Raw genomic sequence first — 113,169 nt, 5'->3', positions numbered from 1 at the left:
CGAGGCATGCCCCGAACCGAAATCGTCGATCTCGATGCCGAACCCGTAGTCGCGCAGCAGATCGACGTGAAACCCGAATTCGTCGGTCTGTTCCTCGACCAGAACGCTTTCGAGGATCTCGACGGCGATCCGCGTCGGGCCGAGGTCGATGGCCGCCGCGATGCCCGGCAGGTCGGTTTCGCGCAGCTGCGCGACGCCCGCGTTGAACGAGACCTTGGGAATGTCGAAGCCCGCGCGGTTCATGGCGGCGACCTCCTGCAGGCCCTTGCGATAGATGATTCGGTCAATTTCGGGCATCATCGACATCTGCGCGGCCAGCCCCAGAAAGGCGGCGGGCGGCAGGATGCCGCGCACCGGATGCTGCCATCGTGCCAGGGTCTCGACCCCGACAAGCGCGCCCGAGACGGCGTCGAACTGGGGCTGGAAATAGGGCAGGAATTCCTCGTTCAGGACGGCCCGCTCGATCTCGACGGCGAGCCTTCGCTTTTCCTGAACGTCGCGATGCAGTTCGGGCGTGTAAAGCGTGATCGCGCTGCGCCCGTCATCCTTCGAGGCGTAAAGCGCGGCGTCGGCGCTGACCAGAAGCGCGCCGATGTCGACCAGCCCGTCGCCCGTGCCGCAGATGCCGAAACTGGCGCCGATCCGGCAGGTCTTGTTCTGGTACGGGATATCGCGGCCGATTTCGTTGCGCAGACGGTCCGCCAGGCGCATCGCGTCGTCGGTATCGCGGCCCGGTCCCAGCACGATCACGAATTCGTCGCCGCCGATCCGGGCCGGAACATCGCCCGGATCCGTGCCCTCGCGCAGGATCTCGGCGACCCGGATCAGGACGTGATCGCCCGCGGCGTGGCCGTGGGTGTCGTTGACGTTCTTGAAATGATCGAGGTCGATGCGGACCACGCTGCGCGGGTCGCCCTCGGGGTCGATCCCGGCGAACAGGCGTTCGAGGGCGCGGCGGTTCGGCAGGCCGGTGAGGCTGTCATGCAGCGCCTGGTGTTCAAGCTCGTGCCGGGCACGCTCAAGCTCGCCCTCATAGGTCTTGCGCCGGGTGATGTCGGTCGAGATCGCGGCAAAGCGGATCACCCGGCCATCGGCGTCGAAAATCGGCGTGATGCTGAGATGGGCCCAGAACGGCGTGCCGTCGCGGCGGTAGTTCAGGATCTCGGCGCGCACCGGTTCCTTGCGCGCGATGGCCTCGCGCAGACGCCGGCCAGCCGCCGGGTCGGTGTCGGGGCCCTGCAGCAGGGCATCGGCATCGCGGCCCAGCACCTCGCGGGCGGTGTAGCCGGTCAGCGCCAGGAAGGCGGGATTGGTCCAGACGATGCGCCGCTGGGCGTCGGAGACGACGATCGAGTCGCTCGACATGCGGGCGATCTGCGCCAGTTCGGCCAGTTCGTCCCGGCTGGTGGCCAGGTCGCGGCGGCTTTGTTCCAGCGCCCGGTGCGGGGCGACGATGAAGCGGTGGCCGGCAAGCCCCATCGCCACGAAGGGCACGAGCAGAGCCAGCCCGGTAAACAGGACGACCTCGCGCCCCATCTCACGCGCAAGCCGACCGGTCAGCCGGGTATTGCGTTCGATCACGACGAAGAAATCGGTGCCCGCGACCGGGGCGGCGATCAGGTCGTCGCGATGGCCGGTCCAGTCGGGATACATCGCCACCTGAAAGGCGGTGGCCAGCCGGGTCTTGGCAGAGACCGCGTCGCCGGTCAGCACGCGGCTGAGATCGAGGTGCTTTTCGATCACCAGCATGCCGCGCGGCTGGCCGCCCGCGAAGACCGGGATCGACATAAGGAAGGCCGAGTCGACGCTGTTGCCACCGCGGCCGGGGCGGTACGAGATCAGGGGTTCGCTGCCGATGCGGCCGGCGGCAAGCTGGCTGAGCCCTTGCCGCGTTTCGGCCAGGCCGAAGACCGGACGCACCATCACCCCCGGGGTTCGAAGCCGGACCGTCCCGTTGCGGTCGAAAAGCAGAACCTGGGCGGTGACCCCGTCGCTCAGCCGCTCGAGCGCGCGGCGCATCCGGGTGGTCCGGGCCCCCGCGTCAGAGCTGAGATAGGCGCCCGTCTGAGGCGCGCGGGCCAGCGACAGGGCTTCGGCCAGCACCAGGTCCAGCGTATCCTGCACCGATCCGGCCCGGGTCTGGGCCTGGGTTTCGAGCGCGGCCAGATGCAGCTTGTGGAGCGCCGGGACCGCGACAAGCCACAGCGCCGCCGCGATCGAAGCCAGCGCCGTCAGATACCCGGCCGCGGTCAGCAGCAGGAAGCGGCGGCCGACATCGACCCCGGCCAGGACGGCGGAGAGCGAGCCGGTCAAGGCACCGATGCGCCGGCAGGGCGCAGATCGGGCGCGAGGGCGCGGAAAGAGCAGGGGCGCAGCATGAAAGGTTCGACTTTTGTTCCCGGCCGCGATCCTGCGGCAGCGGGTTTTGCACAAGCTTAACGTCGCTCCGGAAATCCCCGAAAATTCGACCGATCCCGCGCAGGCGCCAGGCTGCGTGGCGCGGTTGCGGCGGACCGGACCGGCACGACCCTTGCCTTGACGCATAGGTCAGGTCACACTTGCGTCATCCGGTCCGGGGGGACCGCTTTGACGAGGCGAGGGACGGATGCGCTACGCTTGGCTGGCCGCGACGGCGGCTGTGCTGTCCGTATCGGGCACGGGAGGGATCTGCCAGCAGGCGGCGCCGACCGGCCCTGAACTGACCGCTGAGGACGTGCAGGATCTGTCGCAGCAGGCGGCCTCTTACCGGCGCATCATCGCGGCGCTGTCCGAAGAAAGCGCCCAGGCCGAGGCGGTGCTCGAGGGCACGCAGGACCGGCTTCGGACGGCGCTGAACGCGCTTGCGGAAGCCGAGGCGCGGCTGGAGGACATGACCGCCCGTCAGGCCGAGATCGAGGACCGCCTCGCGGCAGCAGATGCACAGAAGGCCGAGCTGGCCGATCTGAGCAAGGAGGTTGCGGCGGCACGGGCCGCACTGGCCGATCTCGCGGCCGAGCGCGACCGTCTGGACGCCGAGACGGCAGGGCTGGAAACCGCCCGGGCCGAGGCGGCGGCCGGTCTTGAGGCGCTGGAAGCCAGGGCGGAAACGGCCACCGCGGCGGCCGAAGCGGCGGAAAGCCAGGCGGCCGAAACCCGGGCCGAACTGGACCGGCTGAGCGCAGAGGCCGAAACGGCGCGGCGCGAGGCGGCCGAACTTGGCGAGGCGGCGGCCGCCGCCCGGGCCGAGGCAGAGGCGGCGGCGGCGTCCAGGGCCGAGGCCGAAGCGGCGCTGGCCGAGGACGATCGAGGCGCGGCCGCCCGTCGCGACGACGCCAGGGCCGCGGCAGAGCGCGCCGAGGCCGAGCAGGCGGCGGCGGAGGCGCTGCTGGCCGCCACCCGCCAGAAGATCGAGGATCTGGCCCCCCGGCTTGCCGAAGCCGAGGCCGCGTCCCAGAAGGCCGACAGCGCCCGGGCCGGGACCGAGGCCGCCAAGGCCGCGCTGAAGGACATCGAGGACCGGATGGCGGCGGCCCGGGCGGCACTCGCCGCGACCGAAGACCGGATCGCCGAGGCCGGGGCGGCGCTTGAGGCGAGACGGTCGGAACTTTCCGCCGCCGAAGCCGCGGCCCGCGAGGCCGCAGCGGCGGCCGACGCCGCCGAGGCCGCGCGCCGGCAGGCCGAGGCCGGGGCCGAAGAGGCGAAGGGCCGCCTGACCGGGATCGAGACCGCGCTTGACGAGGCGGCGGCGGCCGAGGCCGAGGCGCGCGACCGGGCCGAGGCGGCGCGCGGGATCGCCGAGGCCGCCGAAGCCGAGGCCGCCGAAATGGCAAAGCGGGTCGGCGAGTCCGGGGCAGAGAATGAGGCGCTGCAGGCCGAGATCGCCAAAGCGCGCACGACGCTCGATCGGCTGCGGCAGGAAACCGAAGCGGCCACGCGGATGCGCGATCAGGCCCGGTCCGAGGCCGAGACGGCCCGGACCGAGGCCGACACTGCGATGGCAGACGGCCGCGCCCGGGCGGCGACCCTTGTCGAAGAGGCGCGGGCGATGGCCGAGGAACGCGAGCAGGCTGCCGAGGCCCGGGTCGCCGTGCTCGAGGCCCGCGCGACCCAGCTTGCCGCCGATATCGAAGCCGCACGCCGGATGCTTCCGGATGCGTCCGAATCCGGCACCGCCGCATCCAGCGCCGAGGTTCAGGCCGCGGCCGTCATGGCCCCGGCGCCGCCCGCCCCGGGCGCACGGCCGGCCTATCGCGCGGGTCCCGCGCCCTCGGGCGAGGCCGTCACCCGGGCAGTGGCTGCGGCCCCGGGCCTGCAGGAGGCCAGCCCGGCCGAACGTACCGAGCTGGAGCGGCTGCTGGGCGAAGGCATGTGCGCGCCCGACGCGCTTCGCACCGTGTTCGGCGGGATCAACCGCCAGACGCTCGTTTCGCTGATCCGCGGTCTCGGCCGGTGCTAGCGCCTGCCGCCCGCGCAGAGGAGTGTTTGAGAATGTCCCTTTTCCAACGGTCCCGCCGCGCCATTTTCGCCCTGCGCGTCGGGGTTCTGACCGCGCTTGCTCTGGCGGGCCTTGTTGCCGCCGGTCCCGCCTTTGCCCAGCAGTTCGAGAAGAACATCCTGACCGGCGGACCGACCGGCACCTATATCCAGTTCGGCCGCGACATCGCCCGCATCGCCGGGGAATGCGGCCTCACGCTCAACGTGCGCGAAAGCGCGGGCTCGCTGGAAAACTTCGTCGGCGTGCGGCAGCGCAGCTTTACCCAGTTCGGCATCGTCCAGAGCGACGTTCTGGAATACCTGCGGACTTATGCCTCGAACGATCCCGAAATTGCCCGGACCATCGCCGGGGTGCGGATCGCCTTTCCGCTTTACAATGAAGAGGTTCACCTGCTGGCCCGGTCCAATATCGGCAGCCTCGCCGATCTGGCGGGCAAGCGGGTCGCGGTGGGGGTCGAGGACAGCGGCACCTATGTCACCGCGACGCTGGTGCTCGACCTGACCGAGGTCGCGGCCGAGCGCGTGACCATCGGCCCCGACGAGTCGCTGCGCCAGTTGCTGGCGGGCGAGATCGACGCCTTCTTCTATGTGGCGGGCGCGCCCACCAAGCTGTTCCAGGACCCCAGGATTTCCGCCGACCGCTTCCATCTGCTGGCGCTGACCGATCCGGTGCTGCAGGCGGTCTATACGCCCGCCACCATTGCCGCTGACACCTATCCCTTCCAGAGCGACCCGGTCGAGGCGGTGGCGGTCAAGGCGGTGCTGATGACCTATGAATACCAGATCGGCAAGAACGGCTATCACCGCGCCAGCTGCGATGCGGTGCGCAGCATCTCGCATCTGGTGCTGGCGAAGTTCGCCGAGCTGAAAGAGACCGGCCATCCGAAATGGACGCAGGTCGATTTGACCGACATTCCGCCCGGCTGGGAGGTCGGGGCCTGCGTGAACATGGGGCTCGATCCGGAATTCACGCTGCCCTGCACGCGCAACACGGCCCCTGCGGCCGAACCGGCGATGAGTGCCGCGAACGCGACCTATCGCCGCCGGATCTGCGACGCCATCGGGGGCTGCTGAGGCTCTGCCTTCGCGGCCCCTGCATCCGGGAAAGGGCTATTCGGGGGCCAGCGGCTGCCATTCGGTCGGGGCGGCGGTGCCCGCCCGCACCCGCCACCAGGCCAGCGCGGGCCGGTAGGGCAGGGCGATCCGGGCGGCGGTCAGCGGCGTTGCGAAGACCGCCGAGGGCGGCCCCGGCTCGGCCGCCAGTTCGACGACGAAGGGCCCGCTTCCCTGCCAGACCAGTTCGGCCACGCCCTCGGACAGGGCCGAGGCCAGCGGCCAGGCCTGGGCGCGGTCCGGATCGGCCGGACGCTCGGGCAGGTCGGCCAGCCGCACCCGGGCGGCCGCGACCTCGACCGAGGCCGTCATGTACCATTGCCGCGCCGTGCCGAGGTCGCGGGCCACGCCGTCGCCGACCTCGTAGATCTGGCCCAGATAATAGGCCGCGCGCGCCTGACCGTTCACCGCGGCGCGGGAATAGGCGATGGCGATGTCGAGCAGGTCGGTGCTGGCCAGAGCCTGCCGATAGAGGCGCTGTGCGGCGCGGGGATCGGGCGGGGCTGCGTGCAGCGTGACGGGCGGAACGGCTGCGGCGGCCAGCGTCACGGCCGGGGGCTTCGCGGCCGGACGCGTGGCGGCGGTGGCCGACAGGCCGATCAGCGGCTCGGCCCCGGTTTCGTCGATCCGCCGGGTCAGCGCGGCAAGCCGCAGCTCGGCCTCGGCGATCCGGTCGCGCAGCCCGGCCAGACCGGCTTCGGCGCGCGCGGCCTCGGACCGGGCGGTGTCGCGGCGGATCTCGGCCGTGCCGGCCTCGGCACTGGCGGCCCGAAGCCGCGCTTCGATGGCGTCAAGCTCGGTCCGGGTCGCGGCAAGGCGGCTCTCGGCGGCCGCGAGCCGGGCCCGGGTATCGTCGAGCCGCCGCGAGGCCGCGCGGGCCTCGGCTTCGGCGGCCCCGGCGGCGGCGCGGGCCTCGGTCAGCCGGTCGGACAGAGGCGCAAGGGCGCCGTCGGGTCCGATGCCCGCACCCTGACCCGACGCGGCCAGTCGCGGTTCGGCGGTGCCGGGCTCCGCGACCGGATCGCGCGCCGGACCGGTCAGAAGCGCCAGCGCGCCCAGGCTTGCAGCAAGGCCGATCCCGGCCCCGGCAAGGGCGGCGATGGCACGTCCCCCCCGGCCGCGCCTGCTGGCCGGGGCGACCGGGCCTGCGGCGGGCGGTGCGGCGAGGGGGGCGGGGGACGGCTCCTCCGAGATCCGGTCCGTCATCGGCGCGGCCGTTGCTGCCGGGAACGGTGCGGGGTCGGACGGGAGATGAAACTGGATCGTGTCGGGCAGGCTTGGCGGGCTTGCCGCGGTCGCCTCGGCCATGGGACCGGCCTCGGGCACGGGGCCGGGCCGATCCGCGAAAGCCGCGTCAGGGGACGCGTCGGGGTAAGCCCCGGTCGGCGTCGGCGCGGGGCCCGCCGGGCGGGCGGCATGGGGCGCGGGACGGGACGCGGGACGGGGCATCGCCTGCGGCCGGTCCGTCTCGGGCGTCTCGAAGACGCAGCTGTCGGCGCCGGACGGGTCGGTCCAGTCTGCCAGCACGCTGCGCACCAGCGCCGCATCGGGCCGGGGCTGGCGCGCGACGAAGGCTGCGTTCAGGCAGCGGTCGCACAGCACGTTGACCAGGCGCCGGACGCCCTGGGCCTGGCCATGGATCAGCGCCATGGCATCGGCATCCAGCAGCGTCTCGGCAGAACCTCCGGCCGCCGCGATCCGGGTGCGGATATAATCGGCGGTCTCGGCCGCGGTCATCGGTTTCAGCCGGACCACGCTGTCCTCGGCGAGGCTCAGGAAGGACGGGCGGGTCTGGGACAGGTGCGGTTCGAGATCGGGCAGTCCGGCCAACACCACCTGAAACGCCGCGCCGTGGCCCCGGTCGGGATGCGCCACCCGGTCGAGCATCTCAAGCCCGGCCTCCGAGAGACCCTGGGCCTCGTCGATGGCCAGAAGCGGCAGTCGCCCGGCGGCGCGGATGTCGGCCAACACGGTTTCGACCCGGGCCAGCAGCGTATCGAGATCGGCCGCGCCCGCCTCGGCGCCGAAGGCCGAGAGGATCCAGCGCAGGAGCGCAGGACCGTCGCCGGTGGGGTTGGTCTGGAAGGCCGGGCGGAAGATGTCGGCCAGCGTCTCGTCGCGCAGCAGCGCGCGCAAGAAGGTGGTCTTGCCGGTGCCGGTATCGCCCAGCACCAGCGCCAGCGGCGCGCCGTCGATCAGCGCCAGCCGGAGGCGTTCGAAATCATGCCAGTGCGGGTCGGTCCAATGCACGGACCCCTCGCATGGCGCGACCCCGAACGGTCGGTGCGCCAGCCCGAAGAATGCATCGTACATGGGTGATGCCGTATCCCTCTTACCACCTTTCCGATAATGCGTGAACGCGCCTGTCAGGTCGAGTCCCGCGCGCAGGCGGTGCGGCGATTGGGCAAAGGGGGGGAGCGGCGCCGGACCGGCAAGGGCGGCGAAGCGCCCTCCGGCAGCGGGCCGGGGGGCGCGAGGGATGGGCCGGTCAGGCCAGCAGCCAGGCCCGGGCGGCGGGATAGTCGTCCTCGTCGAAATACTTGGTCTTGGCGTCCAGCACCATCGGCAGCACGGTTTCCGCAAGCTTCATCCACGACTTGTCGCCGACCACCGCGATCCGGTAGGGCTGGCGGCGGTGATGGCGGATCAGGCCCAGATGCTCGCCCACCGCCGCCGGACCCTGCCAGCCCTCGAAGCGGCGCAGGTCCACCATAAGGCGATAGCGCTCATGGGCCGCGCCATAGGCGTCGAGATCGGGGGTGCGGGCCTTGTAGGAGGCACTGTCGAGCCGGCCGATCAGCTGCACCTCGAGCGCGTCCTCGCCGATTTCCTCGATATGCAGCGCCCCGAGGGATTCGCGCAGCCAGAGCCGCGCCTCGTCGCGCTTGTCGAGATCGAAGGTGCGGACCGGGCAGGGCAGGGTAAAGCCGAACATCCGGACCCCGGCCTCGATCTTGTCATTGTCGGTGACGACGGCGATCTTCTCGAAGCCGCGCCAGTGTCTCAGCCCCAGCCGGGCATCGGCCAGCAGTGCGCCCGGGGAATAGCCGTCGAAATCGGGGCCGATCTGGTAGAGAAGCCGCACCGGCACGCCCCAGTCGCGCGCCCTTGTGACGGCGGGGATCAGGACGGTTTCGTAATCCTGTTCGGTGACGCGTCCGGTCGCCCGGATCTCGAGAAGGCCCTCGACGGTTTCTTCGGTAATGTCGATCATGGTTCGGAAATCCTCACTGATGACGGTTTAAGGAATATGTAGGAACGCAGCCCCGGGGATCCATCCCCGGGCGGCGGGGCGGGATGGCCGTCCGTGTCATGGGTATTTTTGCCAAGAAGAAAAGGCGGGCCGGGTCTGGGGGATCAGTCGGCCGGGCAGGGGCGGCAAAGCGCAGGGATGGTTGCCTTGAGCCGGGCGAGCCCGCCGGGCGTCCAGCCGAAGGCCGCCAGGCGGTCGCAGCGCATGGCGCTGACGGCCGCGTCCGAGCGGGGCGGCAGCGGATGGGGGATGCCCTCGGCCTCGGCGAGCAGCGCCAGCAGGTCGTGGCGGTCGAGCAGGATGTCCGAGACGTTGAAGACCCCGCGCGCGCCCGCGTTGCGCAAGAGCCGGGCGGCGGCGGCAAGGTCGGTGCCATGGACCTCGGTGCCGCGGCGGGGCGCGATGGGGTGGCCCTGGCGGAAATCGTCGAAGAGCGTCTGCCATTTATGGGCGCGGCCGTGGGCGGCGGGTCCGTAGACGCCGGTGGCGCGCAGGGCGACCGGGGCGAAGCTGTCGGTGGCAAGCGACAGGAGCGCGGTTTCGGCGCGGGCCTTCACTTCGCCATACAGCGTGTCGGGATAGGGCGTCAGCGTTTCGGTCAGCGCGGTGCCGGGCGGGTAACGGCCATAGACGGCGCGGCTTGAGAGAAAGACGATGTGGCTGAGCCCGGCCGCGCGCGCCGTTTCGAAAAGCGCGATCGAGCCGTCGAGATTGGCGGCGGTGAAGCCCGTCGGATCGCTGCCCTCGCCGCCCCGATAGCGGCCGGGCAGATGGGAAAAGGCGCAATGAACGAGCGCGTCGAGACCCGAGAGGTCGGGGCGGTCGCCCAGCGCGTAGGGCCGAAACCCGGTCGGGGCCGAGAAGAAGCCCGGCGGCGGCGGCGTGCGGCCGAGGATCGTGACAGGCTCGCCCCGGGCCAGTGCCTCTTCGACAAAGAAGCGCCCGACAAGGCCGGTGGCGCCGGTGACGGCCAGGGTCATGATGCGGCGGGTCCGGGCAGGGCGGTGGTGTCGGGGATCTCGCTGCCATCCGCATGGGCGCGCCAGAGATCGATCAGCGGTTTGAGGCGGTCGGCCTTGTCGTGGTCCTGCCAGGGTTTTTCATACTGGAAATGCAGCACGCGGATGTCTGGCCAGGACCAGAGTTCTGGCAGGTTGAACCAGACATATTGCAGCATGTTGTCGAAGACCGGCAGCCCGTGCCAGCCCGGGAAGAACTCCTGCAGGAAGGTCTGGTCGGTTCGTCGCCAGAACGCACCGGGAGCGTCGAGAAGCGGAAGCATCTTCTCGAAGGTCTGGGCGTGGGGCCGGGCGGTGAAGACGCCCGAATTCATCCGCCGGAAATCGGCCAGGCTTTCATAGACATTCGGCGCGGCGCACAGCTCGGGATAGTCGAACAGCCGGTCGATCGGTTGCAGCACCAGTGTGTCGGCATCGAGAAAGATCACCCGCTCGTAATCGAGCTGCCAGAGCCGGAGTTTGCAGAAATTGTCGAGCGGCGTGTGAAAGGCGGGCTTGGTGCCCTTGGTGAAGGGCGCGTCCCGGTGCAGCTTGTCGCGGGTATGGGCGGCGTTGAAGGCGTCCGAGGTCGGCAGCAGGTCGGTTTCGACCAGCCGCGCGCCCAGATCGGAAAGGGGCGCGAGATCCGCCTCGGCCACGCCGCCGGTATGCAGCACGCAGATATCCGAGGCCCGTCCGTCCGTCCGTTTCAGAGAGCGTATCAAAGCCCGGGCCCCCAACGCGAAATCCGCGTTGGTGACCAGCGTCACATAGGCATGCCGTGCCCCTGCGCCCCGTGCGGACCTCAGACCGTCGCTCACGAGACCGATTTCAGCCGCTTGCCTTCCGGGTCACGCTCGACCCGGCTGGCCAGATCGCGGGTCCAGGCCGAGACGCAGGGCACGCGCTTGCGGTCGACCCGGTGGGCGAATTTCTTCGCGATCTCGACGACCTCTTCCAGAAGGCCCTCCTGCAGGGTGATCGGGTCGAGCCCGAGGCCGAGGAAGTTGTCGTTCTTCACGATCAGCTCGTTCTCGGCGGCTTCCTTGCGGGGGTTCGGCAGGTAGGCGATCCTGGCGCCGGTCATCTTGGCCACCAGCTCGGCCAGATCGCGGACCCGGTGGGTTTCAGTCATCTGGTTGAAGATCTTCACCCGGTCGCCCTTGGCGGGCGCGTCCTTCAGCGCCAGCTCGATGCAGCGCACGGTGTCCTGGATGTGGATGAAGGCACGGGTCTGCCCGCCGGTGCCATGCACGGTCAGCGGATAGCCGATGGCGGCCTGGGCCAGGAAGCGGTTCAGCACCGTGCCGTAATCGCCGTCATAATCGAACCGGTTGACCAGCTGCGGGTGACGCCGGGTCTGGTCGGTGTTGGTGCCCCAGACGATGCCCTGATGCAGGTCGGTGACCCGAACGCCGTCGTTCTGGGCGTAGAACTGGAACAGGATCTGATCGAGCGACTTGGTCATGTGATAGACCGAGCCGGGCCGCGTCGGATAGAGGATCTCCATTTCCTTCGACCCATCGGGCGTGTCGATCGAGACATCCAGATAGCCCTCGGGGATCGGCGCGCCGACCGTCGAATAGCCATAGACGCCCATCGTGCCCAGGTGCACCAGATGCGCGTCAAGCCCGGTCTCGACCATCGCCACCAGCAGGTTATGGGTGGCGTTGATGTTGTTGTCGACGGTGTAGATCTTGTGACGGTCCGAGATCATCGAATAGGGCGCAGCGCGCTGTTCGGCGAAATGGATCACCGCATCGGGGCGGTTTTCCGACAGCCAGTCGCGCAGCCGGTAATATTCCTTGGCGAGGTCGATCAGGTGGAAATGGATCTTCTCGCCTGAGACTTCCTTCCAGATCCGGCAGCGTTCCTGGATCGAGTCCATCGGCGTCAGCGACTGCACGCCCAGCTCGGTGTCGATCCAGCGCCGGCTGAGGTTGTCGATGATGTGAATCTCGTGACCGAGGTTGGACAGGTGCAGCGAGGTCGGCCAGCCGCAGAACCCATCGCCGCCAAGAACCGCAATCTTCATCGACATCTCCTTTCGGGATCAGAATACCGGCGGCGCCAGGCCGCCAACGCGCCGTCCGTTAGCGGACCGGCAAGGTGAAAGTCATTTGAAACTTTTGTGTCAGCGCCCACCGCTGCTCCATAGACATCACATATGGAACGGCTTTTCCACCCGGCGCCGGGCTGCGACCCTCTGCCTCGCCCCCGGACCGGAGGCCAACCGGGACGGTCCGCGACCGGGCCGCGGTCCGCACGGGGACCGGATCGGGGACGGCGGGACGACTCGGGAACCGGACGGGGCGGTCTGCGTTGAGACAGAACCGGCCGGGCCGGGACAGCGTTGGGAAGGACAGGGACGGGCGCAATGGCCGGGTCGGCAAGCACAGCCCTTGGGGCGAAAGGGGCACCCTTCTGGTGCATCGCCCGGATTGCGGAACGCCCGAACCGCATCCGGCGGCCGTACTGGCCGCATCCTCGTCCCGGGCGTCCGGATCGGGCGCCCGTAGTCCGACAGGTCATGCCGTGCGAGGCCTCAGCGGCCCCAGCTGCGCACCGGACCGCAATCCATGTGCACGAAGTCCGAGCGCGAATAGCGCCCGACGCCGCCCGCATGGCAGGCGCTGGCGGCACGCGCGATCTGGTCGACCGACCGGCTTTTCAGCCGGATATCGGCGGCCTGACCCTTCATGTGCAGCGAATTCTTGGCCACGCCCGACGAGCGCGAGCGCAGCATCGCGTTGGTCTCGGGGGTACGATAGCCCGACAGCAGCATGTAGGGTTCGTGAACGTCCATCAGGCTGTGCGCGGCCGCGAGGATGTCGAGATTGCGCAGGTCCATCGAGATCGCCGAATCCGTGCGCCAGTCGCGCATGAAATGGTTGATCTCCTTCACGACCTCGCCGATGTACTCGCCGTCGATCCAGTAGACCGTGTCGATGTTTTCGCCGGTCCGGCCGGAATACATCCGGACGCGTCGGACATCGCCGGCACCTCGGATCAGCCCGAAGGCGTTCGAATAGGTGGGTGCGGCCGCCACGGTCGTCGCCGCGAACGCCGCCAGCACGCCACGGCGCGTCAAGCAGTATTTGGGTGTCGTCATGTTTTCTCCGCCTGCCCCAGTCGATCCAATGCCGCGTTTTCGCGGCGTTTTTTTTGATCGAGCCCGTCTCCGGCGCCCTGCCACCCTATCTCACAACTCGGAGACCGGGCCAAGATTGGATTCGCCGGGGCCGCCCGAGATACCCAAAAACGGCAAGATCTTGCTCACTTTACGAGCGTTCTCGGCCATTTCGCTCCGATGGGGCGGAACCGCCGCGGTTAACCGGACGTTGACGCAACGGTGTCTAATAGCAGTGGACAGCGGGCGGCAATTGACCGATTGTTGGTTCCGTTCGCGCGACTGGAACTATCTGAACGGGAATGACTTAATGCCTTTGTCCCACCTCCGCGGGGCCGCCCTTGCCGGTCTCGTTGCTGCTTGCTTCGGGCTTGCGGCCCCGGCCCATGCCGAGACGGAACTGACAGCTTTCAAACAGGCGGTGGCCGCGGCTGCGGTGCAAAACGATGCCATTGCCGCGTTTTATCGGGACCGGGACTATGCCCCGTTCTGGACCTCGGCCGATGCCGCGGCCCGGCGCAGCGCGCTTCTGACAGTGCTGGGCGAAGCCTCCGAACAGGGCCTGCCGGCCGCGCGCTACGATCCCGCCCGCCTGGTCGAAACCTTCCGCGAGGCCCGGACCCAGCGCGCCATCGGCCGCGCCGAGGTCGCGGCGATGCGGATGTATCTGGACTATGCCCATGACGCCAGCCGGGGCGTGCTGACGCCCGGGGCCGTGCTGTCCGAGATCAAGCGCAAGGTCGACCGGCCCGCGCCCGCGGCGCTGATCGAGGGGCTGGCCACGGCGCCCTCGCCGCTGGCCTATCTGCGGGGGCTGTCGCCGCAAAGCCCGGAATACGCCCGGCTGATGCGCGAGAAGATCCGCCTGGAACGGCTGATCGCCGAAGGCGGCTGGGGCCCCGAGGTCGGCGGCGGCAAGATCGAGCCCGGCCAGTCCGGCCCGCGCGTGATCGCGCTCAGGAACCGGCTGATCGCGATGGGCTATCTGCCGCGCACCGCGACCCAGACCTATGACGCGACGCTGCAGAAGGCGGTGCAGGCGTTCCAGTTCGACCACGGTCTCAGCGCCGATGGCATCGCCGGGCCCAGCACCGTGCAGGAGCTCGACGTGCCGCCGGAACGCCGGCTGCGGTCGGTCCTCGTCGCGATGGAGCGCGAACGCTGGCTTGGCGACGTGCGCGGCGACAAGCACGTGCTGGTCAACATCGCCGATTTCCATGCCCGGATCGTCGACAAGGGCGAGGTCGTGTTCGAGACCCGGTCGGTCGTCGGCCAGAACGCGCATGATCGCCGCACGCCCGAATTCTCGGACGTGATGGATCACATGGTGGTCAACCCGACCTGGAACGTGCCGCGCTCGATCGCGGTCAAGGAATACCTGCCGCAGTTCAAGAACAATCCCAATGCCGCGGGCCATCTGATGCTGGTCGACGGGGCCGGGCGCGTGGTCACCCGCGCGGCGGTCGATTTCACCCAGTATACCGCCTCGAACTTCCCCTTCGACCTCAAGCAGCCGCCCTCGAACGGCAATGCGCTGGGGCGGGTGAAGTTCATGTTCCCGAACCCCTACAACATCTATCTGCACGACACGCCCTCGAAGTCGCTCTTCAACCGCGAGACCCGGGCCTTCAGCCATGGCTGCATCCGGCTCGGCGACCCCTACGACTTCGCCTATGCGCTGCTCGCGACCCAGACCGACGATCCCAGGGGGTTCTTCGCGGCCAAGCTGAACAGCGGCCGGGAAACCCGCGTCGATCTGGAACACCCGCTGCCGGTGCACCTGATCTACCGCACCGCGATGGGCGAGCCCAAGGGCCGGATGCAGTACCGCCGCGATGTCTACGGGCGCGATGCCGCCATTTTCGACGCGCTGCAGGCCGCCGGGGTGGCGCTGCCCGAGGTTCAGGGCTAGATCTCCGGCCAGAACAGGCAGGGGCGGCCCGCGAGGGGCGCTCCGGTCAACGGGCAGGAGACTATCATGAGCTTCACGATCCAGGAGATCGCAACCGCCCTCGGCGCCCCCGCCGAGGGCGATCTCGACGTCAGGGTGACCGGCGCGGCGGAACCGGCGACGGCACGGGCGCAGGATCTGGCGCTGGCGATGGACCCCAAATATGCGGGCGGTCTGGCCGAGGGCGGTGCCCAGGCGGCGCTGCTCTGGGCGGGGGCCGACTGGCGGGCAATGGGGCTGAAGGCCGCGATCTTCGCGCCGCGCCCGCGGCTTGCGATGGCCGGGCTGACCCGGATGATGGACCCCGGCCCCGAGATCGCGCCGGGCATCCATCCGACGGCCGTCGTCGATCCGACCGCGATGATCGGGGCAGGGGCCGCGATCGGGCCTTATGCGGTGATCGGCGCGCGGGCGCAGATCGGGGCCAATGCCCGGATCGCGGCGCATGCGGTGGTGGCCGAGGATGTCCGGATCGGCGACGACGCGCTTCTGATGTACGGCGTGCGCATCTGCGCCCGGGTGAAGATCGGCGACCGTTTCATCGCCCAGCCCGGCGCCACCGTCGGCGGCGACGGGTTTTCCTTCGTCACGCCCGAGAAATCGGCAGTCGAGGCGGTGCGCGAGACGCTGGGCGATGCCGGGGCGTCGCGCCAGCAGCATTATACCCGCATTCATTCGCTTGGATCGGTCACCATCGGCGACGATGTCGAGCTGGGCGCCAATTCGACCATCGACCGCGGCACCATCCGCGACACGCAGGTCGGGTCGGGCACCAAGATCGACAACCTCGTGCAGATCGGCCACAACTGCCAGATCGGCGAGGACTGCCTGCTGTGCGGGCTGGTCGGCGTCGCCGGATCGGCCCGGATCGGCAACCGCGTGGTGCTGGCCGGACAGGTCGGCGTCAACGACAACATCTTCGTCGGTGACGACGTGATCGCGGGCGGGGCGACCAAGATCTTTTCGAACGCACCGGCCGGACGGGTGCTGCTGGGCTACCCCGCGATGCGGATGGAAACCCATATCGAGGCCTACAAGGGCCTGCGCCGGTTGCCGCGTCTTTTCGCGCAGGTCGCAGAGCTGCAAAAAGCGGTTTCAAAGCTCGCCCAGAGAGACTAAACCGACGCTGATTCAGGGGCAGAAAGGCTTTTCATGTCTGAGAACGTCAAGGACAAGGTCATCGAGATCATCGCCGAGCAGGCGGTGCTGGAGCCTTCGGACGTGAAGATGGAGTCGACGCTGGAAGATCTGGGGATCGACAGCCTCGGCCTGGTCGAATCGATCTTCGCGATCGAGGAAGCCTTCGATATCCAGGTGCCCTTCAACGCCAACGAACCCACCGAAAGCGAATTCGACATTTCCTCGGTGGCGGCCATCGTGACGGCCGTCGAAAGCCTGGTCGCCGAAAAGCACGCATGAAGCGCGTCGTCATTACCGGCCAGGGCACGATCAACGCGCTTGGCCATTCGGTGCCCGAGACGCTGGCGGCCTTCCGCGAGGGCCGCTGCGGCATCGGTGAAATCGACATTCAGGACCTCGACCGGCTGTCGATCCGGATCGGCGGTCAGGTCCGGGGCTATGACCCCGAGGCGCATTTCAATCGCCAGCAGATCGCGCTTTACGACCGGTTCACCCAGTTCACCCTGCTGGCCGCGCGTCAGGCGGTGGGGCAGGCGGGGCTGACCTTTTCCGACGAGCTGTCGGAAGAGGCGGGGGTCGTGCTGGGCACCTCGGGCGGTGGCATGAACACGCTCGACGAGAATTACCGGTCGGTCTACGAAGAGGGCAAGAACCGCGTCCATCCGTTCGTCGTGCCCAAGCTGATGAACAACGCGGCCGCCAGCCACGTCTCGATGGCCTACAACCTGAAGGGGCCAAGCTTCACCGTGGCGACGGCCTGCGCCTCGTCGAACCACGCGATGGGGCAGGCCTTCCAGATGATCCGGTCTGGCATGACCCGGGTGATGGTCACCGGCGGGTCGGAATCCATGTTGTGCTTTGGCGGCATCAAGGCCTGGGAAGGCCTCAGGGTCATGTCGAAGGACGCCTGCCGTCCGTTCAGCGCCAACCGCAACGGCATGGTGCAGGGCGAGGGCGCGGCGGTCTTCGTCTTCGAGGAATACGACCACGCCAGGGCCCGCGGCGCCGAGATCCTGGCCGAGGTGATCGGCTTTGCCATGACCTCGGATGCCTCCGACATCGTGATGCCCTCGCGCCAGGGCGCGGCCCGGGCGATTTCCGGGGCACTGCGCGATGCGCGGCTCGCCCCCGGCGATGTGGGCTATATCAACGCCCATGGCACCGGCACCGCGGCCAATGACAAGACCGAATGCGCGGCGGTGGCCGATGTCTTCGGCGCCGATGCCGACCGGCTGATGATGTCCTCGACCAAATCGATGCATGGCCACCTGATCGGCGGCACCGGCGCGGTCGAGCTTCTGGCCTGCATCATGGCGCTCCGCGAGGGGATCATTCCGCCGACCGTGGGCTATGAAGAGCCCGACCCGGAATGCGCGCTCGACGTCGTGCCGAACGAGGCCCGCGAGGCCGAGGTCGATGTGGTTCTGTCGAACGCCTTCGCCTTTGGCGGGCTCAACGCCGTGCTGGCCCTGCGCAAGGTCTGACACGCCGCCGCCGCACAGACGAAAAACGCCGCCCCAAGGGGCGGCGTTTGTGTTTCCTCACTTTGTATTTCCTCACCTGGCCGGTGGGTCAGTTCTGGCCCGACATCGTCGACAGCGCGTCGTCGAAGGCCGCGGTGAAGCCCGCCAGAGACATCGTGATATTGGCCTTCTGGTCGGGCGCGACCAGCGGAACGATCACGACCTTGGCCTCCTTGCCGCCCTTGAACGCCGCAAGATCTTCGGCCGACAGGGCAAAGCGCGCGACGCAGGCCTGCGGCGTACAGAAGGAAAACCGATAGCGCTTGGCCTGGCTCGTATCGATCTGCACCAGCAGATCCTCGGACAGCAGGGTTTCCAGCGGGGTCGCGATCTCGACCGCCGCGACGCGCGGCGCGGCCGCGGGCGGCATCGGCGCGACCGAGACCTGGGCCACCGCATTGTTTTCAGCGTCGCGCAGCAATTGCTGCATGTTGCAGGATTCCCGCTCGTCAGCCTTGACGCAGACAACGCGCCAGTCCTTGTAGGTTTCCTTGACGAAGGCTTGCGGCGCCTTGGGCGCCTCGGCCTGGCCCATCGGCAATTGCTCGGCCGGCGTGCTGTCGACCTGGGCCGGGGTTCCGCTGGATTCGGGCTGGGTCGGGGCGTCCTGCGCCAGGGCCGGCGCCGCCAGCGCGGTCAGCATGGCCAGTCCCAGGGGTCCGAAAAACTCTCGCATCGTCGTGCCTGCCTTTCTTGGATGCTCGTCGGTGCCGGTCTACACCAGCCGCGCACTGCTGTCAGGGGGCAATCTGGGGCGCCGGCAACGCTTCGCCACGAATGGAAAAAGGGCCGCGTCGCGACCCTTTTCCCCGTGTTCTTGCTCCCTGTCGGACGGGCCGACCTTTTTGATGAAAGGAAGCTACGGAGTTTGCCGGAACGCGTCAACATGCAAAGAAAGTCCGCGATTCAACCTCAGGGAGATCAAAAAAAGGCCGCATCGCGAAGATGCGGCCAGTCCATCAGGGAGGAAGACCCGCCCGAGCGGAAGCCCGGAAAGCGGGATAGAAAGAAGCCTGACAGTCAAAAGTTAAATAAGTATTGTCAAATCGGCCTAAAATTTGCGGAGAATTACAAATGCCGGGCGATATCATTCTGGGTGGCGCCGGGACGGACCATGCCGATCCGCAGATGTTACGGCTCGACAAGGCCAACCGGCACGGGCTGATCGCCGGGGCGACCGGGACCGGAAAGACCGTCACCCTGCAGATCCTGGCCGAAGGGTTTTCCGCCGCCGGGGTGCCCGTGCTTCTTGCCGACGTCAAGGGCGATCTCTCGGGCCTCGGCGCGGCCGGAAGCCCGGCCTTCCGCCTGCATGACGCCTTCGTCGCCCGGGCCGCCCGGATCTGCCTCGGCGATTACCGCTACAGGGCCTTCCCGGTGACCTTCTGGGATGTCTTCGGCCGCCAGGGCCATCCGCTGCGCACCACCGTGGCCGAGCTCGGCCCCTTGCTGCTGTCCCGGCTGCTCGAACTGAACGAGGTTCAGGAGGGCGTGCTGACCCTGGCCTTCCGCGTCGCCGATGACGAGGCGCTGCCGGTCGTCGATCTCGAGGATCTGCGCGCGCTTCTGTCCTGGGTCGGCGCCCGGGCCGAGACGCTGTCGCTGCGCTACGGCCATGTCTCGACGGCCTCGGTGGGCGCGATCCAGCGGCGGCTTCTGGTGCTCGAAAGCCAGGGCGGCGCGCATCTCTTCGGCGAACCGGCCTTGCAGCTTTCCGATCTGCTGCTCACGGCCCCCGATGGGCGCGGGCGCATAAACATCCTCGCCGCCGAGGCGCTGATGACCGCTCCCCGGGTGTACGCCACGCTGCTGCTATTCCTCCTGTCGGAACTCTTCGAAACCCTGCCCGAAATCGGCGACCCCGAAAAACCCCAACTGGTGATGTTCTTCGACGAGGCGCATCTTCTGTTCGACGACGCCCCGAAGGCGCTGGTCGACCGGATCGAACAGGTGGCGCGGCTGATCCGCTCGAAAGGCGTGGGCGTCTATTTCGTCACCCAGTCGCCGGACGATCTGCCCGAGGATGTGCTGGGCCAGCTCGGCAACCGGGTACAGCACGCGCTGCGGGCCTTCACCGAACGCGACCGCCGCGCGCTGGCCCGCGCCGCCGAGACCTATCGCGACAATCCCGGGCTCGACATCGCAACCGCGATCCGCGAGGTCGGGACCGGCGAGGCGATCACCTCGATGCTCGACGCCAAGGGGGCGCCCGGTCCCGCCCAGCGCACCCTGATCCGCCCGCCCGTCTCGCAGCTCGGCCCCCTCGACCCCGAGGCACGCGCGGCCCTGATCGCGGCCTCGCCGCTCGCGGGCCGCTACGACACCCCGCTCGACCGCGACTCGGCCGCCGAGATGCTGGCCGCACGGACCGAAGAAATCGCCGCGCCGCCCGAGGCTTCCTCCGCCCGCCGCTATTCCGGCCCGCATTCCCCGGCCCGGTCTGTCCCGCGCGACGGTCCCCGCGCAGAAAGCCTCGGCGCGGCCCTCGGTCAGGCCCTGATCGACGAGCTGTCCGGCCCGACCGGACGGCGACTGGTGCGCGGCCTTCTCGGCGGGCTCTTCCGCAGGCGGTGACGCGCGCCCCGTTTCTTCTTGGGAAAAATACCCCCCCGCCGGAGGCGCCGCGCCCCTGGGCGCGGCCCGGCCCAAGGCCGGACCAGCGGCGCCGCAGGCGCCGTGCAGGCCGGGGGCGGGAGCCGCCCGGTCAGCACTCTCAGAGCGGCCGGATCTTCAGCCGGGTGATCCGGTTGGCCTGCCGCTGCAGCACCTCGAACCGGAAGCCGTGGAACGAAAAGACCTGCCCCGGGGTCGGGATCGACTGGGCCTCGTGAATGACCAGCCCGGCGATGGTGTTGGCCTCCTCGTCGGGCAGGCTCCAGTCCATCGCCCGGTTCAGGTCGCGGATCGTCATCGACCCGTCGACCAGGATCGCCCCGTCCTCGGTCCGGCGCAGCGGGCGCTCGCTGTCGATGTCGAACTCGTCGGTGATCTCGCCGACGATCTCCTCGAGGATATCTTCCAGCGTGATCAACCCGCGCAGCGCGCCATATTCGTCGACCACCATCGCGAAATGGGTATGGCGGCGCAGGAATTCCCGCATCTGGTCGTCAAGCGTCGTGGTGTCGGGCACGAAATAGGGCTTGCGCGCCACATCCAGCACCCGAAGCTCCGAGATTTTCTCGGGCGATCCGTCCGGCCCGCGCACCAGCCGCTCGACCGCGCGCAGAAGGTCCTTGGCATGGATCACGCCCACGATGTTCTCGGGGTCGTCCTTGTAGATCGGCAGCCGCGTATGCGAGCTTTCCAGACAGGTCATCAGGATCGTCTCGGGCGGCAGGTCGGCGTCGATCACCTCGATCTGCGAGCGGTGCAGCATGATCTCCTCGACCGTGCGCTCGCTCAGATCGAGCGCGCCGAGGATGCGGTCGCGATCCTCCTTCTCGACCACGCCTTCGGAATGGCCCAGCTGCAGCGCGCCCGCGATTTCGTCCCGGACCGCCATGATCTGGCTGTCGGGATCGGCCCGGACCCCGAACAGCGCCAGGATCTGGCGCACCAGCGCGCGAACGGCACTGACCACCGGCGACAGGATCAGGATGATCGGCCGGATCAGCGGCGAGACCCGCGAGGCGGCCAGTTCGGGATTGGTGATGGCATAGGTCTTGGGCAGCACCTCGGCGAAGACCAGCACCACCAGCGTCATCACCAGCGTCGCCAGCGCCACGCCGGAATCGCCGAAAAGCCGGGTGAACAGCGTGGTCGCCAGCGAGGTCGCGAGGATGTTGACGAAGTTGTTGCCCAGCAGCACCGAGCCGATCAGGCGCTCGTTGTCCTCGGTGATGGTCAATGCGGTCTCGGCGCCGCGTTCGCCCTTGTCGGCGCGGGCGCGAAGCTTGCCGCGCGAGGCGGCGGTGAGGGCGGTCTCCGATCCGGAAAAGAAGGCCGACAGCAGCAGCAGCCCGATTATGGCGGCGCTGGAAATGAAAAGGGCCGCGTCGGCGACCGTGGCGGGGCTGTCCATGGGTCTCTCTGTTCGGGACTGTCCGTCTGGTTATGGGGGCAGGGCGGCCCGCGATCAAGACGGTCCGGAGTCGCGCGCCAGCGGGTGATGCTCCAGAACCAGATCGCGCAGCCGGTCTTCCAGAACATGGGTGTAAATTTCGGTCGTCGAGACATCGGCATGGCCCAGAAGCGTCTGGATCGCCCGAAGATCGGCGCCGCCCGCCAGCAGATGGGTGGCAAAGGCATGGCGCAGCGTGTGCGGCGTGACCTTGGCCGGATCGATGCCGCCCGCCACCGAAAGCTCCTTGATCAGTACGTAAAAGCGGTGCCGCGTCAGATGGCCCGCCTGACCGCGCCCGGGAAAGAGATACCGGCTGGCGGGCAGGCCCTTGGCCCGGGCCGCCTCTTCGGCGGCGTCGCGCTCGGCGATCCAGGCGGCCAGCGCGGTGCGCGCCCCCGGGGTCAGCGGCACTAGCCGTTCCTTGCCGCCCTTGCCGCGCACCAGTAGCATCCGCGGATCGCCCCGCGTCGCCGCCACCGGCAGCGTCACAAGCTCGCTCACCCGCATGCCCGTCGCGTACAGCACTTCCATCAGGCAGGCATTGCGCGTGGCATCGTGCGGGGTGCGGCCCGCGGCCTCGATCAGCCGCTCGACCTCGTCATGGCTCAGCGTCTTCGGCAATCGCCGCGCCCGGCCGGGCCCGCGGATCTGCAGCGCCGGATTGTCGGACCGCCAGCCCTCTTCATAGGCAAAGCGGTAAAGCTGCTTGATCGCCGACAGCCGCCGCGCCCGCGTCGTCGCGGCCAGCCCCTCGGCCTCGCAGGCGACCAGATAGGCGGTGATCTCGGTTTCCGTGGCGGTTTCGAAGGCGCCGCCGCGCCGGTCGAGAAAGCCCGCGAAATCCTTCAGATCGCGGCCATAGGCCAGCTGGGTATTGGCGGTCGCGTCCTGTTCGGCCGCCTTGGCCTCGAGAAAGGCCGAGATCCAGCGCGCGGCATCGGGGGTCATCCGCGCCGCTCCAGAAGCATCAGCTGCAGCGCCGATTGCCGCGCCACATCCTCCAGCCCCAGCTGCCGCAAAAGTCCAAGCCCCCGCGTCACATCCAGAATGTCGCCCTGCGCGCCATCGGTCACGAGGTCGATGGCGGCAAGGATCGCCTCGCCCAGCCGCTTTTCCTCGATCAGCCGCGACGGACCTGACCCCAGCGCGGGCTGGTCGAACCCGTCCTGCAGCGCGGCGGCGAGCGAGCCGAGCGGCGGCAGACCTTGCAGATCGCCCCGCGCGATGCCGACCAGAAACGCCTCTTCGTTGGTCTGCGGCTCGCGGCTTCGGGCAATGTCTTCGTATTCGTCGCTCAGAAGCCCGATCCGGAAGGCCAGCGCCCCGGCCGGACCGCCAAGCTTCATCCGCGCCAGGCGGGGCCCGTAGAGCTGGGCGAAGGGCACCTCCAGCTCGGCCGAGACCATCGCCGTCCAGGCCGTGTCGAGGGTATCCGTCACCGCCTCGGGTCCGCCCGACAGGATCGCGAGATCGAAGGCCTGCAACGCCGCGACCCGGTCCCAAAGCCCGCCCGAGGCCGCGGGCTTGCGTTCGGTCCAGACCCCCAAAAGCTCGTTCGGGGCCAGCGCGCCGGTCCGGGCCAGCCGCTCGGCGGCCTCGATCCGGGCCTTCCAGCCGGCGGTCGAACGCATGTCGGCGCGCGCGAAGGCGACGGGCAGGGTGGTCGTGGACAGCGGCTCGCCGATCGCCTCGCGCATCCGGAAGATCAGCGGCGAGGGCCGGGTCGGCAGCGGCAGCGCGTCGCCCTCTTCGGCCAGCGCCGGGTCGAGGAACCGGGCCAGAAGCGCGTCCTCCTCGGGCTTGACGAAGCCAAGCGCCAGCCCGGTTTCCAGCGTCAGCGCGGCCGCGTTCCAGTCGCCGCCGCGCGCAAGACAGAAGATCCGCACCGGAAAGGTCGGCGCGATGCCGGGATTGGCGCGCATCGCCGAACAGGCGCGGTCCTCCTGACCGGTCAGAAGCGAGATGTCGAACCAGCGCCGGAACAGCGAAGGCGCGGTCGGCCCGGCGCGTTCGACCAGCGCCTGCGCCTGATCGAGCGCGCCCAGATCCAGCAGCTTGTCGAGCCGCGCCAGCAAAAGCTGCCCGTCGGCCCCGCCACCCGTTGGCGGATCGAGCTCAGCCAGCAGCAGCGTCACCAGCAACTCCTGCACCGCGGGAAGGGTATCGACGCGCTCGGCCCGGATCGCGCGTGCGATGGTCTGGGTCTCGCCCGGCCCCCAGAGATCGCGGGGCAGCCCGGTGACCTGCGCGGGCAAAAGCCCGACCGCGTCGATCACGGTCGTGCCCAGCGGCACCACGGTGATGGGCTCGGCGCCGGGCACCGGGCTGATCGTCGCCGGGGGCTTTCTGGGGCCTGGGGCCGCCACCGAATCCGACAGCCAGTCGATGGCCGACAACGGACGCTCGGCCCAGGCGGGCGCGCCCGCCGCCAGCACCGCGGCCAGCAGCAGGGGGACCCGCGCCCTAGTCGACATCGAGGGTGAGGCTTTGCGTCACCGTCTGCTGTTCGGGGTCCATGTCGCCCAGATAGGCGAAGCCCACCAGCCCGACGAATGAGATAAAAATGATGAAAACCAGTGCCTTCAGTAGTCGCACCATGCCGGTCTGCCTTTTTCGGTCTGCTCGCGCGTTTCCCGCCTTTGCCCGATTATAACTGGCATTCCTCCGGAGTTCACGCCATTCAGGGGCAGAAATCTGCGACGGTGGCGGGAGGTTGCCCAGGTGGGCGCGAAGTTGAAGAAAACGGTGGTTCTGGTCGGGTTGATGGGGGCGGGAAAGACGGCGGTCGGAACGGTCCTGGCGCGGCGGCTCGGGGTGCCGTTCCTCGATTCGGACGCCGAGATCGTGAAGGCCGCCGCCATGACGATTCCCGAGATCTTCGCCCGCGACGGCGAGGCCTTTTTCCGCGCCCGCGAGGCCGAGGTGATCGCCCGCCTGCTGCGCGCCGCGCCGGGGGTGCTGTCGACCGGCGGCGGGGCGTTTCTGGGCGAGGCCAACCGCGAGGCGATTTCGGGGCTCGGCGTGTCGGTCTGGCTCGATGCCGATCTGGACCTGCTGTGGCAGAGGGTGCGCCACAAGGACACCCGGCCGCTGCTGCGCACGCCCGACCCCTATGGCACGCTGGCCGAGCTGTACCATGCGCGGCGACCGTTCTACGCGATGGCCGATCTGGCCGTCCGCGCCGATCCGCGCTATTCGATCGAGGACATGGCCGGGCGCGTGATCGAGGCGCTGAAAACCCGGCCCGACGTGATGGAGGCGGCATGAGCGCGACGGTCGAGACGGTGCATGTGGCCTTGCCGGGGCGCGAGTACGACATCCGCATCGGCGAGGGGCTGCTGGCCCGGGCCGGGGCCGAGATCGGGCCGCTTCTGCGCCGCCCGCGCGTGGCGATCCTGACCGACGAGACGGTGGCCGCGCTGCATCTTGCGGCTTTCCGCGCGGGTCTTGGCGATATCGAGGCGCCGGCGCTGGCCTTGCCCGCGGGCGAGGCTACCAAATGCTGGGCGCAGTTCGGCCGCGCCGTCGAATGGCTGATCGAGCAAAAGGTCGAACGGCGCGATATCGTGGTGGCCCTCGGCGGCGGGGTGATCGGCGATCTGGCGGGCTTTGCCGCCGCCGTGCTGCGGCGCGGCGTGCGTTTCGTGCAGGTGCCGACGACGCTGCTGGCGCAGGTCGACAGTTCGGTCGGGGGCAAGACCGGCATCAACTCGCCGCAGGGCAAGAACCTGATCGGCGCCTTTCACCAGCCCTCGCTGGTGCTGGCCGATACCGGCGTTCTGGGCACGCTTGCGCCGCGCGATTTCCTCGCGGGCTATGGCGAGGTGGTGAAATACGGGCTTCTGGGCGATGCCGCCTTCTTCGAGTGGCTCGAAGCGCAGGGGCCGGCGCTGGCGGCAGGCGATGTGGCGGCGCGGATCGCGGCGGTGAAACGGTCCTGCGAGGCCAAGGCGCGGATCGTCGAGCGCGACGAGACCGAGCAGGGCGACCGTGCGCTTCTGAATCTGGGCCACACCTTCGGCCATGCGCTGGAGGCCGCGACCGGCTATTCCGACCGGCTGTTGCATGGCGAGGGGGTCGCCATCGGCTGTGCGCTGGCCTTCGAGCTGTCGGCACGGATGGGGCTTTGCGCGCAGGAAGACCCGAGCCGGGTGCGCGCACATCTGGACGCGATGGGGATGAAGAAGGATCTGGCCGACATCCCGGGCGATCTGCCCGACGCGGACGGGCTGATCGCGCTGATGGCGCAGGACAAGAAGGTGCAGGACGGCAGGCTGCGCTTTATCCTCGCGCGCGGGATCGGCGAGGCTTTCGTGACCGCGGATGTCGATCCGGCGCTGGTCAGCTCGATCCTTGCCGAGGCGCTGGCGGCGCGCTGATCAGCCGCCGCGCCGCGCCATGAAGGCAAGCCGCTCGAAGAGCTGCACGTCCTGTTCGTTCTTCAGCAGCGCGCCATGCAGCTTGGGCAGCGCCGAGCGGCCGTCCTTGCGCAGATCCTCGGGCCGCATGTCCTCGGCCAGCAACAGCTTGAGCCAGTCGAGCACTTCCGAGGTCGAGGGCCGCTTCTTCAGCCCGTCGGTCTCGCGGATCTCGTAGAACCGGGTCAGTGCGGCCTGCAGCAGGTCCTGCTTGATGCCCGGATGATGGACCTCGACGATCTTCTTCATCGTCTCGAGATCGGGGAAACGGATATAGTGGAAGAAACACCGCCGCAAAAACGCGTCGGGCAATTCCTTTTCGTTGTTTGACGTAATTATGACAACCGGCCGTTCTTTTGCTTTCACCGTTTCGCCGGTCTCGTAGACGTGAAACTCCATGCGGTCGAGTTCCTGAAGCAGGTCGTTCGGAAATTCGATATCCGCCTTGTCGATTTCATCGATCAGCAGCACCACCTTGGCGGGGGCGGCGAAGGCCTGCCAGAGCTTGCCGCGGCGGATGTAGTTGGCGACGTCATGGACCCGTTCGTCGCCCAGCTGGCTGTCGCGCAGCCGACTCACCGCGTCGTACTCGTACAGCCCCTGCTGGGCCCGGGTCGTGGACTTGATGTGCCATTCCATGAGCGGCATGCCCAGAGATTGGGCAACCTGACGTGCGAGCTCGGTCTTGCCGGTTCCCGGTTCGCCCTTGACCAGGAGCGGCCGTTCCAGCGTCACGGCGGCATTCACGGCCACGGTCAGGTCGTCTGCGGCGACATAGGCGTCGGTGGACCCGAATTTCATCGCAATTCCGCCTCTCAATCCATTGAAATCGGGGGCGACCATAGCGCCCCTTCACAAAGCTTCAAGCGCCATGTAAGGGACCACAAACCTCGTGACACGATACGGCGATTGGGCTACACGCGAGCCCAGGTGCGCCGGGGGAGAATGATTATGAAACAGGTTTCGCCCGGCCCAGAAGAGGGAGCAGGGATGAAAGCCGAAGTTTTCTTGCCCGACGATTATCGTCCCGCCGAGGACGAGCCGTTCATGAACGAGCGCCAGCTCGAATATTTTCGCCGCAAGCTCATTGCCTGGAAGAACGATCTTCTGAACGAAAGCCGCGAGACGCTCGAGGGCCTTCAGGATTCGAGCCGCAACATTCCCGACATTGCCGATCGCGCCAGCGAGGAAACCGACCGGGCTCTGGAATTGCGGACCCGGGACCGGCAGCGCAAGCTGGTGGCCAAGATCGACGCGGCGCTGCGGCGGATCGAGAATGGCGAATATGGCTATTGCGAGGAGACCGGCGAGCCGATTTCGCTGAAACGGCTCGATGCGCGTCCGATCGCGACCCTGAGCCTCGAGGCGCAGGAACGGCACGAGCGGCGCGAACGGGTGCATCGCGACGACTGACCGGGAGTGGTGTGGCCCGGTACCGGGCCAGCTTTAAAGAGGTGCCGGATGTTCCTGGGCAGCCGAAAGATCACTGTCCTCGGGGCCGGCATCGCGGGTCTCGCCGTCGCCACCGCACTGGCACGGCACGGGGCCGAGGTCGTGGTGCTGGAACGCGCCGACGCGATCCGCGAGGTCGGTGCGGGGCTGCAGATCAGTCCCAACGGGGTGGCGGTGCTGCGGGCGCTGGGTCTTGGCGAGGCGCTGGCCGCGACGTCGGGCCGGGGCAGTGCCGTCGTGTTGCGCGACTATCGCCACGGCGCGCGGGTGCTGCGGCTGGATCTGTCGCGCGGCGCCCGGGACTACTTCTTCGTGCATCGGGCCGATCTGATCGACATTCTGGCCGACGCCGCGCGCGCGGCCGGGGTGCAGATCCGGCTTTTGCACGAGGTGACCGGGCTTTCGCTGGAGGGCGACCGGGCCGAGCTGATCACGGCGCAGGGCGCGCGGGCCAGCAGCGATCTGCTGATCGGGGCCGACGGGTTGCATTCGGTGGTGCGCGCGGCGCTGAACGGGCAGGTCACCCCCCGCTTTACCGGCCAGGTCGCCTGGCGCGCGCTGGTGCCTGCCCGGGGCAAGGTGGCGCCGGTGGCCAATGTGCATATGGGGCCGGGCAAGCATCTGGTGCATTATCCGCTGCGCGGCGGCGACATGATCAACATCGTGGCGGTGGAAGAGCGCGAGGCCTGGGTCGAGGAAGGCTGGAACCGGACCGGCGACCCTGACGCGATGCGGCGGGTCTTTGCGGATTTCGGCGGCGAGGTGCCGCGTCTGCTGGACCAGGTGCACAGCGTCAATCTCTGGGGCCTGTTCCGGCATCCGGTGGCCGATGTCTGGTATCGCGGCCCGGCCGCGATCCTGGGCGATGCCGCCCATCCCACGCTGCCATTTCTCGCGCAGGGCGCCAACATGGCGCTGGAGGATGCCTGGGTGCTGGCTGCGGCGCTGGCCCGGCATGCAACCCCCGAGGCGGCCTTTGCCGCCTATCGGGCCGAGCGGCGCCCGCGCACCGCGCGCATCGTCGAGATGGCCAGCCGGAACGCGCGCAACTATCACCTGAGGTTCCCGCCGCTGCGGTTGGCGGCACAGACCGCCTTGCGGCTGGGCGGCGTTCTGGCGCCGGGCGCGGCGCTCAGGCGGTTCGACTGGCTTTACGGCTACGACGCAGCGGCGCGCTATCCGGTGGCGCCGGTCTGAGCGGGCGTTGAGGGGGGGCGCTCCCGCCCCCGGGACGGCGCGGCAAAGCCGCTTGCCCGGGCTTGGGCCCGGCCGCGGGCCAGGGCCCGCGGCGGTCGGCCTTCGGCAGGCGCGGGAGCCGCGCGGCTCAGGCGTCGAGGTCGATCCAGACCGGCACGTGATCCGACGGCTTTTCGCCGGCGCGAGCGCCGCTTTCGATCCGGCAGTCGGTCATCAGGTCGGCGGCCTGCGGCGTCAACAGCATGTGGTCGATCCGGATGCCGTCGTTTCTGTCCCAGGCGCCGCCCTGATAGTCCCAGAACGAATAATGGCCCGGCCCCTGCACCCGGGCGCGGAACGCCTCGGTAAAGCCGAGGTTCAGGACCCTGCGGAACGCCGCGCGGGTCCGGGGCAGGGCCAGCGCGTCCTTCGCCCAGGCCTCGGGCCGGGCGGCATCCTCGTCCTGCGGGATCACGTTGTAGTCGCCCGCCATCACCGCGGGTTCCTCGGCGGCCAGCAGCTCGCGGGCACGGGCCTCGAGCCGGGCCATCCAGGCCAGCTTGTAGTCGTATTTCGGACCCGGCGCCGGATTTCCGTTGGGCAGGTAGAGCCCGCAGATCCGGACCGCGCGGCGGCCCGTGACGGTCGCCTCGATCCAGCGGGCCTGGGCGTCCTCGTCATCGCCCGGAAGCCCGCGCCGAACGTCCTCCAGCGGGAATTTCGACAGGATCGCGACCCCGTTGAACCCCTTCTGGCCGTGGGTTTCCAGATTGTAGCCGCGATCCTCGAAGGGCTCGCGCGGGAAAGCCTCGTCGACCGACTTGATTTCCTGCAGCACGGCGACATCCGGCGCAGCGGCGTCGAGCCAGTCGAGAACGGCCGGAAGCCGCGCCTTGACGCCGTTGATGTTGAAACTTGCGATCTGCATCGGAGGCTCCGTTTGCGCTGCCCTGCGACTATCCCCGGACGGGCCGGGACTGTCCATGCGAAAGCGGCCCGGGTCCGGGCCGGCCTGTCGACAGGGCGTCCCGGGTCAGGGAATGATGCGCGTGTATTTGGTGCCTTCGAGCGTCGCGCCGAAGATCAGCCCGGCCTGACCGAAGACGATGGCGATGATCGGATCGAGCGCGGTGATGGTATCGGCCGAGACCATGCCGCCGTCGTTCGTCACCGCATATTCCAGATCGGCCCCGGCCGACCAGCCCGAGCCCGAGCGGAACTGCCGGAGCGCCTCGGGGGTCATGAAGAACAGCGCATGGGCGTATTGCTGGGCGCCGATCTGCAACCCGAAGCTCGCCTGCGTGGCCGAGTAGTAATCGACCGTCACGTCGTTGATGCGCAGCGCGCCGCGCCCGTAGGCGCCGCCGACCCAGAGCCCGGCCTTGGTGATCAGCGGCATCCAGAGGATGCCCTGCGCTTTCTGCGACAGCTCTCGGGTCGCCGGGTAATGGGCGAAAAGATAGTTGCGGGTGCTATCGACGCGCGCGTCGAGTTCGCTTGCCCCGCTGCTGCCCACGCCATTGCCGCAGGCCGCCAGAGTCGCCGCCGCCCCGGTCGCACCGATAAAGCCGCGCCGCGAGATCAGGTGGGAGGTCTTGTCCTTGAACATTGCTCTCATGCCCCATGCTGTTGTGGCCTTGGCGGCCTTTGGCGCAAACTATAGACAGCCCCGCCGGGACTGTCACCAAGCTTGACGGCAGCAGGAGGCAATTCCTTGCCAGACCTGCACCCGCCGACCAGAGCCACGGGCACAGGCTTCGGGGCCCGGCTTAGCGGGCGTTCAGGATCTTCGCCGCGGCGGGCGCGAAATAGGTCAGGATGCCGTCGCAGCCCGCGCGTTTGAACGCCATCAGGCTTTCCATCATCACCTTGTCATGGTCGAGCCAGCCGTTCTGGACCGCCGCCATCAGCATCGCGTATTCGCCGGACACCTGATAGGCATAGGTCGGCACGCCGAATTCGGTCTTCACCCGGCGGCAGATGTCGAGATAGGGCATGCCGGGTTTCACCATGACCATGTCGGCGCCTTCCATCAGGTCGCGCTCGATCAGCCGCACCGCCTCGTCACTATTGGCCGGGTCCATCTGATAGGTCTTCTTGTCGCCCGTCAGCGCGCCCGAGGCGCCAACCGCGTCGCGGAACGGGCCATAGAAGGCCGAGGCGTATTTCGCCGAATAGGACATGATGGTCACGTCCTGATGGCCGTTTTCCTCCAGCGCCTTGCGGATCGCGCCGATCCGGCCATCCATCATGTCCGAGGGCCCCAGGATATCGGCCCCCGCCTCGGCCTGGGCCAGCGCCATCTTGACCAGCGCCGCGACGGTTTCGTCGTTGACGATCACGCCGTCCCGCACGATGCCGTCATGGCCGTTCGCATTGTAGGGGTCGAGCGCGATATCGGTCATCACCGCGATCTCGGGCACTTCCTTCTTGATCGCGCGGATCAACGTGTTCGAGAGGTTGTCCGGGTTCCAGGCCTCCTCGCAAAGCTCCGTTTTCAGGGAGATGTCGGGAGAGGGGAAGATGCACACGGCCGGGATGCCCAGCGCCGCCGCCTCCTTGACCGCCTCGACCGACAGATCGACCGAGCGGCGCATCACGCCCGGCATCGAGGGCACCGGCTCTTCCATGTTCTCGCCCGCCCGCACGAAGATCGGCCAGATCAGATCACCCACCGACAGCGTGGTCTCGCTGGTCAGCGCGCGCAGCGCGGCGCTGCGGCGGGTGCGGCGCAGCCGCATGGCGGGAAAGGGGGCAACGGTCGGGCGCATGGCAAGGGCTCCTTCAACAATTCCTGCGACTGCGTTACACCCAACCGGGTTCCTCTCCAAGGGCGGGAATCGTCCCGGGCCGGAGCACAGGGGAAAGGCGCACAGGTGGATCTTTACGGCAGAGTTTTCGATCTGATCGACATGCGGTCCTTTTCGAACCTGTGGTACTGGATCGCGCTTGCCGTGCTGTGGTCGACGTCCAGCCACTGGGTGCTGGGCGTGCCGTTCGATCTAATCCAGCGGGCGCGCCGCCGGGGCGGGCAGGCGGCCGAGGATGTGGCGACGCTGGTGGGTGTGAACGCGCGGCGCTATCTTTACATCGCGTCCGAGGCCGGGCTCTGGATCGCCGCGTTCACCGGCTTTGCGCTGGCGGTGCTTGTCGTGCTGGGATTCGGCTACGGGGTCGAATTCTGCCAGGCGGTGTTTCTGCTGGTCGCGCCGACGACGCTGGTCGGGCTCTGGTCGGTGCGGACCGCGCGCCGCTATGCCGAACGCGCGCCCTCGGGCGAGGCGCTGTACCGGATGCTGCGCTGGCACCGTCTGGGGGTGCAGGCGATGGGCATCGTCTCGGTCTTCGTCACCGCGATGTGGGGCATGTGGATGAACATGGTGATCACCGGGCTCTGACGCTCATCGCCGGCTTCGGGCGGGTTGCGGTTGACACCGGCCGCGCCGCACGTATCTGAACCTCCCCATGGAAGATCCGCGTCACATCACCGCCGGCGGTGCCCCCGAAGGGTTCGATGCCCGGCTTCTGGCCCGCGAGCTGACCCGCAGCGGCCGGCCCATCATCCATGTCGCCCGCGACGACAAGCGGCTGGCGGCGATGCGCGCGGCGCTGACCTTCTTCGCGCCCGAGGCGGTGGTGCTGGACTTCCCGGCCTGGGACTGTCTGCCCTATGACCGGATCTCGCCCAATGCCGATGTCGAGGCAGCGCGGATGGCGACGCTGGCCACGCTGGCGGCCGGGCTCTCGGGTCCCTTCATCCTGCTGACCACGCTGAGCGCCGCGACCCAGCGGGTGCCCGCGCGCGAAGTGCTGCAGGGCGCCTCCTTCACCGCGCGGGTCGACATGCAGATCGACGAGGCGGCGCTGAGGGCCTTTCTGGTGCGGATGGGGTTCACCCAGGCACCGACCGTGATGGAGCCCGGCGACTACGCGATCCGGGGCGGGATCGTCGACATCTATCCTCCGGGCGAGGCCGGGCCGGTGCGGCTCGATCTCTTCGGCGACGTGCTCGATGGCGCGCGCCGTTTCGATCCGGCGACCCAGCGCACCACCGAGAAACTGAAATCGGTCGAACTGGCGCCCGTGTCCGAGGTCATCCTCGACGAGGCCGCGATCACCCGCTTCCGGCAGAATTACCGGATCGAGTTCGGCGCGGCGGGCACCGACGACCCGCTTTACGAGGCGGTCAGCGCCGGGCGCAAGCATGCCGGGGCCGAGCATTGGCTGCCCTTCTTCCACGACCGGCTGGAAACGATTTTCGACTATCTGCCCGAGGCCGCGATCTATCTTGACGATCAGGTCACTCCCGCGCGGTTGTCGCGCTGGGAGACCATCGAGGATCAGTACCAGACCCGGCGCGAGGCGATGGCGCAGAAGGGCCGGATCGACACCGTCTACAAGCCCTGTCCGCCGGGGCTGATGTATCTGGACGACACCGCCTGGGAGGCGGCCGTGGCGGGCCACCGGGTGGTGCAGCTGGCGCCGTTGCAGCAGGGGCTGGGGCCGGGCGTCATCGACGCGGGCGGCCGCATCGGGCGCAATTTCGCGCCCGAGCGAAAGCTGGAACAGGTCAGCCTTTTCAGTGCCTTGAAGGATCATATTCAGACCCGGCGCGAAGAGGGCGCGGTGGTCGTCGCCTCCTATTCCGAAGGTGCGCGCGAACGGTTGCAGGGCCTTCTCGAGGATGAGGGGCTGACCGAGGCCACGCTGATCGCGGACATTCGCGAGGTGGCCGAGGGGCGCGGGCTCTATCTGACGGTCTGGGCGCTGGAACATGGCTTCGAGGGGCCGGGCCTGACCGTCATTTCGGAACAGGACGTGCTGGGCGAACGCCTGATCCGCGGCCCGAAGAAACGCCGCCGGGCCGAGAATTTCCTGACCGAGACCCAGTCGCTGTCGCCGGGCGATCTGGTCGTGCATGTCGAACACGGGGTCGGGCGCTATACCGGGCTCGAAACCATCGCCGCGGCCGGTGCGCCGCATGAATGCCTGGCCCTCGAATACGCGGGCGGCGACCGTCTGTATCTGCCGGTCGAGAATATCGAACTGCTCAGCCGCTACGGCCATGACGAGGGGCTTCTGGACAAGCTGGGCGGCGGCGCCTGGCAGGCCAAGAAGGCCAAGCTCAAGGAACGTATCCGCGAGATGGCCGACAAGCTGATCCGGGTGGCGGCCGAGCGTGTGCTGCGCCACGCCCCGATCCTGGAGCCCGGTCATCACATGTGGGAGGCGTTCTCGGCGCGTTTCCCCTATCAGGAGACCGACGACCAGTTGGCCGCCATCGAGGATGTGCTGACCGACATGGCCTCGGGCACGCCGATGGACCGGCTGATCTGCGGCGATGTGGGCTTCGGCAAGACCGAGGTCGCGATGCGTGCGGCTTTCGTCGCGGCGATGTCGGGGGTGCAGGTTGCGGTTGTGGCGCCGACCACGCTGCTGGCGCGCCAGCATGCCAAGGGCTTTGCCGAACGGTTCCGGGGCTTTCCGGTCGAGGTGCGGCAGCTCTCGCGCTTCGTGCCCGCCAAGGAGGCCGCCGCGACCCGCGCGGGGCTGGCCGAGGGCACGGTCGATATCTGCATCGGCACCCATGCGTTGCTGGCCAAGGGCGTCCGGTTCCAAAATCTGGGCCTGCTGATCATCGACGAGGAACAGCATTTCGGCGTCGCCCACAAGGAGCGGCTGAAACAGATGCGGTCCGACGTGCATGTGCTGACCCTGACCGCGACGCCGATCCCGCGCACCCTGCAGATGAGCCTGACCGGCGTGCGCGACCTGTCGATCATCGGCACGCCGCCCGTCGACCGGCTGTCGATCCGGACCTATGTCAGCGAGTTTGACAGCGTCACTGTCCGCGAGGCGCTGTTGCGCGAGCATTATCGCGGCGGGCAGAGCTTCTTCGTGGTGCCGCGCGTCAAGGACCTGCCCGAGATGGAGCATTTCCTGCGCGAACAGGTGCCCGAGGTCAGTTTCATCACCGCCCATGGCCAGCTGGCGGCGGGCGATCTCGACGAACGGATGAACGCCTTCTACGACGGCAAGTACGATGTCCTGCTGGCCACGACCATCGTCGAATCCGGGCTCGACATCCCGACCGCCAACACCATGATCGTGCACCGCGCCGACATGTTCGGGCTGGCCCAGCTGTACCAGATCCGGGGCCGGGTCGGGCGCTCGAAGGCGCGGGCCTATGCCTATCTGACGACGAAGCCCCGCGCGCCGCTGACGCCGCAGGCGCAGAAACGGCTGCGCGTGCTGGGCTCGCTCGACACGCTGGGGGCGGGCTTCACGCTGGCCTCCCAGGATCTCGACATCCGCGGCGCGGGCAACCTGATCGGCGAGGAACAGTCGGGCCATGTCCGCGAGGTCGGCTTCGAGCTGTACCAGTCGATGCTGGAAGAGGCGATCGCCCGCATCAAGTCGGGCGAGCTGGAAGGGATTTCGGATACCGACAGCGACTGGTCGCCCCAGATCAATCTGGGCGTACCGGTGCTGATCCCCGACGATTACGTCCCCGATCTCGATGTGCGGCTGGGGCTTTACCGGCGGCTCTCGACGCTTTCGACCAAGGTCGAGCTGGAGGGCTTTGCCGCCGAGCTGATCGACCGCTTCGGCAAGCTGCCGAAAGAGGTCAACACGCTGTTGCTGGTCGTCCGCATCAAGGCGATGTGCAAGGCCGCGGGCATCGCCCGGCTCGACGGCGGGCCGAAGGGCGCGACGGTGCAGTTTCACAACGACAAATTCGCCAATCCGGCGGGGCTGGTGGCCTTCATCCAGGACCAGCAGGGGCTGGCCAAGGTCAAGGACAACAAGATCATCCTGCGCCGCGACTGGAAGAAGGACAGCGACAAGATCAAGGGCGCCTTCGCCATCGCCCGCGATCTGGCCGAGAAGGTGCGCGAGACCGCCTGAGGGGGGCCTAGCGTTTCGGCACGGTCAGCATCACCGCCAGCGCCGCGCCCACGGCGATGAAACAGCCGGTGGCCAGCGGGCGCGGCGTGCCGTCGAAAAGAAGCCCGATGGGCGAGGCCAGAAGCGCCGACAGCGCGGTCGCGAAGGCCCCGATGATCGAGGCCGCCATCCCCGCCACATGGCCCAGCGGCTCCATCGCCAGCGCGTTGAGGTTGCCGATGGTCAGCGCGTTCATCCCGAAAAAGGTGATCGACCACAGGATATAGGCCGGAAACTCGGCCCAGCCCGGCAAGAGGTGCAGCCAGAAGGCGGCCATCATGACCCCCGACAGCACGAATTGCGCCATCAACGCGGTCCGGATCAGGTAGCGCATGCCCAGCCGTCCGACCAGCATCGCGTTGAGAAAGCTGGCCGATCCGGCGCAGATCGCGACCACGCCGAACCAGACGGGAAAGCTGTCGCCCTTGTCGAAATAGATGTCATAGACCTGCTGGGTCGAGGTCAGGAAGCCGAAGAACCCGGCGAAGATGAAGGTCTGCACCAGCGTCGCGCTGCGCGCCACCGGCGAGCCCAGCACCTCGCGCGCCGCTGCCAGAAGCGGGCCGGGGCGCAGCGCGCGGCGCGACTCGGGCGGCAGGGTCTCGGCCTGGCGCAGCCCGAACCAGCCCATCGAAACGACCGAAAAGACGAGAAAGGCGCCGAAGATCCCGCGCCAGCCGAAGCCCGCCATGACCACCGCACCGACCGAGGGCGCCAGCGCCGGCAGCAGCGTGAAGATCGTCATGACGAAAGAGACGATCTTCGCCATGTCGCGCCCCGAATAAAGGTCGCGCACCACGGCCAGCGCCACCACCCGAACGCCCGCCGCGCCGAAGCCCTGAATGACCCGGCCGATCAGCAGCCATTCGAGGCTCTGGCCGAGCCCCGCGATGGCCGCGCCCAGCATATAGGCCAGCGCGGTGCCGAGGATCACCGGCTTGCGCCCGAAACAGTCCGACAGCGGCCCCATGATCAGCGTGCCCGCGCCCATGCCCAGCATGAAGCTCGTGACCACGAATTGCGCGCGGTTCAGCGTCTCGGGCGTCAGTTCGGCGCCGATCTCGGGCAGGGCGGGCAGCATCGCATCGATCGAGAAGGCGACGGTTGCGAACAGCAGCGCCGTCATGGCGACGAATTCGACCCGCGAGAGACGGCGTACGGCCATGTGCTGTCCTTTCCTGAAGAGGAGGAGATCCGCGCGGGCAGGTGCCCGAAAACCGCCGCTCCGACCTGTCGCCCTTAGACGATCCGGAACGGTCGGACAAGTCGGCGGCACTGTGCGTCAGTGCACGGTTCGCGGATCAGTGCGGCCCGGCGGCGGTCGGTGCGCCCGCGAGTTCGGCGATGACGTCGAGCCAAAGCTCGGTCGGCTGCGCGCCCACCAGCACATGGGTATCGGCCAGGATGAAGGTCGGCACCCCGCTCACGCCCCGCTCGCGCGCATGGGCGTCGCGGGCGCGCACCTGATCGAGATCGGCGTCGCTGGCCAGAAGCCGCGCGACCATCGCCCCGTCGAGCCCGGCCGAGGCGGCCAGATCGGTCAGCACCTCCGGGTCGCCGATATCGCGGCCCTGCTGGAAATAGGCCTCGAAAAGCGCAGTCACGACCTCGGTCTGGCGGTGCTCGATCCCGGCCCAGTGGATCAGCCGGTGCGCGTCGAGCGTGTTCGGCGTGCGCTCGATGGCGGCCAGGTTCAGCTCGACCCCGGTCTCGCGGGCGCGGCGGTCGATTTCGGCATAGGCGCGGACGGCCTCGGTCTGGCCGCCGAACTTGGTCTCGAGATAGGCGCGCCGGTCCATGCCCGCGCGCGGCATGCCGGGGTTCAGCTGGAAGGGCTGCCAGGCGATGGTGAAAGGATGGTCAGGACGTTCGGAAAGGGCCGCGTCCAGCAACCGTTTGCCGATCAGGCACCAGGGGCAGATCGGATCGGAGAAGATATCAAGCCGGATCATGCGCGGCCTCGTGGGTCTGCCGGATCAGGCGGCGGTTGAGCTTGCCATTGGGGTTCTTCGGCAGCTCGTCGAGATGGACGTAAAGCCGGGGCTGCTTGTAGCGCGCCAGCCGTTCGGCGGCGAAGGCGGCAAGCTCGGCCTCGTCCTGCGGCGTGCCGGTATAGAAGGCGGCAATGACGGTGGTGTCGGCCTTGACCGCAATCTCGGTCGCGGCGACCTCGTGGATGGCTGGGTGTTCCATCAAGGCGCGTTCGACCTCCAGCGGCGAGACCCGGACGCCGCCCGCGTTCAGCATGTCGTCGCCGCGCCCCAGATAGGTGATGGCGCCGTCCTCGGCCATTTCGACCATGTCGCCGGTCAGGAACCATTCGCCCGCGAACCGCGCGCGGGTCTCGGCCTCGGCCTTGAGATAGCCCAGCATCAGCCCCGGATCGCGGTTCGAGACCGCGAGCTGCCCGGGCTCGCCCCGCGCGACGGGGGCGTTGTCGGGGCCCAGAACGGCGATGCGGCGCCCGGTCTGCGGATAGCCCGAGGCCGGAAGCGGCGCGGGCCGCGCCGGGCTGCCCGAGACGAAGGTCGAGCATTCGGACATGCCGAGCGCCTCATAGACGAAGGTGCCGGTCGCCTCGCGCCAGGCGGCCCGGGTGGCTTCGGGCATCTTCTCGCCCGCGGACAGCCCGTGGCGCAGCTTCGGCAGCACGATCTGCGGATGCGCCTTCAGCATCTGCCGGTAAACCCCCGGCGCGGCGGCGAAGAGGGTCGCATCGAAGCGGCGCAGCAACAGCGGCAGGTCGCCCGGTTGCACCCCCGGCGCCGGGATCAGCGCGGTCGCGCCGATGGCCCAGGGGTCCAGAAGCCCGGTGCCCAGCGTATAGGTCCAGTTGAACGCCCCGGCATGCAGCAGCCTGTCCTCGGCCGAAAGCCCGTACCAGCCCTCCCACATCATCCGCCGCGCCCAGACCGCGCGGTGCGCATGGATCACGCCGCGCGGCTGGCCCGAAGTGCCAGAGGTATAGACCACATAGGCGGGGCGGTCGGGATCGCCCGGCACGTAGTCGGCGGGCGCGTGAGTGTAAAAGCCGCGCTGGGTCTCGATATCCAGCACCGGCGCGGGGCAGTCCTCGGGCAGCGCCACGTTCGGCCCGGCGAAGATCGCCACCGGCTCGATCTCGGCAGCGAGCTTGCCGATCTCGATGCGCGTCAGCATCGCCGAGGTCGGCACCGGCACCAGCCCGGCGGTGATCGCCGCCAGATAGGCGATCGGAAACTCGACCCCGTTGCCCAGCCGCAGCAGCACCCGTCCGCCCTCGGGCAGGCCCATTGCCAGCAGGCCTGCGGCAAGGCCGCGCACCGCGGCCTCGAGCCGGGCATAGGACCAGCGTTCGGCGCCATGCGGGCCGACGATGGCCAGCGCCACCTTGTCGGGCGACAGCGCGGCGGGGGCCAGCACATAGGCGGCCAGGTTGAACGGGGCGGGGCAGGGCGCGGGCGCGCCCTCATCGAAGATCGCGTGCATGCCAGAGGTGCTAGCCGCGCGACCTTGCGGTTGCAAGGGGCAAGCTCTAAGAGCGACGCGCATGGACGAGGAGAGCGAACACAGCCTGATCCGCATCGCCCGTGCCCAGGGAGAGGCCGAGGCGGCCGAACCGCTGGATCTGGGGCGCCGGGTGCGCGAGCTGCGCACCGAGAAGGGCTGGACGCTGGAACAGGCGGCCCGTCAGGCGGGTCTTGCGCGCTCGACGCTCTCGAAGATCGAAAACGACCAGATGTCGCCGACCTATGACGCGCTGAAGAAGCTGGCGACCGGGCTGGGCGTGTCGGTGCCGCAGCTGTTCACGCCGATGCGGGGTGCGCGCGCGGGCGGGCGGATGGCGGTGACGCGCACCGGCGAAGGCGCGGCCCATGCGACGGCCACCTACGAACACGAGCTGATGGCGGGCGCGCTGGCGCGCAAGCGCATGATGCCCTACCGGACCCGGATCCGCGCCCGCGACGTGGCCGAGTTCGACGGCTGGGTGCGCCACGAGGGCGAAGAGTTCATGTATGTGCTGACCGGCGTCGTGCGGCTTTACACCGAATTCTACGCGCCGGTTGACATGCGCCGGGGCGACAGCGCCTATTACGATGCGACCATGGGGCATAATCTGGTGTCGGTCAGCCAAGAGGATGCGACCGTGCTGTGGGTGACCTCGATCGAGTGACGCCGTCAGAGCGCGTTGCGGACGGCGCGGGCCCCGGCCGAGATGTCCTTGCCCACCCCCTCGACGGTCGAGCATCCGGCCATCGCGAGCGCCAGCACCACAAGAAGCAGACGGGGCAGAAGTCGGGACATCTCAGTTCTCCTCGGACCACCAGACATCGGGCAGGAAGCCGACCCAGTCGCCATAGATCGGGATCGTCTCGGGGTAGTGCAGCCGGGCGGCATGGGCAAGATGCGAGCTGGGCGCGTACCAGATCGGGATGACATAGCGCCCGGTGGTCAGCACCCGGTCGAGCGCGCGGGTCGCGGCGATGAAATCGTCCCGGTCGGTGGCGTTCAGCAGGGTCCGGATCATCGCCTCGGCTGCGGGGCTGTCGATGCCCATCCAGTTGCCGGTACCGGGCTCGGTCACGCCGGCCGATCCCCAGTACAGCCATTGCTCGTTGCCCGGCGAGAGCGACAGCGCGCGGGCGTAGACCGTCATGTCGAAATCGTAGGACGCGGTGCGCTGGACATATTGCGCGGTATCGACCTGGGTCACGCGGACGTCGATGCCCATCCGGTGCAGCGCATCGGCGAAAAGCGTCACGATGCGTTCGCTGTCCGAGGCGCCCTGCACCAGCAGGATCTCGAACCGGAAGGGCGCGCCGTCGGCGTTTCTGAGCCTGCCCCCGGGGCCGACCGTCCATCCGGCCTCGGCCAGCCGCGCCAGAGCTGCGCGCAGGTTGCGCCGGTTCTGCGGCCGCCCGTCCGAGACCGGCAGCGCATAGCCGTCAAGCGCGCCGGGCAGCAGGCTGTCCGCGAAGGGCTCCAGCAGGTCACGCACCTTGCCTTGGGCCGGGCCGGGCCGCATCCCGAGTTCCGAATTCGAGAAATAGGACGCGATCCGGGGCTGGGTGCCGCCGGTCAGGGTCTGGTTGATGAATTCGAAGTTGAAGGCGAGCATCATCGCATCCCGCACCCGCCAGTCTGCGAAGATCGGCCGCCGCGTGTTCATCGCCAGGCCCGAAATGCCCGAGGGCCGGTGGTGCGGGATCTCGGCCTTGACGATGCGGCCGTCGCGGACCGCCGGAAAGTCGTAGGCGCTCTGCCAGCGGGCGTCGTTCGTTTCGCGGTAGATATCGACCTCGCCCGCGGTGAAGGCCGCGAACAGCGCAGCCCCGTCGGCGTAATAGTCGTGGCGGATCTCGTCGAAATTGTGCTGGCCGCGGTTGAAAGGCAGATCGCGCCCCCAATAGTCGGGGTTCCGGCGCAGGCTGACGAAGCGGCCCGGCTCGACCTCCGAGACCACGTAAGGCCCGCTGCCGATCGGCGCCTCGAGCCCGCTCCGGGCGAAGTCGCGGCCCTCCCATTGCGCCTTCTTCAGGATCGGTCTCAGCCCCAGGATCAGCGGCAATTCGCGGTCGGGGGCGTCGAAGGTAAAGCGCACGCTGCGCGGCCCCACGGCCTCGGCCCGGGCGATCTTTTCATAGCCGTTGCGATAGCGCGGATGGCCGAGCGTGCCCAGCGTCTCGACCGACCAGAGCACATCCTCGACCGTCACCGGGCTGCCATCCGAGAACCGCGCCTCGGGCCGCAGGGTGAATTCGACCCAGTCGCGCTTCGGGCCGGTGGTGACGGTTTCGGCCAGAAGACCGTAAAGCGTGAAGGGCTCGTCCCAGGACCGGCCCAAAAGGCTTTCGAAGCTTTCATGGCCAAGCGCCCAGGGCGCGGTGCCTTTCAGCAGGAACGGGTTCAGGCTGTCGAAACTGCCGGTTTCGCCCAGCACGATCCGCCCGCCCTTGGGCGCGTCGGGATTTGCATAGGGCAGGGCCACAAAATCCGGTGGGAGAGCAGGGGCGCCATACATAGCGATGCCATGGGCGGGGGCAGGTGCGGGGACGTCGGCCAGACCGAGCCCGGCCGAGAGAATCATGCCGAGTGCTGCGCCTGCGACTCGTGCCGCGCGAAGGGGGGTGCCTGTCATGGTGCTCGGGCCTTGTTCCGGCTGGGCCTTGTTTTGCTTGAGCCGGAGCCTACGCGGAGCACCGTGGCTTTTCAAACTTTTAGCTTGGCCCTCGGCGCCGGATTGCGTATAAAGAACCCACTGCTCGATAGGTTTCTTGCCTGTATGAAACCTGCCTCAATAACTTAACGCCCGCCTCGTGCGGGCGTTTTTTTCTGGGCTTTCCAGACATATCCCGGGCAAGAGAATCGGTCAGGCGCGGTACCGCTTCGGGCCCCGGCCGCAGCGGCAATTGCCTACAGTCCGCGGCCGGTCGAGCCAATTCACTTCGGCTCCCGTTCGCGTGTGTTTCCCTGCTATGCCGCCGTCCCCGCGCCATGTAGGATTTCTGCAACTGCAGCATTCACGAAAGGGGTTTCAAATGTCGCTTGCCGGAAAAACCGCCATCGTCACCGGGTCGAACTCGGGCATCGGGCTTGGCGTCGCGCATGAACTGGCCCGGGCGGGCGCCGACGTCGTGCTGAATTCGTTCACCGACCGCGACGAGGATCACAAGCTGGCCGAAGAGATGGCCGCGCAGCACGGGGTGAAGGTCCGCTACATCAAGGCCGACATGTCCAAGGGCGACGACTGCCGCGCGCTGATCGAAAAGGCAGGGGCCTGCGATATCCTGGTCAACAACGCAGGTATCCAGCATGTGGCCCGGATCGAGGCGTTTCCGGTCGAGAAATGGGATGCGATCATCGCCATCAACCTCAGCTCGACCTTTCACACCACCGCCGCGGCGCTGCCGATGATGCGCAAGGCGGGCTGGGGGCGGATCGTCAACATCGCCTCGGCCCATGGCCTGACCGCGAGCCCCTTCAAAAGCGCCTATGTCGCCGCCAAGCACGGCATCGTGGGCTTCACCAAGGTCACCGCGCTGGAAACGGCCGAAGAGCCCATCACCTGCAACGCGATCTGCCCGGGCTATGTGCTGACGCCGCTGGTCGAGGCGCAGATCCCCGACCAGATGAAGGCGCACGACATGGACCGCGAGACGGTGATTCGCGAGGTGATGCTGGACCGCCAGCCCTCGAAGGAATTCGCCACGGTCGAGGAGATCGGCGGCACGGCCGTGTTCCTCTGTTCGGACGCCGCCAAGCAGATCACCGGCACGACGATCAGTGTCGACGGCGGCTGGACCGCGCTGTGAGGGCGCGATGACGACCCGGCGCATCAACCTGGCGCTGCAGGGCGGAGGCGCGCATGGCGCCTTCACCTGGGGCGTGCTGGACCGGCTGCTGCTGGACCCCGAGATCGAGATTGCCGCGATCTCGGGCGCCTCGGCGGGCGCGATGAACGGCGCGGCGGTCAAGGCCGGGCTGGTCTCGGGCGGCCGCGAGGCCGCGCGCGAGAACCTCGACTGGTTCTGGGAACAGGTGGGCGCGGTCGGCGACATGCGGCTGACCAGCTGGATGGCGGCCTTCCTGCCGGGCGCGGGGGCGGTGGCGCAGTTCATGGAACAGGCCCTGCCGATCTCGCTGATCGACAATGCAAGCCGGTCGGTCAGCCCCTATGCGCTCGGGCCGTTCTACCGCAACCCGCTGGAACGGGTGGTGCGCCGCTTCGATTTCGGCAAGGTCTGCGCCAAGGCCGAGCCGCTTCTCTTCGTCGGCGCCACCAATGTGCGGACCGGCAAGGTGCGGGTCTTCCGGGGCGACGAGATCGACAGCGACGTGTTGCTGGCCTCGGCCTGCCTGCCGACGCTGTTTCAGGCGGTCGAGATCGCCGACCCGGACACCGGCCGGACCGAGGCCTACTGGGATGGCGGCTATACCGGCAACCCGGCACTCTTTCCGCTGTTCGCGCCGGAACTGCCCGAGGACATCGTGGTCGTGTCCATCAATCCGATGGAGCGCGACGAGGTTCCGCGCACGCCGCAGGACATCCAGAACCGGATCAACGAGATCAGCTTCAACTCGTCGCTGCTGCGGGAACTCCGGGCGATTTCGCAGCTCGAACAGCTGATCGCCGAGGGCCGGATCGATGCGGGCTCGCTGAAGGTGCCGCGGATTCACATGATCTCGGATGACGGGATGATGAACAGCCTCAGCATCGTGACCAAGCTGATGCCAAGCCCCATCGTGCTGGCCGAGCTGAAGGAGGCCGGACGGGCGGCGGCCGAGCGGTTCCTGCACGAGGTCAAGCCCGCCTTGCAGACCGCGAGCAGCGTGAACCTTCAGAGGATGTGCGAAGGCACCTGAGCGGGGGTCAGGCGCCCAGGTTCAGCTTTCCAGGATCAGCCGCGCCGCGATGGCCCACATCACCGCGGCGATCAGCGCGTCAAGCACCCGCCAGGCGACCGGGCGGGCCATCGCGGGGGCGAGGACGCGCGCCCCGTAGCCGAGCGCGAAGAAGAAACAGAACGAGGCCAGGACCGCCCCCAGCGCGAAGGCCTCGCGCGCGGCGCCCGGGTCGAATTCGGTCGAGACGGCGCCGATCAGGCCCAGAGTGTCCAGATAGACATGCGGGTTCAGCCAGGTCAGCGCGGCGGCCGTGCCCAGCACCGCCCAGACGCTGCCCGCCCGGCCCTCGGCGGTCAGCCGGTGCCCGCCCTGCCAGGCGGCGCGGGCGCGCAATGCGCCATAGACGATCAGGAAGGCGGCGCCGCCAAGGCTCAGCGCCTGCGGCAGCCAGGGCAGGGCGCCTGTCACCGCGCCAAAGCCTGCGACCCCGGCCGCGATCAGCACCGCGTCCGACAGCGCACAGAAAAGACACAGCGCAAAGACATGGCTGCCCAGAAGCCCCTGACGCAGAACGAAGGCGTTCTGCGCCCCGATGGCAAGGATCAGCGACAGCGAGGTCGCGAATCCGGTCAGCCCCGGTCCCAGCACGGTCACGCTGCGGTCGCCTTCAGGCGCCGAGCCGTTCGCGCTGGCGCGGGCGCCGGGCGGCCTCCTGCACGGCGCGCGGGGCCGCCGCCGCCGCCGCGGCCAGAACCCGGGGGTCTTCGGGCGCCACCAGCCCGGCCGAGATCACCAGCTTGGCGGCTTCCTCGACGCTCATCTCAAGCTCGATCACCTCGCTTTGCGGCACGAACAGCAGAAAGCCCGAGGTCGGGTTGGGCGTGGTCGGCAGGAACACCGACAGCAAGGGATCTTCGCCCGGGATCACGCGCTTGATCTCGCCCTTGGCGCTGGTCGAGACGAAAGCCAGTGCCCAGATCCCCTGACGCGGATATTGCACCAGAACGACCCGGTCGAAGCTGGTCTCGGTCTGGGCGAAGACGGTCTCGGCGATCTGCTTGAGCCCGTTATAGACCGAGCGGATCACCGGCATCTGCCCGACGACCCGTTCGCCCCAGCCGATGAAGGACCGCCCGACCATGCCCTTGGCCATCCAGCCGACGACCAGGGTGAAGATCAGGAAGAAGATCACGCCGAGGCCGCGAATGTCGATGCCGATATATTGCTCGGGCTGGAACTTCTGCGGCACGAAGGGCAGCACGAAGCCGTCGATCCAGCCGGTCACGGTCCAGATCAGCCAGACGGTCAGGCCAACCGGGGCGATCACCACCAGCCCGGCCAGGAAGTTGTTGCGAAGCCGCGCCAGCACGCCGCGCCAGAACGGGCGCGGTTGCGGGTCCTGCGGTTCGGGATGGTCGGCAGAGGGCTCTTTGGTCTCGAACATGTGTGGCTGAAATCTCCCGTGTCGGACCATACCTAGGCAGGGGTCTGCCGCCCGGCAATAGCCGCGCCGAGAAGCGGTGAGGATTTCGGCGCCAGAGGGGCGCGGACCGGGCATTCCGCCGACCGCCTGCCCGTTCGCCGGGCGGTGCGGGACCGGGAGCAGGCGGCGGGCGCGCTCAGGCGAGGCGGAGGGCGATTTCGGCCGCGAGCCGCGCATTCGCGCGCACGAGCGCGATATTGGCCTCGAGCGTGCGCCCGCCGCTGAGCTCGTAAAGCCGGGCCAGCAGGGCCGGGGTCACGTCCTTGCCCGAGGCCCCGGCCGTGTCGGCCATCGCCCGGGCGATCATCGGCTCGATCTCGGCGCGGGGGATTTCGTCTTCCTCGGGGATCGGGTTGCCGACAAGCTGGCCGCCCGGCAGGCCCAGCAGCCCGCGCATCCGGTGCGCGGCGGCGATCTCGGCGGCGCTGTCCATCCGGAGCGGCGCGGCCAGCCCGGACGAGCGCGACCAGAAGGCCGGGAAGGCGTCGCTTTGATAGGCGATGACCGGCACGCCAAGGGTTTCCAGCACCTCCAGCGTCTTCGGCAGATCGAGGATCGCCTTGGCTCCGGCCGACACCACCGTCACCGGCGTCTGCGCCAGTTCCTGCAGGTCGGCCGAGATGTCGAAGCTGGTTTCGGCGCCGCGATGCACGCCGCCGATGCCGCCGGTCGCGAAGACCGCGATCCCCGCCAGGCGGGCGCAGATCATCGTGGCCGCGACCGTGGTCGAGCCGGTGATGCCGCGCGCCAGTGCCGCCGCCAGATCGGCCCGGCTGAGCTTGGCCACGCCCTCGGCCCGGGCCAGCGCCTCAAGCGCGTCGGGCGCCAGTCCGGCATGGATCCGCCCGCCGACGACGGCGATGGTGGCAGGCACGGCGCCCGCCGCGCGCACCTCGGCCTCGACCGCCAGCGCGGTTTCGAGATTGCGCGGCCAGGGCATGCCATGGGTGACGATGGTGCTTTCCAGCGCCACGATGGGCGCGAAGGCGGCCTTGGCGTCGGAAACTTCGGGCGAGTAGCTCAGCGAGAGGGGCATGGATCGTCCTCGGCGGTGACATGACGGGTGGCGGCGGCAAGGGCTGCGGCAAGCGCCGCCCCGGCAGGGGCGCCGCCCAGTTCGGCGGCAATATGGGCGGCCATCAGCGCATCGCCCGCGCCGGTGACATGGGCGGCCTCGACAGGCGCCGGGCAGGCGGCGACCAGCCGGTCGTCCGACGCGAAGGCGGCCGCCCTCGCGCCATCGGTGACCAGCACCCGCGCCGCGCCCGCGGCGCGCAGCGCGGCGGCTGCGGTGGGGGCATCGGCAAGCTCGCGCCCGAGGATCAGCCCCGCCTCGGCCCGGTTCAGATAGAGCGTCGCCCCGGGCCGGGCAAGGAAGGGCGCGATCCGCTCGGCCTTGCCGGGGCTTGCGGGCGCCACGCGCAGATCGGCGGCGGCGAAGGCCGGATGGGCTGCGATCCCGGCCAGAAGCCCGGGCAGCAGGTTGCCGTCCAGCACCACGGTGCCCGCGAAAGGCCGGTCGGGCGCACCGAGCGGGCCGTCGATCAGCGGAGCCAGCACCGCGGCTCCGGCGGCCTCCAGCCCGCCCGCATCGGCGATGGCGGCCACGAGCCCGGTCGCATCCTCGATCGCCATATAGATGTCGGTGGGCCGCGCGCCGCGGCGAAGCCAGCGGGTCTCGATCCCCAGCGCGGCGGTGGCGGCGATCAGCGCCGCGCCTTCGGCATCGCGCCCGACCGCCCCCAGCACCGCCGGGCGCAGCCCGTGGCGTGCCAGCGCCGCCGCGACGTTCAGCGCCACACCGCCGGGACGGCGCGCGATCCGGCCGGGGCGGTCGTCGCCCGGCGCCATCGGGCGGGGCGCGCGACCGATCACGTCCCAGAGGACGGCGCCGATGCAGAGAATGGGAAGTTCCGCGCTCATGGCGCCTTTCTGATCCGCGTCCCGGCCGGTGACAAGGCGCGCGATATGGGTATTTTCGCCAAGAAGAAGAGGCAGGGCTTGTGCGGGCGGCCAAATGAGGGTAAGCGCGCGTCACTTCGACAGGCGGGGCTGGGCCCTGCGGGGAGACATCCCGCAGCGGTCCGCCGGTTGGGCATCTGCCCTTGACGTCCCGCCCAGGCGCAAACCGGAAAGGACAAGGACATGGCGCTTCCCGATTTCTCCATGCGTCAGCTGCTGGAAGCTGGCGTTCACTTCGGTCACCAAACCCAGCGGTGGAACCCCCGCATGGCGCCCTATATCTATGGCGACCGCAACGGCATTCACATCGTCGACCTGACCCAGACCGTTCCGATGCTGGACCAGGCGCTGAACGTGATCCGCGATACCGTGGCGCGCGGCGGCCGCATCCTCTTCGTCGGCACCAAGCGGCAGGCGCAGAAATCGGTGGCCGAGGCGGCCGAGAAATGCGCGCAATACTACATGAACCACCGCTGGCTCGGCGGCACGCTGACCAACTGGAAGACCGTGTCGCAGTCGATCAAGCGTCTGAACGAGATCGACGAGCGCATGTCTGCCGGCGCCGAGGGCCTGACCAAGAAGGAACGGCTGCACATGGAGCGCGAGCAGACCAAGCTGCAGGCGTCTCTGGGCGGCATCCGCGAAATGGGCGGCCTGCCGGACCTGCTGTTCGTCATCGACGTGCGCAAGGAAGACCTGGCGATCCTCGAGGCCCGCAAGCTGGGCATTCCGGTGGTCGCGGTGGTCGATACCAACTGCTCGCCCGAGGGCGTGGACTACATCATCCCGGGCAATGACGACGCGGCCCGCGCGATCCAACTGTATTGCGACCTGGCCAGCCGGGCCGCACTCGATGGCATGAGCGCGCAGATGGATGCCGCCGGCGTCGATATCGGCGCGCTGGAAGAGGCGCCGGTCGAAGAGCTGCTGGCCGAGGCCGGGACCGCGGAAGAGGCCTGAGCCTCATCCGCTGTCACGGAATTGATACCGGGCGCGGCTAGAGCCCGCCCGGTCACCCAACGACTATCGAGGAGAGCCGAACCATGGCGATCACCGCTGCACTGGTGAAGGAACTGCGCGACAAGACCGGCGCGGGCATGATGGATGCCAAGAAGGCGCTGACCGAAACCGAAGGCGACATGGACGCCGCGGTCGACTGGCTGCGCACCAAGGGTCTGGCCAAGGCCGCCAAGAAATCCGGCCGCACCGCCGCCGAGGGCCTGGTGGCCGTCGTCGTCGAGGGCGGCAAGGGCGTCGCGGTCGAGGTGAACTCGGAAACCGACTTCGTGGCCAAGAACGCCGAATTCCAGGCGATGGTCGCGGAGATCGCCAAGGCGGCCATCGCCGTCGATGACATCGAGGCGCTGAAATCGGCCGATCTGGGCGGCAAGACCGTCGCCGACACGCTGACCGACAAGATCGCCACCGTCGGCGAGAACATGACGCTGCGCCGGATGGCCAAGATCGAGGGCGACCAGCTCGTGGCCTATGTCCACAACGCGGCCGCCGACGGCATGGGCAAGATCGGCGTTCTGGTCGCGATGACCGGCGGCGACGAGGCCTTCGGGCGTCAGGTGGCGATGCACGTCGCCGCGGCGAACCCGGCGGCGCTGTCCGAGGCCCAGATGGACCCGGCCGTGATCGAGAAGGAACTCGCCGTCCAGACCGCCAAGGCGCTGGAAGAAAACGCGGGCGCCGCGAAACCGAAGCCCGAGGCGGTGATCACCAACAACATCATCCCGGGCCGGATGAAGAAATTCATCGCGGAATCGACCCTGATGGGGCAGGCCTTCGTGGTGAACCCCGACCTGACCGTCGAGGCTGCCGCTCAGGCGGCCGGTGCCACCATCACCGGCTTTGTCCGGATCGAGGTCGGCGAAGGCATCGAGAAGGCCGAGGAAGATTTCGCGGCCGAAGTGGCGAAAGTCGCTCAGGGCTGATCCTGCCGCACGGCACGGACCACCCGAAGACATGGCGGCGCGGCACCCGGACGGGGCTGCGCCGTTTTCGTTTCTCGCTTTAGGTTCCTCGCTTTCCGTGTCTGGAGGGGCAGCGGGCCGTTTCAGGACACCAGCCGCGTCGGCTCGGTCGGGTCGGCGGTGGGCAGCGGGGCGGTATCGGCCTGGCAGAGCGCGGCGGCCGAAACGACGCGGTTGCGGCCGCGGATCTTGGCGGCATAAAGCGCCTCGTCGGCCCGGCGGATCGCCGCGGCGATGCCGACCTCGCCGGGATGCACCATGCTGACGCCGAAGGAGGCGGTGACCGGACGCGCCGTCGCGCCGATCCGCATGGGGTCCCGGGCGGCGATGGCCTGGCGCAGCCGTTCGGCGGTCTGCACCAGCAGGACCTCGGCCGAACTGGTCATCACCACCAGGAATTCCTCGCCCCCCCAGCGCACCAGCAGATCGCCGTTGCGCACGTTCCGGGTCACGGTCTCTGCGATGTCGCGCAAAAGCCGGTCGCCCGCGTCATGGCCAAGCGCATCGTTGACCGCCTTGAAGTGATCGAGGTCGAACAGAACGACCCCGCGCGCCTCGTTGCGGGTGCCCAGAGCCGCCGACAGACCGCGCCGGTTCAGGGCGCCGGTCAGCGGATCGTGACGCGCGGCATGTTCCAGCGCGAGGCTAGATTTCTCCATCAGATGGCCGATGCTCAGCACCAGTGCCAGCATGATCCAGCCGATGAAACCGAAGGCAAGCTCCAGCGCCAGATGTGTGGCGGGATCGGGCCGCACGTTGAGGAAATAGAGAAAGCCCGACATCCAGGGAACGACCAGCGCCCCGGTGACCAGCGCGCGGGTATAGGTGCCATAGCTGGTCTGGGCGAAAAGCGGCCGCAGGAACGGCTGGTCGCGCAGCTTCAGCGTCTGGGCCGAGCAGACCAGCACCATGGTCGCGAGCGCATAGGGCGACATTTCTCCGCGCCAGAGCGTCAGATTGAACGCGAGCTTGAGAATGCCCATGGTGGTCGCGACCCAGGCGGCAGCCAGGAACAGCAGCGCGGTCTGGCGCTGATACGGCTCGGCCAGCAGTCCGAGATTGAGCACGGCGAGCGCGAAGGAGATTTCGACCGACAAGATGCCGCGCAACCCCATGTCTTCGATCGATGCCTCGATCCGGGGATGGCCCACGATCTGCACCCAGCCGGGGACCGACGCTTCCAGAAGCCGCTCGACCGCCAGAACCGCTATGATGGCGGCGATCATGCGGATCGGTGCGTTGCGGCTCAGGGTCTGCGGGCCGGTCAGGAAGACCAGCCCGAAAAGCGCAAAGCCGATGGCCGGCAGGGGATGGAGCGCCGCCGCGCTGTCGTCGGGGGGAGACAGGAGATTCTGGATGAGCCCGAAACCGATCACAAGAAGGATGGCAAGGCCCAGAACGCGCATCGCTCCGGATTTCCGCATTGTCAGGCCACTGATCCACATCGTACAGCTCGCTCGTCACCGTTTATGCGGCAGAATTGGGCAGCGATAGGTTTAATATTTGGTTACGCGCCGCACGCTATTTCGTCCTGTCGCGCAATCTTATTAACCTTAACTGCAGATTAGGGTCAAAATATTACGGTTTTCGGGCCGAGATCTTGCAGCCTTGGGGGCCACACCGTGCCCAACCTCGCCGCCTTTCCCGCCCATGCCCTGTCGCGTCAGGCGCTTCGCCTGCTTGGTCTTGCCATGCTGGTCGCGGCCCTGGCTGGCGCGCTGCCGGTGTCGCTGATCCCGCCGCATCGGGAGGCGGCCTCGCTTCATCCCGCCGCCGCAGCCGGTTTCGCGCTGTTTGCGCTGTCGCTGCTTGGGCGTCGGCCCGCCGGACGGTCTTTGACGATCTGGACCGGGCTCGGGCTTGGCGCCGCTCTGATCGGCGCGCAGGGGCTCCTTGAGGCCTTGCTGCCCGGCTGGCCGCAGGCGATCTCGGGCACGTCGTTGCCGGGGATGCTGGCAACCGACGCCGGTTTCGACCTGCCATCGGCCTATGCGGTGCTGACCCTGAACCTCGGCCTCGCGGTCAAGCCCTTCAGTAGGGGCGCGGCGCTGGCGCTGCTGGCGGCCGCCTGGACGGGGATCTGGTGGGTCGCGATGGGCACGGTCCTCGCGGCAGCGGACGGCCGCCAGCCGGTCGCGGCCTTCGGACTTGTCTGCATGCTGTTGGGCGGTCTTGCCCTGGGGCATGTGCTGCGGGCCGATCCCGTCCTGCGCCCGCTGTTCGCGCGGGGCCGCCACGGGCTCCGGGCGCGCGGGCTTCTCGGGCTGGCGCTGGCGATGCCCTGGCTCGCCGGCCTGGCGGCCGAGCGGCTCTTTCCCGAGGCCCGGTCGGCCCGGCCCGCGCTCGAGCTGCTGATCGGCCTTCTGGGGGGGGCGCAGGTTGCGCTGGTGCTGGCGCTGGCCGCCAGCATGGACCGCGTCGTCCGCGCCGAGGCCCGGACCGAGCGGTTCGACCCGGTCGCCGGGCGCGCCAGCCGGTTCCGGCCCGACCGCGACCTGCTGGACGGCAAGGGCCCGGTCGGGGTGATCCTTTGCGCGCCCGCCGGTCACGGGACGGCAACCGGTCCCGGCGACGGGATCATGGGCCGCGCGCTTCAGGTGGCCACGCGCACGCTCAGGGACGAAGACAGCGTCGGCCGTTGGCGCGGGCGGAACCTGCTGGTGGTGGCCCATGTGCCCAGCGAGACGGAGCTTGCCCGGATGGCCGAGCGTCTGGCCCGGGCGCTTGCCCCCGACCTGCCGGAGGCCGCCATCGGGCTCAGCATGGCCGCCTTCGACGAGCCAAGCGTCGAGGCCGCGCTGCGCCGGGCCGAAGGCGCGCTTTACATTGCCGAACGCCGCGGCGCCCGGCACCCGGTGCGCGCTTCGGGCCTGGCGGACGGGACCGACCCGTCCCGACAGCGATCCGGAGGGGCAGGGGACCGGTGCGGCCCACAGCGAGTCGCCCGTGACCCGAAAACGAGAGATGGACGGATAACCGGGGTGACTGTGCGCGAGGGATGAAAGGGGCGGCAAACCCCCCTTAACTTGCTTGCCGCCCCTTGAGCCCTTTCGCGAACCGCCCGCTGGGGTGGGCGACCCTGCCGAAAAGGTGCAGGCTCTGACCGCCAAAAAAAACGACCACAACCTGCTCCGGTTTCCCGGTTCGGCGCTCTCCGCGAAATCGCGCGGTTTCTCGCCGAGACTGTTCCTTGGCCCAAGGCCACCACTCACGGAACGGTGAAAATCTGCCGGTCTGGCGCCAATAAGTGTAGTCAGGGAATCCCTACTTCCGGGGAAGCTGAAAATTAAGGGAATTCAACCCCAAGGCGAAGCCTCTTCGCGCACTGCGACCTCCGATGTAACGTCACGTCACTTCGGGACGGGCAATCACCGGTCTAGGGCGACTCGGCGCGGAAGATCTGGTTCTGGAACCAGGCTTTCAGGACCGCCTGGGCTGTCGTATCGACATCCAGCGCCTCGCGTGCCAGACGCAGGTGCTTTTCCACCGTGGCCTGGGTGACCCCGAGGATGGTGGCGATGTCGAGCGTGGTCTTGCCGTCGCCGACCCATTCCAGCACCTCGCGCTGGCGCGGGGTCAGCGGCGGGCGCTGTGCGGCATAGGGCAGGTTGTGCACCTTCAGGTGCATCACGTCGTTCATCAGCTGGATCACGTCGCCATGTTCGGCCCAGATCCGGTCGACATCGTCCTGGTCGAGCCCGGGCCGGGCCGCAAGCCCGATGGCGCCCTTGGCGCGGACCGAGATTTCGCTGAAGCTGATCGTGTAGCCCGCGACCACGCCCATCGAGCGGTTGAATTGGAGCACTTCCAGCTCTTCGGGCGGAAGTTCGCCCCGGGCCATCCGCTCGGCGATGATCCGCCAGCTGCTGGTGCCTTCGTTCCGCGAGGCCCAGCGGACCATCGGGGCATTCATGTAAAGCCCTTTGTCGACGAAGGCGCGGACATAGTCCGGCGAATGGTTCGACAGGACGATAACGTCGTCGCGGTCGCCGAAGCTGTTGGCGGCGCGGAATCGCGTGAACCCGTAGATCAGTCGGTCGAACCCGAAATCGGCCATCTTCTGGGTGTGCAGCGCCCAAAGCTCTTCGATGCTGCGCGCAGCGATCAAGGCGCTCAGATGTTCAAGGCTCATGAAGACCTCGACCTCGCGGTTCCGGAAGCGCACAGACGCACGGACACGGTTTGCCGAACTCGACCCAACATGACTGACCCTCCACACATGCCATTTTGTTAGTTCAGGTAAGCGGCTCCTGTCGAGCGCTGCCGCGCAGCGTAACTGTGCGCAAGACCAGCGGGCGAAACGTCCCGTTTTCCGGGATCGGCCTTGCAAACGGTGCGGTAGCCGCAGTCTAGCCCTTGTTATCATGGCACTTTGTTCCACTCAACGGAACATGATGCCCGTGACGCCGGGAAACGGTCGGCTGGATCCTGGGTTGAATTGGTCGCAGTCGGAGTCGCGCGGCTTGAAGCGATTTAGGTTACATAATCATGATTATCCGCCTTGCCTGACCGCTCGACTGGCGCTGCCCCGGCTGTTTCCAATGGCGCGGCTCGCGCTTAAAGCGCCGAGGACCTGCGTTCGGCCCTCTTACTTTAGCAGATCCTCATAACGGCGATCGGTCAGAGTCGCGAGAAACGCCACCAGCGCGTCGATCCGCTCGTCGTCGAGCGCAGGTCCGGTCGTCAGTTCGTCCATCGACAGCGTGTCCGGCACTTCGGGCGCGGCCCAGGGTGCGCCGGTCTCGGGATTGATCTGCCGCGCCGCCGCCTTGCTGTTGTATTTGTTGTAGAACAGGATGACGGTCCGCAGATCCTCGAAGACGCCGTTATGCATGTAAGGCCCGGTCACCGCGACGTTGCGCAGCCCCGGCACCTTGAACTTCCCCGCCTCCGCCGGGTCGTCGACCGCCGGATTGGCCAGCAGCCCAAGATCGGTCGCGGTGACGCCGGTGACCGCACGCGCGGCCGTATTCGCAGGCACACCGATATTGTGATAGCTGTAATCGGTGAAGGTCTCGTCCGCCGCCATGGGCGAGCTGCGCAGCTGGTGGCAGAGATTGCAGTTGGTGAACTGCTGCGAAAAGAACAGGACACGCCCCAGTTCTTCTTCATCCGTCAACTGAACTTCGCCCCGCAAGTATCTGTCATACCTGGAATCGAAGGGCGCGAAGAGGTCGGTCGCCTCGAAGGCTGCGATGGCCGAGGTCGCGGCGCGATAGACGGCCTCGGGGTCCGAGGCGGTCCCGGGGCCGTAAAGCGCGTCGAGCGTTGCGCCGTAACGCGGGTTTTCCAGAATGCGCGCGGCGGCCTCGTTCACATCGGCCAGCCCCATCTCGATCGGGTTCAGAGGCGGCCCGCCCGCCTGCTCGGCCAGACCGGCGGCGCGGCCGTCGTGGAACTGGCCGCCGACATAGCTGCCATCGGCGCGCCGGGCGAAGGTCGGCGAGAACATGGCATAGGCGGCGGTCGGTGCGTTGCGGTCGCCCAGCGAGTGGCCGTCTGCCCCCAGCGACACCGCCCGCCCCGCCGCGGTCGGCCTCGGGTCGGTGAAGGCCCGGGCCGGATCGTGGCAGGTGGCGCAGGCCTGGCTGCGGGTCTTCGAGAGGTTCACATCGAAGAAGAGCGCCTCGCCGAAGGCCTCTGGCGTGGCATAGGGACCGGCGGTCGCGCCTCCCTCTTCGGCCGAGGCGAGGCTCGCCGCGGATATGAAAACTGCCGCTGCGGTGGCGATGCCCGGTCGTCCCATGTGCCTTGTCCCTGTCAGCCCGGAGCCGGTCTGGTGGTCGGATCTTTGCGCCCCAGGGGCAGCGCCCCGGCGACACCCGCCCAGCATAGGCCGACGTCGCGCCGGGATCAATTCCTGACAGAAAAAATCGGGAAGCCGCCGGGCGCCCGTGCAGCAACCGGTCGGCACTGAAAGCTCAGCCCAGTGCGTAGCCCGCGCCCCGCACGGTGCGGACCGGATCGGACCCGCCATGCTGGCAAAGCGCCTTCCGCAGACGCCCGATATGGACATCCACGGTGCGGGTATCGACATAGATGTCGCGCCCCCAGACCCGGTCAAGCAATTGCTCGCGGCTCCAGACCCGGCCGGGCTTTTCCATGAAGGTGGACAGCAGCCGGAATTCGGTGGGCCCGAGTTTCAGCGGCTTGTCGGACCGGAACACCTTGTGGGTTTCGGCATCGAGCAGGATATCCTCGAATTCGAGCCGCTGGCCGACGGCGGCCGGGCGCGTGCGCCGCAGCTGGGCGCGCACCCGGGCCATCAGCTCGACCACCGAATAGGGTTTCACCACATAATCGTCGGCGCCGGTTTCCAGCCCCCTCACCCGGTCGACCTCTTCCGACCGGGCCGAGAGCATGATGATCGGCACGCCGCGGGTATCGGCGCGCGATTTCAGGCGGCGGCAGACCTCGATCCCCGAGACCGAGGGCAGCATCCAGTCGAGAACGATGATGTCGGGCGCCTGCTCGTCCACGAGCAAAAGCGCCTCTTCGCCGTTCTCGGCCTTCGACACCCGAAAGCCCTCGGCCTGAAGGTTGTAGGCCAGGACTTCACGCTGGGCGGGCTCGTCCTCGACGATCAGGACCGTGGGCTGTTCGGACGGGCTCATGCGGTCAGCTCCGGCCCGCATCGACCGAGGTGCGGTCGGCTTTCGGGCGTTCGTCCTCGGGCAGATGGCCGGTCGCCAGATAGATCACCTGCTCGGCCATCGAGGTCACATGGTCGCCCATCCGCTCGATGTTCTTGGCGATGAAATGCAGATGCATGCAGGCGGTGATGTTGCGCGGGTCCTCCATCATGAAGGTCAGGAATTCGCGGAACAGCGCATTGTACATCTGGTCGACCTCCAGATCGCGCTGGCGCACGTCCTCGGCCAGTTCGGCATCGCGCTGGATATAGGCGTCCAGCGCGTCCTTCAGCATCAGTTCGACCGCCTTGGCCATCCGCCGGATCGCGCCGGCCGAGCCTTCCATCGGCGCCATCTGCACCAGCACGCCGGTGCGCTTGGCCATGTTCTTGGCATAGTCGCCGCAGCGTTCCAGATTGGCCGAGATCTTCATCACCGACAGCACGGTGCGCAGATCGCCCGCCGAGGGCTGGCGCAGCGCCAGAAGCCGCGCGGCCTCTTCGTTGACCTTCTCTTCCAGCGCGTCGATGGCCTTGTCGCCCTTGCGCACCCGTTCGGCCAGCTCCTCGTCCCGGGCCTCGAGCGAATTCGCGGCCTCCAGGATCGCGGTCTCGACCAGACCGCCCATCTTCATGATGAGCGCCTGGATCGATTCAAGATCGCGGTCGTAGGATTTGACGATATGCGGGTCCTTCATCACGTCCGACATTCTGGAACCTTTCTCAGCCGATCCGGCCGGTGATGTAGCTTTCGGTGCGGGGGTCGGTCGGATTGGTGAAGATGTGCCCCGTCTCGCCATATTCCACCAGGCTGCCCAGATGGAAGAAGGCCGTCTTCTGGCTGACCCGCGCGGCCTGCTGCATCGAGTGGGTCACGATCACCACCGAATACTGGCCTCGCAGCTCGTCGATCAGTTCCTCGACCTGCGCGGTCGCGATCGGGTCGAGCGCGGAACAGGGCTCGTCCATCAACAGCACCTCGGGTTCGGTCGCCACCGCCCGCGCGATGCACAGCCGTTGCTGCTGGCCGCCCGACAGCCCGGTGCCGGGCGCGTCGAGCCGGTCCTTGACCTCGCCCCAGATCGCGGCACGGCGCAGCGAGCTTTCGACGATCTCGTCGAGATCGGCCTTGCAGCGCGCCAGCCCGTGGATGCGCGGCCCGTAGGCCACGTTGTCGTAGATCGATTTCGGGAAGGGGTTCGGCTTCTGGAACACCATGCCGACCTTGGCGCGCAGCTGCACCGGATCGACCCGCTTGTCGTAGATGTCCTCGCCATCCAGCCGGATATCGCCCTCGACCCGGCAAATGTCGATGGTGTCGTTCATCCGGTTCAGGCAGCGCAGGAAGGTGGACTTGCCGCAGCCCGAGGGGCCGATGAAGGCGGTCACGGTCTTGTCCTCGATGTCGATATCGACATCCCTGATCGCATGCGTGTCGCCGTAGTAGACCTGGCAACCATGCGCCGCGATCTTGATGTCCCTCGTCACCGTCGTCCTCGCAAGATCTGGATTGTCGTACATGTCTTAGATGTCCTTTCGCGGCGCTCTACCAGCGGCGCTCGAAGCGGCGGCGCAGGATGATGGCGATGATGTTCATGGTCATCAGGAACAGAAGCAGGATGATGATGCCGCCCCAGGCCCGTTCGTAAAAGGCCGGGTCGGCCCGTTTGGCCCATTCGTAGATCTGCGCGGGCATGGCCGAGTTCGGCGCGAGAAAGCCCGAGATCGCCCCGTCGGGATAGTTCGAGGCGATGAAGCCCACCATCCCGATCAGCAGAAGCGGCGCGGTTTCGCCAAGCGCCTGCGCCAGCCCGATGATGGTGCCGGTCAGGATGCCGGGCATCGCCAGCGGCAGCACATGGTGGAACACCGCCTGCATCTTCGAGGCCCCGACCCCCAGCGCCGCGTCGCGGATCGAGGGCGGCACCGCCTTCAGCGAGGCCCGGGTCGAGATGATGATCGTCGGCAGGGTCATCAGCGTCAGCACCAGCCCGCCGACCAGCGGCGCCGATTGCGGCAGGTGGACGAACTGGATGAAGACCGCCAGCCCGAGGATCCCGAAGACGATCGAGGGCACCGCCGCGAGGTTCGAGATGTTGACCTCGATGATGTCGGTAAAGCGGTTCTGCGGCGCGAACTCTTCCAGATAGATCGAGGCCGCGACCCCGATCGGCAGCGACAGCGCCAGCACCACGATCATCATGTAAAGCGACCCCAGCATGGCGACGCCCAGCCCCGCCTGTTCGGGCCGCGCGTCAGAGGCGTCGGGCCCGGTGATGAAGGCCAGGTTGAAGCCCTTGGTCGCGACGCCCGCCTCGCGCAGCTTGTCGATCAGGTCCAGATGGACCGCGTCGAGGTTCTTGTCGCGCTCGATCGACTCGCGGCTGACGCGACCCTTGAGATAGCCATCGACCCGTGACGAGGCGAGGATGCGTACCGCGACCGTCTGCCCGATCAGGCTTGGATCGGCCAGCACCATGTCGCGCAAGGTCGAGCGGGCGCCATCGGAAAACAGCTTGTCGAGCGGCGAGGAAAAGCCGGTGACCTTGGCATCGGCCAGCGGCGTGTCGATCCCGTGCGTCTCGATCTCGCGCAGCATCGCCGCGCGCAGCAGCGGCGAATAGGCGAAGGTCTTGACCGACTTGATGTCCTCGAGGTCGCGATTGCCGGTCTTGTCCAGCACGTCCTCGCGGAATTCGATCTGCAGCGTGTAGCCCGTCTGCTGGAACGCGCCGATGCCGTTCGAGAAGATGGCGTAAAGCAGCGCCGCCAGGAAGAACAGGCCGACCCCGACCGCGGCGATCCCGTAAAGCCGGAACCGGGCCTCGGCGGCGTTGCGGCGGCGGGTGCGCGCGTCGGCCTCGAGCAGAGAACCGGTGCGGGCGGGCCGGGCCGGGCCGGACGATGCGTCGGTGAAGGGGACGTCGGTCATTCGTACTGCTCCCGGTACTTGCGCACGATGTAAAGGGCGAAGACGTTCAGCCCAAGGGTGATGACGAACAGCGTCATGCCAAGCGCGAAGGCGACCAGCGCCTCGGGGCTGGCGAAATCGGCATCCCCGGTCAGCTGGCTGACGATCTTGGCGGTGACCGTGGTCATCGCCTCGAACGGGTTCAGCGACAGGTTGGCCGCGGCCCCTGCCCCCAGCACCACGATCATGGTCTCGCCGATGGCGCGGCTCGCGGCCAGCAGGATGGCACCGACGATGCCCGGCAACGCCGCCGGAAGGACCACCTGCCGGACGGTTTCCGACCGGGTGGCGCCAAGCCCCAGCGACCCGTCGCGCATCGATTGCGGCACCGCGTTGATGATGTCATCGGACAGCGAGCTGACGAAGGGGATCAGCATGATGCCCATCACCAGGCCCGCGGTCATGACGGCCGTGCCCGCCTGCATGATGCCGACCCCGTCCTGACCAAAAACCTTCAGCAAGAGCGGACCGACGGTCAGCAGCGCGAAGAGGCCGTAAACGATGGTGGGAATGCCCGCCAGCACCTCGATCATGGGCTTGGCGAAGGCGCGGACATGCGGCGAGGCGTATTCCGACAGGTAGATCGCCGCGAACAGCCCGATCGGCACCGATACGGCAAGCGCGATGATCGAAATATAGAACGTACCCCACAGCAGCGGCAGGATGCCAAGCTCGGACCCGCCGCCGAAGCTGGGGCTCCAGGTCGTGCCGAAGAAGAAGTCCCAGGCAGGATAAAGCCGGAAGAAATCGATGGTGTTGAAGACCAGCGACAGCACGATGCCGATGGTGGTCAGGATCGCGATGGTGGCCGCGAAGATCAGCACATAGCGGATGCCGGTCTCGACCGTGTTCCGCGCCCGGAAGCTGGGCGTCGTGCGGATCAGCGACAGCGCGACCCCCCCCAGGGCCAGCGCCAGAACGACGCCTGTCATCGCCAGGCTGCCCTCGCCCGCAATCCTGCGGTAGCGCTGGGCGGCGTAAAGCTCGGGCGCGCCGACCGTCGATCCCAGCGCCACGCCGACCGCGCCAAGCCGGTTGCGGACATCGGTGAACTCGGCCCGGATGTCGCGGGCCTCGCGGTGGGTCATCGCGCCCTCGGCCACGGCCTTGTCCAGCCCCTCGGCGATGCGCCGCACGTCGCTCATCACCAGATCGCGCGTGGTGCCTTCGGAAATGGCGCTGTCGGGCAGCATCGCCGACACTCTCGCGTCGACCACGACGGGCTGCACCAGAAGCCAGATGCCCAGCAGGAACAGCGCCGGCACGACGGTCAGCAAGGTGACATTGGTGCCGTAATAGGAGGGCAGCGAATGCAGCAGGCGAATGTCGCCCCCCGCCCCGCCCAGGGCGCGGCGCCGGCCCAGGACAAAGCCGAGGGCGCCGAGGGCAAACACGATGAGCACGAGCCAGAGAACAGGCATGACCGCTCCGTCTGTCGGATGAAACAATCTAAAAGACGGAAGGGCGGCGTGGGCGCCGCCCTTCCGGACCTGCCGAGCTTAGTTGCTCATGGTCTCTTCGTTGGCAACCTTCGCCTGGGTCGCAGCCAGTTCCGGGTCCGACACCAGGCCATAGGCAGCCAGCGGGCCGTCGGGGCCGGCCATTTCATCCGACACGAAGAATTCGGCGAATTCCTTCAGGCCGGGGATCACGCCGATATGGGCTTTCTTGATGTAGAAGAACAGCGGACGCGACACCGGATACTCACCCGAAGCGATGGTCTCGGTCGAGGGAGCAACGCCCGACATGGTCGCGACTTTCAGCTTGTCGGTGTTGTTCTCGTAGAAGGCCAGTCCGAACACGCCGATGGCGTTCGGGTTGGTGTCGATGCGGGCCAGGGTCTCGGTATAGTCGCCGTCGATATCGACCGACTTGCCGTCGGTGCGGACCGCCTTGCAGGCCTTCTCGGCGTCTTTCTCGTCCATGCCCATGCCGACCATCGCGTCCAGCGCGCCGGTGGCCTTGCAGCCCTCGATCAGCACCTTCTCTTCGAAGACCTCGCGAGTGCCATGCTTGGTGCCGGGGATGAAGGCCGCGATATCGACCGCGGGCAGGTCCGGGTTGGCATCGGCCCAGGTGGCGGCGGTGTTGGCGACCATCTTGCCGTCGACCGGCAGTTCGGCGGCCAGCGCCTTGTAAAGGTCCGAGGGCGTGAAGGCGGTGAAGGCCGGGCCGTTCAGCTGGCTGGCGAACACGATCCCGTCATAGCCGATGCGGACCTCGATGATGTCCGAGACGCCATTGGCCTTGCAGGTCTCGATTTCCTTGTCCTTGATCGGACGCGAGGCGTTCGCGATGTCGATCGAGGTTTCGCCGACGCCTTCGCAGAAGCGTTTCAGACCGGCCGACGACCCGCCCGATTCCACGACCGGGGTCGGGAAGTCGAAGTTCTCGCCGAAGGCTTCGGCGACGATCGAGGCATAGGGCAGCACGGTCGAGGACCCGGCAACCTGGACGTTGTCGCGCGCCGCGGCGGCGGTCGCCGAAACGGCAGCGATGGCGAGCGCCGAGGCGGTCAGTTTCGCAAAGGACATGAATAGCTCCTGATTGGTTTCGGCCGCGGGACTGCGGGCGGCCTCGGCCCGGGTCCTAGACCTGCGGCGCCAACCTTTTGTGACAGAGACGTAACGGTTTTATGACAGTCGTCATATTCGGCTGCGACATCTCGGGGCTCCGCTTTCGCCTTGCCACCATGGGTTGTCAGGCCATCGGCAGCATCACCGAAAACGTGCTCCCCTCGCCCGGTACGCTGTCGATCCGGAATCGGCCGCGATGGCGGTTCACGATATGCTTGACGATGGCCAGCCCCAGCCCGGTGCCGCCCATCTCGCGCGAGCGGTGGTTGTCGACCCGGTAGAACCGTTCGGTCAGGCGCGGGATATGCACCGGATCGAACCCCTCGCCCCGGTCGATCACGTCGATCCGCACGCCGGGGCCGCGAAACGCCAGCTCGCGCTCGGACCGGGTCAGGACCAGCCGCAGCACCCCGCCCGAGCCGCCATACTTGATGCCGTTCTCGATCAGGTTGTGAAACACCTGGGTCAGCTGGTCCTCGTCGCCCAGCACATGGGCCGCGTCCTCGGCCCCCTCCAGCGTCATCTCGACCGCCGCGTCGCGCGCCAGCGACCGCAGGGTCTGCACCGAGGTCCGCAACAGCGCGGCGACATCGACCCGCACGCCGGGCCGCATCCGCTCTTCGGCCTCGACCCGGCTCAGCGACAGCAGATCGCTGACCAGCCGGTTCATCCGTTCCGCCTCGCGCGCCATGATCTCGAGAAACCGCTCGCGCGCGGCCTCGTCGTCCCTGGCCGGGCCGCGCAGGGTCTCGATGAAGCCCATCAGCGCGGTCAGCGGGGTTTTCAGCTCGTGGCTGACATTGGCCACGAAATCGCGGCGGATCTGCCCGGCCTGCTCGCGGTCGGAGATGTCGGCAAAGCTGAGAACGACCCCGCCGGCGGCGACCCCTTCAAGCGGGCTGGCGGTCACGTCATAGGTCGAATCGCGCCCCAGATCGCTGCGCAGATAGCGCGCGCGCCGCGGCTGGCGCAGCCGCAGCGCCTCTTCCACACAATCCAGAAGCGCCGGATGGCGCAGCACGGTCACATAGTGACGCCCCCTGCCGCTGGGGCCGAACAGGGCCATGGCCGCATCATTGAGCGCGTTGACACGCTCGTCCCGGCCGATCAGCACCACCGGAACGGGAACCCCGGCAATAATCGACAACCCTAAAGAATCGTTCACTTTTTACCCCATCGCTGAAGACCGGCCCCGGACCGGCCATGACGTGACGGCTGGACGTGACGGAATCGACCTTTGGGCAATTGCCAGATTGCCCACCCACGCGCTATAGGCAGACTTGTGTACATGGCGTAATGAACAGCTTGACAGTGTTGTTGACGAGGTTTTCTGAAATTCGGCCGTGATGGCCAGTCGCCAAAAGGAGCGCGACTATGGAATATACAGGCCCCGGACAAGCCCCTCATGCCGAGCCCGGCGCAGGCCGCGGCGGAATGGCGCTTCTGATCGGTTTCGATCGGGTCGATCAGCCGGAAATCGGCATGCCCTTTGCCAGCGCGCGCGTCGAGCGGCTGCCCTACGGTCTGGTTCAGGCCGCGCTGTGCTCGGTGCAATCTGTCGACATGGTGGTCTCGCCGCTTCTGACCGAACAGTTCGACGCGATGGATCTGGCCACGCAGCTGGACCTGGGCGGATATCGCGGGCTTTATGTCGTGGTGACGCCCGTCGTGCCGAACCCCGAAATCATCCGGCGCGAGATCGCGGCGCTTTGCCCGGGCATCACCGTCCAGCTGATCCCCCGGGCGCGGCACTAGCGCCCCGCCGGTTGCGGCGCGCTGCCCGAACGGGCCGGCACGGTCGGTCTCATATCGCGACAAGACCCGCCCGGTAGCGGCGCGCGTTTTCCTGATAATGCAGCGCCGACTGCCGCAACCGCTCGATGGCCGCCTCATCCAGCTGCCGCACGACCTTGCCCGGCACGCCCATCACCAGGCTGTTATCGGGGATCTCCTTGCCCTCGGTGATCAGGGCCCCCGCTCCGATCAGGCAGTTGCGGCCGATCCGGGCGCCGTTCAGCACAGTGGCGCCCATTCCGATCAGGGTGTTCTCGCCGATGGTGCAGCCATGCAGCATCGCCTTGTGGCCGATGGTGCAGCCCGCGCCGATGGTCAGCGGATAGCCCATGTCCGTATGGCAGACGGTGTTTTCCTGAATATTGGTCCCGGCGCCGACCGTGATCGGCTCGTTATCGCCCCGAAGCGTGCTGCCGAACCAGATCGAGGCGCCCGCGCCGAGGATCACCTTGCCGATCACGTTGGCATCGGGGGCGACCCAATAATCGCCGTCCTCGGGCAGCGTCGGGGCAAGTCCGTCGAGAGAATACAGCGTCATGGCAGGGCCTCGAATTCGGCCTGCAACGCGCGCACATGCTCGGTCAGACCGGGCTGCTGGCTGCGCCGCAGGCGGGTGGCGGTCAGGATGGTCTTCAGCTTCTCTTCGGTGGCGTCGAGATCGTCGTTCACCAGCACGAAATCGTAGCCGTCCCAGTGGCTGATCTCGTCCCAGCTTTTCTGCATGCGGCCCGAGATGGTCTCGGCGGTGTCCTGGCCGCGGCTGACCAGACGCCGGCGCAGTTCGGCAATCGAGGGCGGCAACAGGAAGATCGACAGCGTGTGCTGGCCCAGCGACGAATTGCGGATCTGCTGCGCCCCCTGCCAGTCGATGTCGAACAGCACATCCTGCCCGGCCTCGATGGCGGCGCGCACCGGCGCCTCGGGCGAGCCGTAGAAATTGCCGAAGACGAAGGCGTGTTCCAGCATGGCCCCGCGCGCGACCTGCGCCTTGAAGGCCTGTTCCGACAGGAAATGATAGTCGTGCCCGTCGACCTCGCCCGGCCGCGGCGCGCGGGTGGTGGCCGAAACCGAAAACGCGATGGCCGGGTCCCAGCCGCGCAACCGGCGTGCCAGCGTCGACTTGCCTGCGCCCGAGGGCGAGGACAGGATGATCAGCAATCCGCGCCGTGCCGCCATCGCCTCTTACTCCACGTTCTGGACCTGTTCGCGCATCTGATCGATGGCGGCCTTGAGGTCAAGCCCGACCCGGGTCAGCTCGGCCGACTGCGCCTTGGAACACAGCGTGTTGGCCTCGCGGTTGAATTCCTGCATCAGGAAGTCGAGCTTGCGCCCGGCCGGTTCGCCCGTCGCCATCAGCGCCCGGGCCGCCGCCACATGGGCCCTGAGCCGGTCGATCTCTTCGGTCACGTCGGTCTTGACCGCGATCAGCGCAAGTTCCTGCGCAACCCGGTCGGGATCGGCGCCCGCCGCGCCCTCCATCACCCGCGCAAGCGCGGTCGTCAGCGTCTCTTCCATCTGCCCGCGCCGGGCCTCGGCCGCACGGGCGGCGGTCTCGGCAAGTGACGAAATTGTGGCGAGATGGTCGCAAAGCACAGTGGTCAACGCCCGGCCCTCGGCCGCCCGCATCGCCACAAAGTCGTCAAGAAGCGGGCCGAGATCGGCGGTCAGCGCCGCCAGCAGCGGGCCGGTATCGGGGTCGGGCGCGGCGATGTCGGCAAGCCCCCGCATCGCCAGGATCTCGACCGCGCTCGAGGGCGCCAGACGCAGCCCCTGCCGCTCCGCCTCGGCCTCGACCCGGGCCAACAGCGCCAGCGCCGCCGTCAGCGCGGCCGGGTCCACATGCAGGGCATTATGGGCCGAATCGCGGGCCGTGAGTCGCAGCCCCAGGGTCACGCTGCCCCGTGTCACCCGCCCCTGCACCGCCGTCCGCACCGCCTGTTCCAGCCCGGACACCCAGTCCGGCAGCCTCAGGCGCAGGTCCAGCCCCTTCCCGTTCACGCCCCGCAACTCCCATGTCCAGACATGCGTTTCCGTCTGTCCGGAGCGGGACGCGAAGGCGGTCATCGACTGCAACATGAACCCGTTAACCTTCGGTATAAAAAAGGCGCGAATAAGTGGCCATTTTGTGGCAAATTCCTTTCAACAGTGGTCGCACCGCGATAGCACTTCGATCGGGTGGCGACAACGCCGCGGACAGGGTGCCCGCGGCGATACCGAGATGCAAGGAGACTGCCATGGTGGAGTCCGAAACCCGTCCCCGCGCTGCGGTGATCGCCCTGTCGGGATACCGAACCGGAGGCGCCCTGTCCGCCCTGGACGAGGTGGAAACCTATTGGGCCCGGCTGCGGGACGATCAGGGCACATTGCCCAGCCGGGCGCAGCTCGATCCGCGCGGCTTCTCGCGGGCGCTGTCGAACTGCTTCGTGGCCGAGGCGATGGCGCCGCGCCACCTGCGGCTGCGGCTGACCGGCCAGCACATGACCGACCTCATGGGCATGGACATGCGCGGCATGCCGCTTTCGGCGATGATCCTGCCGGAATCGCGGCCGGTGCTGGAAGAAAAGATCGAGGCGCTTCTGGCGGGCGACGGGGCGAGCGTGCGGCTGACGCTGATCTCGCCGCGCAGCTACAATCGTCAGGCCCTGTTCGCCGGGATGATCCTGCTGCCGCTGGCCCGCGAGAACGGCTCGCCCACCAAGATCCTCGGCGCGCTGGCCACGGTCGGCACCGTGGGCTGGACGCCCCGCCGGTTCCAGATCCTCGGCGAAACCGCCAATCCCGAACCGCGCCCCGCGCAGGACGAGGGCGAGGCGCGCCGCCCGGCACTGACGGTCATTCAGGGCGGGATCGTCGAACCGGAACCGGCGTTCTGACATCAAGGAATGGTCCTCTCCGGACGCCGGGCGACGGGTATCGCCTGTCCGGAGGAAACGTCCCGTCCGCCAGAAGGCGGGCGGGATTTTTTGTTGTTCTGGAATGGGGTGCCGGGCGATCTTGCGCCCCTGCATGAAGCGTCGGCCGACAGGGGCACTGTGCCCCCGCCGGCCAGAGCGGATCACATCGCGGCTGCGGCCGCGGCCGCGTCATTGCGCGCTGACAGCTCCTCGGCGACGAGGAAGGCCAGTTCCAGCGCCTGGCTGGCATTGAGCCGCGGGTCGCAGGCGGTGTGATAGCGCGAGGACAGGTCCTCGTCGGTCACCGCGCGCACGCCGCCGGTGCATTCGGTCACGTCCTTGCCGGTCATCTCGAAATGCACGCCGCCGGGGATCGTGCCCTCGGCCTTGTGGACGGCGAAGAACTCCTGCACCTCGCACAGCACCGCGTCGAAGGGCCGGGTCTTGAAGCCGCTCGGCGACTTGATGGTGTTGCCATGCATCGGGTCGCAGACCCAAAGCACCTCGGCCCCCATCTCGCGCACCACCTTGATCAGCCGCGGCAGGTGATCGCCCACCTTGCCCGCCCCGAAGCGCGAGATCAGCGTCAGCCGCCCCGGCACGTTCTTCGGGTTCAGCTTCTCGATCAGGATCTTCAGGTCGTCCTCGGCCATCGAGGGCCCGCATTTCAGCCCGATCGGGTTCATCACGCCCTGGCAGAAGGCGACATGGGCGCCATCGACCTGCCGGGTGCGATCGCCGATCCAGATCATGTGGCCCGAGCCCGCGATCCAGTTGCCCGAGGTCGAGTCGACCCGGGTCAGCGCCTCTTCGTATTCCAGCAGCAGCGCCTCGTGCGAGGTGAAGAAATCGACCGTCGAGAGCCCGTTCATGGTCTCGCCGTTGACGCCCGCCGCGGTCATGAAGGCCAGCGTGTCGCTGATCCGGTTGGCCATGTCGCGGTATTTCTCGGCCTCGTCGCGTTCGAGGAAGCCCAGCGTCCAGGCATGCACCCGGTGGATATCGGCGAACCCGCCCTTGGAAAAGGCGCGCAACAGGTTCAGCGAGGCGGCGGCCTGGGTATAGGCCTGCAGCATCCGCGCCGGATCGGGGATCCGCGCCTCGGGGGTGAAGTCGAAGCCGTTGATGATGTCGCCGCGATAGCTGGGCAGCTCGACCCCGTTCATCGTCTCGGTCGGGGCCGAGCGCGGCTTGGCGAACTGGCCCGCCATCCGGCCGACCTTGATCACCGGCACCTTGGCGCCCCAGGTCAGCACGATGGCCATCTGCAACAGCACCTTGAAGGTGTCGCGGATGGTGTCGGCGGAAAATTCGGCAAAGCTTTCGGCGCAGTCGCCCCCTTGCAACAGGAAGGCCTTGCCCTGCGCCGCCTGTCCGAGCTTGGCGGTCAGGTTCCGCGCCTCGCCCGCAAAGACCAGCGGCGGATACTTGGCAAGCTGCGCCTCGACGGCCGTCAGCGCCGCCGCATCGGTGTAGTCGGGCATCTGCACCCGCGGGCGGGCACGCCAATCCGATTTCTGCCAGGTGGTCATCGTCGTGGTTCCATGCTCTTCGTCAACTTGTGCCTTATAGGTGCTGAGGGCCTCCCCGGCTACCCGGAATTCGCCTTGCCTGCCGCCGTGGCGCCGCCGCCCGCCCGCAGCAGCAGACCGATGCCGTCCCGTCATGCCCCTGCCCGTCCGCCCGGGCGCGTTCAGAGCCTTGATCCCGACGGACAATTCTGTATCGCTGATCGACACGACGCGCGGAGGAACACTTGGCCCCGGTTCCCGACAGATCCAGCACCACGGTCGCGGCCGCCGCCGGGCGGAAACCGCAGGACCTGGTCTTCGTCTTGCTTGACCGGTTCACGATGATGAGCTTCGCCGGGGCCATCGAGCCCTTCCGCATCGCCAACCGCATGGCCGGGCAGACGCTTTACCGCTGGCGGCTGGCGGGCGAAGGCGGCGGCGAGGCGGCCTGTTCGAACGGCAGCCGGGTTCTGCTCGACATCGGGCTCGAGCCGCTGGGGCGCGACGAGATCGTCATCGTCTGCGGCGGCATCGACGTGCAGAAGGCCACCACCCGGCCGCTGGTCGGCTGGCTCCGGCGCGAGGCGCGCAAGGGGCTGATCGTGGCCGGGCTTTGCACCGCGGCCCATGCGCTGGCCAAGGCCGGGCTGCTCGACGGCAAGCGCGCCACCATCCACTGGGAAAACCAGGACGGCTTTCTGGAGGATTTCCCCGAGATCGAGCTGACGCGGTCCGTCTTCGTGATCGACGGCAACCGGATGACCACGGCGGGCGGCACCGCCTCGATCGACCTCGCGCTGACGCTGATCGCGCAGACCCATGGCCAGGATCTGGCCAATGCGGTGGCCGATCAGCTGATCTATTCCTCGATCCGCACCGACCAGGACACCCAGCGGCTGTCGATCCCGACCCGGATCGGGGTGCGCCACCCCAAGCTGAGCCAGGTCATCCAGGTGATGGAGAAAAACCTCGAGGACCCGATCTCGCCCGCGACGCTGGCGCGCGATGTCGGCATGTCGACGCGTCAGCTCGAACGGCTGTTCCGCCGCTACCTGAACCGCAGCCCGAAACGCTATTACATGGAACTTCGGCTGTCGAAGGCGCGCAACCTGCTGATGCAGACGGACATGAGCGTCATCAACGTGGCGCTGGCCTGCGGCTTTGCCTCGCCCAGCCACTTCTCGAAATGCTACCGCGCCCATTACGACACCACGCCCTACCGCGAACGCGGCAGCCGCGGCGGGAGGCTCGAGGCGTGAGGCGCCGGACGGGCGCGGGCGGTCTGTCCTGCGGGCCGGGATCCCGGGGCGCTGAGGCACGCCCTTTTCTTTTTCTTGCGCGGCTTTTACGGTCACGATGAATTTCGTTCCAACACGGGAGTTCTAAGAATGAAGAAACTGCTTCTGGCCAGCGCGGCCACGCTGGCTCTCGCTGGCGTCGCGAACGCCGAAGAGGTCAAGATCGGCATCCTTCTGGGCTTTACCGGCCCGCTGGAATCGATCACGCCGAACATGGCCGCGGGCGCGGAACTGGCGATTGCCGAGGTCAACAAGGCCGGCACGCTGCTGGACGGCGCCACGGTAAGCTCGGTGCGGGCCGACTCGACCTGCGTCGACGCCGCCGCCGCCACCGCCTCGGGCGAACGGCTGGTCACCTCGGACAAGGTCAACGGCATCGTGGGCGCCGACTGTTCGGGCGTGTCCGGTGCGGTGCTGCAGAACGTCGCCCGCCCGAACGGCGTGGTGATGATCTCGCCCTCCTCGACCTCGCCGGCGCTCTCGACCGCCGAGGATGACGGGCTCTTCTTCCGCACCGCGCCGTCGGACGCGCGCCAGGGCGAGGTGATCGCCGACGTGCTGAAGGAACGGGGCATCTCCTCGGTCGCGATTTCCTATACCAACAACGACTACGGCAAGGGGCTGGCGGACTCGATCCAGTCCGCCTTCGAGGCCGCCGGCGGCACGGTGACGATCTCGGCCGCGCATGAGGACGGCAAGGCCGACTATTCGGCCGAGGTCGCGGCGCTGGCCTCGGCGGGCGGCGACATGCTGGTCGTGGCGGGCTATGTCGATCAGGGCGGCAAGGGCATCATCCAGGCCTCGGTCGATACCGGCGCCTTCGACACCTTCTTCCTGCCCGACGGCATGTATGGCGACTCGCTGATCGAGGCCATCGGCTCGCCGCTCGACGGTTCGTTCGGCACCGTGCCCGGCACCGACAGCGACGGCGCGCAGACGATCCTCGACATGGCGGCCGAAGCGGGCTTCGACGGCACCTCGTCTTATGTGGGCGAAGACTATGACGCGGCCGCGCTGATGTTGCTGGCGATGCAGGCGGCGGGATCGTCCGCGCCCGCGGACTACAAGGACAAGATCATGGACGTGGCCAACGCGCCCGGCGAGAAGATCCTGCCCGGCGAGCTGGCCAAGGGGCTCGAGCTGCTCAAGGCGGGCGAGGACATCGACTATGTCGGCGCCACCAATGTCGAGATGATCGGGTCCGGCGAAAGCGCGGGCAGCTTCCGAGAGTTCACCATCACCGACGGCAAGGCGGTCACCGACCGGTTCCGCTGAGCCGCACCGCGACATTAAGGCCGGACGGCCCGGGGCTGAAAAAGGTTGCCCCGGGCCGTGCCATTCGCTAAGCGCCCGCCGCCGGGCAAGGACGCGGCGGCAAAGGGAAAACCGATGATCAAGGTCGAAAACCTGCACAAGCATTTCGGCGGCTTTCACGCCGTTGACGGCGCCTCGATCGAGATCGAGACCGGGTCGATCACCGGGCTGATCGGGCCGAACGGTGCGGGCAAGTCGACCCTGTTCAACGTGATCGCGGGGGTGCTGCCGCCGACCTCGGGCCGGGTCCTGATGGATGGCGAGGACATCACCGGGCTGAAGCCGCACGAGCTGTTTCACAAGGGGCTTCTGAGGACCTTCCAGATCGCCCATGAATTCTCCTCGATGACGGTGCGCGAGAACCTGATGATGGTGCCCGCGGGCCAGTCGGGCGAAGGCCTGTGGTCGGCCTGGTTCCGGCGCGGCCGGATCGCCGAGGAGGAACGCGCGCTGGCCCGGAAGGCCGACGAGGTGCTCGAGTTCCTGACGATCTCGCATGTTGCCGACGAAAAGGCGGGCAATCTGTCGGGCGGACAGAAAAAGTTGCTGGAGCTGGGCCGGACGATGATGGTCGATGCCAAGATCGTCTTCCTCGACGAGGTCGGCGCGGGCGTGAACCGCACGCTGCTGAACACCATCGGCGAGGCCATCGTCCGGCTGAACAAGGAACGCGGCTACACCTTCTGCGTGATCGAGCATGACATGGATTTCATCGGCCGGCTTTGCGATCCGGTGATCGTGATGGCCGAGGGCAAGGTGCTGGCCCAAGGCAAGGCCGACGAGATCATGCAGAACGAGGCGGTGATCGAGGCCTATCTGGGCACCGGGCTGAAGAACAAGATGACGGCGGGCGCCAATGCCTGAAACAGCGCCAGAGACTGGCGCCTGCTGAGACCGGCGTCCGAAAAACCGCCCGGCCGGTGCCTCTTGCGGGCCCGGGCATGGGTATTTGAACCAAGAAGAAGAACGGAAGCGCACGCATGGCAGAGCCTTTCCTGATCGGGGACCGGATGACCGGCGGCTATGGCGGGGCCGATATCCTGCACGGCTGCACGGTGGCGGTCGAGAAGGGCGAGATCGCCGTGATCGTGGGCCCCAACGGGGCGGGCAAGTCGACCGCGATGAAGGCGGTCTTCGGGATGCTGAACATTCATGCCGGGGCGGTGCGGCTGAACGGCGAGGACATCACCCGCCTCAGCCCCCAGGCCCGCGTCGCCAAGGGCATGGCCTTCGTGCCGCAGACCCACAACATCTTCACCTCGATGACGGTCGAGGAGAACCTCGAAATGGGCGCCTTCCTGCGCCGCGACGACATTTCGGGCACCATCGACGAGGTCTACCGGCTGTTCCCGATCCTCAAGGAAAAGCGCCGGCAGGCGGCGGGCGAGCTGTCGGGCGGCCAGCGCCAGCAGGTGGCCGTGGGCCGCGCGCTGATGACCCGGCCCTCTGTGCTGATGCTCGATGAGCCGACCGCGGGCGTCAGCCCGATCGTGATGGACGAGCTCTTCGACCGGATCATCGAGGTGGCGCGGACCGGCATTTCCATCCTGATGGTGGAACAGAACGCGCGTCAGGCGCTGGAGATCGCCGACAAGGGCTATGTGCTGGTGCAGGGCAGCAACGCCTATACCGATACCGGCCGGGCGCTGCTCGACGATCCCGAGGTGCGACGCACCTTCCTGGGGGGCTGAGCATGCGACATCTGGCAATCCTTGCAGGATCCCTGGTGGCGGTTTCGGCCGGCGCGGCGGGGGCGGCGGCCGTCAGCCTCGACTGCGTGGCGCAACTGACCTGCGTCAGCAATCTCGAGGCGGGCAGCGCGGGCTGTCAGCCGACCGAGCTGCGCTATGCGCTGGAGGTCGGGCGCAAGACCGGCGCCAAGGTGGTGATGACGCCCGAGGGCGCCGACGAAACCGGGCGGTTCTACGAATTCCGCCGCCTGCCCGGCACCGAAGGCGTGCGCCTGCAGGCCAGCGGCGGCGGGCTGGAACCCGGCCAGGGCGCGGGCGTGCTGACCGTCTTCGACACGCTCGATTTCGTGCTGACCCGGCATGACGCGGTGCTGCTCGACCCCGAGGGCGGCACGCCCCGGACGATTGCCGTCACCGTGCATGGCACCTGTGCCGAAAAGGACTGAAGCCTGTCCGGGCGCAGAGGCGCGCGCCCCGGACCCGTTCGAAGGAGTCACGCCGTGACCCACGCCCCCGAGATCGCGTCCCGGCCGCGGAACCTGGCCGCGCTGGCCGGTCTGCTCGTGCTCTGGGCCGCGCTTGCCCTGCCTGCCGCCGCGCAGACCGCCAGGGACCCCGGCCCGAACGGGTTCGAGATGCGCTGCCATTTCGCAACCGCCTGCCGCGAGGCCGCGCCCTGCGAGGCGACCGATGTGACGGCCGCCGTCAGCGGACGGATCGGCGGCCTGGGGGCGGGCGTTGTGCTGGCGCGCGCCGATCTGAGCCTTTCCGACGGGCGCGTCGAGACCATCGGCACGCTGAGCGGGCCGGGAAGCGGCCCCGGACCCGGCCCCAGACCCGGCGGCACGCTATTTCTGCAAGGCGGTGCCGGGGCCAAGCGGCACTATATGGCGCTTTCCGGGCCCGCCGCGCGCTACACCGTTCATTCGGCCGAGGGGCCGGTTTCAACGACCTATATCGGGACCTGCGAGTGATGGATTTCCTCAATGCCCTTGTGGCTTTCGCCAATTTCGTGCTGGTCCCGGCCACCGCCTACGGCGCCCAGCTTGCGCTGGGGGCGCTGGGGGTCACGCTGATCTATGCCGTCTTGCGCTTTTCGAATTTCGCCCATGGCGACACCATGGCCTTCGGGACCATGGTCACGATCCTCGTCACCTGGGCGTTGCAGGCGGCCGGGGTCTCGTTCGGGCCGCTGCCCACAGCCCTGCTGGCCCTGCCCTTCGGGATCGCCGGGACCGCGCTGATGGTGCTGGGCACCGACCGGCTGGTCTATCGCTTCTACCGCCAGCAGCGGGCCAAGCCGGTGATCCTGGTCATCGTCTCGATGGGGGTGATGTTCATCCTCAACGGCATCGTCCGGATCATCATCGGGCCGGGCGAACAGAACTTCGCCGATGGCGAGCGCTTCATCGTCACCGCGGGCGAGTTCCGCAAGATGACGGGCCTCTCCGAGGGGCTGGCGATCCGCAGCACCCAGGGGCTGACCATCGTCACGGCGGTCATCGTGGTGGCGCTGCTCTTCTGGTTCCTGACCTATACCCGCACCGGCAAGTCGATGCGGGCCTTTTCCGACAACGAGGATCTGGCGCTGCTGTCGGGGATCAACCCCGAACGCGTGGTGGCGATCACCTGGATCATCGTGGCGGCGCTGGCGACCATCGCGGGCGTGCTCTACGGGCTCGACAAGTCGTTCAAGCCCTTCACCTACTTCCAGCTTCTGCTGCCGATCTTCGCCTCGGCCATCGTCGGCGGCATCGGCAGCCCGCTGGGCGCCATCGCGGGCGGCTTCCTGATCGCCTATTCCGAGGTGATGGTCACCTATGCCTGGAAGAAGGTGCTGACCTATACCCTGCCCGACAATCTGGCGCCTGACGGGCTCGTGCAGCTTCTGAGCACCGACTACAAGTTCGCGGTCAGCTTCGTGATCCTGGTGATCGTGCTGCTGTTCCGGCCGACGGGGCTTTTCCGGGGGAAATCCATATGACCATGCGTGACCGGGCGCTTTTCGCGCTGGTGGCCCTTCTGATCGCGGGCACGGGCTTTCTGCAAAGCTGGAACGCCGCGCTCTTCATCCTGAATTACGGGCTGATCTCGGCGGTGATGGCGCTGGGGGTCAACCTGCAATGGGGCTATGCCGGGCTCTTCAACATCGGCGTCATGGGCTTTTCGGCGCTGGGCGGTCTGGCCGTGGTGCTGATCGCAATGCCGCCGGTGCCCGAGGCCTGGGCCGCGGGCGGCGTCCGCGTCTGGGCCGGGCTGGCCGTCGGGCTGGGCGTCATTGCCGGGGCCATCGCGATCTGGCGAAAGCTGGGCAAGGGCCGTCTGCGCGGGATCGCCATGATCCTCTGGCTGATCGCGGGCTTCTTTCTCTATCGCGCGATCTTCGATCCGGCGGTCGAGGCGATCGAGGCCATCGACCCGGCCGCGACCGGCTATCTGGGCGGGCTCGGCCTGCCGGTGCTGATCGGCTGGCCGGTCGGCGCCCTGCTGGCGGCGGGGGCGGCCTGGGTGATCGGCAAGACCGCGCTGGGGCTTCGGTCGGACTATCTGGCCATCGCCACGCTCGGCATCGCCGAGATCATCATCGCGGTCCTCAAGAACGAGGACTGGCTGAGCCGCGGCGTCAAGAACGTCAACGGCATCCCGCGCCCCGTGCCCTACGAGGTCGACCTGCAATCGAGCGCCGAATTCGTCGCCCGCGCGCAGGACCTTGGGCTGGACCCGCTGACCGCCTCGACCATCTTCGTCAAGCTGCTGTATGCGGGGCTCTTCGCCCTGGTGCTGGTGGTCCTGCTCTGGCTGTGCGAGAAGGCGCTGAAATCGCCCTGGGGCCGGATGATGCGCGCGATCCGCGACAACGAGACCGCCGCCGCCGCCATGGGCAAGGACGTCACCCGCCGGCATCTGCAGATCTTCATCCTCGGCTCGGCCATCTGCGGGCTCGCAGGCGCGATGATGATCACCTATGACAGCCAGCTCACCCCCAGCTCGTTCCAGCCGCTGCGCTTCACCTTCCTGATCTGGGTGATGGTGATCGTCGGCGGGTCGGGCAACAACTGGGGCTCGGTGCTGGGCGGCTTCCTGATCTGGTTCCTCTGGGTGCAGGTGGAACCCCTGGGCGCCTGGCTGATGGGCGTGATCACCTCGGGCATGGCCGACGGCTCGGCGCTGAAGACGCATCTTCTGGACAGCGTCGCGCATATGCGGCTCCTGACCATGGGGGTCGTGCTGCTGGTCGTGCTGCGCTTCAGCCCGCGCGGGCTGATCCCCGAACGCTAGGCCCCGCGCTAGCCGTCGCAGGCGCAGCCGGACCCCACATGGCAGGACCGGCTGCGGCTGATGCAGCTGTCGCCGCAGGCCTTGCCCTTGCTGCAGACCTTGCAGCAATAGACCGGCTGCACCGGCGGCGGGGCCAGCAAAAGCAGCCGCGCCGTCGGCGTCAGAGGCGTCACCCGTCCCTGCCCTTGCGCCAGAGCCTCCCCTGCCCCTAGGATAAGCACCAGAGCGCACAGCGCCCGCATGACCCGTCTGCCCATCGGCATCTCCTCCGTCTTCGACCCGGTCGTTAATCTTTGTTACCGTCACGGACCGCAGCGGAGCAGTCGGGTTTCATGACCTTGACGGCGGCCGCGCGGGGGCGGCAGGCCGTTCACAAAGAGGGGGACCGGCCAAGATGACCGACATCCTGATCCTCATGCCCGCCGCCGGCGCCTCGTCGCGGATGCGCGGGCGGGACAAGCTGCTCGAGACGGTCGACGGCGAGGCGCTCTTGCGCCGTCAGGCCCGCCGGGCCGGGGCCAGCGGCGCCCCGGTTTTGGTCACCCTGCCCCGCCATGCGGGCGGTCCCAGAGCCGAACAGCTGGACGGACTGCCACGCCTCAGGGTCACCCATGTCGACCCGGCCGAGGGCATGGCGGCCTCGCTGCGCGCCGGGGCCGAGGCCGCAGCCGCCGCGGGCGCGCGCGGGCTGATGGTGATGCTGCCCGACCTGCCCGAGATCGAAACGGAGGATCTCCTCCGCCTGATCGAGAGCTTCGCCGAGGCCCCAGACAGCTGCCTGCGCGCCACCGCCGAGGACGGCCGCCCGGGCCATCCGGTGGTCTTTCCGGCACGGCTTTTCCCCGCGCTTGAAACGGTGGCGGGCGATGTCGGCGGGCGCGACCTGCTGGCCCGCGAGACGGTACGCAGGCTGGCCCTGCCGGGCGGACGCGCCGTCACCGATCTCGACACGCCCGAGGACTGGACCGACTGGCGCGCCCGGGCGGGGCGCTAAAGCTCGCCCAGAACCCGCATCCGGCGGGCATAGGCATAGAACAGGATCGCCATCGCCGCCGCCCCGGCGATCATCGCGTCGCCGAAATAGCCTGCGACCTCGGTCAGGCCGGGCGTCGCGAAGCCGATCAGCCAGACCGCCGCCGTGGTCATCCCCAGGGCCGAAAAGCCCAGCACCCAGGGCGCCGCGCCGACCCTGAGAAACAGCAGCACCGCGCCGAGCAGACCGCCCCAGACCGCGACCGCCCAGGCGCCGTCGACAAAGGCGGGAACAGAGGTGAAATAGGCGGCCTGCGTCTGGGTGAAAAGCTGAAGATACGGCGCCACGCCATATTGCGTCATCACGTAATCGGCGCATCCGGCAAGGTTCCAGAGGATTGCCAGGATCGCCACCGGCATCATGTGCCAGGCCTCGGACTCGTCGGACATTTTCTTTCCCCGGGTTCTCACGCGCGCCGCCGGATCGTGCCGTCTGCATCGGCACCTGTCCAGCGGGTGCGACGTTTTGCAGGGGAAACGCTCCGGGCGCAAGAGCCTGGATTTCATCTGTCGCGGGGCCACGGCCTAAACCAGTGGCGCAATCGCCTGCGGAACGCGCACGGGACGCAGGCGACCCGAGCTGCCCTGGTTGGATCGGCGCCGGCCGACCCGATTTGCCGGTCCCGCGCACGTCCCGCCCCGCGATCGGCCAAGCCCCCGCACAGCCGCCCGACCGCCCCCGGATCGGTTGACAAAACCTTAACCCGGGACGCCTTGGGGGGCTACGGCGGAGTATGGCCTAAAGAAGGCATGGCCCTGTCCCCGCCCCGCAGCAGGTGGTCCAGAACCGCGCAAGCCCGGGGGGTTTACCGGCGAAACCGGAAACGATGAGGGCGGTTCGGCGGCGGCACGCCAGGAAACCGGAAACGATGATCTGCCGCGATCCGGCACGCTCCGGATCGGCCTGTCTGACGAAACCGGCGACCGCGACAGAATTTTGCCAGAACAATGCGCGCCATTCGGCCGGACCGTTTCGCAAGCCCGCCTTCGTCAAAGAATCGGCCGGGACTCGCCGGGGCCTATTCCGACACGTAGACCTTGAGATTGGTCAGCGAGATCGGCGGCAGCCCCAGCGCCCGCAGCGCCTCCATCGAGACCCGCGTGCCCGCCCCGGGCGAACTGTCGCTGGGCCTCAGCTCGACCTGCACGCTGGCGCCCGAGACCGGATCGGCCAGACGGCCGCGCCGGGTCTCGTCGACCAGCGGCGTCACCGCCCAGAACCCCGCCTCGTTCGGATCGCCCAGCGAGGCGGTCGTCACGCCCAGCTCGCGTTCAAGCCCGAAGACCGGTGCGGTGGCCTCGGCCAGCCCGGAAGGGGCGGTCGGCACCGTGCCCGATCCGGCGCCCGATCCGGCACCCGCCCCGGCCTCGGGACCGGTGGCCTCGGGGACCCCGTCGGTCGGCAGGGTCCCAAGCGCCGAAAGCGGCGCGCCGGTATCGGCCGGGATCTCCTCGGCGGGCGGCGCGGCACCGCCGCCAAGCGGCGTTCCGGCGCCGTTGCACCCGGCCAGCACCAGAGCCAGTCCCAAACCCGGTCCCAGTTTTCTGGCGGCCGTCAGGCCCCGGGTCGTTCCGTCTGCACGCCGCATCGGCGATCTCCTCGATCCCAGCATCGCGCCCCAGCCTAGCGGCTTCGCGCGGCCCCCGAAAGGTGCTTGCCGCGCGCACCCCCTGCCCTTACCTTCTGCGACATGATGCAGCAGCCGCCCCTGATCGACCCATTCGCCCGCGCCGTCACCTATCTGCGTGTGTCGGTCACCGACCGCTGCGACTTCCGCTGTGTCTATTGCATGGCCGAGAACATGACCTTCCTGCCCAAGAAGGACCTGCTGACGCTGGAGGAACTCGACCGGCTCTGTTCGGCCTTCATCGGGCTCGGGGTCCGGAAGCTGCGGATCACCGGCGGCGAGCCGCTGGTCCGCCGCGACATCCTGACCTTCTTCCGTGCCATGGGGCGGCATCTGGACAGCGGCGCGCTGGACGAGCTGACCGTCACGACCAACGGCTCGCAGCTGGAAAAGCACGCCGCGGCGCTGTGGGAGGCCGGGGTCCGGCGGGTCAATGTCAGCCTCGACACGCTCGATCCCGACAAGTTCGCCCGCGTCACCCGCTGGGGCCGGCTCGATCAGGTCCGGCGCGGGATCGAGGCGGCGCAGGCCGCGGGGCTCCGGGTCAAGATCAACACCGTCGCGCTGAAGGGCGTCAACGAGGACGAGCTGTTCGATCTGGTCGACTGGTGTGCCGCCCAAGACATGGACCTGACCTTCATCGAGGTCATGCCGATGGGCGATCTGGGCAACGACTACCGGGTCGATCAGTACTGGTCGGTGCGCGACGTGCGCGCGCGGCTGGAAGACCGCTTCACCACGGTCGATCTGGCCGAACGCACCGGCGGACCCGCGCGCTATGTGCGGCTGGCCGAGACCGGGCAGAAGATCGGCTTCATCACGCCGCTGTCGCATAACTTCTGCGAAAGCTGCAACCGGGTGCGGGTGACCTGCACCGGCGAGCTTTACATGTGCCTCGGTCAGGAGGACCGCGCCGATCTGCGCGCGCCGCTGCGCGCCCATCCCGGCGATGACGGCGCGCTGATCGGGGCGATCCGCACCGCGATCGCCGCCAAACCCAAGGGCCATGATTTCGACTATTCGCGCCAGCGCGCCGACGGTCAGGTCAGCCGCCACATGAGCCATACCGGCGGCTAGGCCGCGAACCGGTCTCAGGCGATCTCGACCACCGCGTCGATCTCGACCAGCGCATTGGCGGGCAGCGAAGCCACGCAGACCGCCGTCCGGGCATGCTGACCGGCCGTCCCCCAGAGGTCGATGAAAAGCTGCGAGGCGCCGTTGACGACCATCGGCCCGGCCTCAAAGCCCGGCCGCGCCGAGACGAAGCCCCCGACCCGCACGATCTCGCGCACCCGGCCCAGAGAGCCGACCACCGCGCGGATCGAGAACAGAAGGTTCAGCGCGCACATCCGCGCCGCCGCCTGCGCCTCGGCCAGATCCAGACTGTCATCGGCCGGGCCGAAATAGCGCGGGACGCCCTCCCATTCGCAGATCTGACCCGACAGGAACAGCAGGTTGCCGCTGAGCTTGCCCGGCAGGAACATCGCCCGCGACGGCGCGCTGTCGGGCAGACTGTGGCCCAGCTCTCGCAGCCGTGCTTCGACCGGACAGGCGGTCATGGATGCGGCTCGGGCGCCAGCCGCCGGGCCAGCGCGACCAGCGACAGGTCCGACCCGCGCGGCCCGATCAGCGACACCCCGTAAGGCGCGCCCTCGACCATGCCCGCAGGCAGCACCACCTGCGGCAGCCCGGCCAGCCCCGCGACGCACAGAAGCCGCATCGCGTCATGGCGGAAGCCCTCCAAGACCTCGTCCGGCGCGTCAAGCGCGAAGGGGGCCGCATGGACCGCGGGCGCCAGCAGGACGGCATCGACCAGCAGTTCCTCGAGATGGGCGGCAAAGGCATGACGGGTGGCGCGGGCCTTGTCGATCTCGGCCTCCTCCAGCGCGGCGGCCGCCGCCACGCGCCCGTCGATGCCGCGCGCCAGCGGCATGCCCGAGCGGCGGATGAACGGCAGAACCGTCTCGCGCGCCTCGGCGCCGTTGGTCACCCGGTAGGCGGCATAGGCCGCGTCCGCGCCCTCGGGATAAACCTCGACCTCGCGCGAGGGCATGGTGCCGAAGGCCGCCTCCAGCACCGCGCGCGGCGCCTCGTCAAGCTGGGCCACCATGTCGGCGGGCCAGAGCAGGTCGGGTATCTCGGGCAGCGGCACCGGGTCGGGGTCCATCAGCGCCCCGGCCGCGGCCAGAAGCGTCGCGCCGTCCCGCGCGAACAGCCCGGCGGTGTCGTAGCTGGGTGCCAGCGCCATCGCGCCCGCCAGCGGCACCCGGTCATGGGTCGGTCGAAGCCCCCAGGTGCCGCAAAAACTTGCCGGGGCCCGGACCGATCCGCCGGTATCGGTGCCAAGCGCGATATCGGCCAGCCCCGCCGCGACGGCGACGGCCGAGCCCGACGAGGACCCGCCCGGGATGCGGTCGGGGGCCTTCGGGTTCACCGGGGTGCCGAAATGCGGGTTCATGCCGTAAAGCGCCCAGGCCAGCTCGTCAGTATGGGTCTTGCCGACGAAGCGCGCCCCCGCCTCCAGCAGCCGCCGGACGGCCGGGGCCGTGGTCTCGGCCTCGGGGCTCGCGGCCAGTTTCAGCGGACAGCCGCAGCCGGTGCGATAGCCCCGGACATCGAACAGATCCTTGACCGCCAGCGTCAGCCCGGACAGCGGCCCATGGGGGGCATTGTCCACCGGCACGGCGGGATAGGGCATGAAGGCATGATAGGCATCTTCTTCGATCAGCATCCGGTCACTCGGCAGGAACGGCCTCGTCGGCGCGCAGACAGGCCACGCGGCGCCGCGGCGCAGGGGTCACGACAGGCGGCAGCCCGGCCCGGCAATCGGGTCCGGCCAGCGCACAGCGCGGCGCGAAGGAACAGGAGGCAGGCCGGGTTTCCAGCGCGGGCGGCGCGCCCGGGATCGCGGCCAGCCGCTCTCCCCGTGCCACATCGTGCAGGTTTGCCGCCAGAAGACCGCGCGTATAGGGGTGACGCGGGTCCTTGATGATCTCGCGGGTGGTGCCCTCCTCGACGATCTGGCCGGCATACATCACCGCGATCCGTTCCGAGATTTCCACCGCCACGCCGATATCGTGGGTGACGAAGATCACCCCCATTCCGAATTCCTTCTGAAGCTCGCGCAACAAAAGCAGAATCTGGATCTGGACGGTGGCGTCAAGGGCCGTTGTCGGCTCGTCGGCCAGCAAAAGCCGCGGACGGCAGGCCAGAGCCAGCGCGATCATCACCCGCTGGCGCATGCCGCCCGACAGCTCGTGCGGATAGTTCTGCAGCCGCCGCTCGGGCGACGGAATCTTCACGCGCTTGAGCATGTCGAGCGCGACCTCCATCGCCTCGGACCGGCTGACGCCCTTGTGACGCATCACCGTCTCGGCGATCTGGGCGCCGACCGTATAGACCGGGTCGAGCGCCAGCGCCGGTTCCTGAAACACCATCGACACGTCGCCGCCGCGATAGCGCTGCAGCGACCGGCCGGAAAGCCGCAGGATGTCGGTGCCCCCGACGCGAATGTCGCCCTCGATCTCGGTCCGTTTCGGCGGCAGAAGCCGCAACAGCGCCTTCAGCGTCACGCTTTTCCCCGAGCCGCTTTCGCCCAGCAGCGCCAGCGTCTCGCCCGGCCCCAGCGACAGCGACAGGTCGTTGATGGCATGGACCGTCCGCGCGCCCTTGAAGCGTACCGTCAGATGGTCGATTTCAAGCAGCTTGTCGGTCATGCGATCTTCCCCGCCTTGGGATGGCCGGACGCAGGGTCATGCAGGTGGCAGGCGGCCAGGTGGCCATCCGCGCCGATCTTGCGAAGCTTGGGCACCTTGCGCCCGCACAGCGTCGCCGCGAAGGGACAGCGGGTGTGAAACCGGCAGCCCTCGGGCGGGTCGATGGGGTTCGGCGGATCGCCGGTCAGGGGCGGTTCCTCGGTCCGGTTGTCCGGGTCCATCGAGGGCATCGCCGAGAACAGCGAGCGGGTGTAGGGATGGGCCTGCCGCGCCCAGATCGCATCGACCGGCGCGACCTCGACCACCTCGCCCAGATACATCACCAGCACCCGGTCCGAGATATAGCGCACCACGTTCAGATCATGGCTGATGAAGATATAGGTCAGCCCGAATTCGGCGCGCAGATCGGACAGCAGGTTCAGCACCTGCGCCTCGACCGACTTGTCCAGCGCCGAGACCGCCTCGTCCAGCACCACCAGCCGGGGCGACATCGCCAGCGCCCGGGCGATGTTCACCCGCTGGCGCTGGCCGCCCGACAGCTCGTGCGGATAACGCTGGGCAAAGCGCGCAGGATCAAGCCCCACCCGCGCCAGCAGCCCGTGCGCGCGTCCCATCGGGTCCGAAAGGCCCTGCACCCGGGCGCCGAAGGCCACCGACTCCTCGATGGTCAGCCGCGGGTTCAGCGAGGCATAGCTGTCCTGAAACACCATCTGGATGCCGCGGCGCAGCTCGCGCAGGCTCAGCGTGTCGCCCAGCGCGTCGCCGTCGAAGATGATATCGCCCTCGTCGCGCTCGATCAGCCCGACCGCCAGCCGCGCCGTGGTGGATTTGCCGCAGCCGGATTCGCCGACGATGCCCAGCGTCTCGCCCTTGCGGACCTCGAAGGACACGCCATCGACCGCCTGCACCATCGCGCGGGTGCGCCCGAGGATGCCGCCCCGGATCGGAAAGTATTTCCTCAGGCCCCGCACCGTCAGCAGCGGCTGGCCCGGGCCGCCCCGGTCGGGCAGCCGGTCGTAAAGCTCAGTCGCGGACATTCATCGCACTCCTCACGCCGTCGCTCAGCAGGTTGAGGCACAGCGAGGTGACGAAGATCATCACCCCCGGCAGCGCCGAGAGCCACGGATTGACATAGATCGCCGAGCGCAGCGTGTTCAGCATCAGGCCCCATTCCGGCTCGGGCGGGCGGACGCCGATCCCGAGGAACGAGAGACCCGCCGCGAGGATCATGCAGACGCTGGTCAGCGAGGTGGCATAGACGAAGATCGGGGACAGCACGTTGCCGATCACATGGACCCGGATCACCGTCAGCGCACTGGCCCCTGTGGCCCGCGCCGCGTCGATATAGTCGAGGCTCCGGACGCCCGAGGTCACCGCCTCGGCGACGCGGGTGATGGGCGGCACGAAGACGATGGTCAGCGAGACCAGTGAATTGACGATCCCCGCCCCCAGCGCGCCCGAAATGGCGATGGCCAGAAGCACCGAGGGGAAGGCGAAGAAGACATCGACCACACGCATGATGATCGTGTTGAGCCTGCCGCCGACATAGCCCGCGACGACGCCGAGGGCCGAGCCGATGAAGAAGGCGAAGACCACCGGCATCAGCCCGATGAACAGCGTCAGCCGCCCGCCATGGATCAGCCGGGCCAGCATGTCGCGGCCCTGTTCGTCGGTGCCAAGCAGATGTCCGGGCGTGCCGATGGGCTTGAGCCGCGCGATCATCGAGCCCTTGTAGGGATCGGCCAGCCCGAGATACGGCGCGAAGATCGCGGCCAGGATCAGCGCCGCGACGACCGCGAGGCACAACATCGAGACCGGGTCGCGGGCCAGCCGCTGCGCCACGCCCGCCCAGTAGCCCTTGCGCGCCTCTGGGGTCTGAACCGGCTCGAGGGTTTCGGTCAGCGCCATCGGCTCAGCTCCTCTTGATCCGCGGGTCGATGGCGGCCTGGGCCACGTCGACGATGAGGTTCATGGCGACGAAGAACAGCGCCAGCACCAGGATCGTGCCCTGCAACAGCGGCAGGTCGCGCTGGAAGATGGCGTTCGACAGCAGAAAGCCCGAGCCCGGCCAGTTGAAGACGGTCTCGATCAGGATCGAGCCGCCAAGCAGATAGCCCAGTTGCAGCCCCATCACCGACAGCGCGGTCGCGGCGGCATTGCGGCCGACATGGATCAGCACGTCGAACCGGCTCATGCCCTTGGCGTAAAGCGCCTGCACGAAATCCATGCTGAGGATGTCGCCCGACAGCGCCCGCACGGTGCGCGCGACGATGCCGATGGGCACGACGGCCAGCGTCACCGCGGGCAGGACCAGATGGCGCATATGCTCCCAGTTCCAGGACCAGTCGCGCGAGCCGCCCGGCCCCGCCCCCATCGAGGGCAGCCAGCCCAGATTGACCGAGAAGATGATGACAAGCACGATCCCGAGCCAGTAATTCGGCACCGAAACGCCCGCGATCGACACCGCCGTCACCGCCTTGTCGAGCGCGGTGTCGCGGAAATAGCCCGCGAGGAAGCCCAGGAAGATGCCGATGGGAAAGGCGATGACGGCGGCGCTGACGGCCAGCAGCAGCGAATTCTGCACCGCGCCGAAGACCTCGCCCGCGACCGGGCGCCCGGTCGCGATCGACCGGCCCATGTCGCCCTGCGCGAGATTGCCGACCCAGATCGCGTATTGCACCGGCAGCGGCCGGTCCAACCCGTAGGCCGCGCGCATCGCCGCCTGTTCCTCGGCCGTGGCATCGACCGGCATGATCGCGGTCAGCGGGTCGCCGGGCGCGATCTGGACCAGCAGGAAGCAGATCACCGAAACGCCGAACGCGACCGGCAGCACGAGGATCAGCCGCCTCAGAAAATAGCTGAACATGAAAGGTCTTCTCCTTCGGAAACGGCCCCGCCGCGCGCGGGCGGCGGGGGCGCCGGACCCGGACGGGCCCTTACTCCATCGTGATCGACGAGAAGTTCTGGTACCAGTTCTGCGCCTGCACGAAGCCCTTGACCTTCGGGCTCATCGCGCGCGGCGCCACGTCATGGGTCACCATCAGGAACAGCGCGTCATCGACGAATTTCTCGTGCGTGCGCCGCATCACCTCATCCTGTTCGGCCGGATCGAAGGTGTTGCGGATCTTCGTGAACAGCTCTTCCATCTCGGGGTCGCAATAATGCCCCCAGTTGGTGCCGTTCGGCGCGATCAGGTCGCAGGACAGGTGCCGGATCAGCCCCGTGAACGGGTCCTGGATGAAGTAGGTGAAGTTGATCGACTGGCTGCCCTCGACCGCCGGATCGGCGGCCCCCGCGCGCCAGAGATTGATCATCTGGTTCCACTCGACCACCATGAACTCGACATCGATGCCGACCTCGGCGAGGTTCTGCTGGATGTATTCGTTCATCGGCAGCGGCAGCATCTGTCCCGACCCCGAGGGCGAGATCAGCGCCTTGACCTTCAGCGGCTTGTCGGGGCCGTAGCCCGCCTCGGCCAGCAGGCGCCTGGCCTCGTCGGGGTCGTAGCGCACATCGAAGCTTGGCTTGCCGAACCATTGCGATCCGGGCGGCAGGAAGCCCTTGGCGGGCACCATCAGCCCGCCCAGAAGCGCGCCCATGCCCTCGCGGTCGATGGCGAGGTTCGCGGCCTTGCGCACGCGGATGTCGTTCCAGGGCGACCCTTCCAGCCGCGACAGGTGCCAGGTCCAGTTATGCGGATAGGCATTCGACGAGATCACGAAGCCGTTCGCGGTCATCGCCGGGATGGTGTCGGGCGCGGGCGCCTCGATCCAGTCGACCTGTCCCGACAAAAGGGCGGCCGAGCGGGCATTGGGCTCGGGCAGCGGGATCAGCACCATCTTGTCGAGCTTCGGCACCCGGGTCTCGTCCCAGTATTCGGCGAAGGGCACCATCTCGGCGCGCTCGCGCGGCACGAATTCCTCAAGCTTCCAGGGGCCGGTGCCCGAGGGCTCCATGGCGACCTGTTCCCAGTCCTTGCCATGGGCCTCCCAGTTGGCCTTCGACGACATCAGGATCCAGGCCAGTTGATAGGGCAGCGTGGCGTCGGGGGTCTTGGTGGTGATTTCCAGCGTCAGCGGGTCGATGGCGCGGTAGCTCGCGACCGCCGGGATCCGCGACTTGCCCTGCGCCGCCTGGCGCGGGTCGTATTGTTCGGACGTGTCGTCCAGCAGCTTGTCGAGGTTCCAGACCGCGCTTTCGGCGGTAAAGTCCGACCCGTCATGAAACTTGACGCCCTCGCGGATCTTGAAGATCCACTTGGTCTTGTCCTCGGCATCGACCGCCCATTCGGTGGCCAGCCCCGGGATCAGGGTCGAGGGCTTGTCGGCCGAGGTCAGGTCCCACTCGATGAGCGAGTCATAGACCGTGTAGCCCATGAACCGCATGCCCTCGCCGCCCTGGTCGGTCTGGCCGGTGGTCAGCGGGATATCGGCCGCGGTCATGCCGATGCGCAGCGTGCCCTGCGCCAGCGCCGTCTGCGCCGAAAGCAGCCCGGCCGTCAGCATCAGCGCAGAGAAACTTCTTTTTATTCCAAGCACCTTGGACCTCCTTGTTGCGTTCCAAGGGCGGTCCCCGCCGCCCTGTCCCGGGGCCACTGTGCCCGAGAGGGTCCGGGACGGCAGGCGCAAGGGGGCGGGATTCAGCCCCCAAAACCGGCAATTGCCTTAAATTCGATCAGTCTGGTGCCATGTGCTGAAATGGAATGCCACCCGAGCGGCGTCCGGGGCCGTCCCGAATCGAACCTTCCCCAAGGGGAAGGTCCTCCGGGCTGCTGGAAGATGTCCTGCCGGACGCGCCTCAGGCCTCGTACCGGCGGTCGCTGCCGCGCCGCTCGGCGCTGCGCCGGTCGGCACGCCCGCCAATCAGCCGCGCGGCATCGGCCAGCGTCAGCAAGGGCGGCAGCGCCGAAGGCGCCGCCAGATAGCGCGGCCGCCAGTCGGGGTCGAACTTGGCCTTGAAGGCGCGCAGGCCTTCGAAATTGTAAAAGCTCCGACCGTGCCGGTAGATCAACGCGCCGAACCGGTCCCACAGCCTGCGGCTGCGTTCCGGGCTCAGCCCCGACAGCGGCGCCATGCCCAGCGAGAAGGCGCCATAGCCCTCGTCCTTCAGCCGCAGCATCAGCGCGGTGAAGAGAAACTCCATCGTGCCGGGCGGCGCGGTCTCGACCTGGCGCATCAGGTCGATGCTGGCCTGGGTCCGGCTGTCGGTGACCAGCACATTGGCAAAGGCCACGACCCGGCCCTCGTGGCGCACCGTCGCCACCGGCCAGCGGTTCAGCCAGCCCGGATCGAACCGCCCGACCGAGAACCCCTTTTCATGGGCGCGTTTGGCCGCAAGCCAGGCATCCGACACGGCGCCCAGCTCGGCCAGAAGCGGGGCCGCGTGGGGCGGTTGGGTCCAGTCGAGCGACAGCCCGTCGCGCAGCGCCCGCGAATGGGTCGTCCTGAGCTTCTTGCGCGCCGAGCCTTCCAGCGAGAACCGGGTGAGATCGACGACCGCCTCCTCGCCCATCTTGTGCAGCGACAGCCCAAGATCCAGCATGATCGGCACATCGGCCGCGCGGACCTCGTAGAAGGCCGGGCGCGCGCCCTCGCGCCGGGCCGCGTCGACGAAGGCGAAGGCCACGTCCTCGGCGGCGTCGGCGGGGCCGACCGGGCCGCCATAGGCGATCCAGGACCGGCCCGAGACCGCGAACATCACGAAGGCGCGGCCATCGTCCGAGACGAGGATCGACTTGTCGCCGGTCAGCGCAAAGCCCGCATCGGGGTTGTCGCCGCCCCCCGCGATCCGCGCCGCGGCGGCCAGATCCTCGGCATCGGGCGGGTCGGGCACCACGCGGGGCGCGCGCAACAGCATCAGAAGCGCCCCGAGCCCCAGCACGAGACTGCCCAGCAGAACCGCCCTCAGCGCGCGCGGCGCGCGTTCGTTGACCGCGAACTGCCACCAGAGCTCATGCGCATAAGGGGTCTGCTTATGGGCGAAGAACAGCACGAAGCCGAAGCCCGCGATCAGCGCCACGATCAGCGCGACCCAGGCGGGCGTCAGCGTCGCGTGGCTCAGCATGGTGTGGCGGTGGAAGGCATGGCGGAACGGCAGCAACAACAGCGCGCCCGCCGCAAGAAACACCGCCCGGTCCAGATCGACGCCCTGGATCAGCGCCACCGCCGCGCCGGTCTCCATCACCACCAGCGCCAGCCAGAAAGCCGCCAGCGCGCGGCGCATCACCCCGAAGGACAGCAGCACCAGCGCCGCCCCGATCACGCTCGAGGCCAGGGCCGAGCCTTCGATGAAGGGCAGCGGGAACAGCGCCTCGGCGGCGCGGGCGGCCTCGGTCGTGGGCGGCAGGATCGACGAGACGCTCATCCAGAGCCCGGCGCCCAGGATCATCGTGCCCAGCACCAGGGGTGCGATCCCCTCGACCGCGCGAAAGCCCGGATCGGCGGCCGCGACCGCCCGCCCCCACTGGCCACGCGGCAGATGCGCGCCGGCCGAGCGGAACAGCTCGTAGCTGGCCAGCGCCAGCAGGGCCACGCTGAACGGCACGAGGAAATAGATCAGCCGGTAAAGCAAAAGCGAGGCCGCCACCGCCTCGACCGGGGCCGAGGCCGGCATCGCGGCGATCATCACCGCCTCGAAGACACCGACGCCGCCCGGCACATGGCTCAGCACCCCGGCCATGGTCGCGGCGGCAAAGAGCGCGAGGAAGGTGGCAAAGCCCAGATCGTTCGCCGGCATCAGCAGATAAAGCGTCGCGGCGGCGAAGCCGATATCGCCCAGGCAAAAGACGATCTGCGCCGCCAGATCCCCCGGCGCCGGCGCGCGCAGGGTGAAGCGGCCGAGCTTCACGCAGCCTTGCCGCAGCGAGGCCCACAAAAGCGGCAGCGCGATCAGCGCCACACCGGCCAGCGCCAGCATGCGGACCGTGCCGGGCGCAAGCGGCAGCACCGCAGCCAGCGCGCCCGGATGGACCGCCAGCGCGCCCAGCCCGACCACCGTCGCCGCCACCCCGAACGACACCGCAGCGAAGGTCGAGACCGCGGCCACGTCGTAGCCGTCGAGCCCCAGCGCCGAATAGACCCGCCAGCGCACCGCCCCGCCCGACACCGCCGACAGCCCGATGGTGTTGCCGAAGGCATAGGCCATGAACCCGCCCGCCAGCACCACGGGAAACTTCAGCGGCTTGCCGATGAAGCGCAGCGCCGACCAGTCATAGCCCACCAGCGAGATATAGCTGGCCGCCGTCGCCGCCAGCGCCAGACCCACCGTCGACCAGGGCGTGGCGCGGACCTGCGCCACCACATCGGCGAAATTGACAGCCGCCAGCAGCTTGTAAAGCGCCACCAGCCCCAGGACGAAGAGGCCGGCGGCCAGGAGATAGGGAAAGCCCGCGCGCAGGCGGGCCCAGGTGCCGGCAAGGCCGGTCTCGGGCGTGCGGTCCTCGGTCAAGGCTTCACCTTGCTCCCGTTCCGGTTGTATTCCGTTCTAGCATTTTCCGGGGCGCAGCGACACCGCCAATCCTCGGCGGGCGGACTCGCAGCGTCCCGGCAGGCGCCGTTTTCGCTCTGCCGGGCGCCTTTGGCCTCCCGGCGCGACCGCGACAGCGGTGCCGTTCCTGCCAGCTACCGCGCCCGGCGGCCGATGGCCAGCCTTCTTTGACCGGAGGGACTTGAAAGACCCCGCCGTGCGGGCCTGTTGTCGCGCAGGCCACGCCGGAACCATCCGGGACCAAGGCCCCGCGCTACCAGCTTGCGGTGGCCTCCATCGCGACCGGGCCGCCCGCCTGCGCCGTCCAGAGCCGCAGGCTGTCGCCCTCGCAATTGGCATGCATCTCCATCTCGGCGGTGTCGAACACGGTCGAGACGCTGCGGAAGGCAAAGCGCGACGGGCAGCTGCCCTTGAGATCGGCCGCGAATTGCACAAGCAGCGTCGCCTGCATCGGCCCATGCACCACGAGACCGGGATAGCCCTCGACCTCGCGCGCATAGGGGGCATCGTAATGGATGCGGTGGCCGTTGAAGGTCAGGGCCGAATAGCGAAACAGCATCACTGGCCCGGGCATCAGCCGCCGGACCGAACTGCCCTGCGCGGCCGGGTCAGCCGCAGGCGGGCTGAACGGGGCGGCGGCGCGATAGACCAGATCCTGCCGTTCGGTCAGCGCGAGCCGCCCGCGGGCGCGGATCTTGTGCTCGACCGTCACGAACAGCAATGGCCCCGAACGACCGTGTTTCAGCGTGACATCGGCGATGGTGGACCGCCGGGTGACGCTGTCTCCGACCCGCAGCGGCGTGTGAAAGCGGAACGCGCCCCCCGCCCACATCCGCCGGGGCAGCGGCACCGGCGGCAGGAACCCGCCCCGCGCCGGATGGCCGTCGGGGCCAAGCTCGGCGCCCGGCACCGTCGGCTGCGCCAGGCAGAAATGGATCAGAAGCGGCGCCTCGTTGCCGGGCTGCAGCGGCCAGGTCCGGTCGAAGGTGGCGGCGAAGCGGCGGACCAGATCGGGGGTCAGCCGCTCGGTCGCGGTCTCCTCCCGGCCGATCCAGCCGCGCAGATGCTCGATATCGAGATCCATTCAGGTCTCCCGGGGTTTCAGGGCGGGCACCGGGCCGTAGCGGCGCGTCTCGCCCTCGACCCGGGCGGCGGGCGCGGGCATCGTGACCGGGCCATTGGGGCTGTCGACCTCGATCCGGCGCAGATGCGGATGGGCCGAGAGCCCGGCCATGTCGTTGACCGAGGCAAAGGCGATGTCGGCGGCGACCAGGGCCGCCACGGCCTCCGCGCCGCTGCGCCGGGCAAAGGCCTCGGCGACGATCCGGTCGGTCTCGGCGCGGTTCCGGACCCGCACCACATTGGTCGCAAAGCGCGGATCGGTGCCCAGCCCGGGCGCGTCGAGGAAGTGCTCGGCCAGTGCGCGCCATTCGCGGTCGCTCTGGATCGAGATCAGGATCGGGCGGCCATCGCCGGGATGAAACACCCCGTAGGGCGCGATCGAGGGATGCGCGAGCCCGACCCGCCCCGGCGTGCGCCCGGCCTCGTGGTTCAGCAGCGGCACGGTCAGCCATTCGGCCATCACGTCGAACATCGAGACCGAGATCCGTGCCCCCTGCCCGGTCACGCCGCGGCGGATCAGCGCCTCGAGGATCGCCGAATGGGCCGTGGCCCCGGTCGCGATATCGACGATCGAGACCCCCACCCGCGCCGGTTCGTCGGGCCCCCCGGTGATCGAGGACAGCCCCGATTCCGCCTGGATCAGCAGATCATAGGCCTTGCGGTCGGCAAACGGACCCTCGGTGCCATAGCCCGAGATCGCGCAGGAGATCAGCCGCGGATAGTCGCGCGCCAGCACCGCGTCGGAAAAGCCAAGCCGCGCCAGCGCGCCGGGCTTGAGGTTCTGCACCAGCACATCGGCCCCGGCCAGCAGATCCGCCAGCGCCGCGCGTCCCGGCTCGCTGGCCAGATCCAGCGTCCGGGTCTCCTTGCCGCGGTTGAGCCAGACGAAATAGCTGGACTGCCCGGCCGCGGCATCGTCATAGCCGCGCGCGAAATCGCCGCCGGGCCGCTCGATCTTGATCACATGGGCGCCCGCATCGGCCAGCCGCGCGGTCGCGAAGGGGGCGGCCACCGCCTGTTCGACCGCGACCACCTCGATGCCGTCGAGCGGGCGCATCAGAACGACCTCGGCAGGCCCAGCACGTGTTCGGCCACGTAGCTGAGGATGAGATTGGTCGAGATCGGCGCCACTTGGTAAAGCCGCGTCTCGCGGAACTTGCGTTCGACATCGTATTCGCAGGCAAAGCCGAAGCCGCCATGGAATTGCAGGCAAGCATTGGCGGCCTCCCACGACGCCTTGGCGGCCAGATACTTGGCCATGTTGGCCTGGGCGCCGCAGGGCTGGCCGGCATCGTACATCCGGCAGGCCTCGAACCGCATCAGGCTGGCGGCCTCGACCTCGATGAAGGCCTCGGCAATCGGGAACTGCACGCCCTGGTTCTGCCCGATGGGGCGGCCGAAGACCTGGCGTTCGCGGACATAGGCGCTGACCTTGTCGGTGAACCAGTAGCCGTCGCCGATGCATTCGGCCGCGATCAGCGTGCGTTCGGCATTGAGCCCCGTCAGGATGTACTTGAACCCCTGCCCCTCCTCGCCGATCAGGTTCTCGGCCGGGATTTCCAGATTGTCGAAGAACAGCTCGTTGGTCTCGTGATTGACCATGTTGGGGATCGGCCGCACCGTCATGCCCGAGCCCATCGCCTCGCGGATATCGACGAGGAAGATCGACAGGCCTTCGGATTTCTTCGCGACCTCGGCCAGCGGCGTCGTGCGCGCCAGAAGGATCATCAGGTCGGAATGCTGGACCCGGCTGATCCAGACCTTCTGGCCGTTGATGACATAGCGGTCGCCCGTCCTGACCGCCGTGGTCTTGATCCGGGTGGTGTCGGTGCCGGTGGTGGGCTCGGTCACGCCCATCGACTGCAGCCGCAGCTCGCCCGCCGCGATCTTCGGCAGGTAGCGGCGGCGCTGCTCTTCCGAGCCGTGCCGGACCAGCGTCGTCATGTTGTACATCTGGCCGTGACAGGCGCCGGAATTGCCGCCCGAGCGGTTGATCTCTTCCATGATCACCGAAGCCTCGGTCAGCCCCAGCCCCGAGCCGCCATACTCTTCCGGGATCAGCGCCGCCATCCATCCGGCTTCGGTCAGCGCCTGCACGAAGGCCTCGGGATAGCCGCGTTCGGCATCGATCCGGCGGTGATATTCGGGCGGGAAGGTCGCGCACAGCGCGCGGATGGCGTCGCGGATGTCCTGATGGGGGTCGGTCTGCATGGAGGGTCCTGCCTGGGGCATTTGAGCCAGAAATGCGCACGTCCTCCCATCATGCAAATATATTCTTTGCCTGACTGCCATATGGTTTTTATATGGGGCAGGCTGGACCCTTCGGGCACGGGCATGGATCTGCGGCAGCTTCGCTATTTTCTGGAAATCGTCGAACGCGGGTCGATCACCCGGGCGGCGGGCACGCTGAACGTCGCCCAGCCCGCGCTGTCGCTGCATGTGCGCAACCTCGAGGACCGGCTGGGCACCCGGCTGTTGCTGCGCCGTCCGACCGGGGTGGTGCCGACCGAGGCGGGCGAGCTTCTGGCGCGGCGGGCGCGGTCGATCCTCGACGAGGTCGCGCGGACCGAGGCCGAGATCCGCGGGCTCGAGACCGACCCCTCGGGCCGGGTCGCGATCGGGCTGACCGGCACCATCGGCGGGCTTCTGGCGGTGCCGCTGATCGAGGCGCTGCGCGAGCGCTATCCGCGGATCACGCTGCAGATCGCCGAGGCGATGAGCGGGTTCGTCGCCGGATGGCTGTCCGAAGGCCGGGTCGATCTGGCGGTGCTTTACGAGGCGCCCGCCGATCCGGGTCTGGCTTGCGATCCGCTGCTGGAAGAGGAACTGGTCGTGCTCTGGCCGCCCGACTGGCCCGCCCCGCCGGAAATCGGGCTGGCCGCGCTTGACGGCGTGCCGCTGGTGCTGCCAAGCCGGGCGCATGGGCTGCGCCGGATGCTCGACGCCCGGCTTGCGACCGACGGGATTGCGCCGGAGCTGGCCGTCGAGATCGACTCCTATGCCAATATCAAGAACCTGGTCGCGGCGGGCTTCGGCGCCTCGGTGCTGCCCTGGCACGCGGTCGCGCCCGAGGCCGAGGCCCGCGCGCTGATCGTCAGCCGGATCGCGGCGCCGGGGCTCTGGCGCGGGGCCTGGCTGATCCGGCCGGCCGCGCGCCCGGTGACCCGTGCCCAGGAGGCGGTGGCCGAAACCCTGCGCGCGGTGGTGGGCGACCTTCTGGCGGGCGGGGTCTGGGCGGCGGCGCGCGCCCCTAGCCTGCCGCCGGACCGCGCCGGAACAGCCGCGCCGACATCGGCTGGGTCAGGGTGAAGGCCGCGCCCTCGCGGCCCGCGCGCGCCAGAAACGCCGCGCGCAGCGCCTCGGTCAGATCCTCGGTCAGCACGCCGCGCTCGGGCGCGAAGGACGAGATCCGGCCGACGAAGGCGTCGAAATCGTCATAGACCTCGCGCCGCACATAGTCGAAGGCGCGGGTCTCGGTCAGAAGCCCGGAGGCCACCGCGGCATCAAGCGCGGCCTGCGCCGCCGTGCGGATCTCGGTCTCGTCATCGACGGTCGCGATCACCTGGCTCAGATCGCCCTCGACGCGCGGCTCGATCACCACCAGCGGCGCCTCGGGCGCGATCACCCGTGCCGCCTCGGCCAGCGCGTCGCCCATGCCCTCGACCGGGATGTGATGCAGCGCGTTGACGATGACCGCGACATCGAAGGCGCCCGAGGGATAGGGCATCGCCTCGGCCTGGGCCACGTCGATGCCGGGCGCGCCGCTCGCCTGCGGGAAGGGTTCCAGCCCGCGCCACTCGGCCCCGGCCGCGCGGAAGGGCCCGGCCAGCCCGCCCCGGCCGCAGCCGATATCAAGCACGCACCGCCCCTCGAGCGGCGCCAGAATTTCCAGAAGAACGTCAAGCGTGGTGCGGATCGGGTCGGTCATGCGGAGGCGGCCTTTCGCAACGGGGACATGCCCGATCCCTAGGCGACTTCGCCCCGCCCCGCAATTCGGCCGAGCGGCGCAGCCCGGTCCGGCTTGCCAGAACGCTGCGGCGCGGGGAACACTCGGCGCGACCGACGGAGAGCCCGATGACCAACGACCCCCTGCTTTCGCCCTTCCGGCTGCGCCACCTGACGCTGAAGAACCGGATCTTCCTGTCCGCGCACGAGCCCGCCTATGCCGAGGACGGCCTGCCCAAGGACCGCTACCGCGCCTATCACGTCGAACGCGCCCGGGCCGGGGTCGCGCTGACCATGACGGCGGGGTCGGCCTCGGTCTCGCGCGACAGCCCGCCCGCCTTCAACAACATCCTCGCCTGGAAGGACGAGGTGGTGGGCTGGATGAAACGGCTGACCGACGACTGCCACGAGCACGGCACGGCGGTGATGATCCAGCTGACCCATCTGGGCCGCCGCACCCGCTGGGACCGGGGCGACTGGCTGCCGGTGGTCTCGGCCGGGCCCGCCCGCGAGATCGCGCACCGCGCCTTTCCCAAGACCGCCGAGGACTGGGACATCGCGCGCATCGTGACCGACTATGCCGATGCCGCCGAGCGGATGCAGGCGGCCGGGCTCGACGGGATCGAGCTTGAGGCCTATGGCCATCTGCTCGACCAGTTCTGGTCGCCCTTGACCAATGCGCTGGAGCCGCCCTGGGGCGGCGATCTCGACGACCGGATGCGCCTGTCGATGGAGGTGCTGCGGGCGATCCGCGACCGGGTCGGCCCCGATTTCATCGTCGGCATCCGCCATGTCGCCGACGAGGCGTTGCCGGGCGGGATCGGCGCGGCCGAGGGGCTGGAGATTGCCCGGCGGCTGAAGGACAGCGGGCTGGTCGATTTCCTGAACGTGATCCGCGGCCATATCGACACCGATGCCGGGCTGACCGACGTGATCCCGGTGCAGGGGATGAAAAGCGCCCCGCATCTCGATTTCGCGGGCGGGATCCGGGCCGCGACCGGGCTGCCCACCCTGCATGCCGCGCGCATTCCCGATCTCGCGACCGCGCGCCACGCCATCGCCGAAGGCAAGCTCGACATGGTCGGCATGACCCGCGCGCATCTGGCCGACCCGCATCTGATCGCCAAGCTGGTGGCGGGCACCGAGGACCGCATCCGGCCCTGCGTCGGCGCCAATTACTGCCTCGACCGCATCTATCAGGGCGGGTCCGCCTATTGCCTGCACAACCCCGCCACCGGGCGCGAGCTGACGATGCCGCATCTGGTGGCGAAGGCCGCCACGCCCCTGAAGGTGGTGGTGGTCGGCGCCGGTCCCGGCGGGCTCGAGGCCGCGCGGGTCGCGGCCGAACGCGGGCACGAGGTGGTGCTGCACGAGGCCGGGAACGATCCGGGCGGTCAGGTCCGGCTGCTGGCGCGCCACCCGCGCCGGGCCGAGATGATGGCGGTGATCGACTGGCGCATGGCCGAATGCACCCGGCTTGGCGTCGGCTTCCGGTTCAATTCCTGGGCCGAGCCCGAGACGGTGCAGGCCGAGGCGCCCGATGTGGCGATCGTCGCCACCGGCGGCCTGCCGCCCGAGCCGGGTCTGGCCGAGGGCGACGGGCTTGCGGTTTCGGCCTGGGACATCCTGTCGGGGGAGGTGCGGCCGGGCATGAACGTGCTTTTGTGGGACGATGCGGGCGATCATGCGGGGCTGCAGACCGCCGAGGCGCTGGCCGCGGCCGGCGCGCGGGTCGAGATCGTCTGCCGCGACCGCAGCCTGGTGCCCGAGGTGATGGCGATGTCGCTGACCCCGGCGCTCCGGGCCCTGCAGCGGGCCGATGTGGTCTGGACCCCGACCTGGCGGCTCGATGCGATCCGGCGGACGGGGAATACGCTGACCGCGGTGCTTGGCAGCGATTACGGCCCCGAGACGCGCGAACGGCAGGTCGATCAGGTGGTGGTCAATACGGGCACGCATCCGCTTGACGATCTTTATTTCGGGCTGCGGCCGGGCGCGTCGAACCTGGGCGAGGTCGATTACCCCGCGCTGATCGAAGGGCGGCCGCAGGCGCTGGGCCGCAATCCCGAGGGGCGCTATCGGCTGTTCCGCATCGGTGACGCGGTGGCCGCGCGCAACGTGCATGCCGCGATCTACGACGCGTTGCGGCTGGTGAAGGACCTGTAGGACAGGGACCGCTCACAGGTTCACGTAAAACATGAGCATCCCATTGCAACTGCCTGTCTTGCAATGGGATATGGGGTGTTAAACCCCGAGATGGCGCCGCAGCAGATCGGGTTCGGCCCGCAGCTCCGCGGCATCGGCCTCGGCCCGAACCGCGCCGTTCTCGAGGATCACCGCCCGGTCGGCTGTGGCCAGCACCGCGTCGAGCCGTTGTTCGACCAGAAGGATCGCCACACCTTCGTCGCGCAGCCTGAGAACCGTGTCGCGGATCAGCGCGATCATCGAGGGCTGCAAGCCTTCGGTCGGCTCGTCCAGCAACAACACGCGCGGATCGACGCATAGCGCGCGGGCGGTTGCCAGCATCTGCTGTTCGCCGCCCGACAGGGTGCCCGCGCGCTGGCCCATCCGGTCGGCAAGCCGCGGGAACATCTCCAGAACGCGGTCGCGGACCTCGGGCGGGCTATGGCGGCAGCGCATCCCGATCTCGAGGTTCTGCGCGACCGTCAGATCCGAAAACAGCCGCCGCCCCTGCGGGATATAGCCGATGCCCCGGCGCGGCACCTCATGGGCGGGCAGCCGGCCGATATCCTCGCCGTCCAGCAGCACCTGGCCCGAAGCAAGCGGCAAAAGCCCCATGATCGCCTTCATCGCCGTGGTCTTGCCCGCCCCGTTCCGGCCCAGAAGGCAGGTGATCTCGCCCGGCCGGACCGTCAGGCTGAGCCCGTGCAGTACCCGGACCGGCCCGTAGCCCGCCGCGATGTTCTTCAACTCAAGCATCGGCGGCGGTTCCCAGATAGGCGGCCTGCACCCGCGCATCGGCCCGGATCGCGGCGGGCGCGCCCTCGGCCAGCACGACCCCCGCATCGAGCACGGTGATGCGGTCGGCCAGCTCCATCACGACGCCCATGTTATGTTCGATCAGCAGGATCGCGGTCTCGCCCGCGAGGGTGCGGACCAGCGCCTTGAAGGTCTCGATCTCGGGCTCGGACAAGCCTTGCGTCGGCTCGTCCAGGATCAGCAGGCGCGGCGCCTGCGCCAGCCCCATGGCCAGTTCCAGAAGCCGCTGGTGGCCATAACTCAGATCGGCCGCCGCGATCTTCTCGCGGCCCGTCAGCCCGACCCGGCCGAGCGTGCGCGCGACCTCGGCCGCGACGGCGGCACGGTCGCGACCCAGCCTGCGGCGGGCGGCCAGCGCCACGTTCTCGGCGACCGGAAGCCGGGCGAAGACCGAGGTGATCTGAAAGGTATAGGCCAGCCCCAGCCGCACCCGGGCATGGGCGGGCCGCCGGGTGATGTCCTGCCCGTCGAAGAGGACGCGCCCCGAGGAGGGCGCGACCCGGCCGATCAGCATCGACACGAAGGTGGTCTTGCCCGCGCCATTGGGCCCGATCAGCGCGCGCACCTCGCCGGGGCCGAGGTCCAGATCGACCTCATGGACGGCGCGCAGCCCGCCGAAGCTGCGCGAGAGCGCCCGGGTCGAGAGCAGCGCGCTCATGGCAGGCCCCGCCACCAGCGGCGCCGGATCTCGCCCGCCAGGCCCTGCGGGGCGAAGAGGGTCAACAGAACCAGCGCCACGCCCGCGACCAGCATGTAGGCGGGCGTCAGCCCCGAGGTGAGGTCGATCAGGTAGAACATGAAGAGCGTGCCGAGAAACGGCCCGATCACCGTGCCCGCGCCGCCCAGCAGGACCCAGAGCAGCGGGAAGATCGAATAGTGCGTTTCGGCGAAGCTGGCCCCGGCATAGCCGAAGAAAAGCCCGTAGGCCGCGCCGGCCGCCCCCGACACCGTGCCCGACAGCACGACCGCGCCCAGCTTGTGGCGGAAGGTGTCATAGCCCAGAAGCTCGGCCCGGTCCTCGTTCTCGCGGATCGCGACCAGTACCCGGCCGATCGGCTGGCGGACCAGCCAGAGCGTGCCGAAAAGGACCGCCGAGAACAGCGCAAGCGCCGCCAGATAGCGGGTGGAGGGGTCGGAGAGGTCGAGCCCCAGCAGCATCCGGTCGGCCTGCGGGATCACCACGCCCTCGTCGCCCCTTGTCCAGCGCCCCGCAAGCAGGATCGTCAGCCAGGCCGCCTGCGAAAACATCAGCGTCACGATCATGAAGGCCACACCCCTGGTGCGCAGCGCCAAGAGACCCACGCCCAGCGACAGGACCGCCGCAGAACCGATGCCGGTCAGAAGCGCAGGCCCGGCGCCAAGGCCCAGATGCGTCATCGGCATCGCAAGCCCGTACATGCCCGCCGCAAAGAACATCGCATGGCCGAGGCTCAGGAGCCCGGTATAGCCGAAGAGGATGTTGTAGCCCATCGCATAGGTCGCCAGCACCATCACCCGGGCGACGGTGCCATGGCTGTAGGCGGGCAGGACGAAATTCAGCGCAAAAAGGACCGCGACCAGCCCCAGATGCAGCCCGATGAGGCGCCCGCCCCTCATCGCGCGGCCTTGCCCATCAAGCCCTCGGGCCGGAAGACCAGCACCAGCGCCACCAGCAGCGTGGCGAGGATCTTGGCCAGCGTCGGCGAGAAGAAGACCGAGACGATGCCGTCGGACAGCCCGATCAGCAGCGCCGCGATCACCGTGCCGCCAAGGCTGCCAAGCCCGCCGATGATGACCACGATGAAGGACAGCAGAAGCGCGTCGCCCCCCATCAGGTAATGCGCCTGCTGGATCGGCACGATCAGCACGCCCGCAAGGGCGGCCAGCGCCGCCCCCAGCCCGAAGACCCCGGCATAGACCCGTTCGACCGGAATGCCGAAGGCCTGCGCGGTCTCGCGGTCCAGCTGGGTCGCCCGCATCACGAGGCCAATCCCGGTCCGGGTCATCAGCGCCCAGAGCCCGGCCAGCACCGCCGCAGCGGCCCCCATCACGAAGAGCTTGTAAGAGGTGATCGACAACCCCCAGGGCCAGATCAGCCCAGGTCCCTCCGGGCCGAATTCGATCCAGGGCAGCGCGAGGCGGTCGTTGAAGGGCGGCGCCACGGGGCGCGCCTCGGGGCCATAGGTCATCAGCGCGGCCTGCTGCAGGATATAGAGCAGCCCGATGGTGGCGACGATGGTCCGTTCGGGGTCGTAGCCCACGCGCTTGAGCACGGTCAGGTCGGCCGCGACCGCCAGCGCCCCGGCGATGACCGGCGCCAGCAGGAGTGCCGCGACAAAGCCCACGGCCCCGCCCCCCAGCGCCGAGGACACCGCCCAGGCCAGCACCGCGCCCAGCATGAAGAACTGGCCATGGGCGACATTGACGACGCGCATCACCCCGAAGACGAGGCTGAGCCCCGAGGCCATCAGCGCCAGCACGGCCGCGGTGACCGCGCCCTCCAGCACGGCAAGCATCAGATGGGGGCCGAATTCCATGGGCGCTCCGGGTCGGGATGGGCCGGGCTCAGAACCCGGCCCCGTAAGGACAAGCGGCACGCGCGACCGCGCCCGGACCCGGGCCTCGGCGCGCGCGCTCCGGGACCCTGCCTAGAGCGATTGGGTCGTGTAGTCGACCTCGTCGGGATAGAACCCGGCCTCGATCGGGGTTTCCGCCTGCACGACCAGCCGCCCGTTCTCGACCTTCGAGATGTATTGCGGTCCGAAGACCTGGTGCGTCCGCCCGTTGAAGAGCTTGGCGCCCTGCGGGTGGTCGTTCGACAGCGGCATCTCGGTCATCGCCTCGACCGCCTCGACCAGCGCCGCGCGGTCGTCGGGGCCGCGATAGCCGCAGGCCTCCATCCCGGCCTTGATGACGTAAAGCGTCTCCCAGCAGCCGAACATGTGGGCATAGGCCGAAACATCGGACGGATCGGCGGCCAGCGCGCCGTTCTCGTCGATGCCGATGGCCGCGCGGTAATGGCGGTCGAACTCGGTCTGGTCGGGCTGGACGTAGCGGGGCATGCCCTCCCAGAAATAGGTGCCCTCGAGGAAGTCGAGCCCCGGGCTTTGCAGATCGACCGACTCGAGGCTGTCGATGAAGCCGAAGATCTCGGGCCGCGACGGGCCGAAGAATTCGCCCATCTCCTTGACGAAGGTCAGGACCGAGGGGCCGACCATGACGTGGTAGATCACCTCGGTCTCGCGCGGGATCTTGGCGAAATACTTGGTAAAGGAGGTTTCGGTGGGCGGGATCGCCAGCTTGGCCACCACCTCGCCGCCCTGGGCCTCGATCGCTTGGCTGAAGAAGTCGCGATGGTCGTGGCCGAAGGCGTAGTCGGGGAAGATCATCGTGACCTTGCGCCCGAGGTTTTCGCGCACGAAGGGCGCCATCGCCAGAACCTGGCTTTTCACATCGGTGATGCCGGGCTGCAGGGTCCAGCGGTTGAGCGCGCCCGAGGCCACGTGATGGCCTTCGGAGACCACGAAATAGGGCAGCTTCAGCTCGCCCGCGCGGGGCGCCGAGCCCATCACCACATGGCTGAAAAGCGTGCCATAACCGACATCGCAGCGGTGCAGGCTGGCGAATTTCTCGACCACCTCGGCGCCGCGCTTGGGATCGGTGCCGTCATCCTCGGTGACCAGCTCGACCGGCCGCCCGTTGATGCCGCCCGCCTCGTTGATCAGCCGCAGCGCGGCCCGGGTGGTGCGGTCGTACCAGCGGCCATAGGCGGCGCCGATGCCGGTCGCATGCATCTGGAACCCGATCCGGATCGGCGCAGCGCTTTGGGCGCCGGCATAGCGCGCCCAGAGCGGCAGGCTCGCGGTGCCGGCAGCGGCGGCGGCAAGCGTCTTGATCGCGGAGCGGCGGGCGGGGCTCCGGGGGCCGGCATCGGTCTTGGTCACGGGCATGGCTCTTTCCATGGGAACGGTCGTGTGCCGGGTCAGTCTGGGGACGACATGTGCGTTTGTCTACGCCATTGGGACAATTCGCCTCAGGCCGATCGGCGCGTGCAGGCCGCTCCGCGCCCGGGCCGAAAGGCCGCCTCCCGGACCGGGGTCCCCGCCCGTTTGCGGCGGCTCCGACCGGGCACAAGGCCTGTCGGGCGAAACGCGTGACGGACCCGCATTTCAAAGGCTTGTCGGATCTTGCGACGATCGGTTGTATTTTCATGATTTGTTCCTGCGACGCTGCGGCATTTTCGAGTATGCTTTCCCTAACGTCAGCCTCCATGCGGGGGTCGGGCGGCGTCGTTCCATTTCACGAGACCAGAGATGCTCACGAAACCAGAATACACGCCCGCATCGAGACCAACGCCACAAGGGGCCGACAGGATGACTCAGTCCGCACCCATCTGCCTCGTCGTCGAGGATACGGATTTCGACCGGATGATCATGCAGCGGAAACTCGCCGCCATTGACAAGTCGCTTCAGGTGCGCTTCGCCGCCACCCTCGCCGAGGCACGACAATGCCTTTACGAGGAGCCGATCTCGATCATCTTTCTCGACAATTCCCTTCCCGACGGGAAGGGCGCGAATTTCGCTCTGGAGCTGTCCGCACACCGCGGCTGGAGCCAGATCCCGGTGGTCATGGTCAGCGACTGGCCCTCGCCCTTCATGAGCGCCAAGGCCGAGGCGGCCAATGTCGTCGCGATCTGGACGAAGACGGAATTCACCGCCCTGACCGTCGCCGAGGTGCTCCGCTCCCGCGGCCTGATGGTCTAGAGCTGCGGCCCGCGCGGGCATGTCGTCACCGCCCGCGGTCCCCTGCCCGGCCGCACGGGTCGAAATCTCCGGACCATCGTCGGGGGCAGCTTGGGCGCCCGTCGCCCCCCGGGCCGGGCCATCGAGCCGTCGCCGAGGATCGACGAAAAGACTGCCCAAAAGCTGCGCTTCGGTCATTGCGTCCTCTGCGGGGCCACGCTAAAAGACCGGACGACGCACCCGTAGCTCAGCTGGATAGAGTGTCGCCCTCCGAAGGCGAAGGTCACAGGTTCGAATCCTGTCGGGTGCGCCAGAATAGATCGGTTCCATTGCGAAATCTGGCCATTGCAAATCTGGCGATGTGCCCCGCCAGCATGCACCCTGGCCTATCCGCCCGCTGTCATTGGTTGCGGACCTCATGCCAGTGTTGGATCCTTCCGGCGGATCGGCCCGATGTTCCGGCGCTTGAGGATCACGATGGCAGGCCGTTCGGCCGACGCCGAACATCGCCTCTGGATCCCGCAGTCGGACGCAGATGGGGTGCGGAGCGCGGTCAGTCATCGCTTCCTTCCGCCATTCATCCCGGCTTCTGCCGTCGAGCAGCGACCGGCGGCGCGCTTGTCCATGCGGCGCATCGAGCCCTCAGGGTCAAATGATGCCATCCATCCTTCCAGAGACAGTGGGGGCAGGAAAAGCCGCGACGCAGATCCCGTTCACCCCACGGCTTGAAGAAGAAGGCCACGCCCGCCGCCTGACACGGGTCGCGCATGCCGTGCGCGCCCGCATGCGCTCCGCTCGCTTCGTCTCCACCTGAGACGCGGGCGGGGGCGAGGCGCCTGAACGGCGGACACCCGGCCGACCAATGCGTCGGGCACGGCCGGGTGGAACAGATCGTCATGGGCGCAGGCGAGGACCCGCCGCGGCTTGTGCCAGCGCAGGGGCCGGTCGGGCCATTGCCCGTTCCGGCCCGCGACAACGTTCATGCCCTCGATGGGCACCGGACGCCCGTGCGGCGCACAGAGCGGACGCCCGGCCGTGCGGTCCGCATCGACCTGCCCGTCGACCTGGCGCAAGACGACCGCGTCCACCTCGGGATCGATGGCATCGGTCCGGGCGATGCAGGCCCGCGCCCGTTCTTCCGCGGACGGCTTGCCGCGGCCGATCAGGCGGCGGGCTTCGAGGGCGCCGAGATCGGCGAGGCCGGTGGCATCGGATATGTCAGTCTCGCCTGGCGGACGGCCGGTCAGTCCTGTTCGGCAACGGCGTCGCCCCAGGCGCTGGTGGGTTCGGTCATGCCAGACCGCCTCGTGGCCACCTGCAGGACGCCGGACGGACAGGCGAAGGGGTAAGGCAGGATCGATTTTCGGGTGACGGTGACGGGGGCCACCATCCGGAGTTCGTCAAGCGTCGTGCCCGGGATGCGGTCGTCGGCGATAATCCGGTCGGTGCCGGAGACGTCGATCCGGGGCCGCGCGAAGGCGGCCTCGAGATCCATCCCGAAATCGGTGAGGAAGGAGGCAAGCTGGGTCACCGCACCGACGATCTTGCGCCCGCCCGCCGCCCCCAGGGCGAACCGCCGGCCGCCCGCATGGCCGAGCGCGGGGCAGACATTCATCAGACAGGGCCGGTCCGGACCCAGCGAGTTCGGGCGCCCCTGCACCGGGTCGAACCACATGATGCCGTTGTTCAGCAGCAACCCGGTCGCGGGCGAGACCACGCGCGCGCCGAACAGCGACAGCAGCGTCTGGGTATGCGCCACCATGTTGCCCGCGCGGTCGATGACGGAAAAATGCGTCGTCGAGCCGGGGGCGGCCGAGATTTCGCCATCGGCCCCCATCCCGCCCAGCCGGTCGCGATAGGCGGCGATCAGTGCCCGGGCATAGGCGGGACAGGCACTGTCGGGGCCGGACAGGGTCTCGGCTGCCAGATCCTCCATCGCCCGGGCGAAGGTCGGACCGGCGGTCAGCCCCGGCATGACATGGAAAAGCGCATCGCGATAGGGCACGGCAAGCGGGGTCTCGAACCGCGCGCGGTTGCGGGCCAGATCGTCGAGGCCAAGATAGCCGCCCTTGTCCTGAACGTCCCGCGCCAGGGCCGCGCCGAGATCGCCGCCATGCAGGGCCTTCGCCCCGTCCCGCGCGAAGATGTCGAGGCTGTCGGCCATGCGCGACTGATCCAGCCGGTCGCCGGAGCCTGCGGCCCAGGAAAAGGTCCGGGGCCATTGGCCGTCGGTCAGGAACAGCGCCGCCGCGTCCGGGTCGCGGGCCAGATCGCGGGTGGCGCTGGCGATGATGAGGGCGGCATACCAGTCGATGGCGAGGCCGCGCCGCGCCTCGGCGATGGCCGGGGCGACAAGCTCGGCCCAGGGCAGCCGACCCCAGCGGCCATGCGCGGCCTCGAGCCCGTCGACAAGGGCCGGAACCGCAACCGCCTTTGCCCCCAGCACGTTGCGATCCTCGACCACCCGGTCCCAGGGAAAGAGATCGCCCGCGATGCCCTCGCCCGACAGCCGGAAATCCTCGATGCGCAGGGCGGCGGGCGCGCGCATGCCGAAATTCAGCGCATGCGCACGGCCGGTATCGGCGCGCCAGTGCAGCGCCGCGCCGCCCCCGGCGGGGCCGGACATCCAGGGCTCCAGCACCCCCAGCACGAAGCTGCAGGCGACGGCGGCATCGACCGCGTCGCCGCCCGCGCGCAGCGCCTCGGCCCCCGCCTCGGCCGCCTGGCGGTGCTGGGCCGCGACCACGCCGCGGTCGGTTTCGACCACATGCTTGCGGATCTCCATCGTCCGCGACAGGGCCGCGGACATCATGCGCCGAGCCGGCAGTAGAGGGCCGCGGCAAGCTTCGCCCGCTCGACCAGGCTGTCGAGCAGGATGTGCTCGTTCAGCGTATGCAGATCCTTGCCGCAGACCCCGATGGAATCGAGCGTCGGAATGCCCAGCGCGCCGGTGAAGTTGCCGTCCGAGCCGCCGCCCGCCGAGGCCCCGGTGATCTCGAACCCGATCTCGCCCGCGATCTCCTGCGCCAGCGCCAGCATCGCCATGGTGCCGGGCTGGTCGGGCTCCCAGACCGGCCGCGTCACGCCGCGGCGGACCTCCATCACCACCTCGCCCGCGTCGGAGTTGAGCGCCATCATCCTGGCCACGCCCTCGTCCAGCAGGTCCTGGGTCTTGGCCATGGTCAGCACCTCGGCATCGCAGACCGACGAGACGCAGTTGACCCACTGGCCGGCACGGAAGACCCCGACGGAAAAGGTGCAGTCATCGGTTGTCATGCCCTCGATCTCGGCCACCTTCCGTGCCATCGCGGCAATCGCCGAGCGGCCTTCGGACAGCTGCCAGCCCGCATGGCTGGGCTTGCCGCGCGTCTGCAGGTTGAACCGCGCGATGGCATAGCGGCCGATCACCGCGCCGCCATCGGGACGCGCGGGTTCGGGCACCAGGACGAACCTGTGGCGCCGGGCCTCGGCCTCGATCAGCTCGCGGGTCGAGGGGGTGCCGATTTCCTCGTCGGGGGTGAACAGGACCGTGACCGGCAGCGGCGTCTCGACGCCCGCGGCCAGCAGCTTGCGCAGCGCGTCCAGATAGACGTAGTTGCCGCCCTTCATGTCCATCAGCCCGGGGCCGTAGCAGACATCGCCCTCGACCCGGAACGGAAGCTTTTCGAGTGTGCCGATGGGGTGGACGGTGTCCATATGGCCCAAGAGCAGGATCCCGCCCTCGCCCGCGCGCGGGTGCGGCATCGTCGCGCGTACGCTGTCGCCAAGGCCCAAGCGGCCCGGAATGCGCTCGACCCGCGCGCCCAGCGCGGCCAGCTCGTGCTGGACCAGGTCCATCATCCGGTTGACCGCCGCCGCGTCGAAGGTCGGGCTTTCGGTCTCGATCCAGGGTTTCAGGCCCGCCAGCATCTCGTCGGTATCGAAGGGCAGATCGAGCGGATTGGTCATTGGGCAATACCTCTTGGTTCGGCGCCCGGAGCAGGGGCCGTTGGGAAGGGGCGGGGCTGACCCCGCCGGGAAGGGAAACGGGCCTTGTGTCTAGCCTGTGGGCGCCAACCGGGTTTCGACGATGCGCGCATAGACCGAGGCACCCACGGGCAGGATCGCATCGTCCAGCACGAAAGCCGGATTGTGCAGCGGCACGGACCCCGCATGGCCGACCCGGCAATAGGCGCCGGGCACGACTTTGAGCATGTCGGCGAAATCCTCCGAGCCGGTCATCTGGTCATCCGTCAGGGTCGCCATGCCCGCGCCAACCACATCTGCTGCTGCGGCGACATAGGCGTCGGACAGATCGGGATCGTTCACCAGCACGTCGAAGACATTGCGCAGATCGACCTCGATCTCGACGCCATGGGCTTGGCCCATCCCGGCGCAGAGCGCGCGGATCCGCTCATGCGCCATCTCGGCCACCTCGTCGTGGAAATAGCGGATCGTGCCGGTGATCACGGCCGTATCGGGCACGACGTTATAGGCCGATCCGGCATTGAAGGTGGTGACCGAGATCACCACCGGTTTCGTCGGCGGCGTGTTGCGGCTGACCACGGTCTGCAATTGCTGGACCAGGGCGGTGCCGATCACGATCGGGTCCTTCGACTGGTGCGGCATGGCGGCATGGCTGCCGGTGCCCCTGACCGTGATGTCGAAGAAGCTGGCCCCGGCCATCGCGGGGCCGGGCGTCACGGTGACGGTGCCCGGCTCGGCATTCGGGTCATTGTGCATGCCGTAGATCTCGTCGCAGGGGAAGCGTTCGAAGAGCCCCTCGGCGATCATCCGGCGCGCGCCCCCCAGACCCTCTTCGGCGGGCTGGAAGATCAGAACGACGGTGCCGTCGAAATCGCGGGTCTCGGCCAGATAGCGCGCGGCCCCCAGCAGCATCGTCGTATGGCCGTCATGGCCGCAGGCATGCATCCGCCCTGGGCTCTTCGAGGCATAGGGCAGCCCCGAGGCCTCGGCGATCGGCAGCGCGTCCATGTCGGCGCGCAGCCCCACCCGGCGGTTGCCGCCGCCCTTGCCCTTGATCAGCCCCACGACGCCGGTGCCGCCGAGGCCCTCATGCACCTCGTCGACGCCGAAGCTGCGCAGCTTGTCGGCGACGATGCCCGCGGTGCGGGTCTCTTCGAAGCCAAGCTCGGGGTGGGTGTGGAAATCCTGGAAGAGCGCCGTCAGCTCGGCGGCAAAATCCTGGATCTTCGGCAGGACGGTCATGCGGTCTCTCCTTTCGGGCCGGGGGCGGGAGCGGTGTCGAGGGCGCGGAAATTGGCAAAGTCCCAATGCCGCCCGGGCGCCGCCTCGATCAGGGTCCGGGTATAGGCGTGGTGCGGATCGGACAGGACATTGGCGGCGGGTCCGTGTTCGACCACGCGGCCCTTCTGCATCACCAGCACCTCGTCGCAGATCTGCGCGGCCACCCGCAGATCGTGGGTGATGAACAGCATGGCGATGCCGAACTTGGCCTGAACGTCGTCGAGCAGGTCCAGCACCTGCGCCTGCACGCTGACATCGAGCGCCGAGACGGCCTCGTCCGCCACCAGCAGATCCGGCTTCATCGCCACCGCCCGGGCAATGGCGATGCGCTGGCGCTGCCCGCCCGAGAACTGGTGCGGATAGCGGCGAAGGGCGTCGCGCGGCAGGCCCACGATCTCCATCAGTTCGGCGGCATGGGCCAGCGCCTCGGCCCTGGGCGTACCGAAATTGATCGGGCCTTCGCAGAGGCTCCGCGCGACGGTCCATCGCGGGTTGAGCGAGCGGTAGGGGTCCTGAAAGACGATCTGCAGATGCTTGCGGTGCGGCCGCAGACTGCGCCGGGGAAGCCGCGAGATTTCGGTGCCCGCCACATGGACCGCGCCGCCGGTGGGATCGATCAGCCGCATGATGCAGCGCGCGACGGTGGACTTGCCCGAGCCGCTTTCGCCCACGATCCCGAGGGTGCGGCCCGGGCCGATGGCAAAGCTCACCTCGCTGGCCGCCGTGACGCCTCCGCCGCGGCGCAGGACGCCGCCACCGCCGTAGACCATTTCAAGGTCCGCGACCTTCAGCACATCCCCGCCCCTGGCGTCGGGCCGTGCCGCCCGGGGGGCCAGCGTCGGCACCGCGGTCAGAAGCTTGCGGGTATAGTCCTCTTTCGGCGCGGTCAGCAGCTCGTGGATCGGTGCGCGTTCCACGATCCGGCCGTTCTGCATCACGCTGACCGTATCGGCGATCTCGGCGACGACGCCCATGTCATGGGTGATGAACAGAAGCGCCGTGCCCTTGCGGGCCTGCAATTCCGCGATCAGCTTGAGGATCTGCAATTGCGTCGTGACATCGAGCGCCGTCGTGGGTTCGTCCGCGATCAGCAGATGCGGGTCGAGCACCAGCGCCATCGCGATCATGATCCGCTGGCGCTGCCCGCCCGACAATTGATGGGGAAACGCCCGATAGATCCGCTCGACATCGGGCAGATGCACCTGTTCCATGATGTCGAGCGTGCGCTGCCTGGCATCGGCGGCGGACAGATCGGTGTGCATGTTCAGCACCTCCTCGATCTGCTCGCCGACGCGCAGGACGGGGTTCAACGCGGTCATCGGTTCCTGAAAGATCATCGACAGCCGCATCGCCCGCAGCCCGCGCATCTCGGCCGCGCTGGCCTGGGTGATCTCGACCCCTTCGAGGTCGATAGACCCGCCCCGCACTTCCAGCGCGCCCCTGGGCAGAAGCCCCATGATCGCCAGCGAGGTCACCGACTTGCCCGACCCGCTTTCGCCCACGAGGCAATGGGTTTCGCCCGCGCGGATGTCGAGGTCGATGCCGTCGATCACCGGGGCGGCCTCGGGCCGGCCGGCGAGGCCCACCTTGAGCCCGCGGATCTTCAGCACCCGGGCCGCATCGGAGAAATCTCTGGACTTGAACTCCATTTCAGCCCTCCCGCTTCTTCAGGCGCGGATCGAGCAGATCGCGCGCGGTGTCGCCCAGAAGGTTGATCGCGAGGATGCAGAGCGACAGCAGCAATCCGGGCCAGAAGATCATCCCCGGCTTGATCTGAAAATAGCTGCGGCCTTCGGCCATGATGTTGCCCCAGGTCGGGATCTCGGTCGAGACGCCCGCCCCCAGAAAGCTGAGGATCGCCTCGATCAGGATCGCCGAGGCGCAGATATAGGTGCCCTGCACGATCAGCGGCGCCAGCGTGTTGGGCATCAGGTGCTGGATCAGGATCTTGGGCATCGAGGATCCCAGCGCGATGGCGGCCTCGACATAGGGTTCCTCGCGCGCGGTCAGCACGACGGACCGCACGAGGCGCACCACCCGCGGCACCTCTGGGATGGTGATCGCGATGATGACCGACCCCAGGCTCGGCCCGTTCAGCGCGACCAGCGCGATGGCCAGCAGGATCGCGGGGATCGCCATCAGGCTGTCCATGATCCGCATGATGAGGCCGTCGGCGGCACGGAAGAAGCCCGCGACCAGCCCGATCGCCAGCCCCAGCCCCACGCTGACCAGCGCCGCGCCGACGCCGATCAGCAGCGACACTCGCCCGCCGGTCATCACCCGGCTGAAGATGTCCCGGCCATATTGATCGGTGCCCAGAAGATGCGCGTCGGAGGGCGGCCGCAGCCGGGAAAGCGAGTCCATCGCCAGGGGGTCGTAGGGCACATAGAGCGGCGCGCAGACCGACGCGGCGACGATGCCCAGAAGGATCGCGGCCGCAATCGTCGGGCCGATCCCGAGCCGGGCGCCCGCGGGCAGGGAAAACAGCCCGGTCAGGACGTGAAAGGCGCTCTGGCGGGAGGGGGAAGCCTTGGCCATGTCAGTAGCGGATCCTGGGGTCGAAGAGGGAATAGGAGATGTCGACCGCCAGGTTGACGACGACATAGATCCCGGCGGTCAGCAGGATCATCGCCTGGATCACCGGATAGTCGCGGGCGAGGATCGCATCGACGGTCAGCCGCCCGATGCCGGGAATGTTGAAGACGCTTTCGGTCACCACCACGCCCGAGATCAGCAGCGCAAAGCCGGTGCCGATGATGGTCAGGATCGGCACGGCCGCATTGCGCAGCGCATGGCGGAAAAGCACCACGTTTTCGCGCACGCCCTTGGCCCGGGCGGTGCGGATATAGTCCTCGCCCAGCACCTCCAGCATCGAGGCGCGGGTCATGCGGGCGATCAGCGCGACATAGATCGTGGCCAGGGTCAGCGCGGGCAGGATCGCGCGCGCCAGAAACGGGCCGATGCCGTCGGCGGGCGGCTTGTAGCCCTGCACCGGGACCCAGCGCAGCTCGATCGCGAAGATCTGGATCAGGATATAGCCGATCACGAAGACCGGCACCGAAAAGCCCAGCACCGAGAACGACATCACCAGGAAATCGACCCAGGTCCGGTGACGCCAGGCCGCGATCACGCCCATCGGCACGGCCAGCAGAACCGAGATCACGATGGTCATGACCGCAAGGTTCAGCGTCGGCCCCAGCCGGTCCGCGATCATGCCCGAAACGGAGGTGTTCGAGATGAGGGACGTGCCGAGATCGCCCCTCAGGATCTGGCCCGCCCAGGTGACGAACTGGACATGCAAGGGGTCGTTGAGCCCCAGCCGGTCGCGGATGCGCTCCAGCTGCGCGGGCGTCGCCGCATCGCCCGCCAGGATCGCGGCAGGATCGCCGGGGGTCAGCCTCAGCAGCAGGAAGACGAAGATCGCGACGATGACCATCACCGGGATCGTCGCCAGCACCCGTTTGAGAATGTAGCCGAACATGGACGGCACTCCTTGCCGGAAGATCGTGGAAGCCGGCGCCAGCGGGCGCAAATCGAAGACGTCAGGCAGAGGCGCGCGGTGCGCCTCTGCCTGCGGCGGATCAGTCCGCCTCTTTGGTCATGGCCCAGAACACCGGAACCGGCGACGGGATCATGTTCTGGATCGTGTTCTGCCGCGCCTGGGGCATCTTGTATTCGCCGAGATGGATGTAGTTGACGTTGTCCATCACATGCGCCTGGATCTTGACCGCGACCGCCTTGCGGGCGGCATCGTCCGCGGCCTGCACGTACTCGGCGCGCAGCGTCTCGATCTCGGGGTCGGACGGCCAGCCGAACCAGGCCTCGTTCCCGCGGCCGTTGACCATGACGTTGATCAGCGGGTCGGAAATCTCCGGCACCATCCAGTTGGTGAAGAAGATGTTCCAGCCGCCTTCGGAGGGCGGGTTCTGCTGGGCGCGGCGCTGAACGACCGACTGCCAGTCCATCGGCTGCATGTCGACATTGAAGCCCGCGTTGCGCAGCGCCTGCGCGGCGACCACCGGCTGGTTGGTCAGGCTGATCACGTCGGTCGGCGCCATCAGGACGATCGGCGTGCCGTCATAGCCGGCCTCTTCCAGCAGGGCCTTCGCCTCTTCGGGATGCGCGCCCGAGGTGATGGGCTCCGACCCGGTCTCGTCGCCCAGCGGCGTGCCGCAGCCGAAGATCGCGCCGCAGATGGTGTAATAGTCGGGCGAGCCCATCATCGTGGCCAGGACGTCTTCCTGGCTCAGCGCAAGGTTCGCGGCCTGACGCACCTTCTTGTTGTCGAAGGGAGGATGCAGGAAGTTCGGACGCCCGATGGTGACAAAGCCCAGCGGGTCGCGCATCTCGACGGTGACATCCGGCGCCCCGTCGAGGATCGGCAGAAGGTCGACCTGCACCTGTTCCAGATAGTCGATCTCGCCCGCGGCCAGCGCGTTGATGGCGGTCAGGCTGTCGGGCATGGTCGTCCAGACCACGCGGTCGACATTGACGACCTTGCCCCCGGCCATCCACGAGGCGGGTTCGTCCCGCGGCACGTAGTCGTCGAACTTCTCATAGGTCACCGACACGCCCGGTTCATATGCGTCCTCGACGAACCTGAACGGACCCGAGCCGACATAGTCGGTGATGGTCTCGTCGGACGAGGTCGCCGCGACGCGGGCGGGCATGATGAAGGGCGGCACCGCCGATTGCTTTGAGATCACGTTCAGAAGCGGCGGAAAGGGCGCGCTCAGCGTCCAGACGACGGTCTTGTCGTCGGGCGCCTCCAGGCTCGCGGTGACGTCGAAAATCAGCTGGCCGCCCGAGTCGCGCTTGCCCCAGCGGGTCAGCGAGGCCACGACATCCTCGCCGGTGACCGGTGCGCCGTCATGGAACATCAGCCCGTCGCGCAGGGTGAAGGTGTAGACCAGCCCGTCCTCCGACACCGTCCAGTCGGCCATCTGAGGCCGGGGGGTGAAGGTCTCGTCCACCGCGGTCAGCACGTCATAGATCATGTAGCCGTGGTCACGGGTGATATGGGCGGTGGTAATCACCGGGTCGAGCACCCGCAGCGCCGAATGCATGACGGCGGTGATCGTGGTCTCGGCGAAGGCGGCGGCGGGGGCCAGCAGCGCCCCCCCGGCCAGAAGCGCGGCCGCAAGGCGGCGGGTTCCGCGGAAATTGGGTCTCAAGGTCGGCATGGGATCCTCTCTGTTGGTCGTCGCGGTGTCGGGGCGTTATTGGCGAGCGGTTGCGGCGGCCGGTTCCGCGCGGCCGCCCGCCGGGTCGAAGGCGGGGCCGTTCGGAGACAGCCTCAGCCCCGTCCGCAGCCGCGTGAAGGGCAGATCGGCGGGATCGAAGGGCATCGGGCCCGGCGCGCAGGCCACAAGGATCGCCCCGGCGACGGGGGCGAAGTCGGCCCGGAAATGGGTCGAGCTCTTGACCACCAGGATCGACTGGTGCTCGGGCACGATCCCGACAAAGCGGAACATCTCGCGATCGGCCATCTGCGCGATCCGGCTGGTCACGGCGACGCGCACGCCGCCGATGCGCAGGCAGGCCGAGGGGCCGAGATCCAGCCGGGTGCCGCCGTAATAGGGGCCGGTCGCCTGAAGCGACCCGTCGGACAGCGCCTCGACCACGGCCACGGTCTCGACGGGCCGGTCGTCGGGCAGCCCGGGATGGCCGCCGATCCGGAACCGCGCGGTCGCGCCGAGGCCGGCCGCATGGGCGGCTGCCGCGGCGGCGGGGTCCACCATCAGCCCGATGGCCGCGTCCTGCGCGTCGGCCGCGATCAGCGCCCGCAAGAGCCCGGTGGTCGCGGAAACGCCTCCGGCCCCGGGGTTGTCCTGGGTGTCGGCGATCACCACCGGGCCTGTCGCCTGCGCCGCCAGCCGCGCCGCCTCGGCCACGGCCGCCTCGGCGGAAAAGGTGCGATTGCCAAA

Annotated in this window: 101 protein-coding genes and 1 tRNA gene (2 of these 102 only partly in view); 35 read left to right on the top strand and 67 right to left on the bottom strand. The window is 68.5% G+C overall.

Annotated elements, in window-relative coordinates:
- Positions 1 to 2,313, bottom strand: partial view of a putative bifunctional diguanylate cyclase/phosphodiesterase gene (locus C8N38_RS02330; protein ID WP_158272283.1) — the 5' portion only. The gene continues 300 nt to the left of window position 1, outside the view; 2,313 of the gene's 2,613 nt are visible here — the first part of the coding sequence; its start codon is at positions 2,311 to 2,313; its stop codon lies off the left edge, out of view.
- A 292-nt stretch (positions 2,314 to 2,605) separates the two neighbouring features.
- Here C8N38_RS02330 and C8N38_RS02325 point away from each other — a divergent pair, with 292 nt between their 5' ends.
- Positions 2,606 to 4,435, top strand: a complete 1,830-nt coding sequence (locus C8N38_RS02325) for a coiled-coil domain-containing protein (RefSeq protein WP_108023506.1) — start codon at positions 2,606 to 2,608, stop codon at positions 4,433 to 4,435.
- Between the two features lie 32 nt (positions 4,436 to 4,467).
- Positions 4,468 to 5,547, top strand: a complete 1,080-nt coding sequence (locus C8N38_RS02320) for a TAXI family TRAP transporter solute-binding subunit (protein ID WP_108023504.1) — start codon at positions 4,468 to 4,470, stop codon at positions 5,545 to 5,547.
- A 36-nt stretch (positions 5,548 to 5,583) separates the two neighbouring features.
- Here the strand turns inward: C8N38_RS02320 and C8N38_RS02315 are convergent, their stop codons facing one another.
- From C8N38_RS02315 to mepK, 6 genes are all read right to left on the bottom strand, one after another.
- Entirely contained in the window at positions 5,584 to 7,899 is a 2,316-nt protein-coding gene (locus tag C8N38_RS02315; RefSeq protein ID WP_108023502.1) for an AAA family ATPase, read from the bottom strand.
- A gap of 175 nt (positions 7,900 to 8,074) precedes the next feature.
- Positions 8,075 to 8,800 (bottom strand): SpoIIAA family protein, encoded by a 726-nt coding sequence (locus tag C8N38_RS02310; RefSeq protein WP_108023500.1) that lies wholly within the window; start codon positions 8,798 to 8,800, stop codon positions 8,075 to 8,077.
- 143 nt (positions 8,801 to 8,943) lie between these two features.
- Positions 8,944 to 9,819 carry an NAD-dependent epimerase/dehydratase family protein gene (locus tag C8N38_RS02305; RefSeq protein ID WP_108023498.1) on the bottom strand — a complete coding sequence of 292 codons (876 nt, stop codon included), beginning with the start codon at positions 9,817 to 9,819 and terminating at the stop codon, positions 8,944 to 8,946.
- Positions 9,816 to 10,646: a glycosyltransferase gene (locus C8N38_RS02300; RefSeq protein WP_425440008.1), complete on the bottom strand. Its 831-nt coding sequence runs from the start codon at positions 10,644 to 10,646 to the stop codon at positions 9,816 to 9,818. The genes C8N38_RS02305 and C8N38_RS02300 overlap by 4 nt, the downstream gene beginning before the upstream one ends.
- Before the next feature lie 8 nt (positions 10,647 to 10,654).
- Positions 10,655 to 11,872: an NAD-dependent epimerase/dehydratase family protein gene (locus C8N38_RS02295; RefSeq protein ID WP_108023717.1), complete on the bottom strand. Its 1,218-nt coding sequence runs from the start codon at positions 11,870 to 11,872 to the stop codon at positions 10,655 to 10,657.
- Between the two features lie 510 nt (positions 11,873 to 12,382).
- Positions 12,383 to 12,949, bottom strand: a complete 567-nt coding sequence (gene mepK / locus C8N38_RS02290; protein ID WP_108023494.1) for a peptidoglycan L,D-endopeptidase MepK — start codon at positions 12,947 to 12,949, stop codon at positions 12,383 to 12,385.
- Between the two features lie 328 nt (positions 12,950 to 13,277).
- Between mepK and C8N38_RS02285 the strand changes: the two genes are divergently transcribed.
- From C8N38_RS02285 to C8N38_RS02270, 4 genes are all read left to right on the top strand, one after another.
- The gene (locus C8N38_RS02285; protein WP_108023492.1) at positions 13,278 to 14,879 is read left to right on the top strand and encodes a L,D-transpeptidase family protein; all 1,602 of its coding nucleotides are present in this window, start codon (positions 13,278 to 13,280) and stop codon (positions 14,877 to 14,879) included.
- 66 nt (positions 14,880 to 14,945) lie between these two features.
- Positions 14,946 to 16,037: a UDP-3-O-(3-hydroxymyristoyl)glucosamine N-acyltransferase gene (gene lpxD / locus C8N38_RS02280; protein WP_108023490.1), complete on the top strand. Its 1,092-nt coding sequence runs from the start codon at positions 14,946 to 14,948 to the stop codon at positions 16,035 to 16,037.
- Between the two features lie 33 nt (positions 16,038 to 16,070).
- Positions 16,071 to 16,337, top strand: a complete 267-nt coding sequence (locus C8N38_RS02275; RefSeq protein ID WP_075786013.1) for an acyl carrier protein — start codon at positions 16,071 to 16,073, stop codon at positions 16,335 to 16,337.
- A complete protein-coding gene (locus tag C8N38_RS02270; protein WP_108023488.1) occupies positions 16,334 to 17,542 on the top strand; it encodes a beta-ketoacyl-[acyl-carrier-protein] synthase family protein in 1,209 nt (402 codons plus the stop codon). The genes C8N38_RS02275 and C8N38_RS02270 overlap by 4 nt, the downstream gene beginning before the upstream one ends.
- Positions 17,543 to 17,630: 88 nt before the next feature.
- Here the strand turns inward: C8N38_RS02270 and C8N38_RS02265 are convergent, their stop codons facing one another.
- Positions 17,631 to 18,257, bottom strand: coding sequence for an invasion associated locus B family protein (locus tag C8N38_RS02265; protein WP_108023486.1), 627 nt, complete (start codon positions 18,255 to 18,257; stop codon positions 17,631 to 17,633).
- Positions 18,258 to 18,655: 398 nt separating this feature from the next.
- On the opposite strand from C8N38_RS02265, the gene C8N38_RS02260 reads away from it, so the two are divergent.
- Positions 18,656 to 20,155 carry a helicase HerA-like domain-containing protein gene (locus C8N38_RS02260; protein WP_108023484.1) on the top strand — a complete coding sequence of 500 codons (1,500 nt, stop codon included), beginning with the start codon at positions 18,656 to 18,658 and terminating at the stop codon, positions 20,153 to 20,155.
- A gap of 139 nt (positions 20,156 to 20,294) precedes the next feature.
- On the opposite strand, the gene C8N38_RS02255 is transcribed toward C8N38_RS02260, so the two are convergent.
- From C8N38_RS02255 to C8N38_RS22095, 4 genes are read right to left on the bottom strand one after another with little or no spacing between them, the layout of a single operon-like run.
- A complete protein-coding gene (locus C8N38_RS02255; protein WP_108023482.1) occupies positions 20,295 to 21,602 on the bottom strand; it encodes an HlyC/CorC family transporter in 1,308 nt (435 codons plus the stop codon).
- A gap of 54 nt (positions 21,603 to 21,656) precedes the next feature.
- On the bottom strand, positions 21,657 to 22,592 hold the full coding sequence (locus C8N38_RS02250; protein WP_108023480.1) for a site-specific tyrosine recombinase XerD: 936 nt from the start codon (positions 22,590 to 22,592) through the stop codon (positions 21,657 to 21,659).
- Positions 22,589 to 24,118: a hypothetical protein gene (locus C8N38_RS02245; RefSeq protein ID WP_108023478.1), complete on the bottom strand. Its 1,530-nt coding sequence runs from the start codon at positions 24,116 to 24,118 to the stop codon at positions 22,589 to 22,591. The genes C8N38_RS02250 and C8N38_RS02245 overlap by 4 nt, the downstream gene beginning before the upstream one ends.
- Complete coding sequence (locus tag C8N38_RS22095; protein ID WP_281258201.1) at positions 24,108 to 24,242, bottom strand: hypothetical protein; 135 nt, start codon at positions 24,240 to 24,242, stop codon at positions 24,108 to 24,110. The genes C8N38_RS02245 and C8N38_RS22095 overlap by 11 nt, the downstream gene beginning before the upstream one ends.
- A 123-nt stretch (positions 24,243 to 24,365) precedes the next feature.
- Between C8N38_RS22095 and C8N38_RS02240 the strand changes: the two genes are divergently transcribed.
- Both C8N38_RS02240 and aroB read left to right on the top strand, forming a co-directional pair.
- Entirely contained in the window at positions 24,366 to 24,911 is a 546-nt protein-coding gene (locus C8N38_RS02240) for a shikimate kinase (RefSeq protein ID WP_108023476.1), read from the top strand.
- The gene (gene aroB, locus C8N38_RS02235; protein WP_108023474.1) at positions 24,908 to 26,023 is read left to right on the top strand and encodes a 3-dehydroquinate synthase; all 1,116 of its coding nucleotides are present in this window, start codon (positions 24,908 to 24,910) and stop codon (positions 26,021 to 26,023) included. Before C8N38_RS02240 ends, aroB begins: the two co-directional genes overlap by 4 nt.
- Here the strand turns inward: aroB and C8N38_RS02230 are convergent, their stop codons facing one another.
- Complete coding sequence (locus C8N38_RS02230) at positions 26,024 to 26,863, bottom strand: AAA family ATPase (protein WP_108023472.1); 840 nt, start codon at positions 26,861 to 26,863, stop codon at positions 26,024 to 26,026.
- A 189-nt stretch (positions 26,864 to 27,052) separates the two neighbouring features.
- Here C8N38_RS02230 and dksA point away from each other — a divergent pair, with 189 nt between their 5' ends.
- Positions 27,053 to 27,475: an RNA polymerase-binding protein DksA gene (gene dksA / locus C8N38_RS02225; protein WP_108023470.1), complete on the top strand. Its 423-nt coding sequence runs from the start codon at positions 27,053 to 27,055 to the stop codon at positions 27,473 to 27,475.
- A gap of 48 nt (positions 27,476 to 27,523) precedes the next feature.
- Complete coding sequence (locus C8N38_RS02220; protein WP_108023468.1) at positions 27,524 to 28,711, top strand: FAD-dependent monooxygenase; 1,188 nt, start codon at positions 27,524 to 27,526, stop codon at positions 28,709 to 28,711.
- 127 nt (positions 28,712 to 28,838) lie between these two features.
- Here C8N38_RS02220 and xth read toward each other — a convergent pair whose 3' ends face one another.
- The 3 genes from xth to hemB all read right to left on the bottom strand — a co-directional run bounded on the left by xth (position 28,839) and on the right by hemB (position 31,461).
- Positions 28,839 to 29,618, bottom strand: a complete 780-nt coding sequence (gene xth / locus C8N38_RS02215; protein WP_108023466.1) for an exodeoxyribonuclease III — start codon at positions 29,616 to 29,618, stop codon at positions 28,839 to 28,841.
- Between the two features lie 105 nt (positions 29,619 to 29,723).
- Positions 29,724 to 30,308, bottom strand: coding sequence for a lipid-binding SYLF domain-containing protein (locus tag C8N38_RS02210; RefSeq protein ID WP_245895476.1), 585 nt, complete (start codon positions 30,306 to 30,308; stop codon positions 29,724 to 29,726).
- A gap of 151 nt (positions 30,309 to 30,459) precedes the next feature.
- Entirely contained in the window at positions 30,460 to 31,461 is a 1,002-nt protein-coding gene (gene hemB / locus C8N38_RS02205; RefSeq protein ID WP_108023462.1) for a porphobilinogen synthase, read from the bottom strand.
- Between the two features lie 105 nt (positions 31,462 to 31,566).
- On the opposite strand from hemB, the gene C8N38_RS02200 reads away from it, so the two are divergent.
- Both C8N38_RS02200 and mfd read left to right on the top strand, forming a co-directional pair.
- Positions 31,567 to 32,088, top strand: a complete 522-nt coding sequence (locus C8N38_RS02200; protein WP_108023460.1) for a component of SufBCD complex — start codon at positions 31,567 to 31,569, stop codon at positions 32,086 to 32,088.
- Positions 32,089 to 32,155: 67 nt separating this feature from the next.
- Positions 32,156 to 35,599 (top strand): transcription-repair coupling factor, encoded by a 3,444-nt coding sequence (gene mfd, locus C8N38_RS02195; RefSeq protein ID WP_108023458.1) that lies wholly within the window; start codon positions 32,156 to 32,158, stop codon positions 35,597 to 35,599.
- Positions 35,600 to 35,606: 7 nt separating this feature from the next.
- Here the strand turns inward: mfd and C8N38_RS02190 are convergent, their stop codons facing one another.
- The 3 genes from C8N38_RS02190 to C8N38_RS02180 form a co-directional block, all read right to left on the bottom strand.
- Positions 35,607 to 36,803 carry an MFS transporter gene (locus tag C8N38_RS02190; RefSeq protein ID WP_108023456.1) on the bottom strand — a complete coding sequence of 399 codons (1,197 nt, stop codon included), beginning with the start codon at positions 36,801 to 36,803 and terminating at the stop codon, positions 35,607 to 35,609.
- A 136-nt stretch (positions 36,804 to 36,939) separates the two neighbouring features.
- A complete protein-coding gene (locus C8N38_RS02185; protein WP_108023454.1) occupies positions 36,940 to 37,590 on the bottom strand; it encodes a DsbA family oxidoreductase in 651 nt (216 codons plus the stop codon).
- Positions 37,577 to 39,106 carry a class I adenylate-forming enzyme family protein gene (locus tag C8N38_RS02180; protein ID WP_108023452.1) on the bottom strand — a complete coding sequence of 510 codons (1,530 nt, stop codon included), beginning with the start codon at positions 39,104 to 39,106 and terminating at the stop codon, positions 37,577 to 37,579. The genes C8N38_RS02185 and C8N38_RS02180 overlap by 14 nt, the downstream gene beginning before the upstream one ends.
- 61 nt (positions 39,107 to 39,167) lie before the next feature.
- Between C8N38_RS02180 and C8N38_RS02175 the strand changes: the two genes are divergently transcribed.
- Positions 39,168 to 39,791 carry a helix-turn-helix domain-containing protein gene (locus tag C8N38_RS02175; protein WP_108023450.1) on the top strand — a complete coding sequence of 208 codons (624 nt, stop codon included), beginning with the start codon at positions 39,168 to 39,170 and terminating at the stop codon, positions 39,789 to 39,791.
- 5 nt (positions 39,792 to 39,796) lie between these two features.
- On the opposite strand, the gene C8N38_RS21490 is transcribed toward C8N38_RS02175, so the two are convergent.
- Together C8N38_RS21490 and C8N38_RS02170 are read right to left on the bottom strand one after the other, a co-directional pair.
- Positions 39,797 to 39,922, bottom strand: coding sequence for an entericidin A/B family lipoprotein (locus tag C8N38_RS21490; RefSeq protein WP_146176213.1), 126 nt, complete (start codon positions 39,920 to 39,922; stop codon positions 39,797 to 39,799).
- 1 nt (position 39,923) lies between these two features.
- Positions 39,924 to 41,756: an extracellular solute-binding protein gene (locus C8N38_RS02170; protein ID WP_108023449.1), complete on the bottom strand. Its 1,833-nt coding sequence runs from the start codon at positions 41,754 to 41,756 to the stop codon at positions 39,924 to 39,926.
- A gap of 400 nt (positions 41,757 to 42,156) precedes the next feature.
- Between C8N38_RS02170 and C8N38_RS02165 the strand changes: the two genes are divergently transcribed.
- Entirely contained in the window at positions 42,157 to 42,930 is a 774-nt protein-coding gene (locus C8N38_RS02165; RefSeq protein ID WP_108023447.1) for a 3-hydroxybutyrate dehydrogenase, read from the top strand.
- 7 nt (positions 42,931 to 42,937) lie between these two features.
- Positions 42,938 to 43,981: a patatin-like phospholipase family protein gene (locus tag C8N38_RS02160; RefSeq protein ID WP_108023445.1), complete on the top strand. Its 1,044-nt coding sequence runs from the start codon at positions 42,938 to 42,940 to the stop codon at positions 43,979 to 43,981.
- A gap of 21 nt (positions 43,982 to 44,002) precedes the next feature.
- On the opposite strand, the gene C8N38_RS02155 is transcribed toward C8N38_RS02160, so the two are convergent.
- The 4 genes from C8N38_RS02155 to C8N38_RS02140 all read right to left on the bottom strand — a co-directional run bounded on the left by C8N38_RS02155 (position 44,003) and on the right by C8N38_RS02140 (position 47,369).
- Positions 44,003 to 44,611 carry a LysE/ArgO family amino acid transporter gene (locus C8N38_RS02155; RefSeq protein WP_245895487.1) on the bottom strand — a complete coding sequence of 203 codons (609 nt, stop codon included), beginning with the start codon at positions 44,609 to 44,611 and terminating at the stop codon, positions 44,003 to 44,005.
- A 19-nt stretch (positions 44,612 to 44,630) separates the two neighbouring features.
- Positions 44,631 to 45,407, bottom strand: coding sequence for a DUF502 domain-containing protein (locus C8N38_RS02150; protein ID WP_108023443.1), 777 nt, complete (start codon positions 45,405 to 45,407; stop codon positions 44,631 to 44,633).
- Between the two features lie 175 nt (positions 45,408 to 45,582).
- Entirely contained in the window at positions 45,583 to 46,482 is a 900-nt protein-coding gene (locus tag C8N38_RS02145; protein WP_108023441.1) for a pseudouridine-5'-phosphate glycosidase, read from the bottom strand.
- Positions 46,467 to 47,369 carry a PfkB family carbohydrate kinase gene (locus C8N38_RS02140; protein ID WP_108023439.1) on the bottom strand — a complete coding sequence of 301 codons (903 nt, stop codon included), beginning with the start codon at positions 47,367 to 47,369 and terminating at the stop codon, positions 46,467 to 46,469. Before C8N38_RS02140 ends, C8N38_RS02145 begins: the two co-directional genes overlap by 16 nt.
- Positions 47,370 to 47,591: 222 nt before the next feature.
- On the opposite strand from C8N38_RS02140, the gene rpsB reads away from it, so the two are divergent.
- Positions 47,592 to 48,368, top strand: a complete 777-nt coding sequence (gene rpsB / locus C8N38_RS02135; RefSeq protein WP_108023437.1) for a 30S ribosomal protein S2 — start codon at positions 47,592 to 47,594, stop codon at positions 48,366 to 48,368.
- A gap of 83 nt (positions 48,369 to 48,451) precedes the next feature.
- The gene (tsf, locus tag C8N38_RS02130; protein WP_108023435.1) at positions 48,452 to 49,348 is read left to right on the top strand and encodes a translation elongation factor Ts; all 897 of its coding nucleotides are present in this window, start codon (positions 48,452 to 48,454) and stop codon (positions 49,346 to 49,348) included.
- A 122-nt stretch (positions 49,349 to 49,470) separates the two neighbouring features.
- On the opposite strand, the gene C8N38_RS02125 is transcribed toward tsf, so the two are convergent.
- Positions 49,471 to 50,832 carry a GGDEF domain-containing protein gene (locus tag C8N38_RS02125; protein WP_108023433.1) on the bottom strand — a complete coding sequence of 454 codons (1,362 nt, stop codon included), beginning with the start codon at positions 50,830 to 50,832 and terminating at the stop codon, positions 49,471 to 49,473.
- 177 nt (positions 50,833 to 51,009) lie between these two features.
- On the opposite strand from C8N38_RS02125, the gene C8N38_RS02120 reads away from it, so the two are divergent.
- On the top strand, positions 51,010 to 52,389 hold the full coding sequence (locus C8N38_RS02120; protein WP_108023431.1) for a nucleotidyl cyclase domain-containing protein: 1,380 nt from the start codon (positions 51,010 to 51,012) through the stop codon (positions 52,387 to 52,389).
- Positions 52,390 to 52,763: 374 nt separating this feature from the next.
- Here C8N38_RS02120 and C8N38_RS02115 read toward each other — a convergent pair whose 3' ends face one another.
- The 9 genes from C8N38_RS02115 to C8N38_RS02075 all read right to left on the bottom strand — a co-directional run bounded on the left by C8N38_RS02115 (position 52,764) and on the right by C8N38_RS02075 (position 62,730).
- Entirely contained in the window at positions 52,764 to 53,519 is a 756-nt protein-coding gene (locus tag C8N38_RS02115; RefSeq protein WP_108023713.1) for a LuxR family transcriptional regulator, read from the bottom strand.
- 456 nt (positions 53,520 to 53,975) lie between these two features.
- On the bottom strand, positions 53,976 to 55,133 hold the full coding sequence (locus C8N38_RS02110) for a cytochrome-c peroxidase (protein WP_108023429.1): 1,158 nt from the start codon (positions 55,131 to 55,133) through the stop codon (positions 53,976 to 53,978).
- 175 nt (positions 55,134 to 55,308) lie between these two features.
- Entirely contained in the window at positions 55,309 to 56,001 is a 693-nt protein-coding gene (gene phoB, locus C8N38_RS02105) for a phosphate regulon transcriptional regulator PhoB (protein ID WP_108023427.1), read from the bottom strand.
- Between the two features lie 4 nt (positions 56,002 to 56,005).
- Positions 56,006 to 56,716 (bottom strand): phosphate signaling complex protein PhoU, encoded by a 711-nt coding sequence (phoU, locus tag C8N38_RS02100; protein WP_425440007.1) that lies wholly within the window; start codon positions 56,714 to 56,716, stop codon positions 56,006 to 56,008.
- 25 nt (positions 56,717 to 56,741) lie between these two features.
- Positions 56,742 to 57,539 carry a phosphate ABC transporter ATP-binding protein PstB gene (gene pstB, locus C8N38_RS02095; RefSeq protein ID WP_108023425.1) on the bottom strand — a complete coding sequence of 266 codons (798 nt, stop codon included), beginning with the start codon at positions 57,537 to 57,539 and terminating at the stop codon, positions 56,742 to 56,744.
- Between the two features lie 25 nt (positions 57,540 to 57,564).
- Positions 57,565 to 58,950, bottom strand: a complete 1,386-nt coding sequence (pstA, locus tag C8N38_RS02090; protein ID WP_108023423.1) for a phosphate ABC transporter permease PstA — start codon at positions 58,948 to 58,950, stop codon at positions 57,565 to 57,567.
- Entirely contained in the window at positions 58,947 to 60,410 is a 1,464-nt protein-coding gene (gene pstC, locus C8N38_RS02085) for a phosphate ABC transporter permease subunit PstC (protein ID WP_108023421.1), read from the bottom strand. Before pstC ends, pstA begins: the two co-directional genes overlap by 4 nt.
- A 78-nt stretch (positions 60,411 to 60,488) precedes the next feature.
- Positions 60,489 to 61,523 (bottom strand): substrate-binding domain-containing protein, encoded by a 1,035-nt coding sequence (locus C8N38_RS02080; protein WP_108023419.1) that lies wholly within the window; start codon positions 61,521 to 61,523, stop codon positions 60,489 to 60,491.
- A gap of 166 nt (positions 61,524 to 61,689) precedes the next feature.
- Positions 61,690 to 62,730 (bottom strand): ATP-binding protein, encoded by a 1,041-nt coding sequence (locus tag C8N38_RS02075; RefSeq protein WP_170120292.1) that lies wholly within the window; start codon positions 62,728 to 62,730, stop codon positions 61,690 to 61,692.
- A gap of 209 nt (positions 62,731 to 62,939) precedes the next feature.
- On the opposite strand from C8N38_RS02075, the gene C8N38_RS02070 reads away from it, so the two are divergent.
- The gene (locus C8N38_RS02070) at positions 62,940 to 63,320 is read left to right on the top strand and encodes a hypothetical protein (protein ID WP_108023417.1); all 381 of its coding nucleotides are present in this window, start codon (positions 62,940 to 62,942) and stop codon (positions 63,318 to 63,320) included.
- Positions 63,321 to 63,369: 49 nt separating this feature from the next.
- Here the strand turns inward: C8N38_RS02070 and C8N38_RS02065 are convergent, their stop codons facing one another.
- Genes C8N38_RS02065 through C8N38_RS02055 form a run of 3 tightly spaced genes read right to left on the bottom strand, consistent with a single transcriptional unit; the run spans position 63,370 to position 65,423 of the window.
- Positions 63,370 to 63,897, bottom strand: coding sequence for a gamma carbonic anhydrase family protein (locus C8N38_RS02065; RefSeq protein ID WP_108023415.1), 528 nt, complete (start codon positions 63,895 to 63,897; stop codon positions 63,370 to 63,372).
- Positions 63,894 to 64,535 (bottom strand): guanylate kinase, encoded by a 642-nt coding sequence (gmk, locus tag C8N38_RS02060; RefSeq protein ID WP_108023413.1) that lies wholly within the window; start codon positions 64,533 to 64,535, stop codon positions 63,894 to 63,896. The genes C8N38_RS02065 and gmk overlap by 4 nt, the downstream gene beginning before the upstream one ends.
- 6 nt (positions 64,536 to 64,541) lie before the next feature.
- On the bottom strand, positions 64,542 to 65,423 hold the full coding sequence (locus C8N38_RS02055; RefSeq protein ID WP_342750284.1) for a YicC/YloC family endoribonuclease: 882 nt from the start codon (positions 65,421 to 65,423) through the stop codon (positions 64,542 to 64,544).
- A gap of 170 nt (positions 65,424 to 65,593) precedes the next feature.
- Here C8N38_RS02055 and C8N38_RS02050 point away from each other — a divergent pair, with 170 nt between their 5' ends.
- A complete protein-coding gene (locus tag C8N38_RS02050) occupies positions 65,594 to 66,232 on the top strand; it encodes a PAS domain-containing protein (RefSeq protein WP_108023409.1) in 639 nt (212 codons plus the stop codon).
- A 182-nt stretch (positions 66,233 to 66,414) separates the two neighbouring features.
- Here C8N38_RS02050 and C8N38_RS02045 read toward each other — a convergent pair whose 3' ends face one another.
- Entirely contained in the window at positions 66,415 to 67,785 is a 1,371-nt protein-coding gene (locus tag C8N38_RS02045) for a class II 3-deoxy-7-phosphoheptulonate synthase (protein WP_108023407.1), read from the bottom strand.
- A gap of 320 nt (positions 67,786 to 68,105) precedes the next feature.
- Between C8N38_RS02045 and C8N38_RS02040 the strand changes: the two genes are divergently transcribed.
- The 8 genes from C8N38_RS02040 (at position 68,106) to C8N38_RS02005 (ending at position 75,346) form a co-directional block, all read left to right on the top strand.
- Positions 68,106 to 69,023, top strand: a complete 918-nt coding sequence (locus C8N38_RS02040; protein WP_108023707.1) for a GlxA family transcriptional regulator — start codon at positions 68,106 to 68,108, stop codon at positions 69,021 to 69,023.
- A gap of 129 nt (positions 69,024 to 69,152) precedes the next feature.
- The gene (locus C8N38_RS02035) at positions 69,153 to 70,337 is read left to right on the top strand and encodes an ABC transporter substrate-binding protein (protein ID WP_108023405.1); all 1,185 of its coding nucleotides are present in this window, start codon (positions 69,153 to 69,155) and stop codon (positions 70,335 to 70,337) included.
- A gap of 114 nt (positions 70,338 to 70,451) precedes the next feature.
- Entirely contained in the window at positions 70,452 to 71,240 is a 789-nt protein-coding gene (locus tag C8N38_RS02030) for an ABC transporter ATP-binding protein (protein ID WP_108023403.1), read from the top strand.
- A 116-nt stretch (positions 71,241 to 71,356) separates the two neighbouring features.
- The gene (locus C8N38_RS02025) at positions 71,357 to 72,067 is read left to right on the top strand and encodes an ABC transporter ATP-binding protein (protein ID WP_108023401.1); all 711 of its coding nucleotides are present in this window, start codon (positions 71,357 to 71,359) and stop codon (positions 72,065 to 72,067) included.
- Positions 72,068 to 72,102: 35 nt separating this feature from the next.
- The gene (locus tag C8N38_RS02020; protein ID WP_108023399.1) at positions 72,103 to 72,513 is read left to right on the top strand and encodes a hypothetical protein; all 411 of its coding nucleotides are present in this window, start codon (positions 72,103 to 72,105) and stop codon (positions 72,511 to 72,513) included.
- A 54-nt stretch (positions 72,514 to 72,567) separates the two neighbouring features.
- A complete protein-coding gene (locus C8N38_RS02015) occupies positions 72,568 to 73,041 on the top strand; it encodes a hypothetical protein (protein ID WP_108023397.1) in 474 nt (157 codons plus the stop codon).
- Positions 73,041 to 74,051, top strand: a complete 1,011-nt coding sequence (locus C8N38_RS02010) for a branched-chain amino acid ABC transporter permease (protein WP_108023395.1) — start codon at positions 73,041 to 73,043, stop codon at positions 74,049 to 74,051. Before C8N38_RS02015 ends, C8N38_RS02010 begins: the two co-directional genes overlap by 1 nt.
- A 2-nt stretch (positions 74,052 to 74,053) precedes the next feature.
- Positions 74,054 to 75,346: a branched-chain amino acid ABC transporter permease gene (locus C8N38_RS02005; RefSeq protein ID WP_108023705.1), complete on the top strand. Its 1,293-nt coding sequence runs from the start codon at positions 74,054 to 74,056 to the stop codon at positions 75,344 to 75,346.
- Between the two features lie 8 nt (positions 75,347 to 75,354).
- Here C8N38_RS02005 and C8N38_RS21045 read toward each other — a convergent pair whose 3' ends face one another.
- On the bottom strand, positions 75,355 to 75,603 hold the full coding sequence (locus C8N38_RS21045) for a hypothetical protein (protein ID WP_146176212.1): 249 nt from the start codon (positions 75,601 to 75,603) through the stop codon (positions 75,355 to 75,357).
- A 137-nt stretch (positions 75,604 to 75,740) separates the two neighbouring features.
- Here C8N38_RS21045 and C8N38_RS02000 point away from each other — a divergent pair, with 137 nt between their 5' ends.
- A complete protein-coding gene (locus C8N38_RS02000) occupies positions 75,741 to 76,340 on the top strand; it encodes a nucleotidyltransferase family protein (protein WP_108023393.1) in 600 nt (199 codons plus the stop codon).
- On the opposite strand, the gene C8N38_RS01995 is transcribed toward C8N38_RS02000, so the two are convergent.
- On the bottom strand, positions 76,337 to 76,768 hold the full coding sequence (locus C8N38_RS01995; protein ID WP_108023391.1) for a hypothetical protein: 432 nt from the start codon (positions 76,766 to 76,768) through the stop codon (positions 76,337 to 76,339). The genes C8N38_RS02000 and C8N38_RS01995 overlap by 4 nt on opposite strands.
- 629 nt (positions 76,769 to 77,397) lie before the next feature.
- Positions 77,398 to 77,967, bottom strand: a complete 570-nt coding sequence (locus C8N38_RS01990) for a hypothetical protein (RefSeq protein ID WP_108023389.1) — start codon at positions 77,965 to 77,967, stop codon at positions 77,398 to 77,400.
- Between the two features lie 105 nt (positions 77,968 to 78,072).
- Here C8N38_RS01990 and moaA point away from each other — a divergent pair, with 105 nt between their 5' ends.
- Positions 78,073 to 79,083 (top strand): GTP 3',8-cyclase MoaA, encoded by a 1,011-nt coding sequence (gene moaA / locus C8N38_RS01985; protein WP_108023703.1) that lies wholly within the window; start codon positions 78,073 to 78,075, stop codon positions 79,081 to 79,083.
- 14 nt (positions 79,084 to 79,097) lie between these two features.
- Here moaA and C8N38_RS01980 read toward each other — a convergent pair whose 3' ends face one another.
- The 11 genes from C8N38_RS01980 to C8N38_RS01930 all read right to left on the bottom strand — a co-directional run bounded on the left by C8N38_RS01980 (position 79,098) and on the right by C8N38_RS01930 (position 92,540).
- A complete protein-coding gene (locus C8N38_RS01980) occupies positions 79,098 to 79,565 on the bottom strand; it encodes a RidA family protein (protein WP_108023387.1) in 468 nt (155 codons plus the stop codon).
- Positions 79,562 to 80,737 (bottom strand): amidase, encoded by a 1,176-nt coding sequence (locus C8N38_RS01975; RefSeq protein ID WP_108023386.1) that lies wholly within the window; start codon positions 80,735 to 80,737, stop codon positions 79,562 to 79,564. Before C8N38_RS01975 ends, C8N38_RS01980 begins: the two co-directional genes overlap by 4 nt.
- 4 nt (positions 80,738 to 80,741) lie before the next feature.
- The gene (locus tag C8N38_RS01970) at positions 80,742 to 81,722 is read right to left on the bottom strand and encodes an ABC transporter ATP-binding protein (RefSeq protein WP_108023384.1); all 981 of its coding nucleotides are present in this window, start codon (positions 81,720 to 81,722) and stop codon (positions 80,742 to 80,744) included.
- Positions 81,719 to 82,759 carry an ABC transporter ATP-binding protein gene (locus C8N38_RS01965; RefSeq protein WP_108023382.1) on the bottom strand — a complete coding sequence of 347 codons (1,041 nt, stop codon included), beginning with the start codon at positions 82,757 to 82,759 and terminating at the stop codon, positions 81,719 to 81,721. The genes C8N38_RS01970 and C8N38_RS01965 overlap by 4 nt, the downstream gene beginning before the upstream one ends.
- Positions 82,746 to 83,630 (bottom strand): ABC transporter permease, encoded by an 885-nt coding sequence (locus C8N38_RS01960; RefSeq protein WP_108023380.1) that lies wholly within the window; start codon positions 83,628 to 83,630, stop codon positions 82,746 to 82,748. The genes C8N38_RS01965 and C8N38_RS01960 overlap by 14 nt, the downstream gene beginning before the upstream one ends.
- Positions 83,631 to 83,634: 4 nt before the next feature.
- Positions 83,635 to 84,588: an ABC transporter permease gene (locus C8N38_RS01955; protein ID WP_108023378.1), complete on the bottom strand. Its 954-nt coding sequence runs from the start codon at positions 84,586 to 84,588 to the stop codon at positions 83,635 to 83,637.
- Positions 84,589 to 84,658: 70 nt separating this feature from the next.
- Positions 84,659 to 86,260 carry an ABC transporter substrate-binding protein gene (locus tag C8N38_RS01950; RefSeq protein WP_342750281.1) on the bottom strand — a complete coding sequence of 534 codons (1,602 nt, stop codon included), beginning with the start codon at positions 86,258 to 86,260 and terminating at the stop codon, positions 84,659 to 84,661.
- A 259-nt stretch (positions 86,261 to 86,519) separates the two neighbouring features.
- Complete coding sequence (gene mprF / locus C8N38_RS01945; RefSeq protein ID WP_158272282.1) at positions 86,520 to 89,168, bottom strand: bifunctional lysylphosphatidylglycerol flippase/synthetase MprF; 2,649 nt, start codon at positions 89,166 to 89,168, stop codon at positions 86,520 to 86,522.
- Between the two features lie 292 nt (positions 89,169 to 89,460).
- Positions 89,461 to 90,291, bottom strand: coding sequence for an HTD2 family dehydratase (locus C8N38_RS01940; protein WP_108023372.1), 831 nt, complete (start codon positions 90,289 to 90,291; stop codon positions 89,461 to 89,463).
- Positions 90,292 to 91,386: a CaiB/BaiF CoA transferase family protein gene (locus C8N38_RS01935; RefSeq protein WP_108023370.1), complete on the bottom strand. Its 1,095-nt coding sequence runs from the start codon at positions 91,384 to 91,386 to the stop codon at positions 90,292 to 90,294.
- A complete protein-coding gene (locus C8N38_RS01930; protein WP_108023369.1) occupies positions 91,386 to 92,540 on the bottom strand; it encodes an acyl-CoA dehydrogenase family protein in 1,155 nt (384 codons plus the stop codon). Before C8N38_RS01930 ends, C8N38_RS01935 begins: the two co-directional genes overlap by 1 nt.
- An 81-nt stretch (positions 92,541 to 92,621) precedes the next feature.
- Between C8N38_RS01930 and C8N38_RS01925 the strand changes: the two genes are divergently transcribed.
- Positions 92,622 to 93,638: a LysR family transcriptional regulator gene (locus tag C8N38_RS01925; protein WP_215731066.1), complete on the top strand. Its 1,017-nt coding sequence runs from the start codon at positions 92,622 to 92,624 to the stop codon at positions 93,636 to 93,638.
- Here the strand turns inward: C8N38_RS01925 and C8N38_RS01920 are convergent.
- The gene (locus tag C8N38_RS01920; RefSeq protein ID WP_108023364.1) at positions 93,580 to 94,257 is read right to left on the bottom strand and encodes a class I SAM-dependent methyltransferase; all 678 of its coding nucleotides are present in this window, start codon (positions 94,255 to 94,257) and stop codon (positions 93,580 to 93,582) included. The two genes, C8N38_RS01925 and C8N38_RS01920, sit on opposite strands and share 59 nt — an antisense overlap.
- 146 nt (positions 94,258 to 94,403) lie before the next feature.
- On the opposite strand from C8N38_RS01920, the gene C8N38_RS01915 reads away from it, so the two are divergent.
- Positions 94,404 to 96,440 (top strand): oxidoreductase, encoded by a 2,037-nt coding sequence (locus tag C8N38_RS01915; RefSeq protein WP_108023362.1) that lies wholly within the window; start codon positions 94,404 to 94,406, stop codon positions 96,438 to 96,440.
- A gap of 78 nt (positions 96,441 to 96,518) precedes the next feature.
- Here the strand turns inward: C8N38_RS01915 and C8N38_RS01910 are convergent, their stop codons facing one another.
- The 5 genes from C8N38_RS01910 to C8N38_RS01890 form a co-directional block, all read right to left on the bottom strand.
- On the bottom strand, positions 96,519 to 97,214 hold the full coding sequence (locus C8N38_RS01910; protein ID WP_108023360.1) for an ABC transporter ATP-binding protein: 696 nt from the start codon (positions 97,212 to 97,214) through the stop codon (positions 96,519 to 96,521).
- Positions 97,207 to 97,932, bottom strand: coding sequence for an ABC transporter ATP-binding protein (locus tag C8N38_RS01905; RefSeq protein ID WP_108023358.1), 726 nt, complete (start codon positions 97,930 to 97,932; stop codon positions 97,207 to 97,209). Before C8N38_RS01905 ends, C8N38_RS01910 begins: the two co-directional genes overlap by 8 nt.
- Entirely contained in the window at positions 97,929 to 98,870 is a 942-nt protein-coding gene (locus tag C8N38_RS01900; RefSeq protein ID WP_108023356.1) for a branched-chain amino acid ABC transporter permease, read from the bottom strand. The genes C8N38_RS01905 and C8N38_RS01900 overlap by 4 nt, the downstream gene beginning before the upstream one ends.
- The gene (locus C8N38_RS01895; RefSeq protein ID WP_108023354.1) at positions 98,867 to 99,790 is read right to left on the bottom strand and encodes a branched-chain amino acid ABC transporter permease; all 924 of its coding nucleotides are present in this window, start codon (positions 99,788 to 99,790) and stop codon (positions 98,867 to 98,869) included. The genes C8N38_RS01900 and C8N38_RS01895 overlap by 4 nt, the downstream gene beginning before the upstream one ends.
- 111 nt (positions 99,791 to 99,901) lie before the next feature.
- The gene (locus C8N38_RS01890; RefSeq protein WP_108023352.1) at positions 99,902 to 101,203 is read right to left on the bottom strand and encodes an ABC transporter substrate-binding protein; all 1,302 of its coding nucleotides are present in this window, start codon (positions 101,201 to 101,203) and stop codon (positions 99,902 to 99,904) included.
- 423 nt (positions 101,204 to 101,626) lie between these two features.
- Between C8N38_RS01890 and C8N38_RS01885 the strand changes: the two genes are divergently transcribed.
- Both C8N38_RS01885 and C8N38_RS01880 read left to right on the top strand, forming a co-directional pair.
- Positions 101,627 to 102,016 carry a response regulator gene (locus tag C8N38_RS01885; RefSeq protein ID WP_108023350.1) on the top strand — a complete coding sequence of 130 codons (390 nt, stop codon included), beginning with the start codon at positions 101,627 to 101,629 and terminating at the stop codon, positions 102,014 to 102,016.
- 215 nt (positions 102,017 to 102,231) lie between these two features.
- Positions 102,232 to 102,308, top strand: a tRNA-Arg gene (locus tag C8N38_RS01880).
- A 930-nt stretch (positions 102,309 to 103,238) separates the two neighbouring features.
- Here the strand turns inward: C8N38_RS01880 and C8N38_RS01870 are convergent.
- The 8 genes from C8N38_RS01870 to C8N38_RS01835 form a co-directional block, all read right to left on the bottom strand.
- Positions 103,239 to 104,807 carry a gamma-glutamyltransferase gene (locus tag C8N38_RS01870; RefSeq protein WP_342750280.1) on the bottom strand — a complete coding sequence of 523 codons (1,569 nt, stop codon included), beginning with the start codon at positions 104,805 to 104,807 and terminating at the stop codon, positions 103,239 to 103,241.
- Entirely contained in the window at positions 104,804 to 105,943 is a 1,140-nt protein-coding gene (locus tag C8N38_RS01865) for a M20/M25/M40 family metallo-hydrolase (RefSeq protein WP_108023347.1), read from the bottom strand. Before C8N38_RS01865 ends, C8N38_RS01870 begins: the two co-directional genes overlap by 4 nt.
- 90 nt (positions 105,944 to 106,033) lie before the next feature.
- Positions 106,034 to 107,203 carry a M20 aminoacylase family protein gene (locus tag C8N38_RS01860; RefSeq protein WP_108023345.1) on the bottom strand — a complete coding sequence of 390 codons (1,170 nt, stop codon included), beginning with the start codon at positions 107,201 to 107,203 and terminating at the stop codon, positions 106,034 to 106,036.
- Positions 107,200 to 108,891, bottom strand: coding sequence for a dipeptide ABC transporter ATP-binding protein (locus C8N38_RS01855; RefSeq protein WP_108023343.1), 1,692 nt, complete (start codon positions 108,889 to 108,891; stop codon positions 107,200 to 107,202). The genes C8N38_RS01860 and C8N38_RS01855 overlap by 4 nt, the downstream gene beginning before the upstream one ends.
- A 1-nt stretch (position 108,892) precedes the next feature.
- Positions 108,893 to 109,780: an ABC transporter permease gene (locus C8N38_RS01850; protein ID WP_108023341.1), complete on the bottom strand. Its 888-nt coding sequence runs from the start codon at positions 109,778 to 109,780 to the stop codon at positions 108,893 to 108,895.
- Between the two features lies 1 nt (position 109,781).
- Positions 109,782 to 110,723, bottom strand: coding sequence for an ABC transporter permease (locus tag C8N38_RS01845; RefSeq protein WP_108023339.1), 942 nt, complete (start codon positions 110,721 to 110,723; stop codon positions 109,782 to 109,784).
- Between the two features lie 100 nt (positions 110,724 to 110,823).
- The gene (locus C8N38_RS01840; RefSeq protein ID WP_108023338.1) at positions 110,824 to 112,425 is read right to left on the bottom strand and encodes an ABC transporter substrate-binding protein; all 1,602 of its coding nucleotides are present in this window, start codon (positions 112,423 to 112,425) and stop codon (positions 110,824 to 110,826) included.
- A gap of 36 nt (positions 112,426 to 112,461) precedes the next feature.
- Positions 112,462 to 113,169 carry the 3' portion of a M81 family metallopeptidase gene (locus C8N38_RS01835; RefSeq protein WP_108023336.1) on the bottom strand. Its footprint extends 831 nt past the window's final position, so 708 of the gene's 1,539 nt are visible here — the last part of the coding sequence; the start codon falls outside the window, past its right edge; it ends in the stop codon at positions 112,462 to 112,464.

Source organism: Rhodovulum kholense, from assembly GCF_003053725.1.
Taxonomy (GTDB): Bacteria; Pseudomonadota; Alphaproteobacteria; order Rhodobacterales; family Rhodobacteraceae; genus Rhodovulum; species Rhodovulum kholense.
This window is presented reverse-complemented; position numbering and strand designations above follow the sequence as displayed.

Coding starts and splice junctions, on each gene's coding strand:
- aroB (WP_108023474.1), top strand. CDS start 24,908: ATGAGCGCGACGGTCGAGACGGTGCATGTGGCCTTGCCGGGGCGCGAG.
- pstA (WP_108023423.1), bottom strand. CDS start 58,950: ATGACCGACGTCCCCTTCACCGACGCATCGTCCGGCCCGGCCCGGCCC.
- C8N38_RS02080 (WP_108023419.1), bottom strand. CDS start 61,523: ATGTCCTTTGCGAAACTGACCGCCTCGGCGCTCGCCATCGCTGCCGTT.
- C8N38_RS01920 (WP_108023364.1), bottom strand. CDS start 94,257: ATGACCGACCCGATCCGCACCACGCTTGACGTTCTTCTGGAAATTCTG.
- rpsB (WP_108023437.1), top strand. CDS start 47,592: ATGGCGCTTCCCGATTTCTCCATGCGTCAGCTGCTGGAAGCTGGCGTT.
- C8N38_RS02210 (WP_245895476.1), bottom strand. CDS start 30,308: ATGAGAGCAATGTTCAAGGACAAGACCTCCCACCTGATCTCGCGGCGC.
- C8N38_RS02055 (WP_342750284.1), bottom strand. CDS start 65,423: ATGACCGCCTTCGCGTCCCGCTCCGGACAGACGGAAACGCATGTCTGG.
- C8N38_RS02275 (WP_075786013.1), top strand. CDS start 16,071: ATGTCTGAGAACGTCAAGGACAAGGTCATCGAGATCATCGCCGAGCAG.
- C8N38_RS01980 (WP_108023387.1), bottom strand. CDS start 79,565: ATGACCGCCTGTCCGGTCGAAGCACGGCTGCGAGAGCTGGGCCACAGT.
- C8N38_RS02315 (WP_108023502.1), bottom strand. CDS start 7,899: ATGTACGATGCATTCTTCGGGCTGGCGCACCGACCGTTCGGGGTCGCG.
- C8N38_RS01895 (WP_108023354.1), bottom strand. CDS start 99,790: ATGGAATTCGGCCCCCATCTGATGCTTGCCGTGCTGGAGGGCGCGGTC.
- C8N38_RS02265 (WP_108023486.1), bottom strand. CDS start 18,257: ATGCGAGAGTTTTTCGGACCCCTGGGACTGGCCATGCTGACCGCGCTG.
- mepK (WP_108023494.1), bottom strand. CDS start 12,949: ATGACGACACCCAAATACTGCTTGACGCGCCGTGGCGTGCTGGCGGCG.
- C8N38_RS02190 (WP_108023456.1), bottom strand. CDS start 36,803: ATGGCCGTACGCCGTCTCTCGCGGGTCGAATTCGTCGCCATGACGGCG.
- C8N38_RS02170 (WP_108023449.1), bottom strand. CDS start 41,756: ATGACAGGCACCCCCCTTCGCGCGGCACGAGTCGCAGGCGCAGCACTC.
- C8N38_RS02320 (WP_108023504.1), top strand. CDS start 4,468: ATGTCCCTTTTCCAACGGTCCCGCCGCGCCATTTTCGCCCTGCGCGTC.
- C8N38_RS02180 (WP_108023452.1), bottom strand. CDS start 39,106: ATGCACGCGATCTTCGATGAGGGCGCGCCCGCGCCCTGCCCCGCCCCG.
- C8N38_RS02185 (WP_108023454.1), bottom strand. CDS start 37,590: ATGATCCGGCTTGATATCTTCTCCGATCCGATCTGCCCCTGGTGCCTG.
- C8N38_RS02145 (WP_108023441.1), bottom strand. CDS start 46,482: ATGCCCCTCTCGCTGAGCTACTCGCCCGAAGTTTCCGACGCCAAGGCC.
- C8N38_RS02175 (WP_108023450.1), top strand. CDS start 39,168: ATGGACGAGGAGAGCGAACACAGCCTGATCCGCATCGCCCGTGCCCAG.
- C8N38_RS02150 (WP_108023443.1), bottom strand. CDS start 45,407: ATGTTCGAGACCAAAGAGCCCTCTGCCGACCATCCCGAACCGCAGGAC.
- C8N38_RS01845 (WP_108023339.1), bottom strand. CDS start 110,723: ATGTTCGGCTACATTCTCAAACGGGTGCTGGCGACGATCCCGGTGATG.
- C8N38_RS01925 (WP_215731066.1), top strand. CDS start 92,622: ATGGTTTTTATATGGGGCAGGCTGGACCCTTCGGGCACGGGCATGGAT.
- C8N38_RS01960 (WP_108023380.1), bottom strand. CDS start 83,630: ATGGCGCTGACCGAAACCCTCGAGCCGGTTCAGACCCCAGAGGCGCGC.
- gmk (WP_108023413.1), bottom strand. CDS start 64,535: ATGGCGGCACGGCGCGGATTGCTGATCATCCTGTCCTCGCCCTCGGGC.
- C8N38_RS02245 (WP_108023478.1), bottom strand. CDS start 24,118: ATGTCGACTAGGGCGCGGGTCCCCCTGCTGCTGGCCGCGGTGCTGGCG.
- phoU (WP_425440007.1), bottom strand. CDS start 56,716: ATGAAGGACCCGCATATCGTCAAATCCTACGACCGCGATCTTGAATCG.
- C8N38_RS02255 (WP_108023482.1), bottom strand. CDS start 21,602: ATGGACAGCCCCGCCACGGTCGCCGACGCGGCCCTTTTCATTTCCAGC.
- C8N38_RS01885 (WP_108023350.1), top strand. CDS start 101,627: ATGACTCAGTCCGCACCCATCTGCCTCGTCGTCGAGGATACGGATTTC.
- C8N38_RS02310 (WP_108023500.1), bottom strand. CDS start 8,800: ATGATCGACATTACCGAAGAAACCGTCGAGGGCCTTCTCGAGATCCGG.
- C8N38_RS01910 (WP_108023360.1), bottom strand. CDS start 97,214: ATGCTTGAGTTGAAGAACATCGCGGCGGGCTACGGGCCGGTCCGGGTA.
- C8N38_RS22095 (WP_281258201.1), bottom strand. CDS start 24,242: ATGGTGCGACTACTGAAGGCACTGGTTTTCATCATTTTTATCTCATTC.
- C8N38_RS01990 (WP_108023389.1), bottom strand. CDS start 77,967: ATGCGGCGTGCAGACGGAACGACCCGGGGCCTGACGGCCGCCAGAAAA.
- C8N38_RS01850 (WP_108023341.1), bottom strand. CDS start 109,780: ATGGCCAAGGCTTCCCCCTCCCGCCAGAGCGCCTTTCACGTCCTGACC.
- C8N38_RS02160 (WP_108023445.1), top strand. CDS start 42,938: ATGACGACCCGGCGCATCAACCTGGCGCTGCAGGGCGGAGGCGCGCAT.
- phoB (WP_108023427.1), bottom strand. CDS start 56,001: ATGAGCCCGTCCGAACAGCCCACGGTCCTGATCGTCGAGGACGAGCCC.
- C8N38_RS01995 (WP_108023391.1), bottom strand. CDS start 76,768: ATGTCCGACGAGTCCGAGGCCTGGCACATGATGCCGGTGGCGATCCTG.
- hemB (WP_108023462.1), bottom strand. CDS start 31,461: ATGCGCCCGACCGTTGCCCCCTTTCCCGCCATGCGGCTGCGCCGCACC.
- C8N38_RS01965 (WP_108023382.1), bottom strand. CDS start 82,759: ATGTCCGCGACTGAGCTTTACGACCGGCTGCCCGACCGGGGCGGCCCG.
- mfd (WP_108023458.1), top strand. CDS start 32,156: ATGGAAGATCCGCGTCACATCACCGCCGGCGGTGCCCCCGAAGGGTTC.
- dksA (WP_108023470.1), top strand. CDS start 27,053: ATGAAAGCCGAAGTTTTCTTGCCCGACGATTATCGTCCCGCCGAGGAC.
- C8N38_RS01955 (WP_108023378.1), bottom strand. CDS start 84,588: ATGTTCAGCTATTTTCTGAGGCGGCTGATCCTCGTGCTGCCGGTCGCG.
- xth (WP_108023466.1), bottom strand. CDS start 29,618: ATGCAGATCGCAAGTTTCAACATCAACGGCGTCAAGGCGCGGCTTCCG.
- C8N38_RS02140 (WP_108023439.1), bottom strand. CDS start 47,369: ATGAGCGCGGAACTTCCCATTCTCTGCATCGGCGCCGTCCTCTGGGAC.
- C8N38_RS01855 (WP_108023343.1), bottom strand. CDS start 108,891: ATGGAGTTCAAGTCCAGAGATTTCTCCGATGCGGCCCGGGTGCTGAAG.
- C8N38_RS02005 (WP_108023705.1), top strand. CDS start 74,054: ATGCGTGACCGGGCGCTTTTCGCGCTGGTGGCCCTTCTGATCGCGGGC.
- C8N38_RS02050 (WP_108023409.1), top strand. CDS start 65,594: ATGGTGGAGTCCGAAACCCGTCCCCGCGCTGCGGTGATCGCCCTGTCG.
- C8N38_RS01975 (WP_108023386.1), bottom strand. CDS start 80,737: ATGCTGATCGAAGAAGATGCCTATCATGCCTTCATGCCCTATCCCGCC.
- C8N38_RS02000 (WP_108023393.1), top strand. CDS start 75,741: ATGACCGACATCCTGATCCTCATGCCCGCCGCCGGCGCCTCGTCGCGG.
- C8N38_RS02325 (WP_108023506.1), top strand. CDS start 2,606: ATGCGCTACGCTTGGCTGGCCGCGACGGCGGCTGTGCTGTCCGTATCG.
- C8N38_RS02250 (WP_108023480.1), bottom strand. CDS start 22,592: ATGACCCCCGATGCCGCGCGCTGGATCTCGGCCTTTCTCGAGGCCAAG.
- C8N38_RS02165 (WP_108023447.1), top strand. CDS start 42,157: ATGTCGCTTGCCGGAAAAACCGCCATCGTCACCGGGTCGAACTCGGGC.
- C8N38_RS01970 (WP_108023384.1), bottom strand. CDS start 81,722: ATGACCGACAAGCTGCTTGAAATCGACCATCTGACGGTACGCTTCAAG.
- C8N38_RS01935 (WP_108023370.1), bottom strand. CDS start 91,386: ATGCGCCCGCTCGACGGCATCGAGGTGGTCGCGGTCGAACAGGCGGTG.
- C8N38_RS01840 (WP_108023338.1), bottom strand. CDS start 112,425: ATGCCGACCTTGAGACCCAATTTCCGCGGAACCCGCCGCCTTGCGGCC.
- C8N38_RS02040 (WP_108023707.1), top strand. CDS start 68,106: ATGATGAGCTTCGCCGGGGCCATCGAGCCCTTCCGCATCGCCAACCGC.
- C8N38_RS02010 (WP_108023395.1), top strand. CDS start 73,041: ATGGATTTCCTCAATGCCCTTGTGGCTTTCGCCAATTTCGTGCTGGTC.
- C8N38_RS02220 (WP_108023468.1), top strand. CDS start 27,524: ATGTTCCTGGGCAGCCGAAAGATCACTGTCCTCGGGGCCGGCATCGCG.
- C8N38_RS21490 (WP_146176213.1), bottom strand. CDS start 39,922: ATGTCCCGACTTCTGCCCCGTCTGCTTCTTGTGGTGCTGGCGCTCGCG.
- C8N38_RS02110 (WP_108023429.1), bottom strand. CDS start 55,133: ATGGGACGACCGGGCATCGCCACCGCAGCGGCAGTTTTCATATCCGCG.
- C8N38_RS02285 (WP_108023492.1), top strand. CDS start 13,278: ATGCCTTTGTCCCACCTCCGCGGGGCCGCCCTTGCCGGTCTCGTTGCT.
- C8N38_RS02115 (WP_108023713.1), bottom strand. CDS start 53,519: ATGAGCCTTGAACATCTGAGCGCCTTGATCGCTGCGCGCAGCATCGAA.
- C8N38_RS02035 (WP_108023405.1), top strand. CDS start 69,153: ATGAAGAAACTGCTTCTGGCCAGCGCGGCCACGCTGGCTCTCGCTGGC.
- tsf (WP_108023435.1), top strand. CDS start 48,452: ATGGCGATCACCGCTGCACTGGTGAAGGAACTGCGCGACAAGACCGGC.
- C8N38_RS01870 (WP_342750280.1), bottom strand. CDS start 104,807: ATGATGTCCGCGGCCCTGTCGCGGACGATGGAGATCCGCAAGCATGTG.
- pstC (WP_108023421.1), bottom strand. CDS start 60,410: ATGCCTGTTCTCTGGCTCGTGCTCATCGTGTTTGCCCTCGGCGCCCTC.
- C8N38_RS02045 (WP_108023407.1), bottom strand. CDS start 67,785: ATGACCACCTGGCAGAAATCGGATTGGCGTGCCCGCCCGCGGGTGCAG.
- pstB (WP_108023425.1), bottom strand. CDS start 57,539: ATGTACGACAATCCAGATCTTGCGAGGACGACGGTGACGAGGGACATC.
- C8N38_RS21045 (WP_146176212.1), bottom strand. CDS start 75,603: ATGGGCAGACGGGTCATGCGGGCGCTGTGCGCTCTGGTGCTTATCCTA.
- C8N38_RS02305 (WP_108023498.1), bottom strand. CDS start 9,819: ATGACCCTGGCCGTCACCGGCGCCACCGGCCTTGTCGGGCGCTTCTTT.
- C8N38_RS02230 (WP_108023472.1), bottom strand. CDS start 26,863: ATGAAATTCGGGTCCACCGACGCCTATGTCGCCGCAGACGACCTGACC.
- C8N38_RS01930 (WP_108023369.1), bottom strand. CDS start 92,540: ATGCAGACCGACCCCCATCAGGACATCCGCGACGCCATCCGCGCGCTG.
- C8N38_RS02025 (WP_108023401.1), top strand. CDS start 71,357: ATGGCAGAGCCTTTCCTGATCGGGGACCGGATGACCGGCGGCTATGGC.
- C8N38_RS01890 (WP_108023352.1), bottom strand. CDS start 101,203: ATGCCCGTGACCAAGACCGATGCCGGCCCCCGGAGCCCCGCCCGCCGC.
- C8N38_RS02065 (WP_108023415.1), bottom strand. CDS start 63,897: ATGACGCTGTATTCTCTCGACGGACTTGCCCCGACGCTGCCCGAGGAC.
- C8N38_RS02030 (WP_108023403.1), top strand. CDS start 70,452: ATGATCAAGGTCGAAAACCTGCACAAGCATTTCGGCGGCTTTCACGCC.
- C8N38_RS01860 (WP_108023345.1), bottom strand. CDS start 107,203: ATGACCGTCCTGCCGAAGATCCAGGATTTTGCCGCCGAGCTGACGGCG.
- C8N38_RS01865 (WP_108023347.1), bottom strand. CDS start 105,943: ATGACCAATCCGCTCGATCTGCCCTTCGATACCGACGAGATGCTGGCG.
- C8N38_RS01915 (WP_108023362.1), top strand. CDS start 94,404: ATGACCAACGACCCCCTGCTTTCGCCCTTCCGGCTGCGCCACCTGACG.
- C8N38_RS02125 (WP_108023433.1), bottom strand. CDS start 50,832: ATGTGGATCAGTGGCCTGACAATGCGGAAATCCGGAGCGATGCGCGTT.
- C8N38_RS01940 (WP_108023372.1), bottom strand. CDS start 90,291: ATGGATCTCGATATCGAGCATCTGCGCGGCTGGATCGGCCGGGAGGAG.
- moaA (WP_108023703.1), top strand. CDS start 78,073: ATGCAGCAGCCGCCCCTGATCGACCCATTCGCCCGCGCCGTCACCTAT.
- C8N38_RS02270 (WP_108023488.1), top strand. CDS start 16,334: ATGAAGCGCGTCGTCATTACCGGCCAGGGCACGATCAACGCGCTTGGC.
- lpxD (WP_108023490.1), top strand. CDS start 14,946: ATGAGCTTCACGATCCAGGAGATCGCAACCGCCCTCGGCGCCCCCGCC.
- C8N38_RS01900 (WP_108023356.1), bottom strand. CDS start 98,870: ATGAGGGGCGGGCGCCTCATCGGGCTGCATCTGGGGCTGGTCGCGGTC.
- C8N38_RS01905 (WP_108023358.1), bottom strand. CDS start 97,932: ATGAGCGCGCTGCTCTCGACCCGGGCGCTCTCGCGCAGCTTCGGCGGG.
- C8N38_RS02295 (WP_108023717.1), bottom strand. CDS start 11,872: ATGAAGATTGCGGTTCTTGGCGGCGATGGGTTCTGCGGCTGGCCGACC.
- C8N38_RS02260 (WP_108023484.1), top strand. CDS start 18,656: ATGCCGGGCGATATCATTCTGGGTGGCGCCGGGACGGACCATGCCGAT.
- C8N38_RS02070 (WP_108023417.1), top strand. CDS start 62,940: ATGGAATATACAGGCCCCGGACAAGCCCCTCATGCCGAGCCCGGCGCA.